Origin of the sequence: Streptomyces bullii (assembly GCF_042657145.1) — a bacterium.
Taxonomy (GTDB): Bacteria; Actinomycetota; Actinomycetes; order Streptomycetales; family Streptomycetaceae; genus Streptomyces; species Streptomyces bullii.
In genome coordinates this window covers 173,015-287,904 of the sequence record NZ_JBHSNY010000011.1, presented here as the reverse complement: position 1 = coordinate 287,904, position 114,890 = coordinate 173,015, and the positions used below count along the sequence as shown (strand labels likewise).

The window sequence follows — 114,890 nt, the reverse complement described above, 5'->3', positions numbered from 1 at the left end:
AGCACCAGGGCGATCAGCAGCTCGCGTCCGGGGTTCTCCAGCGCCGCCGGGAAGTACCGGCCCGCCGTCGGCGCCTCGGGCACCTCCGGGTGGACCACGGCGTTCATGAACCGGGCGCCCAGGTGCGCCTGGATCACGCTGTGCTGGAACCGCAGCCGGTCCCCGCTGAGGTCGACCAGCCCCATGCGCATGCCCCAGTGCGCGGCGAGACGGACGTCCAGCCGTGTGCCGTGCACCCGTCTGGCCAGCTCGGTGACGATCTCCGGGAAACGCGACGCGGTGGGGTCCCGCTCGTCGACCATGTCGGTGAACTCGACGTCGGAGGTGTCGTCGGCCAGCCCCACACAGGCCAGCGCCGACAGGTACTCCAGGATGGCCTGCCGGTCGTCCCGGCCGAGCGGCAGCTCGGGGCGCAGCCGTCCCACGACGAGGGCACGCAGCCACGTGCCGAGCAGATGGACGCGGAGCGCCGCCCGGTCCCCGCCGCGCGTGTCCAGTCCCTCGTCGTCGAACTCCCCGGTCAGGGCCCGCTCCAGCAGCCCCTCCGCGTGCAGGTCCCGGGCGACCTGCAGATACGTCGGGGCCTCCGCGATGCCCGCCTTCTCGACGATCCAGTCCAGCCGCTGCCGGTCCTCCCACGCGGCACCGGAGGAGATGTACGCGAGCGCCGCCTCCTCGCTCAGTGGCTCCCGGTCGGTCAGCGAGGCGTCGAGCCCGCGCAGCGAGTCGTGCGGGCGCGAGGCGATGACGAGCGGCAGCCGCTCGTCGTTCGCCCGGCGGATCGCCAGCCGGATGACGGTGTCGCGCTCCTGTGCCAGTTCGTCCCCCAGCAGCGCGTCCTCGAGCCCGTCCGCGAGGACGACGACACGTCCCTGCTGGCACAGCCGCCGCCAGACCTTCTCCGTCTCGCCGTCCGAACGCACGTGCCCCTGCACCTCGCGGCGGAAGCGTTCGTAGGCCAGCTGCCGGAAGTCCAGATCGCCCTGGACGCCGCGCAGCCGCAGCGGGACGGGCACGGCGCCCTGCCGGGCCAGCCGTTCCGTGAGCAGCACGAGCAGCGCGGTCTTGCCGGTGCCGACCCCGCCGACCACCACGTGGGCGCGGCGGAACCGGCTGTCCCGCAGATCCTCCATGAGCACGTCGCACAGCTGGTCGCGCCCCACCACACGACCGAAGATCCCGCCCGCCGTCTCCACCAGGTCCACGGGCGACCCGACGGCCTTCCCGGCGTAGGCCCGGCGCACCCGGCGGAACCGGAAGAAGAGGTACGCCACCGTGGCCAGCGCCAGGGTGAGGAGCGGCATGATGACCCCCTGGAGGATGCCGCAGGCCAGGCCGTTGTCCCCTCCGCACCGCCGCTGGGCCCCGCGCAGGGGCGTGGCGGCCCCGCCGAGGGTCACCGCCGACATGACGACCAGGACGAGCAGGACGACCGCTCCCAGGAAGGTCAGGCCGAGGAGCGGGAAGTACCAGCGGCTCTTGCGTACCCGCCACCGGTGGGCCCGGTCGGACCCTCGTTTCGTCAGCAGACGTGAGGAAACCTTGACGCGGTTCACCTGGACGGCATTCCATGCCGGACCGGCGCAGACGCGCGCCCGGCCGCCGGTTCGTTCTCCGCGGCGCGATATTCACCCGCTCAGATCAGAAGCACCTGCTCGGATCAGGCCGTCAGACCGGGTGTCCCTGGGCGGCCAGCCACCTGTGGACGGCTTCCTTGTCGGCCGGGGTGATCCGGGCGGGCCCGTGGACGTCCGGCCCCTCGTCCTCGTTGAAGCCGGTGTCGGTGACCCGGGCGGTGACCCAGTGGGCGAGGTCCTGCGCCGCGTCCGGCGGCAAGGCTCCGCGCCGCCAGCCCTCACGTGCCTCGCGGGCGGCTGCGGCGTCATGGCGCTGTGTCTCCTCCAGCCACACGGGCACCAGCCGCTCGACGGCCCGCACATCGTCCGGGGAAGACCTGTCGTGGCGTTCGTGTGCGGTCATACCGGCCGGGTTTCCCGGATCGCGGCGGTGACGCGGCCGGCCCCGCGACACGGCCGGCATGTTTGGACGCGGTGCCCCGGGCCACCCGGTCGGTGACACCGAAGTCGCACGGCTTGGAGTGAGGGCTGTGGCTGGAGAACAGAAGTCCAAGGCGAAGAGGGAACAGGTCAAGGGGAAGGCCAAGGAGGCCGTCGGCCGCGCGGTGGGCGACGAGCGTCTGGAGGCCGAGGGCCGGACCGAGCAGGCCAAGGGCGACGCGCGGCAGGCGAAGGAGAAGACGAAGGACGTCTTCAAACACTGACACCGCGCGCACCGGCCGGGTACGGCGACCGAGCACACCGGCCGGGCGGAACGACCACACACACGAGTAGACCGACGAACATCGCGGGCCCCCGCTGCGGCGGGGGCCCGCTCGCCCGTCCCGGCGGCGTCGCAGTGTCAGTGGCGGCTGACACCCTGCCGGTATGGATGAGCTGGAGTTCATGCGCGGCAGGGTCTACGGGGCCGACCACGACGACCCCGGGCCGCGCCACGGGCGCCACTACGCGGAGCTGGTCGGCGGCCCCCTCGACGGCCTGCTGCTGGACCTCACCGACCGGCCCGAGGAGGAGCTGACGGACGGTGTCGCGCTGCCCACCGAGATAGGCCGCCACGGCCCGGGCGGACGAGCCGTCTACGCGCCCCGCACGGCAGGCGGGCGCCGGTACGACTGGCGGGGGGATGTCCCTTGACGCCAGGTGACACCTGACGGGTGTGTCGTGTGACGCCGTCGACGAGGGGGACCGCAGCCGGCTCGGGGTTCCGGCCGCGGCCCGCCCTCGTCCCGGGACGGCGGAGGAGGAACCGCCCCGGTCCGGCTCCGGTTGCCCTGGCTGCCCGCGGGCATGCTGCGCCGAGCGAGTGACTTTCGGGTTTGTCACCGGTTTGGCAGGCAAAGCGATGTCCATGACCGAACAGAACAAGAGCACGAATCAAAAGCCCACTTCCGCACGGGCCACGGAGTCCAAGGCCCGCCGTACGGCGGAGCGGGCGACCGCTCCGGCCGCGCGGGCCTCCAAGACCGCCGCGGCCAAGGCCGGTGACGGTGTGTCAGCCGCCAAGGGCGGTGCCGAGCGTTCCGCCGAGTTGGCGTCCGGAGCCATGCAGACCGCCGCCAAGGGCGTCGAAGCGGGCCGCCAGGCCATCGTCACGGCCTCGGGCCAGGTCGCGGCCACGGCCAAGACGGCCTGGACGGTCATCGCCGAGCGCAAGCTCGTCGCCGCCGGTGTGGGCGCCGGCCTGACCGCGCTGAGCGCCGCCTCGTACGCCGTGGGACGCCGTGCGGAGCGCCAGGCGTACGGTCCCCTGACCCGGCTCACCGGCGGGCGCATCTGACGCCGAGGGCCCGGGAGGCCGCGCGAGGCCCCGGCGGACGCGCACTCCCGGGCCCGGGTGGGGCGAGGAGGCCGGCCCACTCGTGCGCCGGTGCCCTGACGAGGAATGATGTGACCGCAAGCGAAGGATCACCCCTTACGGAGGAGCGGGCACATGCAGCACGAGCGAGCGGGCAGGCCGGCCGGTCCCGAAGACCTCGTCGACGTCGCCCGGCTGGTCACCGCGTACTACGCGCTGCGCCCCGACCCGGAAGATCCGGGACAGCGGGTCGCGTTCGGGACGTCGGGGCATCGCGGGTCGTCGCTGGCGAGCGCGTTCAACGACGACCACATCGCCGCGACCAGCCAGGCCATCTGCGAGTACCGCGCCCAGCAGGGCACCGACGGCCCCCTCTTCCTGGGCGCCGACACCCACGCGCTGTCGGAGCCGGCGAAGGTCACCGCCCTGGAGGTGTTCGCCGCCAACGACGTCACGGTGCTCATCGACGGCGCGGACGGCTACACGCCGACCCCGGCGGTCTCGCACGCCATCCTCGCCCACAACCGCGGCCGCAGCACCGGTCTCGCGGACGGCGTCGTCGTCACCCCGTCCCACAACCCGCCCGCCGACGGCGGGTTCAAGTACAACCCGCCGAGCGGCGGGCCCGCCGCCTCCGACGCGACCTCCTGGATCCAGGACCGGGCCAACGAGATCATCCGGGCCGGCCTGAAGGACGTCCGGCGCGTCCCCTACGCCCAGGCCCTCGCCGCCTCCACCACCCACCGCTACGACTTCCTCGGCACCTACGTGGCCGACCTGCCGAATGTGGTGGACCTGGACGCGGTCCGCGCGGCCGGCGTGCGCATCGGCGCCGACCCGCTGGGCGGCGCGTCCGTCGCCTACTGGGGGCGTATCGCCGAACAGCACGGCCTGGACCTGACCGTCGTCAACCCGCTCACCGATCCCACATGGCGGTTCATGACGCTGGACTGGGACGGCAAGATCCGCATGGACTGCTCGTCGCCGCACGCGATGGCCTCGCTCATCGACCAGCGCGACCGCTTCCAGATCGCCACGGGCAACGACGCCGACGCCGACCGGCACGGCATCGTCACCCCGGACGCGGGGCTGATGAACCCCAACCACTACCTCGCCGCCGCCATCTCCTACCTGTACGCCCACCGGGAGCAGTGGCCGGCCGGCACCGGCATCGGCAAGACGCTGGTGTCCTCGGCGATGATCGACCGGGTCGCCGCCGACCTGGGCCGTGACCTGGTCGAGGTGCCCGTCGGCTTCAAGTGGTTCGTGGACGGACTGGTCAGCGGCTCGATCGGGTTCGGCGGTGAGGAGTCGGCCGGTGCGTCCTTCCTGCGCCGGGACGGCTCGGTGTGGACCACCGACAAGGACGGCATCATCCTCGCGCTGCTCGCCTCCGAGATCACGGCGGTCACCGACAAGACACCGTCGCAGCACTACGCGGCACTGACCGCGCGTTTCGGAGAGCCCGCCTACGCGCGGATCGACGCCCCGGCGACCCGGGAGGAGAAGGCCCTGCTCGCCCGGCTCTCTCCCGCTCAGGTCACCGCGGACACCCTGGCCGGGGACGCGGTCACCGGCGTCCTCACCGAGGCGCCCGGCAACGGCGCGCCCATCGGCGGCATCAAGGTCACCACGGCCAACGCCTGGTTCGCGGCACGGCCTTCGGGAACCGAGGACGTCTACAAGATCTACGCCGAGTCGTTCCTGGGCGCCGACCACCTCCGCCGGGTCCAGGAAGAGGCCAGGACCGTGGTGCTGGCGGCACTCGGCGGCTGAGCCGGCGGTACGGCGCGGCCCGGAGGTCCGGATCGGACCGCGCCGTACCGGTCGCCCGACCGCGCCGCTCCGCGTCAGGGCTGTGCGGGCAGGGTGGCGCAGTTGGAGGTGGCCGGCTCTCCGTCGAGCCGGTCGGTCAGCCAGGAGATGGCGCTGCCCTGGTCGGCGAGCAGGGGAGCGACGTGGTTCAGCAGCCCCCGCCCGGCGTCGGGCAGGACGACGGGCTTGTAGGTGACGTCCGCGCCCTTGTGGCACCAGGAGACGGCGAGGTCGCGGGACTGGCCGTGCGGCACGAGGTCGTCGTTGACGCCGGTCGCCACTCGGACGGGTCCGCTCGGCTTCATCGTGCCGATGCGCTGGTCGGCCAGGAAGTCGCGCAGCGCAGGTTCCGCCTCGATGATGTCGCCGAGGGAGCGTCCGTCGGTCGTCCAGGCTGTGCTGCGTGCCGAGTTGTAGGCGAAGAGGGCGTCACCGACGCACCTGGTCGACAGGTCCTTCAGCGCGGCCTTGCCCGCCGCGTTGAGGTGCTTGTCCGCCAGCGGTCGCAGGGACGGCTCCGACTGCAGGAAGCCGTTCACCGACCACCCCAGGGCGCCGGCCAGGTCGCTGCCGTCGATCGCCTCCGTGACGGCGGTCAGGTCAGCGGGCGGCGCCCCCGAGTAGGTACCGGCCAGGACGACATCGGGCGCGTAGGCGGGCTGCAGTTCGGCCGCGGCGGCCGTCGCGCCGCCGCCCTGGCTGTAGCCGAACAACCCGACCCGTGAGGTCCGGGTGATCGAGGCGCCGTTCAGCGAACGGGCCGCGCGGACGGCATCGAGGACGGCATGGGCCTCGTCGACGCGGTTGACGTACGTGTGCAGCCGGTCGGTCGCGCCCAGGCCGGCGTAGTCGGTGATCACGACCGCGACGCCCTTGGCGAGGAGCCGGTAGACCGCCAGGGTCTCGTACCCGACGGAGAGCGTCCGGCCGTTGAACAGAACGGGATGCTGCAGTCCCAGGGAGGCGGCGCACTGGTCGCCCTGGCCCAGGGTGCCGGGCGCCACGGCGACCAGGGGCCGCGGACCGGTGCCGCGCCAGGCGGACGTGGGCTCGACGTAGGCGCCGGTGACGGCCACCGGCCGGCCCGTGGAGTCCGTGGACTTGTACATCAGGCGGGTGGCCCGGCCGGGCAGCGGGCCGTCGATGCCGGGCAGGCTGAGGGCGAGCGGCAGCGGCTCGCTGCGCACCAGGGCGCCGTTCTGGGCGGGCAGGGTGGCGGGTGGGGTGTAGAACGCCGGGATCGTGACGCCGCGGGAGACCACGGGCTCGGCGGCGGCGGCCGGGACGGCCTGGGCGCCGAGACATGCGGCCACGGTGACGGCTGCGGCCAGCAGCCGGGGGGATGCGGGCATGGCGGACCTCCTGGGGAGAGGGGGAGGCGGAGCCTTCCTCTGCGGCTCGATGGCTGACTCCCGCCCGGCCGGGGCGGGCGCGCGAGGCCGCGGCTCGTCCGGCCGTGGCCTCGCACCGTTCTTAGACGGACTGTCAGGACCGTACTGACACGTGCGTTACCCCGGGTAGCAGTCGGAAGGTTACGGTTCAGTAATATCCGTGCCGCGCCACGCGCCCCGGGCGACCGGCGCTACGGGGCCGACGTCCCGAAGGGGTTGTCGATGACGTACCGCCACAGGCCGTCCGCGCCCCGGCGGGCGACGTCGGTGGCGGTTCCCTCCAGGTGAACGTGCTCGCCGTCCGGTCGCCGGCCGTCGATGACCCAGTCGACGACGAGCAGCGCGATGTCGCCGGCGACATACGTGTGCCGGGGGTGGACGCGGATCGGCAACCCCAGTGACTGGAAAGCGGAGTTGGCGGCCGTGAGCTCCGTCCCCGAGACGCAGGTGCCCGGACGGGGCACGAACACCGCCTGGTCGTCGTAGACCCGGGCCAGGGCGAGCGGGCTTCCGGAGTTGAACGCGGCGGCGAAGACGCCCGGGTGTTGCGCGGCGTCGGACGTCAGGGCGACAGTGGAGCCATGATCGGGCGCGGAGTCGGTGTCGAGGTTCATGACGACAGGCAAGCCGGTCGTCGCGTGGCTCACCAAACGGAAAGTCACGCGTGGGACACCGACCTGGTGCCCTCGCCGGCCGGGCGCACCGACCGGCCGGAGCCGGACTGCCCGGTGGAGATCGCCTTGGCCGCCGTCGCGGGCCGGTGGACCACGCTGGTGCTGCGCGAACTGCTGCACGCGCCGCACTCCTTCGGCACACTGCGCGACCGGCTCCCGGAGATCAGCCCCAAAGTGCTCACCGAGCGGCTGCACACGCTCCGCGAACGCGGGCTCGTCGCCCAGGAGAAGCTCCCGGGCTTCCCCGTCCGCACGCGGTACACGCTCACCCCCGCAGGACACGCCCTGCGTCCGCTCCTCGTCGAGCTGTACCGCACCGGCACCATGCTGTCCCGCCTCTCGGTCACCGACCGTCGAGCGGACGGGTCGGACGTCACGGCGTGACGTCCGACCGCGCACCGTCACCTGCGCTGACACACCGTCACCCGCGCGGCCCGCGCAGCCGCCGCAGCTCGGCCAGTGTCCGCGCGGTGAGATCGGCCGGACGGGGTCGGTCGCGGATGAAGCGGCGGGCGGTGCGGACCGTTCCCGCAGCAGTCGCTGTGCGGCCAGCCCGGTCCCGGCCGCGTCACCCGCGGGCTCCGCGCACCGTCACCCGCGCGGCCCGCCCACCATCCCCGGTGCTGACACCACCGTCACCCGCGCGCGCCCGCCCACCGACACCACTGACACACAGTCACCCGTACTGACACACACGCCGTCGCCCGCGCGGCCCGCTGCAGCGTCACCCGCGCGGCTCGCGCAGCCGCCCCAGCTCGGCCAGCGTCCGCGCGGCGAGAGAGGCCAGGCGGGGTCGGTCGCGTACGAAGCGGTGGGCGGTGCGGGCCGGTTCCCGCCGCAGACGGTAGGCGATACCACCCGGTCCCGGCCGGACCACCGCGCCCTCGTACACCCGTAGGTCACGGGTCTTGAACGACTCCTTGTAGCGGGCCGCCCCGCTGCCGAGGTCGACCATGCGGATCCCGTCGGCCGCGGCGGCCTCCAGCATGCGCAGCAGCAGCACGAGCCCGGGTGAGTACTTGCCGTACGCGCGGTCGTACGCGGGAAACCACCAGGACAGCACAGTGCGCGAACGTGGGCCGAAGTGAGCGGCCACGGGCCGTTCGGCGGCGTACAGCACGGACAACACCCCACGGCACTCGGGCTCGTCACCCCTCGCGAGCAGCCCCACCAGCCGGGTGATCCACTCCTGCGCGAACCTGTCCCGCCGTCCCGTCCGCCGGTACTGCGCCGACGTCCACGCCATCAGTGCCCGCAACGCCTCCGGATCACGGGAGTCGTACACGAACCGCACCTCGCCGACCTGCCGGGCCAGCTTCCGCTCCTTGGCGCGGGCCTGTCCGAGGAAGGCCGACCTCTCACGCAGCGTCCGCGCGTACGCCTCGAACCCCTCGCCGAGGTCCACGACCGGCGAGGCGAGTTCGTCGGCCGCGTAGGGCAGGAACGGGCCCTGACCGGCCTCCAGGTTGTCGAACTCCCATGACGACAACCCGCAGGCCTGCAACAGCCTGCGGGCGTCCAGCCTGACGCCGGGGCGCAGGACGGCCCCCTGACGGTCCGAAACGCCGAACCCGATGGCCCTGCCCTGCCCCAACCGACCTGTCTCGTAAGGGAAGTACCCGACCGGTGCACCGTCCTCCCGCAACACCCCCACTCTGGCACCGGGCCTGACCTGCCCGACGGTCGTGGTGAACACCGGGTCGAGGAAAGGATTCGCCAGTGCTCCGGACTCCGTCCGGATCTCCCGCCACATCTTGTGGTCGTCCGCGGTCAGTTCGTCCGGCCTGAGAACGAGAACGTGCTTTCCGGGCAACTCTGCCTCCCGAGTCGTGGGAACGATGGACACGAAGGCCTGCTCATGACCGCGTCTCGGCACCCGTCAGCACTCAGTCCGCACGGCGCAGGCCCTGGTCGGTACGGCCGTCACTCAGCAGCGGAACGCCTGCAACGCGGCGGGCGCGCCGCGGCCGGAACACAGCGCTCCTGAACTCCCCGCAGCCGATGGGGAGGCGAGGTCCGCACGGCTCCCGCACCGCGCGATCGGCAACCCCTCCGGGGAACCGGCCGGCAGGTGCACGGCCCCCGCGGCCTTCCCGGTCCTCGGCGACCGTGCCGCCAGGCCACGGACCGAGGCGCCCTCCTCGCCCGGGCACGCGTCCCCTGCCCCTTCGGCCTCCGTGCCGGACGGGCCGCTCCACCCACCGGGGCTCACCGCTGACGCGTTCTCCGCCACCGCGGTCCCCGCCGCCGCGCTCTGCTCCGGCGCGCCTTTCGGGACGAACAGGTGCAGCAACAGCACGGATGCCAACGCCACCACCGCCACTGCCCATCGACGCCGCACCATCGGACCCCTGACCCCGAGTCTGGGCGGAGGGTGGACCTCCCCGCACCCCTGGTTGCGCTTGTGGCCGCGCTTTCCAGTAGGCCCAGCCCATCCCGCCCCGTCAACCCTCCCAACGGGGTCCGGTCCGGGCACACGGCCCCCGCCCCGTCAAGCCCTCCCGATGGCGTCCGGTCCGGCGCACCGTCCCCGCCCCACCGGGCCGCACCGCCGCACCATCCCCAACCGCCCCACGCGGCGGTCACCTCCGACGAGCCGCGGTCCGCGTCTCCTGCCTGTGACGCTCTCGGCCACCGGCGTTGCGGATCTTCACTTCCGCGGACCGTCCCTGTGGCGAGGCGCGTACGCGTCGAGGTCGATCACCCTGGGGGATGCCACTGTCCCCTGGAGGGCACGCGGCCGGGCCGGCCGACCTCCGCTCCGCTGCCGGACTGAGCCGACGGCCGGCCACCAGGTGGCCGGAGGACCGCCGGATTGACGGATTGGCGTCCGCTCCCGATGGGCAGGGAGCGAGCAAATGTCATGTGCACGACTGCCTTCCCCCACAAGGAGGCCGACCATGCACGTCCGTACGCTGACCGGTGCCCTGGCCGCCGCCCTGGCGCTCACCTTCCCCCTGGCGGGCGGCCAGGCCACGGCCGCCGCTCCCGAGGACGCCGACCGAGCACCGGCGCCACGCGTGCTCACCTACGACGCCGGCGCTTCCGCCGAGTTCAGGAGCGCGGTGGACCGTGGCGCGGCGATCTGGAACGAGAGCGTCGACGCGGTCGAACTGCGTCCGGCCACCGCCGGACAACGCGCCAACATCCGTGTCCTGGCGGACAACGGCTGGCCGCGCGCCCTGCCCACCTCGCTGGGCAGCGGAACCGTCTACATCGGCCGGCAGGCCGTCGACCAGGGCTACGACCCGGTGCGCATCTCGTCCCACGAACTCGGACACATCCTGGGACTGCCGGACCGCAAGCCCGGCCCCTGTTCGAGCCTGATGTCGGGCTCCACGGCGGGAGTCGCCTGCAAGAACCCCTACCCGGACGCGGCCGAGAAGGCCGAGGTCGAGGCGAACTTCGGCGGCGCGCTCACCAAGTCAGCCACAGCGGTGCCTCGTGACACGGTGATCGTGGACTGACGCGCGGCCCCCACGCTGTCGCGGCACGCCATCAGGCCACGCGCCACCACGCCACTGGGCCGGCCTCCGTCAGCCGGAGGCCGGCCCGCTCGCGCTCAGTACCTCGGCCGGTTTCGGGGGCCGGACGTCCATCGGCTCGTCGAAACCGCTGAACGACGTGACGGTGCGGAAATCGCTGCCCTCATAGGTCGTCCTGAGCAGGTACGGTCTGCCCTCACCGGCCACGTAGAAGGTGTACGTCCCCTCCTTGACCGCCTTGTCGGTCACCTTCACCTCGACGGCCTTCCTGCCGTCGACACGGGTGGTCTTCCCCTTCGTCGCCGTGCCGAAGGAGTCGAAGGGCCAGGCGCAGGAGACGAGCCCGTCGGTGGGCTCGGCGTCGGCCGGTGTCTTCACCCACAGCCTCTGTTCGGTGCCGGTGGCCGTGCTCTTGTTCCACCTCTGGAGATAGGCGCGGTCCGGACGGACGTAGTCCGTCTCGCCGATCCGGATCTGCTCCAGCGTGCCGCCCTCGGACCACGTGGTCCTCGCCGTGCACCGGCTGTCGAGGTCGGTCGTGAAGCGCCTGGTCATCGTGCCGCCCTTCGCCGCCGCGGTGGTGGAGCGGACGGTGACGGACTCCAGTGCCCGCATCGTCTCGTTGGCGTCGTCGAGCAGCTCGTCGGCGGACCGTTCCCCGGCGATTCCGCCGGTCCCGCCGGCCCCGCATCCCGCGGCGCCTGCCAGCAGGCACGTCAGTGCCGTGGTCACCGCAACCGTCATGGCCCGCACGGAGCCCCCCTCGTCCAGCCGTTCCGTCGGCCTGCCCGCTCCCGGGGGCAGGATCCGTGCCGCCGGGCGGCCACCGCCTGTCAGTGATCAGAACGGCGAGCCTACCAAGGGGGCCGCAGGCCCGGAGGGCGCGTGGGTCGGGCGCCCGTGTTCACCCTGGTGCAGGAGACTGTGATCGGTGACGGCACCGTGCCGCTCGCCGGCACTGTGTCGACAGGCGCCGACCCGGGAAGGACCACCGACATGATCATATTCGGCACCAAGGGGTACCTGTACCAGCTCGCGATCCTCACGCTCGTGTGCGGCCGGTGCGGCAATCCCGCCGCGCATACGCTCCGCAAGCGCGTCACGAAGTTCACGCTGTTCTTCGTGCCGCTGTTCCCGTTCTCGACGAAGTACGCGACGCAGTGCACGTTCTGCGGCGCTGAGCAGAAGGTGACCAAGGAGCAGGCGGAGCAACTGCAGGCGCAGGCCGTGAGCGGCCACGGCGGTCAGATGTCCGGGCAGCCGCATCAGCAGCCGTACCAGTCCTGAGGGAGCGGGGGAGCCGGCGCGGGATTCACCGCGCCGAGGAGGCGTCCGGGTGGACGCCTCCCGCCGGCCTGTGCGCCGAGCCGCGCCGAGAGCCGGCAGCCGGGGTGCCGGTCCGCGGGCGGAGTCGGCAGGCGGGGGCGCCGATCCTGGGCGCAGAGTCGGCAGGCGGGGGTGCCGGCGGCCGGAGCGCCGGTGGCCGGTGGTCGGTTCCGCCCCGGGTTTCCTGCCTGGCGGCCGGCACGGCTCGCCGGCGAGACGCGGGCCGTTCAGCCGTCCAGCCGGTGACCGGTGAGAGCCCGGTACGGCACGGCCGTTGACCCACCACGCGGGCACCAGCACAATGAGCGCGCGATCGTGAGAGCGCTCTCACGACGAGGGCGCCCGCGAGGTCCAGCGTCCTCGACCCACCTCCAAGGGAGTCCCATGACCGGCAGACAAGGCCCGGCGCTCAGCCGGCGTACGCTCCTCGGCACCGGGCTCGGTATCGGTGCCGCAGCGCTCACCGTGGCGGGCTCCGGCGTGGCACGAGCGGCCGGGGCGCCCGCCGCCATGCCGTCCGCCCCGTCCCGGGGGCACGCCTTTCTCGCCGCCGCCATGGACGCCTACCCCGAGCACGGCAGCGTCCGCCTGGCCCAGAGCTACACCGACCAGGCCGGTCTGTTCAGCACCGCGTTCACCTACGACAACGCCCTCGTGATCCTGGCGCTCCTCTCGGCGCGCTCCGCGGGCGGCCTGTCCCGGGCCGTGGGCCTCGGCGACGCCCTGCTCTACGCCCAGGTCAACGACCCGGTGTACGACGACGGCAGGCTCCGCCAGGCCTACAACGTCGGGCCGTACACCTTCTACGACGGCACCCGGCAGCCCGACGGCTTCGTACGGCCGGACGGCACCGCCAACGTGGGCACGCAGTTCGGCTTCACCGGCACGGCCGTGGGCGACATGGCCTGGGCGGGCATCGCGCTGAGCGCCCTTGCCCGCCGGACCGGGGCCCGCCGCTTCCTCACCGGTGCCGTGCGGATCGGTGACTGGATCGAGCGGACGGCCCGTACCGACGAACCGCTCGGCGGGTACAAGTTCGGTGTCAACGGGGCGGGCGAAAAACTCCCCTTCACCTCCACCGAGCACAACACGGACCTGATCTGCCTCTTCGGACGACTGGCCCGGCTCACCGGGGACCGGGTGTGGCTGGAGCGGCGCGCGCGGGCCGAAGCCTTCGTGCAGCGGATGTGGGAGCCGACCGGGGGCTTCTTCTACACCGGCACCAATGACGGCGTGACGATCAACAAGTCGCCGATCCCCGAGGACACCCAGACCTGGACCCACCTGGCCCTCGCCTCCCGCACCCGCGCCTACTCCCGCTCGCTGGACTGGTGCGCGGCCGAGCTGGCCGTCCTCGACCACGCCGACCGCAGGAACAGCGCGGTGCCCCCGGGGCAGTCGTACGAGGGCGTCACCTTCAGCTCGGCCAGCCTCCTGGCGAACGAGGACGTGCCGATCGCCGAGTCCCAGCCCAAGCCGGACCGCAACGCCGTGTGGTTCGAGGGCACCGCCCACCTCGCGCTCGCCCTGCGGGACCGCCGCGCACGCGGGGACCAGGAGCGCGCCCGGCGTCTGATCGCCTCGCTCGAGCGGGCGCAGGACCTGCTCGGCACCGGTCAGACCCTCGGCGGCGGGGCGGTTCCCGAGCGCAGCGGAGTGGTGTCGGCGAGCAGCCCGCTGGACACGGGCTTCGGCTTCGGCTACTACCCGTACCGTCACGCCGGGGCGACCGCCTGGTACCTCATGGCGGCGGCGCGCTACAACCCGCTGCGGGCCTGAGCGGCCGGAAGGGTGGGAAGCGCCGCACCAGAGCGAGGCGGCGCCGGGACCTGCTGCGGATGCCCGGGCCACCCCGTGGCCCGGGCATCCCGCTCACGCAGTGGTGAGTTCGTAGAAGCCCCGGCCGAACGTCGCGGCGACCAGGCGGTGGTGGCGCGCGTCGTACTCGATGTCGTCGACCGGTACCTGAGGCATGCCACGGCCGAGGCGCAGCCAGCGGCCGCCGCCCGTGGCGGAGGTGAACACGCCCTGGTCGGTGGCGATGTGGAGGAGTCCGCCGCGGGTGGCGACCAGGTCGTTGACGGGCGCCGCCGGCAGGTTGCCCGACAGGTTCCGCCAGTGCCTGCCGCCGTCGGAGCTGCCGTACACGTGGGGGAGCGGGTCCCCGGAGCGGTAGCCGGAGTGCGTGGTCCAGACCCGGTCGGGGTTCCTCGGGTCGACGAGCACGCGGGTCACCCAGGGACGGCCCTCGGCGAGCTTCGTCCAGGTGGCCCCCAGGTCCCTGGTGACCCAGACACGGCCGTCGTCGGTGCCCACGTAGACGGTCCGTCCGTCGGCCGCCGGGGCGATGGAGGTGATGGTGCCGTAGTTGGCGTAGAGGGGGTCGGCGCCCGGGCCGCCGGTCAGGTCGGCGCTGATGGGGCGCCAGGTCTCGCCGCCGTCCGTGGAGCGGTTGAGGACCTCGGAGCCGTAGTAGAGGACCTTCGGGTCACGCGGGTCGAAGGCCATCGGTGTGAACCAGTTGCGGCGCTGGTACGCCGTCCGGTCGGCGAAGTACGTGAGCGTGTCGCCGCCGTCGGTGGAGCGGAAGCAGTTGCCGTACTGGTAGCAGGCGAAGACGCGGTTCACGTCGGTCGGGTCGATGAGGTTCTCCTCGCCGTCACCGCCCAGGTACTCGTTGAACCGCTCCCCGCCCCACGAGCGCAGTGAGCCGTTGTCCTGGGCTCCGCCCGAGATCCGGGTGACGTCCTGCGGGGTGATCGCCGCGCTGTAGAGCTGGGTGTACGGCTGGTGGCGGGACTTGACCCAGCCGCCGTCGCCGTCGGCGTCGGAGCGGTAGACGCCGCCGTCGTTGCCGAGGTAGACCCGGCCAGGGCGGCGCGGGTCCCACACCATCGCGTGGTGGTCGACGTGCATGCTCGTGTCGTCGGCGCTCCAGGTGGCGCCGCCGTCCTTCGTGGTCAGCAGCGCGACCCCGGCCACGTGCACGTGTTCGGCGTTCCGCGGATCGATCCACACCTTGCCGAACCACCAGCCGAAGGTGGACTGCGAGTCGGCGAGGGCCTTGTGGTCCGGGGTGCGGGTCCAGTTGTCGCCGCCGTCGGAGGAGGCGTAGAAGCCCTCGAAGGAGCCCCCGGCCCTGTTGACGAGGGCGTACAGTCTGTCACCCGCGACGCCCAGGCCGATGCGCCCCACGTCGGGGCCCTGCGCGGGCAGGCCGCCGCCCAGGCGCTGCCAGGTCTCGCCGCCGTCGGTGCTGCGGAACACGCCGGAGCCGGCACCGCCGTACGTGCGCAGGTCGGGGCGGCGGCGCTTGTCCCACAGCACGGCGTACAGCCGGTCGCCGTCGAGGACGATCTCCGTGGCGCCGGTGAACTCGTTGGCCCCGGCCAGGATCCGTTCCCAGGTGGCGCCGCCGTCCCGCGAGCGGTACACGCCCCGGTCGCCGCCCCCGTTGTACAGCGATCCGGCCGCGGCGACGTAGATACGGCGGGGGTCGGCGGGGTCGACGGTGATGGCGCTGATCGCCCCGGAGTCGCGCAGGCCGAGCGGCGTCCAGGTCCGGCCGCCGTCCCTGCTGCGGTACAGCCCCGTCCCCTCGTACGTGATGCTTCCGCCGCCCGGGTTGGGCTCGCCGGTGCCCACGTACAGCGTGCCGTCCGGGGCGGTGGCGACCGCGCCCATCGCCTGGGTCCGGCTGTCGGGCCACACCGAGTGGAACGTCTGCCCGGCGTCCGTGCTGCGCCACAGCCCGCCGCTGGCCGCCGCCGCGTACAGGGTGTCGGCGCGCTTCGGGTCGAGGGCGAGGGAGACGATCCGCCCGCCGATGTTCGTGGGGCCGACGTTCTTCCAACGCCCGCCCACCACGGGCAGTTCCCGGGCCTGCGCCGCGGCCAGGTCATGGGCGTGGCGCGGAATCGACTGGCCCGGCAGGGTCTTCTGGAGGTAGCGGTACTCCGCTGGGGCGGCCGGACCACGGACCGGCCGGTACACGTCCGACGGGCCGGGCGGTGCGGCGGACGGGCCGGGCGGTGCGGCGCCCGCCGGGGCCGTGAGCAGCGCGGCGCCGGTGACCGCGGCGAGAACCAGCGAAAGCAGACCTCTGCCCATGAAGACCCTTCCATCGTCATGCCCAGTTCAAACGGCAATGACGGTACGAGAGGCGTGAGGTGAGCAGAAGGGCGTTATAAGGCCGTTGGTGGGGCGAGCCGGGCCGGGCCTGCAGAACCCGCCCGGAGGGGAGCATCGGTCGCGCGGGGGGGGGGGGCAGTGAACTCGCCCTGCCTCTTGACGTGTTGATTACCGTCCTAAAACATTCGGGAAACTCGATTGGTTATGCGCGGTTCTGTTCGATCGTTCGGTCAAGGGCCTTCCGAAGGGAATCCATGTCCAGCAGACATCGCCTCGTCCGGGCGCTGGCGGTCACCGTTCCACTGGCGCTCGGCGCGGGCCTCATGGCCGTACCTCCCGCCGCTGCCGCTGTTCCCGCCGCCGAGGCGCCCGGCAGCGCGGTCACGGTACGGATCGACCCGTCGTACCGGCAGCAGGAGTTCGAGGGCTGGGGAACGAGCCTGGTGTGGTTCGCCAACATCACCGGCGGCTACCCGGCCCCCATCCGCGAGAAGCTCGCCGACATGCTGTTCGGCGCCGACGGCCTGCGCCTCAACATCGCGCGCTACAACATCGGCGGCGGCAACGCCCCCGACGTCCGCAAGGACTACATGAAGGTCGGCGCCACCATGGAGGGCTTCTGGAAGGCGCCCGAGGGCACCACCCGCGACGACACGGACTGGTGGAACCCGGACGACCCGGACCACTGGGACTGGTCCGCCGACGCCAACCAGCGCTGGTGGGTGGACCGGATCAAGGACAAGGTGACCCGCTGGGAGGCGTTCAGCAACTCGCCGCCGTGGTTCCAGACCGTCAGCGGCTACGTGTCCGGCGGCTTCGACGCCACCACGGACCAGATCCGGGCCGACCGCGTCGACGACTTCGCCACCTACCTGGTGAGGGTGACCGAGCACCTGGAGAACAAGCACCGCATCCGGTTCGACACCATCGCCCCGCTCAACGAGCCGAACACCAACTACTGGGGCACCCAGATCGGCGCCGACGGCCAGCCCACCGGCGGCCGTCAGGAAGGCGCGCACGCCGGGCCGGAGCTCCAGCAGAAGGTCGTCCTGGCCCTGCGCCGCGCCCTGGACGACGCCCGCACCCGCGCCACCGTCTCCGCGATGGACGAGACCAACCCCAGCACGTTCGTACGCAACTGGAACGCCTACGGCGACCAGGCCCGGGCCGCCGTCGACCAGCTGAACGTGCACACCTACGGCACCGGCATGCGCACCAGCGCACGCGACAGCGCCAAGGCCGCGGACAAGACGTTCTGGATGAGCGAGGTCGAGGGCACCTGGGGCACCGGCACCGACTTCACCGGCATGGAGCCGGGGCTCGGCATCGCCACCCGCATCGTCGACGACATGCGTGAACTGGAGCCGTCCGCCTGGGTGTTGTGGCAGCCCGTCGAGGACTCCATCCCACAGGCGCAGGCGGGGAAGAACTGGGGCAGCATCCACATCCCGTTCAACTGCACCGCCGCGGACACCCTGGAGACCTGCCCGATCCGCGCCAACACCAAGTTCCACACCCTGCGCAACTTCACCCACCACATCCGCCCCGGCGACCACTTCGTCAAGGTCGACGACCGGTCGAGCGTCGCCGCCGTACGCAAGTCCGGCCGCGCGGCGACCGTGGTGCACGTCAACAACGGCACGATCCCGCGCGCCGTGACCCTGGACCTCTCCCGGTTCCGGCACGTCGCGCCGGGCGCCTCCGTGACCCCCGTGGTCACCAGCGCCGACGGAGCGCTCGTGCGGGGCACGCCGGTGAAGGTGACCGGCGCCTCCGCCACGCTGACCGTCCCCGCGAAGTCGGTGACCAGCTTCCTCGTCGACGGGGTCTCGGGCACGGCCAAGGACGCCGCCTTGATCCAGCGCGACCACGTGTACCGGCTGCGGGGCGCGCAGAGCGGCAAGTCCCTCGCCCCGTCCGACGACGGCAACACGGTCGTCATCCGCACCGACGACCCGGACGCGGAGGCCCAGTTGTGGTCCGTGCGGCAGCTGACCCGGGGCGAGGGCAACCGTGAACGCCACGCCCTAGTCAACGTCGCGACGGGCAGGCGCCTCGCGGTGCGCGACGACCAAGCCGTCCTGGAGGACCCGGGCGAGTCCACGGCGGCAGCACAGTGGATCATGTCGACGACCGGGGACGGCAGCTGGACCTTCGTCAACGCCGCCACCGGCCGGCTGCTCGACGTCGCCGGGCAGTCCACCGCGGACGGCGCCCGTGTGTCGGCCTTCCTGCCCACCTCCAACGCCAACCAGCGGTGGAGTGTGGTCGACGAGACGGTGCTGCGCACGGAACCGGCGGAGGCGTTCACCGTGCCCGGCCGGGCGCCGCGACTGCCCGAGACCGTCACACCCGTCTTCCGCGACGGCGCCCGCGGCGCCCGGCCCGTGGTGTGGACCCTCCCGCCGGACTCACGCTGGCGGCAGCCCGGAACGGTACGGGTCAAGGGCGAGGCGACCGACGCACGCGGCCGCACGGTCCGCGCCGAGGCGGTCGTCACCGTGGACACGATCGCCGCCACCCTCCCCGCCCGCGCCAAGACCTACACCTCGGGACGGCCCGAACTGCCCGCCACCGTCGTCGGCGTCGGCCGGCACGGCGGCGCCCCGGACCTCCCGGTGACCTGGGACCCGGCGCCCGACGGCGCCTTCGACGATGCCGGGCTGGTGACCCTGCGCGGCACCGCGGACGTCCCCGGCGGCACCACCGTGCCCGCCACCGCACGCGTCCAGGTCACCGAACCCCGGGAGACCAACGCGGCGCTCGACGAGAACGTGACGGTCGGCGCCACGTTCACCGAGAGCGGCTACTCCGCCGAGGGCCTGCGCAACGGCGACCTCACGGAGAAGGCCTGGTCGAACTGGAGGTCCGGCACGAAGAACCCCTCCGACACCATCACCTTCACCCTGCCGGCGGCGCGCGACGTGACACGGGTCGTGACCCACTTCCACCGGGACGGCGCCAACACCAGCTTTCCGCAGTCCCTCAAGGTGCAGGCGCGCGGCGCCGACGGCACCTGGGCCGACGCGAGCGGCACCGTCGGCGTCGGCACCGAGGGCACACCGGTCGCCGACGTCCCGGTGCGCGCCGGCGGGCCCGTGACCGGCGTGCGCGTGGTCATGACGGCCCGTCCGGGCGGCTACATCACCGTCGGCGAGATCGAGGTGTACGCCAAAACCCCCGGCGTCTCCTCGGACGCCGCGGCCGCCATGATCGAGGTGGCCGGTGCCCCCGTCGCCGGGTTCGACCCCGACACGACCGCCTACCGCGTGACGACCGCACACCCGGAGCGGGCCCAGGTCACCGCGACGGCCCGCGACCCCTACGCGACCGTGACGGTCCGCAAGGACGGCCCCTCGCAGGGCAGGACCGTGCACCACGTCGTGGTGAGCAGCGAGGACGGCACCCGGACCCGGGAGTACACGGTCACGCTGACCCGCGACTGACCGACCGAGGGGGCCGGTTCGGCCCGGCCCCCTCCGCACCGCGGCGACAGACCGACGCTCAAATCGTTTTACACACGGCCACGCTATACTTGCGTCGCCCAAGAGGACCACTGTCGTGCCTGGTCGCACGGCTGCCACAGCGAGGGGGTGGACGCCATTCCGGCTCGCCCCGCCCGCATTCAGGACGTCGCCGCCGCGGCGGGCGTCTCGGTGTCCACGGTGTCGAACGTCCTCAACCGTCCCGAGCGCGTCAACGCCCGCACCGCCGCACGCGTCCGCGACGCGGTCGCGGCCCTCGACTACGTCCCCCACCCGGGAGCCGCCGGGCTGCGCACCGGGCACTCCTCCTCGATCGGCCTGGTGCTGCCCGACGTGGCCAACTCGTTCTACTCGCGCATCGCACGGGGCGCGGCGGAAGCGGCCTACGACCACGGTTACTCCCTCGTGCTCTGCCACAGCGGAGACGCCCCGGAACGGGAGCAGGGCTACTTCACCATGCTCGTCCAGCAGCGGGCCGTCGGTGTCGTCGTCGTGCCGCTCGGTGCCGACCCGGGCCGGCTGACCCGGCTGCGCGAACGCGGCATCCCGCTGGTCCTGGCCGACCGCGAGATGCCGGACCGCGACGGCTGCTCCGTCTCCGTCGACGACGTCGCCGGCGGACGCATCGCCGTGCAACACCTGCTGGACCGCGGGGCGCTCGACGTCCTCGTCGTCAACGGCGAGCGCGGGATACGCCAGTGCGCCGACCGGTACCAGGGCGCCCGGCAGGCCGTGCGCAGCCGGCGCGGCGCGCGGCTGGACCAGGTCGTCGCCGAGGAGATGACGGTGGCGTACGGCGCGAAGATCGCCGACCAGCTCGACGACCTGCCCGGCGGGGTGTTCTGCACCAACGACTTCCTCGCGGCGGGCCTGTGCCGCGGACTGACCGAGCGGGGCGTGCGCATCCCCGAGGACGTCCAGGTGGTCGGCTACGGCGACCTGGACATCGCGAGTTTCGGGGCGACGACGCTGACGACGGTCCGCCAGCCGGTCGAGGAGCTCGGCCGGGCGGCCGTCGAGATGCTCCTCGACGAGATCGAGGCGCGCGCCGAACACACCCACGAGACCCGGGTGTTCGCACCCGCCCTCGTGGTGCGGGACTCCACGCGGCCACCGGCCGACGCCTAGCTCGTCGAGCCCGGGACGTCCGGGTCGGTCCGCGCCAGCCGCAGGGTCACCGGCCCCAGCAGGCCCGACAGGAGCTGGGACGGGAAGGCCCAGGCGGTCGGCGTGGCCGCGGCGAGATACGGCGCCAGGGTGTTGCGGACGGTCACGTCGACGCGGACGGTGCGTCCGGCGGTCCCGCGCAGCGCGAAGCGGTACGGCGCGCAGAACGCCTCACCGACGGGCTCCCCGTCCACCGCCACCTCCACGCTGCCCCGCACCCGCCCCAGATCCAGCACCGGGTCCGGCCCCGTCGGCACCTGCAGCGCACGCGTGTAGCGCACACCGCCGCTCCAACTGCCCAGTCCCAGGGACCGCCAGTCCCCGAGGGGCAACGGCGCCGGTTCCGTACGCACGCGCACCGGCCCGCGCCAGGCGGAGCCGCCCCGCAGGGCCGACGTGGGCACGGTGACGACCTCCACCTCCGTGGCACGGCCCAGCGGTCGATCGAGGGTCAGCACTTCGCCGTCGATCGGCCGGGCCTCGCCGTCCCCGACCCGCACTCGTGCGGGCAGGGCCAGCGGCAGAGCGAGGGACACCGTGCCCGCGGGCACCGTGAAGCGGAAACGCTGCGGTGCCTGGCGCACCTCGTCGGTGCACCGCACGGGCAGGACGGCGCGGCCGAGTTCCGGCGGCCCGCCGAGCCACTCAGTCCGAGGCAACGGATGCGGCCGTACGGCGGCGTGGCAGTGCCGCACCTCGCCCCGCCTGACCTCGTCCTCGACGGTACGTCCCCGCCACGCGCCCGCCGTCGCCTCCCAGCCGGCGCCGCTGACCAGGTCGGTCACGGCCGGCCCGGACCGCGCCACGAGGTCGACGAACACCGCGTCCCGGGAGCGGATCCCGTCGGTCACGACGTCGAGGACGTGCTCGCCCGCGCCCGGGCTCAGCTCGTGACGGAAGAACATCGGCACCGCGCCCCAGTCCGCCTCGTAGTACTCCACCTTCTCCTGCCGCGCCACGACGGCGCCGTCGAGCAGCACGGTGACCGCCGTCGCGGCCCCCACGACCAGCACCGCCCGGGCACCGTCGCGCGGCAGCCGCAGCCGCGCGCGGTACGTCACCCGGCCCTGCGGCCGCACTCCGTCGGGCAGCCGCATGAAGCGGGGACGCCGTGTGAATCCGTCGTCCGGCTCCGACAGGCAGAAGAAGCTGCCCAGCGGGGTGCCGGCGGTCGCCGAGATCGCCAGGGGCCGGTCCTGCGCCTCGGACAGTTCGTACTCGAGCACGTTGCGGGCCCGTTCCACCGTGACCCGGGCGGAGGCCAGATATCCGCCGCCTGTGTCCAGCCGCTCACCGTTCCACCACACGCGCTTGACCGCCTCCGCACCGACGTGCAGGTCGGCGGCCCCCCGATGGCCGCTCTCCACGACGGCCCGGACCCGCGCGACCCGCCCGGTGCCCGGTACCGGCACCCGGACGAACTCCTCGGGCACCAGGCCCTTGGTGCCGAGCAGCCCGTCCGGATCCGGGATCCCGCGGCTCGGTGAGTGCACCGCGACCTCCCATCCCGCGTCCGGTGGCACGAGCGGCAGCTCCCCGGCCAGGATCCGTGCGACGGACGCGGCGTCCAGCGGCTCGGGCGCCCGGGAGCGGGGGAGCGGGGGCAGCACGCGGACCCGGCCGCCGTAGGTCACCCGGGCCGGCGCCCACTCCGCGCCCGGAGCGTCGTCCTGCGTCCACCGCATGTCCCAGATCTGCGGCTCGGCCACGGACACCCCCGCCGGAAGCGCCAGATCGCCCCACGTGTTGTCCAGCGTGGGCACCAGACGGCCCTGCCAGCCGGTCGAGACGTCGACGGCCTCCACCGACTCCGCCGGCCCGGCCGCCGTACGCGCCGGTGCTCCCTCGCGCCAGACGACGAGGGCGGCGGGCGCGCCGTCCAGCGGCACCTCGACGGTGGAGACGCCCTCACCGCAGACGGTGACCCGCGCCGGACTCCGGTCGCCGGTCGCCGGGTTCCACACCTCGGCCTCGGCGACCGGGGCCCGTACGGTAACCGACGACACGCGGGCGTAGCGCGCGGGATCGGCGACGTACTCCGTCCGGGGCCCGGCAGGACCGGCGTGCGGATCGGGCATACCTGTGTCGGGGCACGCGCCCGTCACCAGGGCGATCGCCTCGCGGCCCTTCCGCCGGACCAGCAGCGGCACCTCGCCCACGGCGTATCCGCCGGTCACCGCGGCGGCGCCCGCCTCGCCGTCGCGCACCCGCTCCAGCCGCGGATGCGCCAGTAGCGCCGCGACGACGGCGTCGTCACCGGCCAGACCGGCGGCCGTCGCGGGCGGTCGACCCACGACGATCACCCGTCCGCCCGCGTCGAGCAGCCGGGTCAGCCGGCGCGCCGTCTCCTCCTCCAGCACGCTCGCCGAGGGCAACAGCACGACGCCGTACGCCAGGTCCCTGATCCGCAGAGCTCCGTCGGCGGTCTCGGCGCGCTGGACCGAGTCGTCGTCGACGATGTCGAAGCAGACGCCGTGCCGGTCCAGGGCACCGACGTGGGGGTGGAGCCAGTTGTCGGTGCCGCACAGGTCCAGGTAGTGCCGCTGGGTCTCGTCGGCGTCGGCCAGACCGTTGCCGAGTTTGCCGTCGCCGAAGTGCTGGACGGGCGCGTCCAGCGGCACGAGCGCCTGCATGGTGGCCGTGGGATGCAGGACCGCCACGTCGGCCGCGTAGCTCCCCCAGCACATGAGCGAGCAGATCCGGGCCACGGCCCGCGAGAACGCCGGGTACTGCTTCCAGTAGGGCTGACGCCAGTCCGTGGACGGCGGCGCCCACTCGAACCAGCCGCCCGCCGTGCCGAAGTAGCTGGCGTGCGGGTTGTACAGGTTGGCCCCGCGGCGCAGGAACGGCAGCAGCCAGTCGTAGGTGTCCTCCAGGGTGCCGCCCCAGCCGGAGGAGTGGAACGCCTCGATCCACACGCGCTCGTGGCCGTAGAGGTGGGCCAGGGAGGAGTGGACCTTGGCGTCGCCGTGGTGGTCGCTTCCGGCGGCACTGAACCAGCGGTGGGTGCGGAAGTAGTCGGTGTAGAGCTGCGTCGCCTGGACGGGCCAGCCCGCGCGGGCGGGATTGGCCTGGTCGCAGCCCAGGAGCAGGCCGCGTTCGCGGTGCCAGGCGGCGAGCGGCCGGAACAGGGCCTCTTCGGCGAGTTCCGCGCGCACCGCGTGGTAGTCGGACCGGACCTTCGCCGCTCGGGCGGTGACGTCCGTACCGAACAGGTCCGGCAGGTGGTCGAGCAGGTCGTAGCCGCGCCGGACGCGGAACTCCCCGGCGAAACGGCGGCTCCAAAAGTTGGTGCCCGGCAGCTCGTCCTGGAAGCTGCCCGCGACGACGTTGCCGAGGTACTCGGGCACACGCCGGTCGTACTCGTGGTGGACCGCGTCCATCAGCAGTCCGACGGCGTGCGGGTCAAGGTAGTCGAACGCCGTGGGAACGGCCGTGACGAGCCGTACCTCGGTGCCGTCGGCGGCGGCGACCCGGGCGGTCGAGGCCCGGTCCTCCGCGAGGGCGGACAGACGACGGCCGTCGCGGTCGTACGCGCCCAGCAGGGTCTCCGAGTTCCGCAGGGCGACCGTGCCCCGGGAGACGGCCGTGGCACGGGCGCGCAACGCCCGGCCCGTGGCCTCGGGGTGCCGCCGGGTGACGCCGCCCTGGACGTTGGCGCCGGAGAAGCCGATCTGGTCGTAGAACCACAGCCGGGTGCCGAGTTCCGCCGCGATCTCGCAGGCGTCGATGAAGCGCTCCCACCACTCCTCGCTGAACCACGCCGGGTTGTCGGCCGGGGCGCCGAAACTCGGGCCGGCCGGGGCGAGGTTGATCACGACGAGGTTGTGCACGCCGCCGTCCGCGAATCTGCGCAACTGCCACGCCAGACGCTCCCGGGTGACCTTCGCGCCCGACCACCACCACAGGGGAGTGGGGCCGAAGTCCCGGGGCGGATCCTCGAAGAGCCGGCGCAGCGCGGGGGAGATCACGGTGCGGTCCTTCCGACGGATCTAAAACGTTTTCAACTCGCCTTCACGGTAGGCCACCTGCGAAGTCCGCACCAGGTTGCCGGAAGGAGGGCCGATGAACCACGCCTGGAGTGGATGTGTGCACGACATCTTGTTGGAACGTTTTTCCCGCCCTATATTCGCTGCGACCTGGCCCCGGAGCCGCGATGTCACAAGACGACGGAGTCGCATCATGGCCCGTACCCCGACCGCCCCGGATCCCACCACCCCGGACCCCGCGAAGCGACCCATCCCCCCACACCTCTGGAAGGCCGCGGCCCTGTCGGGCATGGCCTCGTACCTCGACGCCGGGCTGATCGTCAGCATCTCGGTCAACCTGGCCATCTACCGGGACACTTACGACATGGGCGTGTGGATGGCCGGCGCGATCAGCGCGATCGTCACCGTCTGCATCGCCGTCGGATCCCTCGTCGGCGGCCGGATCGCCGACCTGTTCGGCCGCCGACGCGTCTACAACTGGGACATCTTCTGCTTCGCGGTGGGCGCCCTCGTCATCACGCTGGCGCCGGACGACATCGTGCTGCTGATCGGCGTCCTCGTGGCGGGACTCGCGGCCGGCGCCGACCTGCCGACGTCCCTGGCCGTGGTCTCCGACGCCGCGCCCTCCTGGGCCCGGGGCCGACTCGTGGCCTTCACCCAGGTCATGTGGATGCTGGGCATCGCCGTCGCCATCTTCCTCGGCTTCGTCCTGTCGACCACGGGCATGGTCGGCGCGAGGCTCATCACCGGCCAACTGGCCCTCGCGGCCGTCGTCACCTGGCTGCTCCGCTCCCGGCTGAAACTGTCCGCCGAGCCCGACCCGGAGGAGGACCGGGCCGTCGGGGCCCCGGCCGGGGCCACCGTCCCGCGTGGTGTCGCGCTGAGGACCATGTGGACGCGTGCCGCCCTGCTGCCGATGGCCGCGACCTTCGTCTTCTACGTCACCTGGGGGCTGGGCGCCAACACCTTCGGCCAGTTCGGCACGTACCTGCTGGTCACCGTCAGCGACGCCTCACAGAGCCTGGCCACCGGGATCAACCTGGCCTTCATCCCGATCGGGGTGCTGCTGACCCTGGCCTTCGTCCGCGTCGCCGACAGCCCGTGGCGCGACCGGCTGTTCTACGTCGCGGCCGTCGTGCAGGTCCTCGCGTTCGTCGTCGCCTCCCTGACGGCCGGCGCCCTCGTCGGCATGCTCGTCTTCTTCGTCCTCTACCAGCTCTCCAACCCCTTCGCGGGCGAGGCGAACTACAAGGTGTGGTCGCAACTGACACTGCCCGCGGACACCCGCGGCACCACCCAGGGGTTCACGTACGCCCTGGCGCGCGGGATCTTCGCGGTCGCCGCGTTCTTCACTCCCGCGCTGGCCGAGTACAGCGCGGCGGTTCTGCTCTGGTCGATCACCGCGTGCATGGCGCTGGCCGCGTTCGCGGGCGCGTTCATCATCCGTGTGCTCGTCCCGCGTGCCTCCGGTGTCGCGCCCGTGCGGGCCCATCTGAAGGCGGCGCGGGCCTGACGTCCGGGTGCGCCGACCCCGAGCTTCAGGGCGGCGCCCAGACACCCGAGCGGAAACGGACCGGACGAGAACCGGACGGCATTCGACCTCGCGAGGAGCACCCACCATGGCAATGACCGAACCTACCGGGACAGGTACCGGCTTCGCGACGGCAGCCACCGACTCCGCTGCAGCCACCGGCTCAGCGGCGGCGACCCAACGCGCGGGGGCAGCCGACGGCCCCGCCGCGGCCACGGCTACCGCCGACCGCGTCGCCGAACGGACCGCCGCGCTGCATGACCTGCTCCCTCCGGTCACCCGGCGCCGCACCCGGATCGGACTGGTCGCGGGTGGACTCGGCACGTACTGGCCGCAGTTCCCCGGACTCCTGCCACAACTGCGCGAGTCGGCCGCGTACGTCGCCGAGCGCTTCCGCGGGATGGACGCGGAGGTCACCGACGTCGGCTTCATCTCCGACGCCGAGGAAGGCGCGCGGGCCGCCGAGAAACTGCGTCAGGCCGACTGCGACCTGATCGTGCTGTTTCTGACCACCTACCTGACCTCCTCGATGGTGCTGCCGATCGCGCAGCGCTCGCACGCGCCCGTCCTGGTCATCGACCTGCAGCCGTCCGAGCGGATGGACCACGCCTCCTTCGACACCGGCGCCTGGCTGGCGTACTGCGGACAGTGCCCCGTGCCCGAGGTCGGCAACGTCTTCCGCCGCGCCGGCATCCCCTTCCGGTCGGTCTCGGGCTGGCTGCGCCAGGAGTCCGCCTGGCGGCGCATCGAGCAGTGGATCCGCGCCGCACACGTCCGCGCCGCGCTGCGGCACGCCCGGCACGGCCTCATGGGGCACCTCTACCCGGGCATGCTCGACGTCTCGACCGACCTGACGCTGCTGCCCACGACGTTCGGCTCGCACGTCGAGGTGCTGGAGTTCGACGACCTGCGGCACCGGGTGGAGCGGGTGACCGAGGCGGAGACCCGGGAGCGCATGGAGCTCGCCCGGCAGGTCTTCACCCTCGACGAGAGCGTGGTGGACGAGGACTTCGCGTGGGGCGCGACCGTGTCGGTCGCCCTCGACCAACTGGTGGCCGACTTCGGACTCGACACCCTCGCCTACTACCACCGCGGCCTCGACGGCGAACTGCACGAGCGGCTCGGCGCCGGGATGATCCTGGGCGCCTCGCTGCTCACCGCCCGGGGTGTGCCCGCGGCCGGCGAGTACGAACTGCGCACCAGCGTCGCCCAGTTGGTGTCCCAGTGCGTGGGTGCCGGAGGCTCCTTCACCGAGATCCAGGCCCTCGACTTCGAGGACGGCGTGGTGGAGATGGGCCACGACGGGCCCGGGCACCTCGCGGTCAGCTCCCGCGACCCCCTGCTGCGCGGGCTCGGCGTCTACCACGGCAAGCGCGGCTGGGGTGTGAGCGTGGAGTTCGACGTCCGGCACGGTCCCGTCACCCTCCTCGGACTCGGTCAGGACGCCGACGGAACGCTGTCCTTCGTCACCTCCGAGGGCACCGTCGTCCCCGGCCCGCTGCTGGAGATCGGCAACACCACCAGCCGGGTCGACTTCGGCCGCGATCCCGGCGAGTGGGTCGACGCCTGGAGCGCCACGGGCGTGGGACACCACTGGTCCCTCACGATCGGCCATCACACGCCGGACTTCCGTGCTGCGGCGAGCCTGCTGGGCATCGATCACCGGGGGGTGTGACGGGGGCAGGCGAGCGTCCGCCCCCTATAGGTCGGTGTCCACCAGGAACTCCTGGTCACGTGCTCCGGTACAGCGCTGCTGGGCGATCTCGGCACCCTCTGCCCGGTCGTCGTCGCCGTTGACGCCGAGGCACATGCCGTTGTGGACCAGGCGGATCCGGTACCGGTCCGTGCCGGGGCGACCGAGCGGTTCGATCAGGAACTGCTGGCTGGTGCGATCGGCCGAACAGCTCTCCCACGGCCAGGGTTCGAGCAGCCCCTCGACCACGTGTCCGCTGCCCAGCGCCGTCAGACAGCCGACGCCACGGACCGGGTGGCGCCATTGGATGTAGAAGGCGCCGCCGTTTCCCGCGGGCGCCAGTGAGGTCTGCGGTGGAGTGGCATCGACACAGGGCCTCTGGACCGCGACCTGGCTGCGGTAGTGGCCCTGACGGTCGTGGCCCTCGGTGACGCACAGCTGGGGCGCTCCCGCCGGGCGGATCCGGGACGGTCCCGCGAGTGCGGCGCGAACATCCTCGGGCAACGCGGGAGTTGAGGCCACCCCGATCCAAGGTGCCTCACCGTGCGTGCTCGCCGCCGGGTCGGCACGGCCGCCCGTCTCGTCCCGCAGTAGCGTCCAGGCGCCGAGGACGCTGAGCACCAGGGCGGCAGCGACCGCACCGGCGACGGCCTGGCGACGGTTCCGTCGCCGGGCCGCACGGGCGGCGGCGTCCTGTGCTGCGGTGGGGTGGGCTGCCACGGTGGGTGGGGCTACGGCGTCCTGCTGCCTGCGCGGCGACGGCCGCCTCGGCGGTTCTGTGGCCCTGGCCCCGGTCGCGCTTCCGGTCCCGGCTCCCGGCTCCCACCCGGCTGCCGGCTTCGACCCAGTTCCTGGTTCCGTCCGGGCTCCCGGTTGCGTCCCGGCCCCGTTGCCCGTTTCCGGCCCGAACCGCCCCGCTTGGGTCGACACCGCCCGCTCGGCGGCGGCCAGCCGGTTCCTGGCCTCCAGCCAGGCCGCGGTGTCCTCACCTGCGCGGCAGGCGCGGACGAACGCGGCCACCACCTCCGGGCGCGGCAGAGAGCTCCGGCGCAGCACATCGGCCACGGTGCTCCGGGCGAGCACATCTCCGTGCTTCGCCGCGTTCGCCTCCAACTGCCGATAGGTCAGACCGGCCTGGTCCTTGAGCCGCCGCATGCAGGCGACGAACTCCGTGGCGTCGCCCGCCTCGCGCGGCAGCGGCTGCTCATTCCCCATGCCCGGCCATCCTTGTCCTGCTCATGCCGGTCGGCAATCCGGGTTCCTGCCAATCCGAGGCCGTCCGGTTTTGTCCTGGACACGGCTGTGGACCGGCAGGACGACGGCGCCCTGTCCGGGAGTGTCGCCGAGGGCGTTCGGGTCGCGCCTGTCGCCGGGAGGCGGCCGCCCGTTGTCAGTGCCGTACTGAACAATGCGGCAGAAGCGAGATCAACATCGCCCGCGCTGGGTAGGCGATCGTACGTCCCCGCTGTGAAGGAAGGCCACCACTGATGCAGCTCATCTCCGGCCCGGCACAGGCCCCAGTCGTCCTCGCGACCGCGCGACCTCGGGAAGCCGAGCACAGGCGGGTATCCGCAGCCGCCGCGCCGGACCGGGCGGGGGAGAGCTGACGATGCTGCTGCCCCACCGCGGCCGGTCCGCCGCCCCGCTCAGCCGCACGGGTGCCGACCTCGTGCGGATCATCTCCGACCCCGGCACCCCCGTCTTCCTCACCGTGCAAGCGGACGGACGCCGCAGATACCGCTACTGGCAGCCATTGGACCCCGGCACCGGCAGGGGAAGCTGCTACGTCGCGCTGCCCACCGCCGAGTGCGACGCGCTGCACGCCGCCGGCCGCATCACCCTCGGTGAGCCCGTCGTCGATCCGGCCAGGACCACCTACCGCGTCCGGGCCGCCCGCACCCCGGCCACCGCCGTACGCGCGGCGCGGCCACGCGCGCGCGCCGCGTGACACGCGCCCCCGCGAGCACACCGGAGCGCGACCGGCGGGCGCGCCCCGGGCGTGACCAGCGGGGCGACGCGGACAGGACATGACCAGGGCGCGCCCCGGGTGTGATCAGCCGGGCGCGATGCCGGCGTGACTGGTGGGGCGTGTGCAGGGGTGACCCAGTGGGTGTGACGGTGGGACGTGACGCGGGCGCGTCCTGCGGGTGCGGCGGTTGAATGCGACGCCGGTGGGACCAGCCGGGCGCGATGCGGAGATGACGGGTGGGGCGTGTGCCAGGTGTTACCGGTGGGTGCGATGGTGGGATGTGACGCGCGCGTGACCAGCGGGGCGACGCGGACAGGACATGACCAGGGCGCGCCCCGGGTGTGATCAGCCGGGCGCGATGCTGGCGTGACTGGTGGGGCGTGGCAGGGTGACCCAGTGGGTGCGACGGTGGGACGTGACGCGGGCGTGTCCTGCGGGTGCGACGGCGGGGCGTGACGCGGCCGTGTCGGTGGAATCAGACGCGGGCGTGACCAGCGGGCGGGACCCTGTGGGCGTGACGGCGGGGCGGGATGCGACGCAGGCGTGACCAGTGGCCGCAACGGTGGGGCGCAACGCGACGCAACGCGGATGACGGCGAGGCGCTACGCGGTCGTGACCAGCGGGCACAACGGCAGGCCGCCATGTGGACGGGACGGCGGGGCGCGACGCGGACGTGGCCGGCCGGCGCGACGGCAGGCCGCCATGTGGACGGGACGGCGGCGCGCGCCCCGGGCGTGACGGCGCGGCCCGGCCGCACTGGTGGGCCGGGCCGCGCAGGTGGTGGGGGATGCGGTCAGCGGTGGCCGTGGCCCTGACCGTGGCCGCGTAGCCTGCCCAGCAGGCGCTGGGCCTGGGCCCTGCGCCGGGGATCGGCCGCGGCACGTCGTGCCTGCTCGGTCGCGCGGCGCCCCTGGGGACTCCTGGCGAACCGCTTGATGCGCTCCAGCATGCCTGGCATGACGCTCCTTTCCCGGGGCTGCCCCGTGCTTGACCCCGCTACAGCCCGATTACCCCCCAGAAGACGGCTCAGCCCTTCCACCTCGGGGGAGCCCCGTCCACCCCGCCGGCCCCGGGGGCGGGCCGCACCGTCGCGAGTGGCCCGGCTCACATGGCGTTACCGGGGTACCGCCGACACGATGGTGCTCCTTACCGGCAGGCTGAAGGGATCGAGAATGTTCCGCAAGGTGCTGGTCGCCAACCGCGGGGAGATCGCGATTCGGGCGTTCCGCGCGAGCTACGAGCTGGGAGCCCGAACCGTCGCCGTCTTCCCGTACGAGGACCGCAACTCCCTGCACCGGCTCAAGGCGGACGAGGCCTACGAGATCGGCGAGCCCGGGCATCCCGTGCGGGCGTACCTGTCGGTGGAGGAGATCGTCCGCGCGGCACGCCGGGCCGGAGCGGACGCCGTCTACCCGGGGTACGGGTTCCTGTCGGAGAACCCCGACCTGGCGCGGGCCTGCGAGGAAGCGGGCATCACCTTCGTCGGGCCGGGTGCCGACATCCTGGAGCTGACCGGGAACAAGGCGCGCGCCGTGGCCGCGGCACGCGCGGCGGGCGTGCCGGTGCTGGGTTCCTCGGCGCCGTCGACCGACGTGGAGGAGCTGGTCCGGGCCGCCGACGACATCGGCTTCCCCGTGTTCGTCAAGGCGGTCGCCGGCGGCGGAGGACGAGGCATGCGCCGGGTCGAGGGCCCCGCCCAGCTGCGGGAGTCCATCGAGGCGGCCTCCCGGGAGGCGGCGTCCGCGTTCGGCGATCCGACCGTCTTCCTGGAGAAGGCCGTCGTCGAACCCCGCCACATCGAGGTGCAGATCCTCGCCGACGGGCACGGTGACGTCATCCACCTGTTCGAGCGGGACTGCTCGGTGCAGCGCCGCCACCAGAAGGTGATCGAACTCGCCCCCGCGCCCAACCTGGACCCGGCGCTGCGCGAGCGGATCTGCGCCGACGCCGTGCGGTTCGCCCGGCAGATCGGCTACCGCAACGCCGGCACCGTGGAGTTCCTCCTCGACCGCGCCGGAAACCACGTCTTCATCGAGATGAACCCGCGCATCCAGGTGGAGCACACGGTGACCGAGGAGGTCACCGATGTCGACCTTGTGCAGGCGCAGCTGCGCATCGCCGCAGGCGAGACGCTCGCCGACCTCGGCCTCGCCCAGGACACCGTCACCCTGCGCGGCGCCGCGCTCCAGTGCCGTATCACCACCGAGGACCCCGCCAACGGCTTCCGCCCGGACACCGGCCGGATCAGCGCCTACCGCTCGCCCGGCGGCTCCGGCATCCGCCTCGACGGCGGCACCACCCACGCCGGGACGGAGATCAGCGCCCACTTCGACTCCATGCTGGTCAAACTCACCTGCCGGGGCCGGGACTTCACCACCGCGGTGGGCCGTGCCCGGCGTGCCGTGGCCGAGTTCCGCATCCGCGGCGTGGCCACGAACATCCCGTTCCTGCAGGCCGTACTGGACGACCCGGACTTCCGGGCCGGCCGGGTCACCACGTCGTTCATCGAGCAGCGCCCCCATCTGCTGACCGCACGGCACTCCGCTGACCGCGGCACCAAACTGCTGACGTACCTCGCCGACGTCACCGTGAACAAGCCGCACGGCGAGCGGCCCGACCTGATCGACCCGCTGACCAAGCTGCCGCCGCTGCCGGACGGTGAGCCACCGGCCGGCTCCCGGCAGCGGCTCGCCGAACTCGGCCCGGAGGGCTTCGCCCGCTGGCTGCGCGCCTCCCCGACCGTCGGCGTCACCGACACCACCTTCCGCGACGCCCACCAGTCGCTGCTGGCCACCCGGGTCCGCACCAAGGACATGCTCGCCGTCGCCCCGGTCGTGGCCCGCACCCTGCCCGAGCTGCTGTCGCTGGAGTGCTGGGGCGGCGCCACCTACGACGTCGCCCTGCGCTTCCTCGCGGAGGACCCGTGGGAGCGGCTGGCCGCACTGCGCGAGGCCGTGCCGAACATCTGCCTGCAGATGCTGCTGCGCGGCCGCAACACCGTCGGCTACACGCCGTACCCGACCGAGGTGACCGACGCCTTCGTCCAGGAGGCGGCGGCCACCGGCATCGACATCTTCCGCATCTTCGACGCCCTGAACGACGTCGACCAGATGCGCCCGGCCATCGACGCCGTACGGGAGACCGGAACCGCGGTCGCAGAAGTGGCCCTGTGCTACACCTCCGACCTGTCGGACCCGTCCGAGCGGCTCTACACCCTGGACTACTACCTGCGCCTGGCCGAGCGGATCGTGACCGCGGGCGCGCACGTCCTGGCCGTCAAGGACATGGCGGGACTGCTGCGGGCACCCGCCGCGGCGACGCTGGTGTCGGCTCTGCGCCGCGAGTTCGACCTGCCCATCCACCTGCACACGCACGACACCGCCGGCGGCCAGCTCGCCACCTACCTCGCCGCGATCCAGGCCGGCGCGGACGCCGTGGACGGGGCGGTGGCGTCCATGGCGGGCACCACCTCCCAGCCGTCCCTGTCGGCGATCGTGGCCGCGACCGACCACTCCGAGCGGCCCACCGGCCTGAGCCTGAAGGCCGTCGGCGACCTGGAGCCGTACTGGGAGAGCGTCCGCAAGGTGTACGCGCCCTTCGAGGCGGGCCTGGCCTCGCCGACCGGCCGCGTCTACCACCACGAGATCCCCGGCGGCCAGCTGTCCAACCTGCGCACGCAGGCCATCGCGCTGGGCCTCGGCGACCGCTTCGAGGCGATCGAGGCGATGTACGCCGCCGCCGACCGGATGCTCGGCCGCCTGGTGAAGGTCACCCCGTCCTCGAAGGTGGTCGGTGACCTGGCGCTCCACCTGGTGGGCGCCGGCGTCTCCCCCGAGGAGTTCGAGGCGGCACCGGACAGGTACGACATCCCGGACTCCGTCATCGGCTTCCTGCGCGGCGAGTTGGGCACCCCGCCCGGCGGCTGGCCCGAGCCGTTCCGCAGCAAGGCGCTGCAGGGCCGCGCCGAGGCCAAGCCCGTGCGGGAGCTGAGCGCCGAGGACCGTACCGGGCTCGCCAAGGACCGGCGGGCGACACTCAACCGCCTGCTGTTCCCCGGGCCGGCCCGCGAGTTCGACACCCACCGCCAGACGTTCGGCGACACCAGCGTGCTGGACAGCAAGGACTTCTTCTACGGACTGCGCCCCGGGCGGGAGTACGGCATCGACCTGGAGCCCGGTGTGCGCCTGCTGATCGAGTTGCAGGCCGTCAGCGAGGCCGACGAGCGCGGCATGCGCACCGTGATGTCCTCCCTGAACGGGCAGCTCCGGCCGATCCAGATCCGGGACCGGGCGGCGGCCTCCGACGTCCCGGTCACCGAGAAGGCCGACCGGGCCAACCCCGGCCATGTCGCTGCGCCCTTCGCCGGTGTGGTGACCCTCGCGGTCGCCGAGGGCGACGAGGTGGCGGCCGGTGCCACGCTGGCCACCATCGAGGCGATGAAGATGGAAGCCTCGATCAACGCCCCGAAGGCCGGCACGGTCGCCAGGCTGGCGATCAACCGGATCCAGCAGGTGGAGGGTGGCGATCTCCTCGTCGAACTCGCCTGAGCCGCACCGCGGAGCGGCCCGGCGAGAGCCGTGCGGAGAGGTGTTCCCCTCCGCACGGCCGGTGACTCAGATGCCGAACGGCGCCGCGTAGCGCACGGTGCCGCTCGGCAGCGGGTGGCCGGCGTCCAGGGTGAGGGCCATGAGGGCCTCGTCGGGGACGTCGAAGGTCACGCCGATGCCGTGCGTCGAGGCGCGGGTGAAGCCGAACCGGGGGTAGTACGCGGGATGCCCCAGGACGACCACATGGAACTCGCCCCGCTCCTCGGCGGCCCGCAGTGCGGCGCGGATGACGGCGGAACCGGCACCGGTGCGCTGCCGCTCCGGCCGGACGGCGCACGGTGCCAGGCACAGGGCCGGGTGGTCGCCGATGTGGCAGCGGGTCAGCAGCGCGTAACCGGCGAGGTCACCGCCGGGTTCGGCGGCGACGAGGGACAGGCCCTCGATCCACGCGGTCTCGTCGGCCCGCAGGGCGTCGACGAGATCCGCTTCCAGGGCGGTGGGGAAGGCGGTGAGGAGAATCTGGCGAACGGCCGGGATGTCGGCGCCGGTCTCGGCGCGCGTGATCCAGGTGTCGGGCATGGCGGATGACGGTCCGTTTCTGTGTGTTCGTGTGAGGCCGCCTCGCCGTCACGTGCTTCCGGCGAGGGGCGGCGGGACGGATCAGGCGGCGGAGCGGGAGGCGGGGGAGACCCGGGCACCGTCCGCGGCGTCCTTCGACGGGGCCATCGACCCCACCTCCTCGTTTCTCCGGCACTCGGTTCGAGTGCGTCCTGGTCCGGCACGAACGCGCCTACTCTACTGCGTCGGCGAGCGGCCCGTCATGCGCGCGGGGTCGGTCAGTTGAACGGGTCGAGCGTGAGATAGGCCTGGCGTGGGTCGGCGTCGTGGACGAGTGACTCGTGGTGGCCCACGTCGTCGAAGGCGAACGCGTACGCCTTGCCGTCGGCCATCTGGGCGTGGATCTTGCGCGCGTAGTGGTTGGTGACGACGTCCTGGTAGAACGCCGCCGAACCGGAGTCGGGCTGGTTGGGGTTGACCAGGAGGGTGGAGCGGTTGAACCCGGCGCACAGCGTGCGCGAGATCGGTCCACGCACCAGGTCGTTCGGCGCGTCCAGCCGCTTGTAGCAGCCGAACACGGAGGCGGAGTCGGGCTTCTGGAAGCTGGTGACCACCGTGCCCGCGCTGTTGGTGAAGTGCATGACGTCACCGGAGACCCGGCCGTAGTACTTGGTGGAGGGCTGGTCGGCGAAGGGGGTGACGGTCAGTGTGGAGGTGGCGTACTTGCGCCAGACCCGGTTGATGTAGTCGTCCATGACCGTGGCCGGAAGGGCCCCGGTCTCCAGACCGTACAGCGGGGACAGCGCGCGCAGCACGGTGCCGTCGGGCCGGGTCTGGATCAGGTTGGCCCAGCCGCCTGGCTGTCCTCTCAGGGCGTTGAAGAAGCCGTTGTACCCGCCCGGCTTGAGCCGGCCCGTGCTGACGGTGCTGCCGTCGGCACGCTGCAGACCCACCGCGTAGGGCGCGGAGAACATGTCGACCTGTGTGCTGTTGAACCACATGCCGGAGTCGTTCAGCGTGTACTCCGACCAGTTGAACAGGATGTTCCGGTTGGGGTCGCTGGGGTTCTGCACCGCGGGCTGCACCAGGCCGCCGGTGGTCAGTTTGAACACCAGCTTCTGCCCGTAGGAGAAGTAGATGCGTCCGGAGAGCTTGGGGATCCGGATGGTCTTCGACTGGCCCGCGGGCGGGCCCGGTATGGAGGCGTCGGGCGCGGGTGTGGGCGGGTTGCCCCCGGCGGGCCAGGCGTGGAAGGTGCCGTTCGCGTCGGCCCAGCCCTGCTGGCCCGTCGACAGCAGCGTGCCCACGGTGTACACGTACACCGGTTCGCCGCGGCCCGAGTTGTTGGTGATCTTCAGAGGGACGGTGGCGGGGACCGCCGCCTGGGCGGGTGCGGCGGCACCCGACACGAGCAGCGAGGTCGCCATCACCATGAGGACGGTCAGACCGGCTAAGGCCCGGCGGTGCAGTGTGCGAAGCATGCCCTGTCTCCGTTCGACGACGGCCGATGTCCGACGCTGCGGAAGCAGTGTCCGGATGGTGCTGAGAGCGCTCTCAGAGTTGCGCTTTGGTCCGGACCTGTCAACGGTTTGGGAGCTGAGGCCGCTTTGAGGTCAGCCGAGACGTCGGCGTGCTGCCCGATGCGGGCAGTCGGGGGGCGTGCTGGTCACCGACGGGGAGGTGCTCGTCGGGCCGTTCGAGAGCACCTCCGCGACGTCGCGTCGGCCTGAGGGGATCAGCCGCTGCCCCGCCGGGCGGCCTTCCCGGTCATGTCCGTCACCTGCCCGGCCGGGGGTGCCTCCGCCTCCAGTTCCGTGCCGAAGTCGCTGAAGCCCATGACGGTGCGCACCGTCAGCTGCTGCGGCGCGGCCGAGGAGTCGGCGGAGGGCCGTTCGCTCGACGGCATCGGGGTCTTGAGGGTCATGTCCCACTGCTGGCGGCGGATGCGGCCCTGCTCGTCGAGCCACACCTCCATCGGCAGGGTCGGGCCGACCTGCTGACGCAGGGCGGCGCCGTGGGGAAGTTTGGCGACGTCGACGGTGACGCGGTACCGCGTGGTCTTGACGCCGTCGATCGTGTCGGTCCCCTTCTCGGTCACGTCCTTGTCGGTGATCGCCTTGGCGAAGGCCGCGGACCGGGCCGGATCGCTCATGGACTGGTCGCCGGCCCCCTGCCGCGAGGCAACCTTGTTCAGGTCGATCCTGATCCACGGCTTGTCGCCCGGTGCCTGCCCCTTCGGCATCTTCTGGTACAGCACCTGGTCGACGACCCGTTGCTCGACCCGCTGCCCCTGGACGGTGACGGTCATGACGCTGTCACCGTCCTCCAGGTCGATCGTGCCGCGTCCGTCCGCGGTGATCGAGGTGTCCTCGGCGGAGGTCCGCACCCGGAGCGTCACCCGGGCCGTGTCCTCCTCGGACGTCTTGTCGTAGGCGGACCGCACCGCCCGTGTGCCCTGCTCCTGGGCGTCGGCGCCGCCCTGCGCCGCGGCACCCTCGGTACGGTCCGCCGAGCCGCTGTCGTCGCCGCAGCCGGCCAGCACCGTTCCCACGAGGACACCGGCGACGGCTAACGCGCCGACCCTGGTGCCGCTGCCTGCCCTGCCCATCGAACCAGCTCCTTCCAGGTGTGTCGCGGACCAGCCCGTTCGGCGCTGGTCTGCTGCCGCAAGTGCCCGCACGAGGCATGAACACACCTGGTTCGTCCGCCCCTTGGCGCGGTGCGACGAGGGCTCGGCCGGCCAGGGCGGTCAGGCGCCGACGTAGGCCGCGAGGTGCTCGCCGGTGAGGGTGGAACGGGCGGCGACGAGGTCGGCGGGTGTGCCCTCGAAGACGATCCGGCCGCCGTCGTGGCCGGCTCCGGGGCCGAGGTCGATGATCCAGTCGGCGTGCGCCATGACCGCCTGGTGGTGCTCGACGACGATGACCGACTTGCCCGAGTCGACGAGCCGGTCGAGGAGGCCGAGCAACTGCTCGACGTCGGCGAGGTGCAGCCCGGCGGTGGGCTCGTCGAGGACGTAGACGCCGCCCTTGTCGCCCATGTGGGTGGCCAGCTTGAGCCGCTGCCGCTCGCCGCCGGACAGCGTGGTCAGCGGCTGGCCGAGGGTGAGGTAGCCGAGCCCGACGTCGGCCAGCCGCCGCAGGACACGGTGGGCCGCCGGCGTGCGCGCCTCGCCCGCGCCGAAGAACTCCTCGGCCTCGGTCACCGGCATCGCCAGGACCTCGCTGATGTCACGGCCGCCGAGGTGGTACTCCAGCACCGACGCCTGGAACCGCCTGCCCTCGCAGTCCTCACACGTGGTGGAGACACCCGCCATCATCGCCAGGTCCGTGTAGATGACACCGGCGCCGTTGCAACTCGGGCAGGCGCCTTCGGAGTTGGCGCTGAACAGCGCCGGCTTGACGCCGTTGGCCTTCGCGAACGCCTTGCGGATCGGTTCCAGCAGCCCTGTGTAGGTCGCCGGGTTGCTTCGCCGGGAGCCGCGGATGGGCGTCTGGTCGACGGAGACCACGCCCGCGGCGGCGGGGATCGACCCGTGCACGAGCGAGCTCTTGCCGGAGCCGGCGACGCCGGTGACGACGACCAGCACCCCGAGCGGGATGTCGGCGTCGACGCCCCGCAGGTTGTGCGTCGTCGCGCCGCGGATCTCCAGGGCACCGGTGGGCTTGCGCACCGTGTCCTTCAAGGACGCCCGGTCGTCGAAGTGGCGGCCGGTGACGGTGTCGGCGGTCCGCAGCCCCTCGACGGTGCCCTCGAAGCAGACGGTGCCGCCCGCCGTACCCGCGCCGGGGCCGAGGTCCACGACGTGGTCGGCGATCGCGATCACCTCGGGCTTGTGCTCCACGACCAGCACCGTGTTGCCCTTGTCCCGCAGGCGCAGCAGGAGTTCGTTCATCCGCTGGATGTCGTGCGGGTGCAGGCCGGTGGTGGGTTCGTCGAAGACGTAGGTGACGTCGGTGAGCGAGGAGCCGAGGTGGCGGATCATTTTGACGCGCTGTGCCTCGCCGCCCGACAGGGTGCCCGAGGGCCGCTCCAGCGAGAGGTAGCCGAGGCCGATCTCCACGAACGAGTCGAGGGTGTGCTGGAGCGCGGCGAGCAGTGGCGCCACCGACGGCTCGTGCAGGCCGCGCACCCAGGTCGCGAGGTCGCGGATCTCCATCGCGCAGGCGTCGGCGATGCTGATGTCCTTGATCTTCGACGACCGGGCCGCCTCGCTGAGGCGGGTGCCGTCGCACTCGGGGCAGGTGGTGAAGGTGACGGCCCGCTCCACGAACGCCCGGATGTGCGGCTGCATCGCCTCCTTGTCCTTGGCCAGGAACGACTTCTGGATCTTGGGGATCAGTCCCTCGTAGGTGAGGTTGACGCCCTCGACCTTGATCTTGGTCGGCTCCTTGTGGAGCAGGTCGTGCAGCTCCCGCTCGGTGAACTCGCGGATCGGCTTGTCCGGGTCGAAGAAGCCGCAGCCGCTGAAGATGCGGCCGTACCAGCCGTCGACGCTGTAACCGGGGACCGTCAGCGCGCCCTCGCTGAGCGACTTGCTGTCGTCGTACAGCTGGGACAGGTCGAAGTCGGTGACCGAGCCCCGGCCCTCGCAGCGCCCGCACATGCCGCCGGTGCGCTGGTAGGTCGCCTTCACCGCCTTCTTGGCACCGCGTTCGACGGTGATCGCCCCGCTGGCCCGCACCGAGGCGGTGTTGAAGGAGTACGCGCTGGGCGGGCCGATGTGCGGTGTGCCGAGCCGGCTGAAGAGAATGCGCAGCATCGCGTTCGCGTCGGTGGCGGTGCCGACCGTGGAGCGGGCGTCGGCACCCATCCGCTGCTGGTCGACGCTGATCACGGTCGTCAGCCCGTCGAGCACGTCGACCTCGGGCCGGGCCGTCGTCGGCATGAAGCCCTGCACGAAGGCGCTGTACGTCTCGTTGATCAGTCGCTGCGACTCCGCCGCGATCGTGTCGAAGACCAGCGAGCTCTTTCCCGAGCCGGAGACTCCGGTGAACACCGTCAGCCGGCGCTTCGGGATCTCGATGCTCACGTCCTTGAGGTTGTTCTCCCGCGCACCGTGCACGCGGATCAGGTCATGGCTGTCGGCAACGTGCGAAGCGGGCGACTGGGTGTCCGTTCTCGGGGCCGTGCTCATCGTGTCTCCCTCGGTCGGGCGGGCGCCGTCCCGGTCACGCTAGTCGCGGTCGCGTGACCCGCGCTTCTCGATTCCTGACCGATGCGGCACCCCCGTCGCACATATGGCGAGAAACGGCCGGTGAGCACCGGGATGCGCGGGGCACGGCCGCGCGCCGGTCTCTGGAAGACACGGCCGCGTGCCGGTCCGCGGGAGACCTATCCTCCACGCGATCGCCCACGTCATCGTCGTACGCACCGCATGGAGGGCGCCCCGCCGGCCGCCGCCCGCTTCCGGGTTCGCTCCTCGTGCGACGACCCCACGTCGGGCGCCGACGTCAGCACCAAGACACACGGTGCCTGGACGTATTCACGTTCACACGATGGGGGGTGCCGGCCGGGGCCGGACACACGTCTCGGGTGAAGGCGGGTAACCGCACGTCATGAAGCCTCGACCGCGTTTCACGTTGATCGCGACCACACTCGACGCCCCGGATGCCCGGGAACTCGCCGCCTTCTACCAGGAGTTGCTCGGCTGGTCGGTGAGGAAGCAGGAGCAGGGCTGGGTCGAACTCGTGCCGCCCGACGGCGGTGTCGGGCTCTCGTTCCAGACCGAACCGCTCTTCAGGCGTCCGCGGTGGCCTTCCACCGCGGACGAGCAGCAGATGATGACGCATCTGGACATCGAGGTGGACGACCTGCCGCCGGCCGTGAGTCACGCTGTCGGTCTGGGAGCGACCGTCGCCGAGTTCCAGCCACAGGAGGACGTACGTGTTCTGTACGACCCGGTGGGCCACCCGTTCTGTCTCTTCGTGCCCACCGGCGCCTGAGACGCCGGTCGGCCGGGACACCCGCCGTGCAGGCTGCGGGGCCCGCGAAGGCGTTGAGTTCTCCAGCGCCTTCGCGGGCCCCGCAGGTGACAACGGCTCCGGCTGTGCCCGTCCGGTGACGTCGTGTCAGGCGATGGACGCCGACACCACGGCGGACACCGCCACGTTGCAGCACGCCGTCACCCACACCGCCGGGTGCGGCTCCGGCTCCACCAGCGTCGCGCCCAGGCGTCCCGGCGTGATCAGGTCCACCACCAGGAACGCCACGGCCATCATCACCAGCCCCAGCAGCCCGAACGCCGCCGTCGACACGAGCCCCTTGCCGAAGTCCTCGTACGTCGTCCAGATGGACGTGAACACGATGCCGCCGATGCCGAGCAGCGCGGAGCTGAGCACCAGCGCGGCGTTGCGGTTGCGTTCCTCCCAGATCTGCCGGCCGAGCTTTCCGGGGGTGAGCACGTCGACCAGGACGATGCCGAGGACGAGCAGGACCAGGCCCAGGGCACCGTAAGCGGTGGCCCGGCCCATTCCGTTGACGATGTCGCTCATGGTGGTGCCGGCTCCGTGGGTGAGAGATCGTGAGTGATCGCGGTCAAGGGCAGGCAAAATGTAGCGCACCCGTATGGCCCCTTGACCGGAACGCCCGGCTCATGCAACCGCATCCTGCTGGGCCTCAGGCTGCTCCTCGGCCTGCATCTTGGACGATGCCTTGGGCGACGCCTTGGACGATGCATTTCGCGACGCCTTGGACGAAGACTTGGGCGCGGCCTCGGACGTGGCCCTGGACGACGCGCTGGGTGCCGACCTGGCCGTCTGCCCGGGGGCGTCGGGGGTCGTGTAGAACACGGAGGTGCCCTGCTTGGTGCGTTGGACCTGGCCCTTGGCCACGAGGTTCTCCAGGGTGCCGCGCACGACGGTGGTCTTGATGTTCCGTTCGGGCTGCGCCTGATGGAGGGCGGTGGCGATCTCCGCGGCGGAGCGCGGTTCGCTCTGCTCGGTGAGGTGTTGACGGACGAGGTCGACCAGCTTCGGCTCAGCCGAAGATCCGCTCGCGGCGGGGGACTTGGCGGCGGAGGGCTTGCGGGCCTTCGTACGGCCCGACGCCGCGGTGGCCTTTTTGGCCCGCGTCTTCTTGGGCGCATCGGAGCCGGCTGCCTTCGTGCGGGGCGCGGGCACCGTGCCGCCGGCGGACGCGGGCTGGACGGGGGAGGCCGCGATGCCCAGCGCTTGCTGCATGTTCACCAGCACGGCGTGGTCCTGCTGCAAGGTGGCCAACTGCTCTTGCAGGGCGGCGATCTCCGTACCGATACGTTCCTGCTCCTTGATGTTGTGTTCCAGATCGCTGGTCACTTGGGCGGCGTACTGCGATGCCAGGTCACTGGCGGCCGTGGTGGTGGTCTCGGACATGTCGCTGACCCTTCTTCTTCCGGCGTGATGGCCGGAACGCGATGCCCAGGGGCTTTGGACAGCGATGGTACGGATGACCGGGACCGATTGTTCCCCTTTGGACGGGCAGGTCATGCCATGGGGTCACCAAGAGAGGTGTCCGCATGGTCCGAGCCGGGGAGACGCAGGTCACATTCGAGGCCTGTCACATCGTGGCGAGCCGCTCCGTCGTACGGGCGCAACCATTCTCCACGGCAGAGGAGTTCACCATGGACGCCCGTTTGAACGTCTTCGGCAACGAGACGGCCGGCAAGTTCCTGAAGCGCATCGTCTCGGCGGGCAGCGTCGTCTCGGACTCGACGCTGCCCGCGGCGACGCAGGAGCTGGTGAAGATCCGTGCGAGTCAGATCAACGGATGCGGGTTCTGCACCGACATGCACACCAAGGAGGCAGCCGCGGCCGGTGAATCGTCGGTGCGGCTGAACCTGGTCGCGGCATGGCGGGAGGCCACCGTCTTCACCGAGGCCGAGCGCGCCGCGCTGGAGCTGACGGAGCAGGGCACCCGGATCGCGGACGCGGCCGGCGGGGTCACGGACGAGGCCTGGGCGAATGCCGCCAAGCACTACGACGAGGAGCAGCTCGCCGCTCTGGTGTCCCTGATCGCCCTCATCAACGCCTTCAACCGGCTGAACGTCATCGTCCGGCAGCCCGCCGGCGACTACCGGCCCGGCCAGTTCGCCTAACCGCCAGGTACGGGGTGGTGGAGGGCTGGCGCGGTCGCGCGCCGGCCCTCCAGGCAATTGCCCGTCCGGTGCCCGCCCGATGCCTGGCCGGTCGGGCGGCCGGTCGGTCCCCTGGTCCGCCTACCGCCTCTCGGTCTCAGTGAGTTGGTACAGCTCGGGCACGGAGACCTTGATCGGCTCCTGCGTGGTGCGTGCGATGACGACGACCACGGGCTCGTCGGGATCGGGGTTCTCCTCGCGATGCGGGACGAACGGGGGGACGAGCAGGAAGTCGCCAGGGCCGGCGGCGACCCGTACCTCCTGTGTGCCGTCGTGGTAGACGAACACGGGATGACCGCTGACGACGTAGATCCCCGCCTCCGAATCGCCGTGGTGGTGGTTGTCCGTCGCGCTCAGCGGCGGGTTCTCCACCAGGCCCATCCAGAGCCTCCTGGATCCGACCGTGCTGCCGCTGAGGGCGGTGTGGCCGTCCAGCTCGCCGGCTCGGACGAGGTGGACGCGGTTGCCCGGCGGCGTGCCGCCGTCGGCGCCCGGTGCGGTCGCGGTGTCTTCGTGGATGGTCATCGTGTGGCCTCCTGATCGCTGCAACTGCCTTGGCGGGGCACCAGATTGCGACCGTCGTCCCGGTCCTGGCACTCCTTGTTGCCGGAACAGCAAACCGACGAAGTGCGCTCCGTGTCGCGATGGGTCCGTCCGCGCGGGACATGAAGACATGAATGAGTCTTCATTTGTTCCTGTAAGGTGGGGGGACGGCTCCGGAAACAGCCGTATGCCCGTATGCCCGTATGCCCGCATGCCCGTAGGCGTTCCTCGCGAAGGACCACGGATGACTTCCACGCTCACCCCGCCGTCGGCCGACCGGGCCGTGTCCACGCGCGCCGGGGAGGTGCCCCGGCGGCGCACCCGGCTGTTCGCGCTGCCCAAGGTCCGCTGGGCCGTCGCGGCCACCGCCTTCTTCCTGTTCGCGCTGCCCCTGCAGCTCACCGGGGCACCGGTCTGGACATGGGGCCCGCTCTACGCCCTGTCCTACGTCACCGGCGGCTGGGAACCGGGCTGGGAAGGGCTCAAGGCGCTCAAGGACAAGACCCTCGACGTCGACCTGCTGATGGTCGTCGCCGCACTCGGCGCCGCCTCGATCGGGCAGGTGATGGACGGCGCCCTGCTCATCGTCATCTTCGCCACCTCCGGCGCCCTGGAGGCCCTGGCCACCGCCCGTACCGCCGACTCGGTGCGCGGCCTGCTCGACCTGGCTCCCGCCACGGCCACCCGCCTCACCGCGGACGGCACCGGGGAGACCGTCGCCGTGGGGGAGCTGGCGGTCGGCGACACCGTCCTCGTACGGCCCGGTGAGCGAGTCGGCGCCGACGGCCGGGTACTGGAGGGCACCAGCGAGGTCGACCAGGCGAGCATCACCGGTGAACCGCTCCCCGCGGCGAAGGAGCCGGGCGACGACGTCTTCGCGGGCTCCCTCAACGGCACCGGCGCGCTGCGCGTCCGCGTCGAACGCGACGCCTCCGACTCCGTGATCGCCCGCATCGTGCGCATGGTGGAAGAGGCGTCCGAGACCAAGGCGCCCACCCAGCTGTTCATCGAGAAGGTCGAACAGCGCTACTCGCTGGGCATGGTGGCCGCGACGCTCGCCGTCTTCGGTGTCCCGCTCGCCTTCGGCGAGGAGTTCTCCGAGGCGCTGCTGCGTGCCATGACCTTCATGATCGTGGCCTCGCCGTGCGCGGTGGTACTGGCCACCATGCCGCCCCTGCTGTCGGCCATCGCCAACGCCGGACGCCACGGCGTCCTGGTCAAGTCGGCCGTGGTGATGGAACGTCTGGGCCAGGTCGACGCCGTCGCGCTCGACAAGACCGGCACGCTCACCGAGGGCACGCCCCGCGTCACCGACCTGCGGCCGCTGCCCGGATCGGGCCTGCGGGAGGAGGAGCTGCTGACGCTCGCGGCAGCGGCCGAGCACCCCAGTGAGCACCCGCTGGCCCGGGCGGTCGTCGACGCGGCGAGCGAACGCGGTCTCGGCCTTCCGGCCGCCGAGGACTTCGCGTCCGAACCCGGCGTCGGAGTGAAGGCCGTCGTCGACGGCCGTACGGTCGAGGTGGGCGCTCCGGCTCGACTGCTGGACGAGGCCCGAAGCCCCGTCGCGGCGCTGGCCGAGGAGCTGGAGGAGTTTGGCCGTACCGCCATCCTGGTGCTGGTCGACGGCAGCCCGGCCGGGGTGCTGGGCATCGCGGACCGGCCGCGCCCGGACGCCGCCGCCACCGTCGCCTCCCTCGCCAGGCTCACCGGAACCGCCCCGACCCTGCTCACCGGCGACAACCCCCGGGCCGCCGCCCACCTGGCGGCCGAGGCCGGCATCGACGACGTGCGGGCCGGGCTGCTGCCGCAGGACAAGATGAACGCCGTCAAGGAGATGGAGGGTGCGGGCCGCAAGGTGATGGTCGTCGGCGACGGCGTCAACGACGCGCCCGCCCTGGCCGCCGCGCACATCGGGGTCGCCATGGGCCGGGCCGGCTCGGACCTCGCCCTGGAGACCGCCGACGCGGTGATCGTCCGCGACGAACTCGCCGCCGTGCCCACGACCGTGGCCCTGTCGCGCCGTGCGCGCCAGCTCGTGGTGCAGAACCTGGTCATCGCCGGGGTGTTCATCGCCGGACTCGTCACCTGGGACCTGGTCGGCACGCTGCCGCTGCCGCTCGGCGTCGCGGGCCACGAGGGGTCCACGGTCCTGGTCGGCCTGAACGGCCTGCGTCTGCTGCGGGAAGCGGAGTGGCAGCGGGCCGGGGCCGACGGGGTCGGCTGACGGCCACTGGGGTCGGCAGACCAGCGCCGGGGTTGGCTCACGTCCACCGGACCGGCTTACGTCCACCGGACCGGCTTGCGTCCACCGGACCGGCTTGCGTCCGCCGGGGCCGGCTGACGACTGGCCCGACCGGCTGACGGCCACCGGGGTCGGCTGAGGAGGGTCGTTCGGTCGGGTTACGTCCACGGAACCGGCTTACGTCCGGCACCGGCTGACGTCCACGGGGACCGGCTCACGTCCACCGGACCGGCTTACGTCCGGCACCGGCTCACGTCCACCGGGACAGGCTGACCCCCACCGGGACCGCTGACGCCCGGGACCGCCTGAGGGCCGTGTCCCGCGCGTCGGTGTTCCAGACCGGGTCGGTGCTCGCGGAGCGGGCCCGGCCCGGCCTCGTTGCCGGCTTCCGGGGTCAGCGGAGGGCGACGACGACGTGGCTGTCGCCGTACTGCCAGACGGCGCCGGCCTGTGCGAAGCCGGCCTGCCGCAGCAGCCGGACATGGGCCGCCAGGGACAGCGGAGCGGGGGTGTGGGTGCCGACCGCGGACGCGCGGTCGCGGCGTTCGCGTTCGGTGAGGAGGTCGGTCAGTTCGGGGTCCTGCGCGACGGCCGTCCACCAGGAGGACCAGTCCTCGTGGGCGTGGACCCGCCGGCGCTCCGCACTGCGGCGTCCGACCCAACCGGCGACTTCGGCGAGCCCGGCGTCGTCGTGCGGGAGGTGGTCGCCGTTGACGAGGACGCCGCCGGGCCGCAGCAGCGCCGCGAGCCGGCGGTAGGTGCGCAGCAGCGCGTCCGGGTCCAGGTAGTGCAGTGCCGTGGTCGACACGGCCGCGTCCAGCGGGCGATCCAGGTCCAGGGCCTCGGCCCACCCCGGCTCGCCGATCTCCGCGTCGACGTAGCGGGCCGCGTCCGCGTGATGGGTGCGGGCCAGCTCCAGCAGCAGTGGATCCCGGTCGACGGCCACGATGTCGGCGCCGGGCAGCCGCCGGGCCAGCCGGGCCGCCAGAGAGCCGGGGCCGCAGCCGAGGTCGACGACGAGCGGCCTGCCCGGGCGGCCCGCGGTGATGTGCTCGACGACGTCGGCGATGACCGTGAAACGCTCCTCGCGGTCGATGGCGTAGTGCTCCTGCTGGCGCTCCCACCGCTCCACCCATCGCTCCGCCGCCGCCAGGCTCAGCCCCATCCGGTCGTGCCACCTTCGCCGTCTCGCGTCCGTCCGTGTCGTTCGACACCAGAGGCTACAGGTGGAAACGGTTCTCATTCCGCACAGTCCCTGTCGTGTCACTCGAGCGTGGCGAGGACGGTCAGCAACCGGTCGATCTCCTCGGCGGTGTTGTACACGTGCAGGCTCACTCGCACCGAGCCGGTCCTCTCACCGGCACCGCCCTGGCAGTGGTGGTCGGAGCGGACCATGAAGCCGTGGCTGAACAGGATGAATCCGAGGTCGCCGGAGTCGATGTCCCGGTGCCGGAAGGTGACGATGCCCAGGCGGCGCTGCACGGGTGAGTCGGCGGCCAGGCTGGTCTGGCAGCCGAGCACCTCGTAGGCGTCCAGGTGGCGCAGTCCTTCCGTGAGCCGGGCCGCCAACGCCGCCGTCCACTGTTCGATCCGGTCGACGCCGGCGGTGTCCAGCCAGTCCAGTGCGGCGGCCAGCGACGCGATGCCCACCGTGTGGGGCGTGCCCGACCAGCCGGCGGGGACGAAGGACGGACCGCGCTCCTGGCGGGCCCAGATCGCTCCGGTGCCGGGCAGCGCCAGGGCCTTGTGCCCGGAGAACACGGCGAAGTCGACGTCCAGGTCGGCCACGGACACCGGCAGGTGGCCGACGCTCTGCGCGGCGTCCAGGCAGACGACGGTGTCCGGGCCGACGGCCCGGCGGACGCGGTGGACGTTCATGTTGCCGCCGTACACGTGGTGGACGTGGGTGACGGCGACGAACCGGGTGCGGGGGCCGGCCAGTTCGGCGAGTGCGGTGTGGTCGTAGTCGCCCGAGGACCGCTGATAGGGCATCGGCCGGACGCGGACGTGCACGCCCTGGCGGGCGAGGAGTTCCCGGGTCTCCAGCCAGGGCGTGATGTTGGCCTGGTGGTCGGCGACGGGGACGACGATCTCGTCGCCGTCGGTGAGCAGGGACGGCAGCCAGTCGCGGGCGATGCGGCTCAGCCCCTCGGTGGTGCCGCTGGTGAAGTGCACGCAGGACTGTTCCGGCGCCGGATCGCCCAGGAACCGTTTGACCCGGTCGCGGGTCTCCTCCACCAGGTCCGTGGTCCGGTTGGCCCAGGTGTAGGTGCCGCGTCCGGCGTTGGCGTTGGTGGTGGTCAGATAGGTCTGGACGGCGTCGAGGACGGCCCGCGGCTTCTGGGCGGTGGCCGCGCTGTCCAGGTAGGCCAATTCGGGGTTCCCGGTGATGATGGGGAACTGCGCCCGCAGCGCGCGCTGCCACTCCCTCAACTCGTCGGCCGTCTCCGGCGCTTGGGTGCCTGTCATGGTGATCAGTCCCGCACCAGGGGAGCGCCCGCGTCCCGCCAGGCGATGATGCCGCCGGCCAGGCTGCGGATGTCGGGGTGCCCCATCCGGGTCAGCAGCGCGGCATAGCGGGCGGACTTCTCGCCGACCGGGCAGGCCAGCAGCACCGGCCGGGTGCGGCTGAAGGGCAGGCCGCCGCGCAGGAGTTCCTCGAAGACCTCGTCGACGATGTTGACCGAGCCGTCGATGTGCAGCGCGGCGTACGCGAAGGGGCTGCGCAGGTCCACCACGAGCGGCCGGCCCGTGGCGATCCACGCCCGTGCTCCGGCGACGTCGATGCTGGGGGCCGTGCGGATCTCGTTCTCGGTCAGGTCGGCCGGGGAGTTCGTACGGCGGGGGCGGCCGAACAGGTCCGGGCGCCGCTGCCGGACATAGCTCAGGTAGCTCTCGACGCGGTCGCAGACGATGAACACCGCCGACCGACGCTCCGCCGGCGGCGACACCGCCTGCGCCAGTTCGGCGTCCGCCGCCCGCAGGTGCCGCAGGGCGCCGAAGTAGGCGGCCCCGCCGGTCGGTCCGGCCAGGATGCCGCACCGGCGGTTCAGGGTCAGCATCCCCTCGATCGCCTCATCGGCGCCGACCGCCTCGATCGTGTCGTACGTACCGGGATCGAACAGGCCCACCTCGCGCGCCTCGTCGATGGTGCGGATCCCGGGGATGAAGTCGGACTTGGCCGCGACCAGCCCCAGGACCCGCACCGCCGGGTCGGTGTCGCGCAGCACGCGGGCGACTCCGGTGGAGGACCCGGCGGTGCCGACACAGGCGACGAACCAGTCCGGCGCCCGGCCGTCCAGGTCCTTGACGATCTCCGGTCCGGTGCCCGTCAGATGGGCCTCGGTGTTGCGCGGGTTGAAGTACTGGTCGGTGTGCAGATAGGCGCTGCCCTGCTCGGACAGCGTCCGGTGGAAGAGGGTCAGCGGGTCGTCGGTCGCGGTCGGGTCCAGGCACTCGCTCTGGCCCGGCAGTTCCTCGATCTCCGCGCCGAGCAGCAGCAGCAGGTCCTTGATCTCCGGGACGCGCATCCGGTTGGTGACGCTCTTGAACGTCAGGCCGTGCATGCCCGCCAGGACCGCGAGGGCCTTGGCGGTGTTGCCGCTGGACAACTCGACGACCTGGCTGCCTTGTTCGGCCGCTTCGGCCAGGTGCGGGCGCGCCATGTGCCATGCGGCCCGGTCCTTGACCGACCCGAACGGGTTGAGCAACTCCAGCTTGGCGTAGAGGTCGATGTGCCGCAGACCGTGCACGGCCGGGTCGATGCGCACCAGCGGGGTGTTGCCGATGGCTTCGGTGATGCTGTCGTACCTCACTGCGTTACCCCCACGGGTGTGGTCGGCCAGTACTGATCGTCCAGGCACCAGCGCCACGAGCCGCCCTCCTGCCAGGCCGCGACCTTGCGTGCGGAGGGCTGCTGCTGGGCGCGGGTGACGTGGAAGTCCATGCAGTAGGCGGCGGTGTTCACGAAGGCCAGCAGGTCGCCCGGCTCGGGGCGACGGGGCAGGAAGACGACGCGGCGCGTGACCAGGTCGGACTCCAGGCAGAGGCTGCCGAAGAGGTGGACGGCGACCGGCCGTTCGTCCCCGGGGCCGCCCGGGCGCGACAGAAGCACGGGGTCCATCAGCACCCCGTGCTCCTCCAGGGCCACGTCGTCGGCCTTGGCCGCCAGCCGTACGAGCAGCGGCGCGCCGTCACCCGGCTGCTCGCGCACCTCCAGCACCCTCGCCAGGGTCAGCCCGCACTGGTCCAGCAGCGCCCGGCCGGGTTCGGTGTGCAGGTCGTACAGGTGCTCCACCAGCAGCGTGCCCAGCGGGCGGCCGCCCAGGGACGCTGCCGGGTGGGACAGCAACGCGTCGAGGTACCGCGCGCCGGCGACCTTCCGGTGGGCGGGGTAGACCCCGAGGGAGCCGCGCAGCGTGCCGCCCTCGCTGCGCAGTCCGTAGCCGTGCCCGCCCCAGGTCAGGGGCGGGCGGGCGCCCAGGACGGCGGAGGTGAGTTCCGTCGTGTACCGGTCCCACTGAGCGCCGTCCGCGAGGTAGTTGACGCCGAACCCGCCGCCGATGTCCACGGCCCGGGGCCGCAGCCCCCTGCGGCGGCACTCCTCCAGCGCCCGCAGACACCCTTCGAGCGCGGTCGCCTTCTCGTCGAGGCTCGTCGTGTCCAGGTGGTACGCCATCCCCACCGGCTCGACGGTGCCGGCATGCCGCTCGACGTCCTCCAGCAGCGGGCCCAGTTCCTCCACGGGCGTACCGAACCGGCTGCGGCGGCTCAGCACCCGGACACCGGACGCCTCGAAGCCGGACAGGCGCAGCAGGACACGAGCCCGGGGCAGCGCGTACGTGCCCACCAGCGCGGCGAGTTGGTCCAGCTCGCGCGCGCTGTCGACGCTGACGGTGACCGAGGTGCGGGAGGCCAGCCAGAGGAAATCCGGGTTCTTCGGACCGGTGGCGATGATCCGGTCGGGGGTGAATCCGGCGCCGAGCGCGTGCTGCAACTCGCCCAGCGACGCGACGTCCACACCGGCGTCCGTCGCCGCGAGCCGCCGCAGCAGGGCACTGGACCGTCCGGCCTTGTGGGCGAAGAACACCTGGCCGGACAGGTGGTGCCTGGAGTACACCGACCGGAACTGTTCGAGATTGTCGGCGGTCTGCTCCGGTATCACCACGTTCAGCGGAGACCCGAGGGCGTCGGTGAGCGTGTACAGCAGCCCGGGGGAGTCCAGCAACGAGGCGAGCCGCGGCGCCAGCCGCGGCTCGAGGTACAACGGATGCCCGCCCATGCCCAGCCCCTCCACCCGCACGTCAGGCCCGGCGTCCCCGGGCGCGCCGATCACTCCCGCGGTTCGCCGTATTAGCACATTTCCATTCTTCGATCGCTTTACGCGGCGCACGGCCGTCACGGTCGGACAGGGGAGGGGAGCCGGGGGCACGATGGGCGAAGGCGGGGCGCGACGCCGGCCCTGTCGCCGGACGTCAGCAACCCACATTCGAGTCAGCCGCTCCCGACCACCACGACCAGTCGACGGCGAGCTGCCGGCGCCGGTCCGCAAGGAGTCGTGGAACCTCCGGTCGCGGCGTCATCGGGCCCGCAGGACGTGCAACGCCATGAGCGCCACGTGGAGTTCCGTGCGCCGTTCGCCGGATTCGAGGTCGGCGCCGAGGAGGCGTTCGACGGTGCGCAGGCGTTGGTACATGGTCTCCCGGGACAGGCCGCCGCGGCGCGCGGCGGTCGTCTTGTTCCCGGCCGCGTCGAGGTAGTGGCCCAGGGTCGTCAGCAGGTCGGTGCCGTGCCGGATGTCGTGCTCGATGAGCCGGCCGAGGCTCCGTTCGGTGTAGTCCTGGATCCGGGTGTCCTGGCGCAGGGCGTACAGCAGGCGGCGCAGGCCGATGTCGGGCAGTTCGTGGAAGGCACGGCCCGCGGGGAGGGGCTGGCCGGGCGGTGTGGCCTCGGTGACCCGGGCCGCCTCGCGGAAGGAGCGTGCGGCGTCGACGAGATCCGCGACCTCCGAGCCGACGCTCACGATCGCCGCCGGGTCCAGACCCAGCGCCGTGCGGCCCACGCGTTCGGCCACCGGGCGCCAGGGCTGGGACGGCCGCAGGGCCAGCAGGACGCCGAGCCGGCCGGGGGCCAGTTCGCCGACGAGCGACGGGATGCCCGCCGTTCTGAGGTCCTGGTGCAGGCGGGTCTCCCGCGCCCCGGCCTCGTCGCCCCCGCCGAGGTCCACGAGGATCGCCAGGAAGCGGCTGTCCTCGGTCGGCAGACCCAGGGCGGCACAGCGGGCGCGCGCGTCCTCGGGGGAGTGGTGGTGCTGTTCCGCGAGGTCCCGCAGGGCGCTGCGGTGGGCTGTGCGTTCCCAGGGCGTGGGATGGATGAGGCGGGCGACGGTCAGGGCCATCGCCGTTCGCTCCAGGACGGTGATGTGCTCCGGTTCGAAGGCTGGTCCGGGCGGGTGGTGGGACGCGGTCGGTCCGGCGGCTCCGTGAGGTTCAGCGGTCCCCGCCGTCCCCGAAGTTCCCTCCGGACCGGCAGTCCCCTTCGTTCCCGCCGTCCCGTTGGTCCCCTCCGTTCCCGAAGTTCTCTGCGTCCCGTCGGTTGCCGCGGTCCCCGCGCTCCCACCGGAACCCCCGCGCCCGCCCGGGAGCATGGCCAGCCGCCCCCAGCGTTCGCCCTGGTAGGAGACGGGTGTCGTGAGCCAGCCCTGCGGGCCGCCGACCTGCGTGTGGTCGCCGGGCGGGGTCGACCGGGAGCGCCGTTCCCAGTCGGCGAGCGCCTCCTCCGCCGTGGTCCCGGACGGTTCGCAGATCAGCGCCTGGTGCACCAGGTTCTCCAGGACGACCGTGCGCCCGCTCATCTCCGCCGCCGCGCGCACCACGTCCTCCGCTCCCGCGCCCCGCAGGGTCAGCGCGGTGAACGCCTCGTGGATGCGCTGTGTACGGCGCATCGCGTCGGCCTGGTGGCCGAGGATCAGGGCATGGACGACCTGGGTGACCTCCAGGAAGTTGACGTCCTTGGCGAGGGTGACCAGGGGGAGGCCGCGGGCGCGGCAGGCGTGGACCAGGGCGTCGGGCGGGCGGTGGTAGCGCCGTACGAGTTCGATGACCAGGGCGGCCGCCCGGACGTCGGCGAGTTCGTCGACGTACCGGCGCACCCCCGCCGGGTCGTCCGGCAGGGGCATGCCGGTGGTCAGGACCAGCTCGCCGCCCTTGAGGAAGGACGCGGGGTCCGTCAGTTCGGTGATGTGCACCCAGCGCACCGGCCGGTCCAGGTGGGTCACGCCGGTGACGACCTGCGGCTGTCCGGCCGCCAGGACGGGCAGGGCCAGGACGTCGGCGACGGTCGGCGCGCGGCCGCTCGCCGGGGCGTCCCGGTCGTCGCTGTGCGGTGGGCGAGCCGTCGGCTGGTCGTCGTTCACGGTGTCTCCCTGGGGGTCCCCCCGCTCGAGCGGAACCGAGAGCTCGGGGGAGTGCCCGGTCACTGTGACAAGCGGCGCTGACCTGCGCAAGAGGTGGTCCACGGCGGGCGGCGCGGCGCTGTGGGGCTTCCGCGGTTGACACAACGTCCGAACACCGCGCTCCCGCCGGACAGATCACGCCTTGTCGCACCCCACGGCGGCGGGGAGCCTCGAAAGGCCGGAGCACTTCATGACCGAGCACTTCACGACCCACGGCCGGGAGACGAACATGACCGCACTGTCGCCGCACCTTCGCCAGGCCACGCCCGTGGTGGCGGTCCGGGGCGAGGGCGTCCACCTGTACGGCGAGGACGGCCGCCGCTACCTCGACTTCACCGCCGGGATCGGCGTCACCAGCACCGGGCACTGTCACCCCAAGGTCGTGGCGGCGGCGCAGGAGCAGGTGGGCACGCTCGTCCACGGCCAGTACACGACGGTCATGCACCAGCCCCTGCGGCGCCTCGTCGACAAGCTGGGCGAGGTGCTGCCGACCGGTCTGGACAGCCTGTTCTTCACCAACTCCGGCAGCGAGGCGGTCGAGGCGGCGCTGCGGCTGGCCCGGCAGGCCACCGGCCGCCCGAACGTCATCGTCTGCCACGGCGGCTTCCACGGCCGTACGGTGGCCGCCGCCTCCATGACCACCTCCGGCACCCGCTTCCGGTCCGGCTTCTCGCCGCTGATGAGCGGTGTGGTCGTCACCCCCTTCCCGTCGGCCTACCGCTACGGCTGGGACGAGGAGACCGCGACCCGCTTCGCCCTGAAGGAGCTGGACTACACGCTCCAGACGATCTCCTCGCCCGCCGACACGGCGGCGATCATCGTCGAGCCGGTGCTCGGCGAGGGCGGCTACGTGCCCGCCACCCGGGCTTTCCTGGAGGGGCTGCGGGAGCGTGCGGACCGCCACGGCTTCCTGCTGATCCTCGACGAGGTACAGACCGGCGTCGGCCGCACCGGCCGCTTCTGGGGCCACGAGCACTTCGGCGTCACCCCCGACATCCTCATCACCGCCAAGGGCCTGGCCAGCGGCTTCCCGCTGTCGGGCATCGCCGCCTCCGAGGAACTGATGACCAAGGCCTGGCCCGGATCGCAGGGCGGTACGTACGGCGCCAACGCCGTCGCCTGCGCCGCCGCGTGCGCCACCCTCGACGTCGTGCACGACGAGAAGCTCGTCGAGAACGCCGAGGCCATGGGCGCCCGGCTGCGCCAGGGGCTGGAGGCGGTGGCCGACCGCACGCCGGCCATCGGCGACGTGCGGGGTCTGGGGCTGATGCTGGCCACCGAGTTCGTCACCGAGGACGGCAGCCCCGACCCCGAGACGGCCGCCCGCGTGCAGCGCGCCGCCGTCGACGAGGGCCTGCTCCTGCTGCTGTGCGGCGCCTGGAACCAGGTCGTGCGCATGATCCCGGCGTTGGTGATCGACGAGACGGCGGTGGACGAGGGGCTTCAGGCGTGGGCGACCGCCGTGGAAGTCGGTACGTCGGGAGCGGCAGAGCGATGAGTGACGCCCTCGCGTCTCTGGTGGCCCGGCTGGGCGAGACGGCACCCGGGCTGCGGGTGGAGACCGGCCCGGGGCCGGCCGGCCTGTATGCCTACGACGCCTCGAACTACCGGGTGCCGCCCCAGGCCGTGGCTTTCCCACGCGGCGCCGAGGACGTGGTCGCGGTGGTGCGTGCCTGCCGTGACGCGGGGGTCGCGGTCACCGCGCGCGGTGGCGGCACGAGCATGGCGGGCAACGCGGTCGGGCCCGGTGTGGTGCTGGACTTCTCCCGGTACATGAACCGCATCCTGGACATCGACGAGCACGCGCGCACCGCCCGTGTCGAGGCCGGCGTCGTCCTCGACGCGTTGCGCAGCGCGGCTGCCCTCCACGGGCTGACCTTCGGCCCGGACCCGTCCTCGCACAGCCGCTGCACGCTGGGCGGGATGATCGGCAACGACGCGTGCGGCAACCGTTCCGTGCGGCACGGGCGCACCAGCGACCACATCGAGGCGCTGGAGATCGTGACGGCCGACGGTGTGCGGGCCGTTGCCGACCGCACCGGTCTGCACGCGGTCGACCCGCAGGACGCGGAGCGCATCTCCCGGCTGGAGGCGGACGTTCGCCGTCTGGTCGACGCCAACCTGGCGCCGATCCGTACGGAGCTGGGCCGCGTGCCGCGCCAGGTCTCCGGTTACCAGCTGCACCACCTGCTGCCCGAGCACGGGTTCGACATGGCCCGTGCCCTGGTGGGAACGGAGGGCTCCTGTGCGGTCGTCACCGCGGCGACGGTCCGCCTGGTGGCGACCGCACAGGCCTCGGCGCTGCTGACCCTCGGCTACGACGACGTCGTCGACGCCGCCGAGGACGTGCCGGAGATCCTGCGCTGGAACCCCACCGCTGTGGAGGGCATGGACGAGGCGATCGTCGCCACCATGCGCGCCCGCCGCGGCCCGGACTCGGTCACCGGCCTGCCCGAGGGCCGTGCGTGGCTGTACGTGGAACTCGACGGCGATGACCAGGGGGCGGTGGATGCCCGCGCCGCCGAACTGCTGGACGTCCTCAAGGCCCGGGGCCGGACGACCGGCGGCCGGGTCGTCGCCAGTCCGGCAGAGCGGCGCTCGCTGTGGCGGGTGCGCGAGGACGGGGCCGGGCTGGCCGCCCGCCTGGTCGACGGCGGGGAGTCCTGGCCGGGCTGGGAGGATGCGGCGGTCGCGCCGGAGAACCTGGCCGCCTACCTGCGCGACTTCCGCCGATTGCTGGCGTTCCACGAGCTGACCGGGGTGCTGTACGGGCACTTCGGCGCGGGCTGTGTGCATGTGCGTATCGACTTCGACCCGGCCACGGACACCGGCAGGACGGCCATGCGCCGCTTCCTGTCCGAGGCGGCCGCCCTCGTCGTCGAGCACGGCGGGTCCCTGTCCGGTGAGCACGGCGACGGACGGGCGCGCGGTGAGCTGCTGGAGGTCATGTACAGCCACCGCATGATCCGCACCTTCGCCGCCTTCAAGGAGGTCTTCGACCCCACCGGGCTGCTCAACCCCGGCGTCATCGTGGCCCCGGCCCGGCTGGACGCCGACCTTGCCCTGCGTGAACTCCCGCTGGTCGAGACCACGTTCAGCTTCCCGCACGACGAGGACGGCTTCGCCGGCGCCGTGCGTCGCTGTGTCGGCGTGGGCCGCTGTCGCAGCGACGCCGGCGGCGTGATGTGCCCCAGCTACCGGGCCACCGGCGAGGAGAACGCCTCCACCCGGGGCCGGGCCCGTCTGCTCCAGGAGATGGTGCGCGGCGAGACCGTTCAGGACGGCTGGCGTTCCACCGAGGTCCGTGACGCCCTGGACCTGTGCCTGTCCTGCAAGGCGTGCTCCAGCGACTGCCCGGTCGGTGTCGACATGGCCACCTACAAGGCTGAGTTCCTCCACCGGCACTACAAGGGCAGGTTCCGGCCCCGCTCCCACTACTCGCTGGGCTGGCTGCCCCTGACCTCGGCGCTCGTCGGACATGCCGCGCGCCCCGTCAACGCGCTGCTGCGCGGACCGGCCGGCAAGCTCCTGGCCCGTCTGGGAGGCGTCACCACCAAGCGCAGGGTCCCGGCCTTCGCCTCCCGGCGCGCGGTGCGCAAAGCTCTGCGCACCGCCAGGACGGGGGAACCGGCCAAGACCCTCCTCTTCGTCGACAGCTTCACACGCGCCTTCCGCCCCCAGGTCGCCGCAGCCACCGCCCGCGTGCTCGCCGACGCTGGCATCCCCTGCACCGCGGAGGACGGCCTGTGCTGCGGACTGACCTGGGTCAGCACCGGCCAACTGTCCGTCGCCCGCCGCGTCATGGCCCGCACCGTCGCCCGCCTCGACAACGGCGACGACCGGCCCATCGTCGTGGCCGAACCCAGCTGTGCCGCCGCCCTCAGACGCGACGTGCCCGAACTCCTCGGCACCGACGCCGCCCGCCGCGTCGCGGCCCGCGTCCACACCCTCACCGGCGTTCTCACCGACCTCGCCGCACCCGACTGGACCCCACCCGCCCTGCCGGACGACGTCGTCCTGCAGACCCACTGCCATGAGTACGCCACCTTCACCGGCCGCCGCCCCCGCGACCTGCTGCACCGTCTCGGCGTACGACACGTCGACGAGGCCGAGGGCTGCTGTGGACTCGCCGGCAACTTCGGTTTCGAGGCCCAGCACTACGACACCTCCATGGCCGTCGCCGACCTGGCCCTCACACCCCGCCTCGACACGATCGACGCGGGAACGTCGACCGTCGTCGTCGCCGACGGCTTCAGCTGCGCCACCCAGATCGACCACCTCACCGGTGACCGAGACATCCGCGCCCTGCACCTGGCGGAACTGCTCGACCCCGCCGCCGACCGACCCGGAGAGACCTCATGACCGACACACCCACGCAGTTGTTCATCGGCGGGTCCTGGGTGGACGCCGCGGACGGCGCCACCCTGCCCGTCGACGACCCCGCGACCGGCGAGATCCTCTGCCACGTCGCCGACGCGGGACCCAAGGACGCCCGGGTCGCGGAGGACGCGGCCGTCCAGGCGCAGGAGCGGTGGGCCCGTACGGCGCCCCGGGCACGCAGTGAGATCCTGCGCCGCGCGTACGAGATCATCCTCGACCGCACCGACGAGCTGGCCCACCTGATGACGGCCGAGATGGGCAAGCCGCTGGCGGAGGCCAGGGGAGAGGTGGCGTACGCCGCCGAGTTCTTCCGCTGGTTCTCCGAAGAGGCCGTCCGCATCGACGGCGGCAACGGCCTGCTGCCCGACGGCCGCAACCGGATGCTGCTCTCCCGCCGCCCGGTCGGCCCCTGCCTGCTGATCACCCCGTGGAACTTCCCGCTGGCCATGGGCACCCGAAAGATCGGCCCGGCGGTCGCGGCCGGCTGCACGATGATCCTCAAGCCCGCGCCACAGACCCCTCTCTCCAGCCTGGCCCTCGCCGCGATCCTCCAGGAGGCCGGGCTGCCGGACGGCGTGCTGAACGTCGTCACCACCTCCCGTGCGGGGGAGGTGTGCGAACCGCTCCTGCGCGGCGGGCGGATTCGCAAGCTGTCCTTCACCGGGTCCACGCAGGTCGGGCGGCTGCTGCTGGCGCAGTGCGCCGACACGGTCGTACGGACCTCGATGGAGCTGGGCGGCAACGCGCCGTTCATCGTCTTCGACGACGCCGACCTGGACAAGGCCGTGGACGGCGCGATGGTCGCCAAGATGCGCAACATGGGCGAGGCCTGCACCGCCGCCAACCGCTTCTTCGTGCACCGGTCGGTGGCCGATGAGTTCGCACGCCGCCTCGCCGCGCGCATGGGCGCGCTCGTGGTGGGCCCCGGCACCCGGGACGGTGTCGACGTCGGCCCGCTCATCGACGCCGCCGGGCGCGCCAAGGTCCAGGAACTCGTCACCGACGCGGTGGAGCGCGGCGCCCGCGTGCTCGTCGGCGGCCGTACGCCCGAGGGGCCCGGCTGCTTCTACCCGCCGACCGTACTCACCGACGTCGACCCCGGCAGCCGCCTGATGGACACGGAGATCTTCGGCCCGGTCGCCGCGATCCTCGCCTTCGACGACGAGGACGAGGTCCTGCGCCGCGCCAACGACACGCCCTGGGGCCTCGTCGGTTACGTCTTCACCCAGGGTCTGGACCGCGGCCTGCGCGTCAGCGAAGGTCTGGAGGTGGGCATGGTGGGTCTGAACACCGGCCTCGTCTCCAACCCGGCCGCACCGTTCGGCGGCGTCAAGCAGTCCGGGCTCGGCCGTGAGGGCGGGCGGGTCGGGATCGACGAGTTCCTGGAGTACCAGTACGTCGCGGTGCCCGTGCGGTGACGACGCCCTCGAACGGAACATCGGCGTCCGAACGACACATCGGCTTTCAACGACACATCGGAGCAGAGCACCATGGCGAGAGCCCACACCGACGGTGAAGCCGACTGGGAGCGCGTCCGCGCGGCCTACCCGGAGCAGCGGCCCCTGCTCAACCTGAACAACGCGGCCGTGAGCCCGCCGCCCCTGGTCGTCGAGCAGGCCACGATCGACGCCTACCGGCTGGTCAACCGGAACCCCGACCGCAACATGTGGAGCAACCTCGACCTGGCGCTCCCCGAGACCAAGGCGGAACTCGCCGGGCTCATCGACTGCGACCCCGGCGAGATCGCCCTCAACCGGAACTCCACCGAGGGCCTGTGCACGGCGATCTTCGGCATCCCGCTGGCCGCCGGCGACCAGGTCGTGGTCTCGAACTGGGACTACCCGAGCGTGCGCGCCGCCTGGTTCCAGCGGCAGGAACGCGAGGGCATCGAGGTCGTCACCGCCGACTACGACCTCATGGACAGCGACGACGAGATCTTCGAGGCGTACGCGGCGGTCCTGACACCGCGCACCCGTGTCCTTCAGATCACCCACATGTCCCACTGGACGGGACGCGTCGTACCGGCGAAGCGGCTGTGCCGTCTGGCGAAGGACAACGGGACGCTCACCGTGGTGGACGGCGCCCAGACCTTCGCGCAGATGCCGGTGAGCTTCCGCGACCTGGACTGCGACTTCTTCGTCACCAGTCTGCACAAGTGGATGGGCGCACCGGTCGGCAACGGCATGCTGGTCGTCAGGGAGGGAGTCATCGACCGTACCTGGCCCCTGCTGGCCCCCTTCGATCCGCCGCCGCTGCGCGTCGACAAGTTCGACCACTGGAACCTCGGCACGTACAACTCGGCCCTCCAGGCCGGCATCCTGCCGGCGGCGCGCTTCCACCGGGAGATCGGGGCCGCGGCCGTCCACGCGCGCGTGCGGGAGCTGACCCGGTACTGGGCGGAGCGCGCCCGGGGCATCCCCGGGTTCCGGCTGCACACGCCGCTGGACACCGACACCCTGGGCGCGGTGAGCCTGTTCTCGATCGACGGCCTGGACGCCAGAGCGGTGGAACAGGAGCTCCGGGACGAGCACCAGGTGCATGTGAAGTACCGGGAGGTACGGCACCTGAAGGGCATGCGCGTGTCGCCCCACATCTACATGCGGGAGAGCGAACTCGACCGCTTCGTGGAGGCACTCGCGGAAGTGGTGGAGAAGCAGCACGCGGGCCGCTCCTGACGCGGACACGCGGGGCCCCTGCCGCCGGCCGGCGGCAGGGGCCCAGTCATGCCGGGGCCGTCCCGGGATTGTCAGGCGCCCAGTCGGCGGTCGCTGATGCCGGACGCCGTGTCGGCGACCAGGCGGCCCCACTCGGGCAGCCGGTCCGCGTCGTAGCGGGAGTCCGGCATGGAGACGGCCACGGAGGCGAGCGGTGTGCCGTCCTCGTCCAGGACCGGCGCGGCGATCGCACAGACGTCCGGGCGGTACTGGTTGCGGTTGAGGGCGTAGCCGTCCGTGCGCACCCGCTTCAGCTCGGCGCGCAGCTCGGCCGGGTCGACCGGCGTCGCGTCGCTGTAGCGCTCCAGCCGGTGCGCGACCAGTTCGTCCACGTCGGTCGGCGGCAGATGGGCCAGGATCGCGCGCCCGGTGGCGGTGGCGTGCAGGGGTGAGGTGTCGCCGATCGCGTAGTACGTCCGCACCGCGTGGGCGCAGTCCACCCGGTCGACGACGACCATGCATTGCAACGCGTCCGGCACCGACAGGTGGATCGTCTCGTTCAGCGCGTCCCGCAGCCGGATCATGGGCTCCCTCGCCGCCGCGAAGAGGCTCGAACCCTGAAGCGCCGCCGGCCGTACGGCGAGCACCCGCGCGCCGATCTCCCAGCGGGTGGTGTCCCGGCCGTTCGCCCGCAGCCACCCCGCCTCGCTCAGGCTGACCAGCGTCCGCTGCACCGTGGACTTGGGCAGGCCGAAGAGCTTCGTCAACTCGCCCACCGTCACGGGCTGGTGGTGGGCGACCGCCTCCAGGATGCGCAGCGACCTGGTCACGCTCTTCATTTCCATCAGGGGCCCCGTCAGTTCTCGTCGGTCGGTCTCACCACTTGACTCCCCCCTGGAGCCACGGGCATGATCTGTGCCGGATTCTAGCACGGCGTTCCACAATACGGCACGCAAGTGGAATCCGATACGCCCCGCGGTGATGCACGGTGGCAGCGCCCTGACCGCGCCTGCCCCCGCGGGGCGGCCTCCTGCGCCCGGCCCTTCCCCCGGCCGGGCGCAGGGCGGTGGCCGTCCGAACGTCAGAAAAGGGCCGGCCCCCACGCTGATGCGCGGGGGCCGGCCCTGGCCGGTGCCGGGCTCTCGGTCAGGCGCCCAGGCGGCGTCCCGTGATCTCGGCGGCGGTGTCGGCGACCAGGCGGCCCCACTCGGGCAGCCGGTCCGCGTCGTAGCGCGAGTCGGGCATGGAGATGGCCACGGTGGCCAGGGGGGTGCCCTCCTCGTCGAGGACGGGCGCCGCGATCGCGCAGACGTCCGGCCGGTACTGGTTGCGGTTGACCGCGTATCCGTCGGCGCGGATCCGGTCCAGTTCGGCGCGCAGTTCGTCCGGGTCGGTGGGTGTCGTGTCGCTGTAGCGCTCCAGCCCTCGCGCGATGAGCTCCTCGACGTCCTGCTTCGGCAAATGGGCCAGGACGGCACGCCCGGTCGCGGTGGCGTGCAGGGGTGAGGTGTCGCCGACGGTGTGAAACGTCCGTACGGCGTGAGCGCAGTCCACGCGGTCCACCACGACCATGCATTGCAGCGCGTCCGGCACCGACAGGTGGATCGTCTCGTTCACCGTGTCCCGCAGGCGGACCATGGGTTCGCGCGCGGCGGCGAACAGGCTGGACCCCTGGAGGGCGGCGGGCCGTACGGCCAGGACGCGGGCGCCGATCTCCCAGCGGGTGGTGTCCTTGCGGTTGGCCCGCAGCCAGCCGGCTTCGGCCAGTGTGACCAGGGTGCGCTGCATGGTCGACTTCGGCAGGCCGAAGAGCTTCGTCAGTTCGCCCACGGTGACCGGCTGATGCTGGGCGACCGCCTCCAGGATGCGCAGCGACCTGGTGACGCTCTTCATTTCCATCCGGTTTCCCCCTGTAAATCCTCAGGATCTCTCGCGGACACCTCTTGACTCCCCTGGGAGCCGCTGTCATTCTCTGTGCCAGATACTAGCACAGCATTCCACAATGTGGCACGGCTCGCGGAAGATCCCGAGGACGCAGCCGGAACTCCGAGACAGGGCGTTCGTGAGCCGAGGTCCCCCGAAGGACCCGCCCCCTCCGCCCGAACCACCTCGAATCGAACAGCCTCACGCGGGGGCCCAGCATGCGCCCCTGCGGTACGAAAGGAAAGCCCCGTGTCAGCTGCCAGGAAGCGAGTCGCCGTCGTCGGCGTGGGAACCATGGGCAGCCAGGCCGCCTGGCGCCTCGCCGCCCGTGGCGCGGAGGTCGTCGCCTACGACCGCTTCGCCCCGGGCCACGACCGCAGCGCCGCCGGTGGCGAGACCCGGATCTTCCGCAGCGCGCACTTCGAGGACTCCCGGTACGTCCCGCTCCTCAAGCACGCCGACGCCCTCTGGGAGCGGCTCCAGCAGGAGACCGGCCGCGAGCTGCGCCGCCTGACCGGATGCCTGCTGATGGGGCCCACCGAGCACCAGCAGATGGCCACCGTCCTGGAGTCGATCGCCGAGCACGGCCTCGATCACGAGGTGCTCGACGCCGACGCCCTGGCCAAGCGCTTCCCGCAGTACCGGCTGGAGGACGGCGACGCGGCCGTGCTCGACCGCCGTGCCGGCTTCATCCGGCCCGAGCTGACCGTCCAGACCGCGGCCCGTCGCGCCGAGCAACTGGGTGCCCGCATCGAGCGCTACACGCCGGTGCGCGAGATCAGCCCGGCCGGCGGCGGGGTGGAGGTACGCACCGACTCCGGCGGCGAGCGCTTCGACGCCGTCGTCGTCACCGTCGGCCCCTGGGTGAACGACCTGCTTCCCGACCTGCCGTGGGAGGTGGACATCCGCCGCCTGATCAGCGCCTGGTACGTCCCCACGACCGACGCCTGGTTCGGCGAGGAGCGCCCGGCCTTCATCCGCACCGCCCCCACCCACTGCTACGGACTGCCCTCTCCGGACGGGGTCTCCGTCAAGCTCGGCCTGTCCCGCGCGCTGCACAAGCCCGCCGGCGACCCCAACGCGCTGGACCGCACCGTCCAGCCCGAAGAACTGGAGATCTTCACCGAGCTGATCCTCCGCCACATGCCGGACCTGCACGCGGACCCGACCCGCCTGGCCGTCTACATGGAGGGCTACACGGAGAGCAGCCGCCCGCTGATCGGCCCGCTGCCCGGTGCCGCCAACGTCGTCCTGCTGGCCGGCTTCTCCGGTCACGGGTTCAAGCTCTCGCCCGCCTTCGGCGACATCGCCGCCGACCTCGCGCTGGATGGCGCCACCGCCCAGCCCATCGACTTCGTGTCCACCGTCGGCCGCACCGCGGCCTGAACCGTCCCCCCGATCACCATCCGGCACATCCGGCAAGGAGCACCCCATGGCCACGAGGAAGCGCGTCGCCGTCGTCGGTACCGGCACGGTGGGCAGCCAAGCCGCCTGGCGGCTGGCGGCCCGGGGCGCCGAAGTCGTCGCCTACGACCGGTTCGCGCCCGGCCACGACCGCAGCGCCGCGGGTGGTGAAACCCGGGTCTTCCGCAGCGTGCAGACCGACGACGGCCGGTACGTGCCGCTCGTGCGGCACGCCGACGCCCTCTGGGAGCAACTTCAGACGGAGACCGGCCGCGAACTGCGGCGCCTCACCGGATGCCTGTTCATGGGGCCGGCGGACGACCCCGAGATGCGTACCGTCCTGGACGTCGTCTCGGAGCACGGCCTCGACCACGAGGTCATCGACGCCGAGGCTGTGGCGAAACGTTTCCCCCAGTTCCGTGTCGACGACGGTGACCTGGCGGTCCTCGATCCGCGCGCCGGCTTCATCCGCCCGGAGCTGACGGTCCAGACCGCGGCCCGCCGTGCCGAGGAACTGGGCGCGCGGATCCGCCGCTACAACCCGGTGAGGGAGGTCGGCCCGGTTGCCGGGGGAGGCGTGGAAATCCGCACCGACACCGGCACGGAGCGTTTCGACGCCGCGGTCGTCACCCCGGGGCCCTGGGTCGGTGACCTGCTGCCCGACCTGCCGTGGCGGGTGGACGTCCACCGCGCGATCAGCGCCTGGTTCCTGCCCACCGAGGACCACCAGGCCGGGGAGCAGCGCCCCGCCTTCATCCGCACGGGCGGCACCCACTTCTACGGCATCCCGTCCCCGGACGGCCTCTCCGTCAAGCTCGGTCTGTCCCAGGCCCACCACAAGCCCGTGGACGACCCGAACCGGCTCGACCGGACCGTCGCGCCCGAGGAACTGGAGACCTTCACGGCGATGGTGCGCCGCCACCTGCCCGGCCTGAACCCCGACCCGGTCCGCGTCTCCGCCTACATGGAGGGCTACACCGGCAGCACCCGCCCGCTGGTCGGCCCCCTGCCGGACTGCGACGACGTCATCCTGCTGGCCGGCTTCTCCGGCCAGGGCTTCAAACTCTCGCCCGCCCTGGGCGACATTGCCGCGGACCTCGCCCTGGAGGGCCGTACCTCCCAGCCGATCGACTTCATCACCACGCTCGACCGCACCACCGCCTGAATGAGGAACGACATGACACTCACCGTAGGCCCGCTGCGGGCCGAGCCGGGCCACAAGACCCGGGGCACGCTCCCCGTGGACCTCGGACTCACGACCGTCGAGATCCCGCTCGTCCTCGTCAACGGCTCCCGCCCCGGACCCCGGGTCGTCATCACCGGCGGCGTCCACGGTGGCGAGTTCGTCGGCATCGACGCGGCGACCCGCCTCAGCGGGCTCCTGGAGCCGGACGACGTCACCGGCCAGGTGGTGATCTGCCCCGTGGCCAACCCGCCGGCCGTGTACGACGGCCGCCTGGGCAAGTCGCCGTTGGACGACGTCAACATCAACCGCGTCTTCCCCGGCGACAAGGACGGTGGCCCCACCGAGCGGCTGGCGGCCTGGCTCTTCGAGCACGTCATCTCCGGAGCCGACGCCTACGCGGACCTGCACAGCGGCGGCATCGACGAGACCCTGATCGACTTCGTCGGCTACCGCCTGACCTCCGACGCGGAACTCGACGCAAGGACACGGGCCATGGCCCACTCCATCGGCTACGAACGCGTCCTCTTCGGCCGCAACGCCGAGGGCGGCAACAGCCACGCCGCGGCCGCCCGGCAGGGCATCCCGGCCATCCTCGTCGAGACCGGCCAGCTCGGCGAACGGGACCCCGACCAGGCACGGGCCCTGCTCGACGGCCTGTACCGGCTCCTGCACCACCTCGGCGTCATCGAGGCACCCCAGCACGTCCCACCCGTGACCGTGCGGCCGCGCGACTTCGTCTGGACCGGCTCCGTCGTCTCCCCGGCCACCGGCCTGTGGTATCCGGACGCGGCCACCGGTGACGAGGTGACCGTGGGGCAGTCCATCGGCCGCGTCATCGACCCGGCCGACGGCAGCGAACACAAGGTCACCGCCACCGCGACCGGCCAGATCCTCTACGGCATGAACGGGCTCACCGTCGCCCCCGGCGCCGAACTCGCCGCCATCGCGGTGCCGCACGACTGACCGGCACCGCCCGCATACCCGCCCCCCCCCGCGAACCACCCACTCACCCCGAACAGCTGGTCCCCACGCGCCAATTTTCAGGAGATTTGTCATGAGTGATCCCATGATCGGTCGCAGAGCGCTCCTGCGCGGAGTCGGCGGCATCGCCGCCCTCGCCGCCCTGCCCTCCCTCTCGGCCTGCGGCACCGGCACCAGCCGCGCCGCGTCCGGCGGCGGCAAGGGCGGGGGCAAGACGGTGGTCGTCCGCGACACCGGCGGCTCCTACGGTGAGGCCCTCCAGAGGGCGATCTACACGCCGTTCACCCAGGAAACCGGCATCAAGGTCCAGGTCGTCAACCTCCAGGGCACCCAGATGCTGGCCCAGATCAAGCAGGGCCGCCCCCAGTTCGACCTCATCAACAACTCGATGATGGACCACATCAAGTTCGGGGCCCAGGACGCCCTGGAGACGCTGGACATGGACCGGATCAAGAGCCTGAAGAGCGCCAGGATCCCGGCGAACCAGATCACCGACCATGCCATCGGCAACAGCTTCTACGGCCAGTGCATGGCGTACCGCACCGACGCCTTCGGCGGCCGCAAGCCGGAGTCATGGGCGGACTTCTGGGACACCAAGGCCTTCAAGGGCAGCCGCTCGATGTGCAACCCGGACGCCGACCTGCCCGAGCTGGAGTTCGCGCTGCTGGCGGACGGCGTTCCGATGGACAAGCTGTACCCGCTCGATGTGGACCGGGCCTTCAAGGTGATGACCCGGCTGCGGTCCGACATCAAGAAGTTCTGGGACAGCGGCCCGCTCCCGGGTGTGCTCCTCAGCCGCCAGGAAGTGACGATGTCCACCGTCTGGGACGGCCGGATCGCCGACCTGGAGAAGCAGGGCGTCCCGGTCGCACGGCAGCTCAACGGCATGCGCCGCCAGTTCCAGGGCTACGGCATCGCCAAGGGCGCGGCCCACGTGGACGCCGCCTACCAGCTCATGGACTACGCGCTGCGCCCCGAGGTCCAGGCCGCCCTGGCCAAGGCCTTCCCGTCGAACCCGTCCTCCCCGGTGGCCTACGAGAAGCTCACCACCGAGGAGCGCAACGCACTCGCCGGTGCGCCGCAGTACTACGACAAGGGTTTCGACCTGGACGTCGACTGGTGGCTCAAGAACGAAGCTGCCGTCACCAAGCGCTGGTTGGAGTGGGCTCGTGGCTGAATTCGGTGTTGCCACACCGTCCGTCGTGGTGGCCGGCGGCAAGCAGGCCACCACGACCGGCAAACCGCTGTCGGTGGTGGCTCTGCGCAAGACGTACGGGGACGTCGTCGCCGTCGACGAGGCGTCCATGGAGATCGCCGCCGGGGAGTTCGTCACCTTCCTCGGCGCCTCGGGGTCGGGCAAGACCACGACCCTCATGATGATCGCGGGTTTCTGCGAGCCGGACTCCGGCACCATCACCGTCGGGGACCGTGACGTCACGCGGCTTGCCCCGCAGAAGCGGAACCTCGGCTTCGTGTTCCAGCAGTACCTGCTCTTCCCGCACATGACGGTCAGTGAGAACGTCGCCTTCCCGCTCACGCTGCGCGGAGTGCCGAAGGACGAGATCCGCCGGCGGGTCGGGGAGACCCTGGAGATAGCGGGCCTCTCCGGCTTCGGCAACCGCAAGCCGCGCGAGCTGTCCGGCGGGCAGCAGCAGCGCGTCGCCCTGTGCCGTGCGCTGGTCTACCGCCCGCCGGTCATCCTCATGGACGAGCCGCTCGGTGCCCTGGACAAGAAGCTGCGCGATCAGCTCCAGGTAGAGATCAAGTCCATCCAGCAGGAACTCGGCCTGACTGTCATCTATGTGACGCACGATCAGGAAGAGGCGCTGGTCATGTCGGACCGCATCGCGGTGATGCGCAACGGCCTGATCGAGCAGTTCGACACGCCCCGGGAGCTGTTCGAGCGCCCGAGGACCCCGTTCGTCGCGGACTTCCTCGGTGCGGCCAACTTCCTGCCCGCCCGCATCGAGCAGCACACCGACGAGCACACCCTGGTCCGCCTCGACCGGTCCGGGGGCCTGATCAAGGCGCGCCGCCACGACCTGGCCTCCGGCATCCCGGTCAAGGTCGCCGTCCAGCCGGGTCGGCTGCGGGCCTGTGCCCCGGACGACGGTTTCTGTACCGGCACGGTCGAGACCGCCACGTACGTCGGCACGTTGGTCCGCGCGGGCGTGCGGGTCGACGGCGGTGACGCGCCGCTGCTGCGCCTGGAGGTACCGGCCGGTCGCGGGCCCGTCGCCGGCGAGCGGGTCGGGATCAGCGCCGACCCGGACGACGTCAACCTCTTCCCTGTCGGACAGGGCGGGTGAGCCATGGCCGCCACCCTGACCGCGAACGCCCCCACACGGCCGCGCAAGCTGCTGGCCTCCCGCAGAACGCGGATCGGCATCCTCTACGCGCTGCCCGTCGTCGTCTACCTGCTGGTGCTGTTCGTCTACCCGATCCTCAGCACGCTCTTCCTCAGTTTGAAGAACCCCGACGGCTCGCTGACGCTGCACTGGTACGTCGACGCACTCACGGGGATCAACCTCTCCGTGCTGTTCACCACGGTGCGCATCTCCGCGGAGACGGCGCTGTTCAGTCTCGTCTTCGGGTTCGTCCTGGCGAACGCGATCTCCCGGCTCAAGCCCCTGTGGGCCGGACTGGCCATGCTGATCGTCGTCGTTCCGCACTTCATCAGCGCACTCGTCCGCACCTACGGCTGGATCATCCTGCTCGGCGACAAGGGCCTGGTGAACGAGAGCCTGGCGTGGGTGCCGGGGGCGCCGTTCCAGCTTCTCTACAACGAGATCGGCGTGGTCATCGGCACCACCTCCGTGATGCTCCCGTACACCGTGCTGCTGCTGTACGGCGTGATGCGCGGCGTGGACCGGCGGCTGCTGGCCGCCGCGGCCAGCATGGGCGCGGGACGCGTGACGATCTTCCGCCGGGTCTACCTGCCCCTGGTCGCCCCGGGGCTGGCCAGCGCCGGACTGCTCAGCTTCATCCTGTCGCTGGGCTACTACATCACCCCCGCCCTGATGGGAGGCCCCGACCAGACGATGATCGCCTCCCTGATCAACCAGCAGGTGATGAAGCAGAACCAGTGGAACGGGGCGGCCGCTCAGGGGGTCATCCTGCTGCTGATGACCTTCGCCGGACTGCTGCTGGTCAAGCTCGTCACCTCCCTCGGCGCGAGCCGGAAGAAGAGGAGCGCGTCATGATGGAGCTGCGCAGCACGCTGGGCGGGCGGATCGCCCTGACCGCCGTCGCCACCGTGATCCTGCTGTTCCTGGCGCTGCCGATCGTGGTCGTCCTCGTCACCTCGTTCAGCAAGAACGCCTTCGGCTCGTTCCCGCCGGAAGCGTGGACGCTGGGCTGGTACAAATCGCTGTTCGCGGACGGCAGCAAGTGGCCGGCCGCGATGTCGACGAGCGCGTTGGTGGCCTGCCTGAGCACCGTGTTCTCGCTGATCATCGGCGTGACGGCGGCGACCGCGCTGACCCGCAGCGAGCTGCCGCTGCGCTCCGCGGTCTACGCCCTGGTGCTCGGACCGCTGCTCATCCCGCAGATCGTCACCGCGCTGGGCCTGTTCCTGCTCTTCGAGCCCGCCGCGATGCTGGGCAGCCCGATCGCCATCGCCCTCGGCCACACCGTGCTGGCCTCACCGATCGCGGTGCTGATCCTGGTGGCGACCCTGCGCGGGATCGACGAGCGGCTGGAGGACGCCGCCGCCAGCATGGGCGCGAGCCGGCTGACCATCGCCCGGCGGATCACCTTCCCCCTCGCCGCCCCCGGCATGATCGCGGCAGCGATCTTCTCCTTCATCACCAGCTTCGACGAGTTCTACATCTCCCAGTTCCTGTCCTCGGTCGACACCGTCACCCTGCCGGTGCAGATCTACAACTCCCTGACCTTCGACATCGACCCCAGCGTGACCGCGATCAGCGCCCTGCTCATCGCAGGCGCGATGCTCGCGCTCGCCCTCGTGGCCCTGGTGCGCTGGCTCGGCTCCGGACGGCAGGACTCCCTGCTGTCGGTCGAGAACACGGCAGGGATCGCCGCCCCTGGAGGTGAGGCCGTATGACCGCCCCCGCTCAGCGGCACCTGCTGCTGAACATGACCGCCAACGGATCGCTCGCGAAGCCCGGCAAGGACCTCTTCGTCGTGCGCCACGGCGAGGGCCCCTACGTCGACGACGCGGCCGGCAACCGCTACATCGACGGCCTGTCCGGGCTGTACTGCTGCCAGATCGGCTACTCCTACGCCGACGAGATCGCCGAAGCGGCCCAGAAGCAACTGCGCGAACTCTGCTACAGCCCCCTGTGGTCGGATTCCGCGCACCCCACCGGCCTGGCCCTCGCCGAGCGCCTCGCCGCCCTGGCCCCCGACGGCATCGAGCACGTCTTCTTCAGCGGCGGCGGCGCCGAGGCGGTGGAGACCGCCTGGAAGATCGTCCGCAGGTACCACACCCTGCGCGGTGAAGCGGGCCGGACCAAGGCCATCGCCCGGCGCGGCGCCTACCACGGCCTGACACTCGGCGCGCTGTCCTTCACGGACGACCCCGGCCTCACCGAGCCGTACGGGCCGCCCGCCGTGGAGACCCACTTCGTCGCGAACACCACTCGCACGGCGCTGGAACAAGTGCTGGACGAGGCTGCCTTCACCCAGTACCTGCTCGCCGACGTGGAGGCCACGGTCCTCGCGGCCGGGCCGGAGACCGTCGCGATGCTCATCGCCGAGCCGGTCCAGAACCGCGGCGGCTGCATCACCCCGCCCGAGGGCTACTGGCAGGGGCTGCGCCGACTGGCCGACCAGTACGGCTTCCTGCTCGTCGCCGACGAGGTCATCACCGCCTTCGGACGGCTCGGCGAGTGGTTCGGCGGCGAGTGCTACGGCGCCCGCCCGGACATCGTCACCGTCGCCAAGGGCATCACCGCCGGCTACGCCCCGATGGGCGCGACCCTGGTCTCGGACCGCGTCGCCGAAGTGATCAACCAGCCCGGCGAGGTCCTCAACCACGGCTACACCTTCAGCGGCCACCCGCTGAGCGCGGCCATCGCCCTGCGCAGCCTGGACATCATGCAGCGGGACGGGATCCTGGAGAACGTCCGCGGCCACCAGGGCCACCTGGCCCAACGCATGGCATCCCTGGGCGAGCTGCCGATCGTGGGTGACGTCCGCGGCGCCGGATTCTTCTACGCCCTCGAACTCGTCGGCGACCTCGACGGCGGCGGCTTCAGCGATACCGCCCGCGCCGCGCTCGTCGCCGACCTGATCCCGCGCCGGCTGCGCGAGGCCGGGCTGCTCGCCCGCGTCTACAACCGGGCCGCCCCGCTGGTGCAGATCGCGCCCCCGCTGATCAGCGACCGGGCACTGCTGGACCGTATCGCCGACATCATCGCGGACACCCTCGACGAGGCCTCCGCCCGTCTTTGACCCGCCCTTTCGAAAGGAACGACATGTACTCCATCGGCTCCCTGACCGTCGCCCCCGGCGAGCGTGCCCAGGGTCTGATCCCGGTCGGCACCAGCACCTACGGCGTGGAGCTCGGCATCCCGCTCATCGTCGTCAACGGCACCGAGGACGGCCCCGTCCTGTGCGTGGACGCCGGTGTCCACGGCGACGAGTACGACGGCCAGGAGGCCATCCGCCGCGTCCTCGCCGCGATCGACCCGGCCGGCCTGCGCGGCACCCTCGTCGGCATCCCCTGCGTGAACACCCCCGCCTTCGAGGCGGCGGCCCGCACCAGCGGGCTGGACCACCTGAACCTCAACCGGATCTTCCCGGGTGACGCGGACGGCTCCTACTCGCTGCGCCTGGCCGCCACCTTCGTCGAGCAGGTCGTGCCCGCCATCGACGCCCTCGTCGACCTGCACACCGGCGGCACCTTCGGCGAGATCGCCCCGCTCGTCATCCTCCAGGGCGGCTACGAGGACCTGGCGACCGACCTCGCCCTCGCGGCCGGGCACGAGCTGGTCTGGAAGGGCGGCAAGTGGGGCGGCACGGTCCGCCACCCCACCCTCGCGGCCGGCAAGCCCGCCGTCACCATCGAGGCGGGCGGCGGCACCTACCGCGAGCAGAACGTCGCCCTGCACATCCACTCGATCCGCAACATCATGCGACAGCTCGGCATGATCGACGGCGAGGCGGAGCTGCGCGACAGCTACACGACCGTCTCCGGCACGTTCGCCCGGTCCGCAGCGGGCGGTTTCTTCCTCGGCCACGCCGAGCCGGGCGAGACCTGCAAGGAAGGCGACCTGATCGCGCAGATCGTCGACCACTACGGCAACACGCTGGAGGAGGTCCGCGCCCCGCAGGACGGCATCGTGCTCTGGGTGCGCCGGATCCGCACCGTGCGGCCCGGCGACGAGGTGGTCATCTTCGGTGAGGTGCAGGGAGAGATCCAGCCATGAGCGGCGAACTCCCGCTGACCGAGTTGCTGCTCATCGACGGCAAGCAGGTTCCCGCCGCCGACGGCCGGAGCTTCACGGTCCTCGACCCGTCGGACGGCACGGCCCTCGCCGAGGTCTCCCACGCCGGCCCGGCCGACGTCGACCAGGCCGTGGCGGCGGCGCGCGCGGCGTTCACCTCGCCCGAGTGGTCCCGGATGCGCGCCGCCGACCGGGGCAGGCTCCTCCACCGCATCGCGGAGGCGATCCGGCGCGAGGGCGAGTGGCTGGCGCGCCTGGAGTGCCAGGACGTCGGCAAGCCGCTGAGCCAGGCGAAGGCCGATGTCGAGTCCGCCGCCCGCTACTTCGAGTTCTACGCGGGCGTCGCCGACAAGCTCGGCGGCACCACGATCCCCCTCGGCCCCGGTCTGATCGACTACACCGTCCGCGAGCCGATCGGCGTCTCCGGTCAGATCATCCCGTTCAACTACCCGCTCCAGAACACCGCGCGAGGCTCCGCCCCAGCCCTGGCCGCAGGCTGCACGGTGGTGCTCAAGCCCTCCCCCGAGGCGCCGCTCACCCCGCTGGAGATCGGCCGTATTGCGTTGGAGTGCGGGCTGCCGCCGGGCGTGCTGAACGTCGTGCCCGGCGACGGCGAGACCGGCGCGGCCCTCGCCGGGCACCCCGGCATCGACCAGGTCACCTTCACCGGCTCGGTGCCGACCGGCATCAAGGTCGCCCAGGCCGCCGCCGCCAACGTCGTGCCGTCCGTGACGGAGCTGGGCGGCAAGTCACCCTTCGTGGTCTTCGCGGACGCCGACTTCGACCTGGCGCTGAAGGCCGTGCTGGGCGCGTCGTTCAGCAACGCTGGGCAGATGTGCTCGGCCGGGACACGGCTGCTGCTTCAGCGAGGATCCGAGGAGTTCCTGGACCGGCTGGTCGAGAAGATCGCGGGCCTGCGCGTCGGACCGGGTCTCACGGACCCGGACATCGGCCCGCTGGTCGCCGCCCGGCAGCGCGACCGGGTGCTCGGCTACCTCGAACTGGCCCGGCAGGAAGGCGCCGTGGCCCGGGTCGGGGGAGGCGCCCCGTCCGCGCCCGAACTCGCCGACGGCTACTACATCGAGCCGACCGTCCTCACCGGCCTGACCAACCAGGCCCGGTGCGCCCGCGAGGAGATCTTCGGCCCCGTCGTCACCGTCATCGAGTTCGACGACGCCGACGAGGCCCTGGGCATCGCCAACGACAGCCCCTACGGCCTGTCCTCCTACGTCTGGACCCGCGCCATCGACCGGGCCATGCGCCTGGCCGAGGGCATCCGGGCCGGACAGGTCTACGTCAACGCCACCGGCGTCGGCACCGGCGTCGAGCTCCCCTTCGGCGGCTACAAGCACAGCGGCTGGGGCCGGGAGAAGGGCCTCGAAGCGCTGGCGAGCTACACGCAGACCAAGAACGTCTGCATTGGATTCGGAGACCGGTCATGAGGTATCGCACCCTGGGCGGACGCGGCCCGACCGTCTCGGTCGTCGGCGTCGGCGGCAACAACTTCGGCTCCCGCCTCGACGAGGACGGCACCAAGGCCGTCGTCCACGCCGCCCTCGACGCCGGGATCACCCTGTTCGACACGGCGGACATGTACGGCGGGTTCGGCGAGAGCGGCGGCTCTCGCGGCGACGGCGAACGCCTCCTCGGCGCTGTCCTCAAGGGCCGCCGCGACGACGTCGTCCTCGCCACCAAGTTCGGCATGGAGATGGGTCCCGAGGCGGACCTCCACGGCCCGCGCGGCGCCCGTCCCTACGTCCGGTACGCCGTCGAGGCCTCCCTGCGCCGGCTCGGCACCGACCGGATCGACCTGTACCAGTACCACGAGCCGGACGGCGTCACCCCGCTTGAGGAGACGATCGCCGCGCTCCAGGAGCTGGTGGCCGAGGGCAAGATCCGGTACATCGGCTGCTCCAACCTCCCGGCCGAGCAGCTCACCGACGCCTTCGTGTCCACCCAGGCCCGCTACCACCTGCTCGACCGCAGCGCGGAGGCCGACCTGATCCCCGCCTGCCTGCGCCACGGAATGGGACTCCTGCCGTATTACCCGCTGGCCAACGGCCTGCTCAGCGGCAAGTACCGGCGGGGCGAGGAGCCCCCGCCCGGCAGCCGGCTGTCCTGGCGGCAGGGCTGGCTCACCGACGCGGCCCTGGACCGCGTCGAGGCGCTCACCGCGTACGCCGCCGAGCGCGGACTCACCCTCCTCCAGGTCGCTGTCGGCGCACTGGCCGCGCTCCCCGCCGTCGGATCCGTGATCTGCGGCGCCATGACCCCCGAGCAGGTCACCGCCAACGCGGCGGCGGCCGACTGGATCCCCGACGCGGCCGACCTGGCCGCCCTGGACACGATCGTCGCCCCCGGCGAACGAATCGTCTGAACCCCTCTGTGAAATCCGGAAATCGAGGTTGAACACCATGCGAGAGATCGTCACTTTCGACGCCTACGGCACCCTGGTCGACTTCCAGCTCGGCCCCACCACCCTCAAGGTCCTTCAGGACCGGCTGGACCTGGACAACCTGGACGTCGACGAGTTCCTCGACGACTTCCGCGTCATGCGTTTCCAGGCCGTCCTGGAGGCCTACCGCCCGTACCACGAGATCCTGCACTCCAGCCTGCGCAACGCCATGCGCCTGCACGGCCTGGAGTACCGCGCATCCGACGGCGACGCCCTGGTCGAGGCCGTCCCCACCTTCGGCCCCTTCCCGGACGTCCCGGAGGCCCTGCGCGCCCTGAAGACCAGGTACGAGATCGCCATCATCTCCAACACCGACGACGACCTGATCGCGCGGAACGTGGAGAACATCGGAGTGGAGTTCGACTACGTCATCACCGCCCAGCAGGCCGGCGCCTACAAGCCGGACCGGCAGACCTTCGAGCACGCCTTCACGGCCATGGGCGTCGAACCCTCGCAGGTCATCCACACCGCTCAGGGCTGGGAGTACGACCAGATCCCGACCCGCGACCTCGGCCTGAAGCGCCGGGTGTGGATCAACCGCTACGGCCGCCCCGGCAGCGCCGACTACCAGCCGTACGACGAGCTGCCCGACCTGTCGGGCCTGCCGAAGCTGCTCGGCTGCTGAGCCGTCGTACGGATGTGAGGACGCACGCCATGAAGCAGATCCCCTACTGGCTCGACACCGCCCCCGCCCTGCCCGACCGGTCCGGAAGAGAACTGCCCGACGAGGCGGACGTGGTGGTCATCGGCGGCGGCCTCACCGGCCTGTCCACCGCCTACCACACCGCCCGCAAGGGAGCCCGGGTCGTCCTCGTCGAGAAGGACAAGGTCGGCTCGGGCGCCTCCGGCCGCAATGGCAGCATGTGCACCCAGGGCATCACCATCAGCACGGCTGAGGCCCGCAAGCGCTACAGCCAGGAGCGCGTCCGCGAGCTGTACGACGCCTTCCGCGAGGCCGTCGACGTGGTCGAGGAGCTCACGAAGAAGGAGCGGATCGACTGCGACTTCGACCGCTCCGGCCGCCTCGGCGTCGCCTTCAAGCCGCAGCACTTCGAGGCCATGCGCGCCAAACAGCGCGACCTGGCCGAGAACTTCGGCCACGAGACCCAGCTGCTGACCCGCGGCGAGCTCAAGTCCGAGCTGGCGTCGGACTACTACCACGGCGCCCTGCTCGACCCGCTCAGCGCGGGCCTGCACGTGGGCAAGTTCGTGCATGGCCTCGCCGAGGCCGCCGAGCGGGCCGGCGCGGAGATCCACGAGCGCAACGCGGCCACCGGCCTCACCCGCCTGTCCGGCGGCGGCTTCCTGGTCGAGACCCTCAACGGCACGATCCGCGCCAAGCAGGTCATGGCCGCGACCGACGCCTACACCGACAAGGCGATGCCGTGGTTCCGCAAGCGGCTGATCAACGTCGGCAGCTTCATCATCGTCACCGAACCGCTCGGTGAGGCACGCGCCAAGGAGCTGATCCCGAACGCCCGCCTGGTGGTCGACTCCAAGAACATCGGCCACTACATCCGCCTCACCCCCGACCACCGCCTCGCCTTCGGCGGCCGGGCCCGCTTCGCCCCGTCCAACCCGGCCTCCGACGTCAAGAGCGGCGACATCCTGAAGAGGGAGATGACCGAGATCTTCCCGCAGCTGGCCGGGGTGCGGATCGACTACGTGTGGGGTGGCACGGTCGGCTTCTCCTGGGACCGCGTCCCGCACGCCGGAGAGGTCGACGGCCTGTACTACTCGATGGGTTACTGCGGTCACGGCGTCCAGATGGCCACCTACATGGGCCGTGCGGTCGCCGAGATGATGGACGGCAGGCCGGAGGCCAACCCCCTGCGGGGCCTGGGCTTCCCGAAGGTCCCCGTCCCCTTCTACAACGGCACGCCCTGGTTCCTGCCGTTCGGCGGCGCCTACTACAAGGCCAAGGACCGGCTGCGCTGAGGCGACAGGCCGCAGCCGACAGGCGACAGACGTCAGCGGGGCATCGTCACCGATGCCCCGCTGACGTCCGAGTGCGTCGGTCGTCCGGAAGGCCGGGGTGCCCGCACCCGGCCGTCAGAGGTCCTTGGCGGGCCAGTCCAGCAGACGCGCGCCGATGACGGCGGTCTGGAGCATGTAACGGTGAGCGGGATCGGCTGGGTTCGCGCCGGTGAGTTTGTGGATGCGTTCCAGACGGTAGGTCAGGGCCCGCACGCTGAGCGTCAGCCGGCGGGCGGCCTCGGCGGCCACACAGCCGGAGTCGAAGTACGCGGTGAGGGTGTCCATAAGGGGCTGGGCGCCGCCGCGGGCCGTGGTGAGCGGGCCGAGGGCGCTTCGGACCAGGTCGGCCATGGCCTGCCGGTCGCGGGTCAGCACGGGGTAGACGAGCAGGTCGGCGGCGCGCAGGACCGGGTCGTCCAGGGCGAGGCGGTCGGCGAGTTCCAGGGTGTTCAAGGCTTCCTCGTACGAGTGCACGACCCCGCCGGGCCCCGGCTGGGCACGGCCGATGGCGACCCGGCCGCCGTCGGTCGCGGCGTAGGCCTGCTTGGCGAAGTAGGTGAGCACCTCCTCCTGATGGCCGGGCGCGATGCACAGCAGTCGGCCGTCCTTGGTGGTGAGCAGGATGCTGCGGTCGCCGAAGCGGGAGATGAGCGCGCGTTCCACCTGCCGGGGCACCGGGGCTCCCTCCTCGTAGGAGACCCGGCCCTGTGCCACGGCGACCGCGTGCGCGTGGGACAGACGCAGTCCGAAACGCTCGGCCCGCTCGGCCAGGCGGCCGAGGTCGCTGCGGCCGTAGAGGAGGTCGTCGATGAACTCGCGCCGCGACGCCTCCTCCTGGCGTACGGCCAGACGCTGGGCGCGTTCGTACCCCTCGGCGAAGGCGTCGACGACCTGTTGCACGGCGGCGAGCGTGCTGTCCGCTGAGCCGGGCGCGTGGGGCCAGGCGGCCCGGGCGGCGGAGAGGTGGGCGTTGACGAGCGCGCGCAGCCCGAAGCCGGCCTCCGCCGCCTGTTCCCCCAAGGCGCGCCGGGACGCTATCTCGTCCCGGGTGAGACGCCGGCCCGTGGCCGACACCTCGGCCAGGATCCGGGCGTAGCCTTCGAGATACTGCTCGGGAATCTCCCGGTCCGTCACATCGTCCCCCTGTATCCGGCGGCGTGGCGACGGCGGCCCTTTGGCGGCCGACCGGCATGCAGACCCTAAGGAACATTGCCGGGATACGGCAATGCGTGGACGGGGTGCGGTCGTGCAGCATGACGTGCGGGGAGCACGGCGGATGGTTCCGGTGCCGGGCACCGGCAGGTGTCCGGCACCGGAACCCGGAGGGGAGCCGTGCGCGAGGAGAGGCGGCGGCCGCGGAATGGCCAACGGTTAGACCGAGATCGCCGGCTGACCGCGTCGGCCGAACCGGAGCACGGTCCAGGGTTGCCGTCAGACAGCCCGTCACCGCCATGAGAGAGAGCGGGCGCGGGCGGCGGACCGCACCACGGCCGCGGGCCGCGGCCGGCCTGTGACGAAGTCGTCCGCGATGTGACGGATCGACAGCACAACCCTTCCCGCGCTCCAACAGTCTCTGTTCCGGCCGCGCCACTGCACGAGCGTGGCGCCTCACGGGGCTTCCCCCCGCCGACCACAGCGAAGGACATCGCAGAACCGCCATGCGCAGACCCCCACACATCTGGAGCGCGGCCGCCGTGGCCGCAGCCGGCCTCCTCGGCGTACTCGTCTTCCAGGGCATGTCCGACCAGTCGACCGACGCCCCCGGCGACGACGGCAGAACCGGCCCGGTCAAGGCCCACAGCCGTACCACCGCGTTGCGGCCCACCGACGGTGGCACCCGCGCCGCACTCACCCAGCGGGACACCGAGCCCTTCAGCATGCTCGGCATCACCTGGACCGACCCCTCGGCCCGGATCACGGGGACCGTAGAGGCACGCACGCGTGCCGCCGGATCAGGCAAGTGGTCCAACTGGCTGAAGCTGGACGGCGACAGCGGGCAGGGCGAGTCCGCCGCCCGGCGCGGCGGGACCGAACCCGCCTGGTCGGACCCTCGGACGGCGTGGAAGTGCGGGTCACCGCGGGCGGGAAGACGTCCGGGAAGCTGCCCGCCGGACTGCGCCTGGACATGATCGACCCCGGCCAGGGAGGCATAGGCGGCATGGAACCGGCCGCCTACCGCGCCGACGTCACCGAGGACGCGACACCGACGACCGGCTCCACCGACGCGGAGACGACCGAGCCGCCGTCCACGGACACCTCCGCCTCCGCCTCCACGAGCGCCGACGCCACGGAGGAGCCCACCGGTTCGCAGAGCCCGACGGCCCCGGCTGCCACGACGGAGACGCCCGGCCCCTCCACGACGTCCTCTCCGTCGCCTTCCGCGCCCCCGAGCGCCACCACGCCCCCGGCCCCGCCCTCCACCGCCCCGCGCCCGGCGATCACCTCCCGGTCCGCGTGGGGCGCGGACGAGTCGATCAGCCCGGAAGAACCCGGTTACCTGCCTGGCGGAAAGATCAAGGCGGTGGTGGTCCACCACACCGCCGAGAGCAACACCTACACCTGCGCCGAGGCCCCGGCCGTGGTACGCGGCATCTACGCCTACCACGTCAAGCAGTTGGGCTGGAAGGACATCGGCTACAACTTCCTCGTCGACAAGTGCGGCACCGTCTACGAGGGCCGCAAGGGCGGCGTGGACCAGCCGGTCATGGGCGCCCACGCCTACGGCTTCAACTCCGAGACCACCGGCATCTCGGTCCTCGGCACCTACACGGACGTGGCACCGAGCGAGGCCGCCCTGGTGTCGGTGGCCAGGATCGCCGCCTGGAAACTCGGGCAGTACGGGGTGAGCCCGACGGGTACCACCACCCTCACGGCGGGCGACAGCGGCCGCAACTACTCGGGCACGACCTGGGCCAAGGGGGCCCAGCTGAGCTTCCCGACCGTCCACGGGCACCGCGACGGCTACAACACCCAGTGCCCCGGCGACCAGCTCCACGGCAGACTCGCCACCATCCGCGGCTGGGCGGCCGGCCCGGTCACCGGCCTGGCGATCGCGTCCGTCACCGGCGTGGGCTCCTCCGGCACGACGTACTACACCAAGGCCGGGATCACCGTGAACTGGACGGCCACCACACCCGCGTCGCTGATCTCGAAGTACGAACTCCTCGTCGACGGCAAGCCCGCGGCCACCGCGCCGGGCAGCGCCACCTCGGCCAAGGCCACACTGGCCGTGGGCACCCACCAGGTGCAGGTCCGGGCCACCCATCAGTCCGGCAAGACCTCCACGTCCGCGGCCGCCACGGTCGTCGCCGAGACGACCGCCCCCACCTTCACCACCAAGCCCGGCCTTGCGCTGCGCACCGGCACGGTGAACACCGCGGCGGTCCCGGTGAAGCTGAGCTGGAAGGCCACCGACAACGCCGCGCTCAAGGAGGTCAGGCTGACCGCCCCGGCCGCCGCGACCTACGGGCCGACCACCACCAGCGCTCAGCACACCGCCAAGTCCGGCACCGCGACCACGTGGGCCATGACCGCGTACGACCGGGCGGGCAACACCGGTTCGGCCTCCGTCTCCCGCACCCCGGTCATCCTCCAGGAGACCTCGGCCGTCAAGGCCGGTGCCTGGACGAGCAAGTCCTCCAGCAGCTACCTGGGCGGCAAGTCGTACTCCAGCTCCTCCAAGAACGCGTCACTGACCTGGACCTTCACCGGCCGCTCGGTGGCCTGGGTGGTGTCCCGGGCGTCCACCTCCGGCCAGGCGCACGTCTACGTCGACGGTACGAAGACGGCCACGGTCGACCTGAGGTCCGCGAGCACCAAGTACCGGGACGCGATCTGGACCAAGACCTGGTCCACCAGCGCGAAGCACACGGTGAAGATCGTCGTCGTCGGCACATCGGGACGCCCCGCGATCACCACGGACGGCATCGTGTACCTGAAGTAACCCGTCCGGCAGCGGCTGGAGTCGCCGTCTGCCGCAGTCGGCCGGCCGTCCGCCGGGCGCTCCCACGCGCCAGGTGGACGCCCGGCGCTGCTTGACGTTCATGACGCCCGCGGTGTGCCGGTGTCCTGTTCATGGAGTGTCGACCGCTCCCGCGGCGCCGAGGAGTTCCTGCAGGAGATGCGAGGCGGTGATCACGCCGAGCAGGGGCGTTCCGGCCTTGTCCTTCTCCATGACGGCCACCAGGGGGCTGCGTACCCGGGCCATGAGGGCGGCCACCTCCAGCGCGGTGTCGTCGGGATCGGCGATCGGCGGTGGGGCCGTCTTGCCGGGCAGGCAGTCCCCGACGCGGCGGCCCGCCAGCGCCCGGCAGAGGCGGTCGGCGTGCTTCTCGTCGACGACGGCGGCGAGCGTCGGGTCCTCGACCACGTAGGCGGGCACCAGCACCTTCACCATCTGCGAGGCGGGCAGGATCGCCTTCGGCTCGCCGCGCTCGTCGAGCACGACCAGCCCCGGAAGCCTGTGCTCGGCCATCAGCCGGGCCGCGTCCATCGCGTCGCTGTCGACGCTCACCGTCTCGTATGCCACCGCCAGGTCACGAGCGCGCACGGCGGGCTCCTCATCAGCTCGACAACCGCTGCAACAGCACCTCTCCTCAGCGTGGTACACCTGCGGGGCACGTGCAACGACCGTCGCCCCGCCCTGGTGCGCGGGTGGCCGCCGGCTCAGGCCAGGGCGAAGTACCGCAGCCACACGTAGACGGCCGAGAGGGCCACGGTGACGACCGTGACGACCAGGCCGTACTTGGTGAACTGCCAGAAGGAGATGGGCTGGCGGCTGCGTTCGGCGATACCGAGGACGACCACGTTGGCGCTGGCGCCGATGGCGGTGGCGTTGCCGCCGAGGTCCGCGCCGATGGCCAGGGCCCACCACATGACGTGGTCGGCGCCGCCGCCCATGTTCCGCACCAGGTCGGCGGTGATCGGGGCCATGGTGGCCACGTAGGGGATGTTGTCCACGATGCCGGAGAGCACCGCAGAGGCGCTCAGCAACAGCATGGAGCCGCCGAGTTCGTTGTCGCCGATGACGCCGGCGAGGGAGGTGGAGATCTCGCCGATGACGCCCGTCTCGATCAGGCCGCCGATCATGATGAACAGCCCGGCGAAGAAGGCGAGCGTGGGCCATTCGACCTCGTTCAGCACCTCACCGGTGCGGGCGGAGGAGACCGCGATGAGCAGTCCCGCGCCGAGCAGCGCGACGACGCTCGGCTCGTAGTGCAGCACCGGATGGAGCACGAACCCGACGACGACCAGGGCGAGGACGATCAGGCCCTGGACCAGCAGGCGGGGGTCGTGGATGGCCTCGCGTTCCTCCAGCTCCATGACCTCCAGCGCGCGGGTCTCGTCGTAGCGGAAGGACTTGCGGAACAGCAGCCGGCACAGCGCGACCAGCACCACGATCAGGAACGCGGACAGCGGGGCCAGGTGGACCAGGAAGTCGTTGAAGGTCAACCCGGCCCGGCTGGCGATGATGATGTTGGGCGGGTCGCCGACCAGGGTCGCGGTGCCGCCGATGTTGGAGGCCAGCACCTCGGCGATCAGGAACGGCGCGGCGGGCAGCGCCAGGCGCTCGCACACCAGCAATGTCACCGGGGCGATCAGCAGCACCGTGGTCACGTTGTCCAGCAGCGCCGAGGCGACGGCCGTGATGACGACGAGCATCACCATCACCCGGAACGGCTTGGCTCGCGCCCTTTTCACCGCCCAGATGGCCAGGTACTCGAACATGCCCGTCCTCTTGAGCACGCCGACGATCATCATCATGCCCATCAGCAGGAAGACGACGTTCCAGTCGACCCCGCTGTGCTCCGAGAAGAACGCCGACCTGTCGTCGGTCGCGCCGACCGCCAGCATCAGCGCGGCACCGCCGAGCGCCGCCGCCACCCGGTGGATCTTCTCGCTGATGATCAGGCCGTACGTGACCACGAAGATGGCGATCGCCGCCCAGCTCTGCCAGCCGTTCACGATCCTCCGATGAGTCGTTGCATCAGGCGGGCGGCCGTCACGGCACCCGCCAGCCGGACCTGGTCCCCCTCGCGTTCGACCACGGCGACGAGCGGGCTGTGCGTACCTGCCATGAGGGCCGCGATCTGCAGGTCACCGGCGTCCGGGCCGACGGTCGGCGGGCGGAACCGGCGGCGGGGCAGCCACTCGGCGACCGTGAGCCGCCGGATCTTCTCCGGCACCTCGTCCAGGTCCTCGTCGCTGAGCACGGCAGCGAGCCGCGGATCCTCCAGCGCGTACTCGGGCAGGAGCTGACCGAGGAGCTGTGAGCCGGGCACGATGGCGTACGGCAGGCCGTCGGTGTCGACGACCAGCAGGGCGGGCAGCTTGTGCTCGGCCAGCAGCTGCGCCGCGTCGATGGCGTCGTCGTCGGTGGACACGTGGGGATAGGGCTCGGCGAGCTCATGGGCCGACACGGCTGGCCTCCTTCGTGGTACGGACTGACTTGTCGTCGCCGCCCGGTACGCCGGCGAGTGCCTCGACGTGGAAGAGGCGGGCGATCGGTACGTCGGTGGAGCTGTGCGCGATGATCGAGAAGGCGATGCACACGGCGATGAGCGTGAAGGCCTCCTCGCCCTGCGGGATCCCGGCCTGCAGCACCAGCAGCCCGTACACCACCGACGCGAAGCCCTTCGGCCCGAACCAGGCCGCGACCAGTTTCTCCTGCCGGGTGAACCGGGTGCCGAGCAGCGACAGCAGCAGCGAGGCCGGGCGGATCAGCACGATGGCCAGGACGACCGCGACGTACCCGGCGAAGGACAGGTCGCCGAACAGCTGCGGCGTGAGCAACGCGCCGAACACCAGCAGGGCCGCGAACTTGGCCAGTTCCGCCAGCGCCTCGCCGAGCGGCTCGAACGCCTCCTTCGCCTCGGTGGAGCGGGCGGTGAGCACCGCGCCCGCGGAGAAGGCGGCCAGGTAGGGGTTGGCGTGCGTGAGGTGGCACGTCGCGTACAGGATCACGCCGATCGCCAGCGGCAGCAGCGGCTGCAGCCTGGGCTCGGCGCCCAGCAGCCGGAAGCGTACGAGGCCGGTCACCGCCACGGGCAGGACGACACCGAAGACCAGCCCCAGGACCAGTTCCAGCGCGATCGTCGGCAGCGAGGCCTCGGCCTGCCCGGACGTCGGCCCCGCCGCGGCGATCAGGATCAGCACGACCGGCAGGGCGAGCCCGTCGTTGACGCCGCTCTCCACGTTCAGCAACTGCCGCAGTTTCGCCGGGACTTCCTTGCGCCCCACGATCGCGGAGGCGAACACCGGGTCGGTGGGGGCGAGCACCGCGCCGACGAGGAAGGACGTCGTCCAGTCCAGCCCCACGAGGTAGTGCGTGACCAGCGCCGTCCCCGCGAACGCCAGCGGCATCCCGAGCCCGAGCGCGCGGGCCGGGTTCCGCCAGTTCTCCCGCAACTTGGGGAAGGAGACGTGCATGCCGTCGGTGAACAGCACGGCGAACAGGGCCAGATCGGCCGTCACGGACACGATCTCGCTGTCCGGGGTGATGTGGATCAGCCCGAGGAAGCCGTCGCTGACGAGCGCGCCACCGACCAGGAACAGGAAGGACGTCGACAGGACCGTCCTGGCCGCGAGACCGGACAGGAGCACCGCGATGAGCAGTGCCACCCCGAAGACCGCGACGAGCACCATGACCAGACCCCCGATCGGCGAAGAGACTTCTGTTGAAGACCGCCGACCAGGCTTCCCGGCACACCGCGACGTACCCTACACGTCCTTGACACGGCACTGACATGCCCTGGACGGGCATTCCGCCGTGTCGGAGGTTGCCGGGTTCCGGCAGGGTGTCCTGGCCGGGGGCCGGGCCGGGGCTGCCGGAAGGGGCCGTGGCGCACGGGACTCGCGGCACGGAACGGCGACGGAGACGGAAGCTGGAGGATCGCATCGGTGGCTCCGGGGCGAGTACGGCGTCTGCTCACCGACCAGACTTCCCGGCACGCCTATGAGCAGCGTATCCGCGTATCGGCGGCGGTGCCCGCCGTGCTCGTCCGGTGATCGGCCCCGGATCGCGTTCCGCAAGGGCAGTCCTGGCGAACTCGGCGAGCCGTAGTGCGGCTGAGCCCGTGGGGGAGTCCGGCTACCCCCGCGTCCCGACCCCGAGGACGTCGAGCATCGCCCGCGTCGCCGGGCTGGGGTTGAAGCGGCTCCATGCCAGACACTCGATGCGGCGCGGGCCGTCGACCACCGGAACCAGCGCCAGCTCGGGCGTGTCGGCGGCCAGCGGCCGGATGAACGCCGACGGCAGCAGCGCGACCCCGAGCCCGCGCGCGATCAGCCGGATGATCAGCTCCACGACACCGGCCTCGTAGGCGACGTCACGCACCAGGCCGGCGGCGGTGAACGCCCGGTCGGACTGGGCCCGCGCCGGCGTCCCGTCCACGAAGTCGACGAACGTCTCCTCGGCGATGTCCCGCAGCGTGACCTCGGGCAGCCCCGCGAGCCGGTGCCCGGCCGGCACCACCAGCACATGCCGGTCGTGATCCAGCACGACCGTTTCCACACCGGGCGGCCGTTCGCCCTCCGGCAGGCCGAGGAAGGCGATGTCGAGATCGCCGTCGCGGATCGCCGCCGCCAGGTCGTCGCTGCGCCCCGAACGCAGGGCGACCCGGACGTCCGGGTGCCGGGCGCGGTAGCGCTGCAACAGCTCGGGCACGTCGACGGCGGCCGTCGTCACGATCACGCCGACGGCGAGCCGGCCACGAACCACGCCGGTCGCGGCGGCGGCGTCGGCGACCGCGCGGTCGGCCGCGGCCAGGCACTCGCGCGCCCGGGCCACGAACGCCGTTCCCGCGCTGGTCAGTTCGACGCGGCGGCTCGACCGGGCGAACAGTTTGACCCCGAGTTCCCGTTCCAGGCCGGCGATCCGGTGACTGAGCGACGACTGCACCACGAAGCAGCGCTCGGCAGCGCGCGTGAAGCTGCGGGTTTCTGCGACGGCGACGACGTAACGCATCTGCTGGAGATCCACATGAGCATCGTCCTCGTTCATAGCTGGAATGCAAAGCATGTCTTGGACTCATGGGTGGCCCCCGGCCGAGACTTCGGGACATGCATTCCATCACCGAGCGGTCACCGGGCCCGCCGCGGACGCCGTACGCGCGGCGGGCGGCGACCGTCGCACTGACCGCCCTCGCGCCGGCGGCCTGGGGCACCACGTACGCCGTCACCACGGAACTCCTGCCGCCCGGGCATCCGCTGTTCGCCGCGCTGATGCGCGCCCTGCCCGCCGGGCTGCTCGCGCTGGCGATCACCCGTGTGCTCCCGCGCGGGGACTGGTGGTGGAAGGCCGCCGTCCTCGGCGCGCTCAACATCGGTGTCCTGTTCCCGCTGTTGTTCCTGGCGGCGGGACGACTTCCCGGCGGTGTCGCCGCCACCCTCAGCGCCACCCAGCCCCTGCTGGTCGCCGGGTTGGCCGTGGTGGCGCTCCACGACCGGCCGACGGCCTGGCGATGGACCTGGGGCGTGCTCGGCGTGCTGGGCGTCGGACTCGTCGTGCTCGGGCCGGGAGCACGGCTGGACGCCGTCGGGGTGCTCGCGGGCCTCGGCGGTACGGCCGGCATGGCCGGCGGGGTCGTGCTCACCAAGCGCTGGGGCCGTCCGGCGGGGGTCGGTCCCCTGGCGCTGGCCGGCTGGCAACTGACGGCCGGCGGGCTGCTGCTGCTCCCGCTCACCGTCGCGATCGAGGGGGCGCCGCCGCAGCGGATCGACGCCGGAGCGGTCGCCGGCTACCTGTGGCTCGGCAGCATGGGCGGGCTGATCGCGTACACGCTGTGGTTCCGCGGGATCGGAAAGCTTCCCGTCGGCGCGTCCGCACCGCTGGTGCTGCTGTCCCCGCTCGTCGCGGCCGTCGTAGGCATCGCCCTCGGGGAGTCGCTGAACCTGCCGCGGGCCCTTGGGTTCGTCCTCGCCCTGGCCGCCTTGCTCGCCGCACAGCTCGACGGCCCGAGACTGTTCGGCCGCATCGCGCGCGGCAGCCCGGCAGGAGACCGGATGCCCCCTGACCAGGCCACTGACGACCGGATACGAGACGACCACGCCCGAGACGACCACGCCCGAGACGAGCAGCCCTCGGGCGACCAGGCACGAGGGGAACGGATTCGATGAAGACAGGTGCAGGTTCGACGAGGGCACGTCTGAGGATCGCCGTGCTCGGTGCCACCGGCATGGTCGGAAGCCGCGTGATCAAAGAGGCCGGTGCACGCGGCCATCAGGTGCTCGCCCTGTCCCGGAAGCCCGCGGGTGAGCACCCGAACGTGACGCCGGTCGCGGTCGACGCGCGGGACGCGCACGCCGTACGCGACGCGCTCTCCGCCCCGGACGGTGGTGCCGCGGACGCCGTCGTGCTGACCGTGCGGAGCATGCCGGTCGACCAGGAGTTCCTCGTCGCCGTCACCCGTACGGTCCTGGACGTCTCCGCGCGGCTGGGTGTGCGGATCCTCGTGGTCGGCGGCGCCGGCGCCTTGCGCAGCCCCGACGCCCAGGATCTGCTGGTCGCCGACGACCCCGCGTACGTGCCCGCCGACGTCAGGGCCGTCGCCGCCGCCGGGGTCGCCCAGCTGCGGACCTGCCGGACCCACGCCGGTGGTGACTGGGTCTACCTGAGCCCGCCTGCCCTGCTCGAACCCGGTGAGCGGACCGGCCGCTACCGGCGCGGCACCGACACCCTGCTCGCCGACGCCGACGGCCGGTCGTGGATCAGCGCCGAGGATCTGGCCGTCGCCGTGGTCGACGAACTCGAGACCCCGGGCCCCGATCACCACATCACGGTCGCCCACCAGGGCCGCTGAGCGCGGTCGTATCCTTGATCCGCCCGTCGAGGGCCAGGAGTCGGTGGGCGAGATCGCGCACCGGGTGGGGGCACGTCTCTCGCCGGGCCGCGCGGTCGTGTGGGCGCGGGTGCGTGGGAAGGGGCGGGAGCACGTCGTGGGCAAGGACGGGACGTCGTCGATACCGGACGAGGAGTGGGAGCGGTTCCTCCGGGAGGCCGAGGCCGGGACGCGGGGCGCGCCGCAGGAGCCGTCCGCGCGCGCCCGGATGGTGGCCCGGCGGCTGAAGGAGCAGCCCGGGCAGCCGGAGGGATGGCGGACCCATCAACCGGCCCGGCGGCGCCGGGGCAAGGCCTGGTACGCGGTCGGTCTCCTGGCCGCCGTCGGCCTGCTGGTCGTGGCGCTGGCCCCGGGGCGGGTGACCGGATGGTTCGGAGGCGGGGACGAGCCCAGCGCACCGCTCGCCGCGGAGTCGGAACGCCCGGAACAGCCGCCGGCGACGGAGGCGGCAGCCCGACTGCCCACGCTGGACGAGCCGTTCAGGGGTTCGCCCGCGGCGCGTTGGGGCGACGGGACAGCGGGCATCCATCTGCCCGCCGCGCGGGCGACCGGCTGGATGACCGAGGAGCAGGTCGCTCGGACGCTCGACAAGAGCCGTGACTTCCTCGTCGCGTCCAGCCTGGACGCCGGGGTGCTGCGGGGAGAGCGCCCGAAGCGGGCGATCGCGCTGATCAATCCGCATCAGCGGGATGTGCGGGACTACCTGGCGACCGCGTTCCGTACGCCGAGCCGGGACAACGACCCTCTGCTGCTGTTCAGCCGCTTCACCAAGGACGTGCGGCTCGTCGGCGACGTGGTCAAGACCCGGGGACGGGTCACGTTCCGCGAGGGCGAACGCGGTGCGGTCGAGGTGACCAGCGACGTCACGTACGTCTATCCGGTCGTACGCGCCAAGGCCGGAAGTGACGAGGTCGCGCGCACCATCGTGCGCCGCGAGGTCGTGATGAGCTGGGACGACCCGGAGAAGGTGGTCGTCGCGCCGGGAACGTTCTCCCTCGTGTCCTACAAGGTGGACATCGCCAACGGAGGCTGCGGCACCCACACCGGCTACCTCACCCCCGAGTTCGGCGCCGAGCGCGCGGCCACGGGGGGCGGGCCCGAGGTCGACCCGTACGACCGCAGCATCGCCATGGACACGCGGATGGAGCAGGCCGGCGAAGCGGGGTGCGGGACCGCCACACGGTCGTGAGCGACGGTGCGGCGGGTGCGCTGTCCGCGCCCCGACCGCACCAACGGCCGCGTGCGTCGCAGGCGGCACGGCTGACCTGAAAGACCCTCGTTCCCCTGCGGGCTCTCTGTCAGGATCGCTACCGCTGTCCAGCCGCCCCCGGGCGGTCGGGCCCAGCTGCCGCCGGGGGCCCGTCGACAAGGGGGGGAGTCGGTCGATGCCTCGTCGCACGCCGTGGCGCGCCAGAGCGTGCGTGGCTGCTGCCACCGCCGCGTTGTTCCCGGTACCCGCGCAGCCCGGCCGTCGCCGGGCCGGCGCCGGCTGACGTGACGACCGCCCGCGAACGGACGCGGACGGCCCTGGAATCCGAGGTCGGCCTGCACGGGTCCAGCCCGGCCCAGCCCGGTGTGCCAGCAGCAGCGTCCGGCCTGCTCGATGGCGCGCAGGGCGCCGACGCCCCGAGTGGCGCTGGGGCACCTGCCTTTTAGTCGCCCGGGTGGAGCTTGTCGGTGTTGCGGTGCAGACCGGGGCGTCGGCGTTCCCGGGAACGTACGGCCCGGTTGTGCGCTTGTCCCGCGGCTGCGGTATGCCTCGGGGGACGAGAAGCGGCGGGCCCACGCGTCAGCGGTCGCCCTGGCGGATTGTCACGGTTCCGAGCGGCCCGGCCGCCCCGTCGCCGGGGCCGAGGAGGGTGATGCCGTGCCGCAGTCCCTACTCGGCGGCCACGATGCGCTGCACCGCGGCCGTCACCAGCTGCTGGCGCTCGGCCTCCGTGAAGACGTCCGGCAGGGTGAGCTGTTCGACGATCAGCCAGTTCAGCGTCAGCATGAGCAGCTTGACGGCCATGGCGTCGCCGGGGAGGCCGGAGGCCTCGTGGTAGGCGACGTTGGCGTCGACGTCGGCCCGGACGCGCTCGGTGAGGACCTTGCGCAGCTCCGGGCGGCGGGTGGCCTCCAGGCGGAGTTCGAGCAGCGCGAGGTAGCCGGTGCGGAAGGATGCGACGCGGTCCACGAGTTCCCGCATGAGTTCCGCGTACGTTGCCAGGTCGCGGTCGGCCGCCCGCTGGCGGGCGATCGTGGCCTCGTCGGGCTGGAGCCGCTCATAGACGCGGGCGCCGGCCTGGGTGAGCAGGTCGTCGCGGCTGGAGAAGTAGTTGGACGCGGTGCCGACCGGCACGGCGGCCTCGACGTCCACCGCACGGAACGTCAGGCCCCGTGCGCCCTCCCTGGCCAGCACCTCGATCGCGGCGTCGACGAGGGCGGCACGCCGCTGGTCGTTCCGTCTCACCACTGCCACCACTCCAGCTGTAACCTACCCGCTAACCACTGCGTGCATAGTACTACGGTCGGAGTCAACTGAGGCTCGACGGGATCACCGGCCTCCGGTCACCGCCCACGGGTGCATAACCTGGTCCGGTGGCTCGGAGGGGGCAGCCGGCGCGATGCTGGGCACGCACGGCGTCGTGCGCCCGCGCACCGCGGCCCGCGTCCCGTACGCGACGAGACGAGGAAGAGGGCCTCATCGTGACCCGACCAGGCTCCGTGCCCCCTGAGCCGTGGAACCTCACCGGAGACATGTTCGTCTCGCTGTGGCGCGTCCCAGCCGGTGACCTGCCGCACTGGCGGCTGCCACCCGGGGCCCGTCCCTGGATCGTGCGGCGGCGCTGCACCCTGGTCACCTTCTGGGTCGACTACCAGCCCGGCGGCGTCCTCGCCTACCGGGAATTCCTCATCGCCATGGCCGTACGGTACCGGCGGCGCCTGGCCGCCAGCACCGTCGCCGCCTGGGTCGACGACGAACAGGCGCTGGCCGGAGGGCGCGCCCTGTGGGGCATCCCGAAACACCCGGGCCGCTTCACCCTGCACGCCGACCGAGGCGGCATGCGGGCCGAACTGACCCCGAGCGGCGCTCCCGGCGTCCGCGTCGAGTACCACGACCTGTTGCGGCTGCCCTGGAGGTTGCCGGCACGCGCGCACTTGATCCAGCAGCGGCCGGACGGCACGACGTGCCGTGTGCCGCTCCGGATCCACGGACGGCCCTGCCTCGGCCGCGCCCGCACGGCGGCCGAGCCGTCCTCACCCCTGTCCTTCCTCACCCACCACAGCCCCCTGCTGTCGCTGGGGGTCCGCGACTTCCGCAGCACCGTGGGCCAGCGCTAGCGTCCGCGCCCACGCGCCGGCCGGTCGCAAACACGGTTGTCCGCCGTTCCGGTCCGGCATTACCGTGCCGCGGTGGATCTCTTCTCACGTTCCTGGACGGCGTTGCTCACGGCGGTGGCCGAAACGCCGGACCAGGATTTCGAACGGCCGTCCGGTTGCACCGGCTGGCTCGTGCGGGACCTGGTGTGCCACCTGGTCATCGACGCCCAGGATGTTCTGATCACCCTGGTCACACCCGCCGAGAGCCAACCGACCGCGGACGCGGTCACCTACTGGAACCTCCTCGACGAGTCTCCGACCGGTGACGACCCGCTCGACGCGCTTATCCCGCGACTGGCCGCCGCGTACGGCGAACCGCGATGGCTCAGGTTCCACCTCGACGACGTCGGCTCCGCGGCGGGCCGCGCCGCCGAACTCGCCGATCCCGCAGCCCGCGTGAGCACCCAGGACAAGGTGCTGACCGTCGGCGACTACCTCTCCGCGCACGTGCTCGAATGGACCCTGCATCACCTCGACCTGATCGCGCATCTGCCGACGGCCGCCGAACCGCCCGCCGACACGCTCGCTGCGGCACGCGCGGCGTTGGAGAAGATCGCCGGCACTCCGTTTCCCGTCTCGTTCTCCGCCCGGGACGCGCTGCTGATCGGCACCGGCCGGCGCGCGCCGACCGACGCGGAGCGGGCCGCGCTGGGCGACTTCCCGGTGAGGCTCCCACTCGTCCTCGGCTGAGCGGCCCACCCTCGTGACCGTCGTGCACCGGCCTGTCACCGCCCTCTGCACGGCGCGGTACGCCTCAACTGTGCTGCGGCGCCCGGGAGATGAGGCACTGTGGCCGGTCAGAGGTCCAACGGCCGGTACGCTGATGGCGCTGCGGCACCCCCCACCACCCGCCGTTCTCCAGCGGTGGGTCCGGCCTGCGGCGTTCGAGTCGTCACGGAACTGAGGAAGACACGCAGGTGCTGATTGCGGGCCGATACCGGCTGGATGCTGTCCTGGGGCGCGGTGCCATGGGGGAGGTCTGGCGGGCGTACGACGAGACGCTGGGCCGACCCGTGGCCGTGAAGCTCCTGCTGGCCCAGGACTCCGACCCCACCGCCGCCTCCCGATTCCGGTTGGAGGCGCAGACCGCCGGTCAGCTCAACCACCCGTATCTGGTCGGCGTCCTGGACTTCGGCGCGTACGACAACCGGCTGTTCCTGGTGATGGAACTGGTCGAGGGCGAGAGCCTCGCCGGTGTGCTGGCCGGCTCGGGCGCACTGCCCGCCGAGCGCGTGGCCCGCATCGCCGCACAGGCCGCCGCCGGCCTGGCCGCCGCCCACCGGCAGGGAGTGGTCCACCGGGACATCAAGCCCGGCAACCTCCTCATGGACGCCGACGGCACCGTCAAGATCGGTGACTTCGGCATCGCCCGGTTCGTCGACGACCCGGCCGCCGCTCTCACCGCCACCGGGCAGATCGTCGGCACCAGTCTGTACCTCGCACCCGAGCGAGCCCTGGGCAAGCCCGCCGGACCGGCGTCCGACGTGTACTCCCTCGGCTGTGTGCTCTACCAACTCCTCACCGGGCGGGCGCCGTTCGAGGCCGACAGCGCGCTCGCCATCCTCCACCAGCACCTCGACACCCCGCCCGTACCGCCCCGCGAGGCCGGCGTCCGCCTGCCGCCCGCCTTCGAGAACTACCTGATGGGTCTGCTCGCCAAGCAGCCCGAGGACCGGCCCACGGCCCAGGAGGTCGCCGACTGGTTCGCCACCGGGGCCTGGCAGGGCCGCCCCGAGCCCCTGCCCGCCGCCACGGCGTCAGCGGCTCCCGCCCGCCCGGCGACCCGGCCGGTGTCCGAGCGGAACCGTCCGGCCGGTGAGGCCGGGCCCGCGACCACGTACGTGCTGCCGCATGCCACCGGAGGCACGGGCGGCCACTCCCGCCGGGGCGTCCAGCGGCGGCCGCGCGCACGGGCATCCCTGTCGAGCCGACCCGTGGTGGCCACGGTCGTCGCCGGGGCGGTGATCTTCCTGGCGGCCGTGCTGATCGGCATGACGTGGTTCGCGCCCGACCGCAGCGCGACGGAAACCTCCCCGACCGGCCCCGGCCGTACCACGGAGTCCGGTCCCGCGTCGCCGTCCTCGGCGCCGTCGACCGACCCGGGCACGGCACCGACCTTCTCCAGCCCCGTGCCGGTCCCCGTGAGCTCCGTTTCGACGCCTTCGAGCCCCGTGCTCCAGGAGACACCGGACGAAAAGCCAGGGCCTCCCGAGGCACACGACGGCGGGAAGAAGGCGCGCGAGCCGAAGCGCCGGAGCGAGGACGACGAGGAGGACTGATCGCCTGCCTCGGCGCCGCGGCGCGGCCCTGCCTTGAGCCAGGAGCGCGATCGGCCCGGCCCCCGGGCCGGCGCCTCACTCGCTGTGGACGATCTGGATCAGATTGCCGCAGGTGTCGTCGAACACCGCCGTGGTGACCGCGCCCGTCTCCAGCGGCTCCTGGGTGAAGCGCACGCCGAGCCCGCGCAGCCGCTCGTACTCCGCCCGGACGTCGTCCACGGCGAACGAGGCGGCCGGGATGCCGTCCTCGACCAGCGCCGTCTTGTACGGCTGCACCGCGGGGTGGCCGGACGGCTCGAGGAGGAGTTCGGTCCCGTCGGGATCCTCCGGCGAGACCACGGTCAGCCACCGGTCCCTGCCCATCGGCACGTCGTGCTTCGTCACGAAACCCAGCACGTCGGTGTAGAAGCGCTGGGCTCTTTCCTGGTCGTCGACGAAGACGCTGGTGAGGTGGATCCTCATGGGGAGCTCTCCGGTGCGTCGGGCTTGAGCCATCGGTGCATGACGCGCTCAAGGGGTTCGGTGTTCAGGTCGTGGAACTTGTAGCGGCCCTCGCGCCGCGAAACGACCAGACCCGCGGATTCCAGTACGGCCAGATGCTGGCTGATCGCCTGACGGGACAGCCCCAGACCGTGTCGGGTCACCAGTCGTGTGCAGAGCTCGAACAGGCTCTGGCCGTTCCGCTCCGCCAGCTCGTCGAGGATGCGCCGACGGGTGGGGTCGGCCAGTGCCTTGAAGACATCCTCCGACATGACCACCACGATAGGCAAGCGACGACTTGCCTATCAAGGGCGGGCTCGGACGCGGGGCAGCGGCGTGGCGGCGGGGCCGCTCGCCGCGCCGCGGCGCACGCGGTCGCTGACGCCGCGCGGGACCTGCCCGCGTCGGCGTGGAGCGGCGCTCACCGTGCCGCAGCCCCGTGTCCTCGCCGGGTCTCCGCGCCGTACGCGCCCAGCGGCGCCGGGTACGGCCGGCCGGGTTCGTCCTCGCCGCCCTGCTCCCGCTGAGCGCTCACTTCGCCTGCCGTTCCGCGCGCGGCCTGCGTCGTCGTCGCCTACCCCCCTGTCGGCACCGGTCCGTTCGAGACCGGAGGCCGCCGCAGCGCACGGCTGACGGCTCGGCAAGACGAGGAAGGCGACGCGGTGTGCCGCGGCGCGTGACGACGATGCCGAGAGGGCAGACTGGCTGCCCGACACCGCACCACCGCACGCTCGGACGCTCGGACACGGGGGCGAGACCATGACCGCGACGACCTCGGCACGCGCACCGCGAGGAGGGCGCCGGTATCGACGCGGGACGGCCGTCGCGGTCGCCGCGCTGGTGATGGCCGGCTGCGACAGTTCGAAGAGCGCCGACGGGGCGTCCTCGCCGCATCGGCAGACCCCCCAGTCCCCCGCCGGGCAGACCTCCACCCGGCAGCCGTCGACACACCCCTCTGCGGCGACGGCTGACGGGCGGGACGCCGGCGCCTGCGCGGACGGCACCTGTGAGATCGCGGTGTCCGAGCCGGTGACCTTCCGTTTCCAGGGCCCGGCCGGTCCGGCGACCCTGTCCGTGACCGAGGTCGGCCCGGACAAGGTCGCCTACACGGTGAAGTCGGGCGACAGCCGGTCCAAGATCGGGACCCTCGGCCCGGGGCAGGAGTGCGTCACGGTGCTGCGCGGCAACGGCGGCGGCACCTCCTGCGGGCGTTCGGGAGACACCGGCCGCCCGAGTCCGCAGCCCGACGCCGTGGTGATCCGGGCGGCGACCGGCGAGGACGGCACGGCGATCCTGCACCTCGTGTCCGGCTGACGTGACGGACCGCCGGCCAGGCCGCGGCGGAAGCCCCCCGTGTTGCGCCCATGCGCCCTGCAGCCGCGAACGGGCCCCGGTCAGCCCGCCAGCCGGCGTTGGATCCAGTCCGCCGCGGTCCGTCGGAAGAGGCGGCGGTTGTCGGCGCGCCGGAAGTCGTGACCCTCGTGACGCAGCACGAGGAGCTCCGCCTCCAGGCCGCGCTCCCTGGCCGCGCGGACGAACTGTTCCGACTCGCCCGGCGGCACATTGGTGTCGTGCTCACCGTGGACGGCCAGCACGGGCGCGCGCAGCGCCTCGATCCGGTGCAACGGCGACAGCGCGTGCAGCAGGTCGCGGTCGCGTTCCGGGTGCCCGTACTTGTGCGCCGCCGACCGGGCGATCCAGGGCTCGGTGCCGGCGAAGAACGTGGCGAAGTCCGACATGCCGCAGACCGCCACACCGGTGCGGAACAGGTCCGGATGCCACACCAGGGAGGCCATCGTCAGGTAACCCCCGTACGAGCGGCCCATGACGGCCAGCCGCCGAGGGTCGGCGAGCCCGGCCAGGACCACGTGGGCCGCGCAGTCGGCGACGTCGTCGATGGCGGCGAACCTGCCCGCGCCCAGGTCGGCGTCGACGAAGGAGCGTCCGTAGCCGGAGGAGCCGCGTACGTCGGGGGCGAAGACGTCCAGACCCCGGCCGAGCAGTTCGTGGTAGAGGGGGTCGAACACCGGGCGTTCCTGCTCCTCCGGGCCGCCGTGCAGATGGACGACGCAGGGAGCTGGTTCGCCGGGCGCGCGGCCCGGTGCGCGGTAGTACCAGCCGCCCAGCGGAAGACCGTCCCGGGCGGTGGGCCGCATCGGCACGGGCCGTACGGGCGGGCGGTCTCCGGGGGCCGCGTCCTCGTCGCGCGAGGACCACGGCGTACGCAGGGGCGTGCCCTGGGGCAGCCACCACACGCCGGGGCGGCGCTGTGATCCGGACAGCGCTACGACGGGGGCGTCCGGGTCGGCGGTCGGCACGACACGGGTGACCACCTCATGGGGGAGGGGTACGGCACGGGAGGAACGGACAGCTGCGCGGGGCGGGGCCGGTTCCCCGGCCGCGGCCGGGGCGTGCGCGTGAGCCGTCGTGCGGTCCGACACGGTGTCCGCCGCGATGCCCGTCGGCGTGTTCGTCGCGGGCTCGTCGGCGGGGGCGGTGGTGGCGGTGTCCAGAGCGGCGATCCGCAGGTCGCTGACACCGCGCACGTTCCAGGAGAGCAGGGCGCCGCGCCCGTCCCGGTCCATGGCCAGCAGTTCCAGTCCGCAGTCCGCGCGTTCCGCGGCTACGGTGAGCCCCGACTGCCGTCCGTCGGCGTCGAGCCGGACCGCGTACAGGGCGGCGTACTCGCGGCCGTGGTCGCTGCGCAGCCACAGCGTCCGGCCGTCCGGCGCGAACCCGCCGATCCAGGGATCGCCGTCGGCGACCGGCACCGTGCAGGTGACCCGCGGGTCGCGGGTGCGCACGACGAGGGCCTCGCGGCGGCCTCGCGGCCCGCGCCGGAGCAGGGCCAGCCGGCCGTCGCGGCTGAGGTCGCACACGCGCAGGGTGGCCGCGCCACGCTCACTCGCGAGAAACACGGGTGCGGACACGCCTTCGGGGTCGACGAGGTACGTGGACAGCGTCAGCGGCACCGGCTCGTCGACGCCGGTCCCGGCTCCGTCCGCGGTCTCCTCGGGCACGGTCAACGGCCGGGGAGCCGCACCGGAGGACGGCCCGCCCAGCAGTACGGCATGACCGTCCCGCGCGTCCCACCCGGGAGGGCGCGACGCCCCGGGCATCCCGGTCCCGGCGCGTACGGGCCCGGCCTCCGAAGCGCCCGGGTCGGTGCCCGGGGACGGCTCGGCGACGGTCACCGCGACGGCCGAGCCGTCGTGCCGCCAGCACCCCAGATGGGCGGAGCTGCCCGGCTCGGCACCGGCCAGCACACGCCGGCCCGTGCCGTCGGGCCGTACGCACAGCACCCGGGTGAGCTCACCACCGCCCGGCGCGGTGGTGTATGCGATCCACCGGCCGTCGGGCGACCAGGACACCTCGACGACCGGGTCCGGATCGGCATCCAGCAGGTGCGCGGCGTCGCCGTCGACCGGTCCGGTCCACAGGTGCGGCACACCGCGCCGGTCGCAGATGAAGGCCACCTGCCGTCCGCTGGGGTCGACCGAGGGATACCAGCAGCCGTGGGCCGTCACGAGCGGCGGCACGTCGTGGGCCGCCGTGGCGTCCGGCAGGAAGGCGGGCGCGGGCGCGGCCAGCGGCGCCCGGGACGACACGGGCTCCGTACCGCCCGTGCCCGGCTCGCCCTGCGTGCCCCGCACGCCGTGCGCGTTCCGCGTCCGGGCCGGGACGTCCCGGTCGTCGGTGTCCGTCCGGGTGCCCCCCGCGTCCACCGGATGGGCGGGTGGCGTGGTGGCCGTGTCCTCACGACGGGCGGGCGGCGCGGAAACCGTACCCGTCGCGCGGGCGGGAAGCGGCGTGGGAGCCCCGTCGTCGGCGGCAGGCCGTGCTGGACCCGGGCCCGGTGGGGCGGTCTCCGCCGTGCCGGTCCGGGAGGGCGCGGACGGCCGGGGCGCCCGCCTGCCGGTCAGTTGATCCCGTGCGTCTGCAGCCATATCTCCAGCAAAGCTACCTGCCACAGCGTGTTCGCCCCGCGACGGGTGCGGTGCGCGTCGGGCGCCGCGAGCAACTCGGCCACGTAGTCCTGCCGGAAGACCCCCCGGCCCTTCGCCTCGGGGGCGGTCAGGGCTTCGCGGACCCGCTCCAGCACCGGGCCGGCCATGTGCTTGATCGCCGGAACGGGGAAGTAGCCCTTGGGCCGGTCCACGACCTCCCGCGGCAGCACCTTGCGTCCGGCGGCCTTCAGTACGCCCTTGCCGCCGTCCGCGAGCTTGAGTTCGGGCGGGCAGGCGGCGGCCAGCTCGACCAGTTCGTGGTCGAGGAACGGCACACGCGCCTCCAGACCCCAGTCCATGGTCATGTTGTCGACGCGCTTGACCGGGTCGTCGACCATCATCACGTGCGTGTCGAGCCTCAGGTCCGCGTCGAGGGCGGTCTCGGCACCCGGGGCCGCCATGTGGGCGCGTACGAAGTCGCCGGAGGCGTCCTGGCCGGGCAGCAGACCGGGCTCCAGGATGCGGGCGAGGTCGGCGTGCGACCGGTCGAAGTAGGCGTCGATGTAGGCCTGCGCGGCGCGCTGACGGGGCACGCCCGCCATGGCCGGGTACCAGTCGTAGCCCGCGAACACCTCGTCGGCGCCCTGGCCGCTCTGGACGACCTTGACCTCCTTGGCGACCTGCTCGGACAGCAGGTGGAAGGCGACCACGTCGTGGCTCATCATGGGTTCGCTCATGGCCGCCACCGCACCGTCCAGGGCGCGGGAGACCCGGTCGGAGGGGACCATCAGCTGGTGGTGGGCGGTGCCGAAGTGCCGCGCCACCAGGTCGGAGTAGCGGAACTCGTCGCCCTCCTCGTCCCCTTCCGACTCGAAGCCGACGCTGAAGGTGGCCAGGTCGCGCTGCCCCTCCTGGGCGAGCAGGGCCACGATGAGGCTGGAGTCGAGGCCGCCCGACAGCAGCACGCCGACCGGCACGTCGGCGACCATGCGGCGGCGTACGGCGGTGCGCAGCGTCTCCAGCACGGCGTCCGTCCAGTCGTCGGCGCTCAGACCGGCGTACTCGGGCCGGCGGGTGTAGGCGGGCTGCCAGTAGCAGTGGTCACGGTGTGTGCCGTCCGGCTCGATCACACGGACGGTGGCCGGCGGAAGCTTGCGCACGCCGGTGAGGACGGTCCGGGGCGCGGCCACGGTGGCGTGCCAGCTGAAGTACTGGTGCAGGGCGACCGGGTCCAGCGAGGTGTCCACCCCGCCGGCGGCCAGCAGCGCCGGCAACGAGGAGGCGAACCGGAGCCGGTCCGGCGCCTCGGCGAGGTACAGCGGTTTGATGCCGAGCCGGTCGCGGGCCAGCACCACCCGCCCGGTGTCCTGCTCGACGATCACGAAGGTGAACATGCCGTAGAAGCGGTCGACGCAGGCCGTGCCCCATTCCTGGTACGCCTTGAGCACCACCTCGGTGTCCGAGTCGGAGAAGAAGCTGTGGCCGAGGCCGCGCAACTCGTCGCGCAGCTCGCGGTAGTTGTAGACACAGCCGTTGAAGACGCCGGCCAGTCGGCCGTGCGGGTCGGTCATCGGCTGGGCGCCGCTGTCCGACAAGTCGATGATCTTGAGGCGCCGGTGGCCGAGGGCGACCGGCCCCTGGGACCACAGCCCGCGGCCGTCGGGGCCCCGGGGCGCGAGCCGGTCGGTCATGCGCTCGACCGCCGCCACGTCCGGCCGCCCGTCGTCGAAGCGGATCTCGCCGCTGAGCCCACACATCAGGCGGACCTCCTTCCGGCGACGTCCTTGGGCGGGGCGGACCGCGACAAGGCGGTGACCGCGCACGGGGTGAGGGGAGACGGGGATGAGCTGGGCATGGTGGTGCGACTCCTTGATGACAACGCTGCTGTCGGCCCGCCCGGCCGGGCCTGCGGCTGCCCGGGCGGAGCGTCGCCGACGCGAGAGGGGACGAAAGAGTGGCGCGGCACGGGAATCAGCCGACCGTGCCCCCGGCCGCGGTCCTGAGGGACGGGCGGGCACCTCCGGTTCGCACCGGGGTGATCGGCGGGAGGGCGGCCGGTGCGGGGCGCCGTCCGGCTCGACCGCCGCGGGTCTCGTCGACCATCAGGTCGACGCTGGCGAGCAGGTCCTCGGCCGCCGCCGCGCGGCGCAGCCGGAGGGCGGCGCTCCCGGCCTGCAGGGCCTCTTCCAGCAGAGCGTGCACGGTGTGCCAGTCACCGGACGCCTCCAGCGCCGGGCGCAGCCGGTCCCGCATCCGGCGCAGCACCTCGGGGGCCGGTGCGGCCCGCCGGGTCTCCGGATCGACCAGGTGTTCCTCCAGCCCGGAGCGGGCCGCGCGCCAGGTGGCGGCGCGCAGCCAGTCGTGGCGGCCGTCGCAGACCGGGCCGTCGCCGTCCGCCAGCCGTGCGCACGCGTCGCGCACCAGCGCCCGGAAGAGACCGGCGACCAGGACGACCGTCTCGACCCGCGGGCAGGCGTCACAGACGCGCAGTTCCAGGGTGCGCTGGTGAGCGGAGGGCCGGACGTCGTGGTAGACCATGCCGGCGTCGCTGATGACGCCCGAGCCGATGAGCTCCTCGACGGCGGCGTCGTACTCCCGCGCGCTCGCATGGCAGCCGGCGGGCCCGGCGGTCGGCCAGCGCTGCCACAGCATGGTGCGCCAGCTGGCGTACCCGGTGTCCGCGCCCAGCCAGAACGGTGAGCTGGCGGACAGTGCCAGCAGGGGCGGCAGCCACGGGGACACCAGGCACATGGCGCGTACGGCGGTGTCCCGGTCGGGTACGTCCACATGCACCTGGGCGCTGCAGACGAGCTGTTCGTGGGCGACCTTGCGGTACTCGTCGGCCAGGTGCTTGTAACGGGAGTCGGCGGTGATGTCCCGCGAGCTGATCCGGGCCAGCGGGACCGTGCCGGCGGCCACCACGGCGAGACCGAGGGAGGAAGCGGCCGTGTCCAGCCGGCGCCTGGCCCCGGCCAGATCCGCGTACAGGTCGTCGAGTGTGTCGTGCACCTGGCTGTTGGTCTCCACGGCCGACTGCTGGAGCTCGGCCGTGAAGCCGGGTCTGTCCAACCGGTCGAGAACGGCGCGGGCCCGTGGCACCAGGCGCCCGCTCTCCACGTCCAGCACGTGAAACTCTTCCTCCGCGCCGATGCGCAACGTCACGGTGTCTCCCCTTGCCGTGTCAACCGGTCGGCCGCCTTGGGCTCGCGGCCCCTATGGCCGCGGCGCAGGCCGATCCGCGGAATGTCGGGTGCCCTGGTAGGGCCCGCACAAGCATGCGAATCGCCTCAGCGCCGCTCGTCCCAGGGCTGGTGAAGGCGTGGCGGGCGGGTACTCGGCACGCCGGCCACCACATCCCTTCCCAGCCCTGAGGAGACCGACATGTCCGAGCCCGACGACCAGGACATGAGCCACCCGCTGGAGCAGACCACCGGGGAGCGGGACGTCCATCCGGAGGAGGACAGCAGCCGCCGGCAGAACGAGGAGACGGCCCGGAGCGGCGACGACACCGAGCCCGAGGCCGAAACGCCCTCGGGGGGAGAGACGCCGTGACGCCGACCATCGCCGAGCAGAGTGCTGCCGACCTCGGGGGCGAGGGCAGCATTCTGCTGCGGCAGCGCCGCGACCACGCCGAACTCGACCGTCTGATGAACGCCTACCTCGCGGCCGACACGACCGAAACGAGCGACACGACCGACGCCATCGACTCGTACCGCGAGCGGTTGTGGCAGGACATCGTCCAGTTGGTGTTCAGTCACGCGTTCGCCGAGGAGACCGTGCTGTGGCCTGTGCTGCGGCGTGTCTCCCCGGCGGGCGAGGATCTCACGGCACGGGTCGAGGAGGAGCACCAGGCCATCAACGACCTGCTGGCCCAGGTGGAGAAGGCGGACCCGGACGACCCCCGGCGGCGCGCGTGGATCGAGGACGCCTTCACCCTCGTCCGCCAGGACATCCGCGACGAGGAGGACGAGCTGCTGCCTCGCCTCCGCGACGCTCTGGGCGACCGGCAGCTGCGCCGCCTCGGCGCCGCCTGGGAAGCCGTACGTCGCACCGCGCCCACCCGTCCCCACCCGGCCGTGCCCCGCCGTCCTCCCGGCAACGCCGTGCTGGGGGTGGCGCTGAGCGGGTTCGACCGGCTGCGGGACCTCGCAAGGGCGCGCGGCCCGTCCGCCCGTCGCGCGGGACTGTCCGCCGGTGTGCCGGTCGTCGCCGCCGGGGCCGCCGTCCTCGTGTGGCGCGCTGTCGTCCGGCGCGGCACGCGATGCCGTCGGGTCGCTGCGAGGCCCGGCTCGAAGAGATAGCGGGCCGGAGGCGGGGTACTCGCTGCTCACGTGGCGCTCACCGTGACGCGCCCCGGAGTGAGAAGGCCGTCATCATGACCACACACACCCGTGCGACGAGAGGTGCCCGTACCCCTGTCCAGCAGGCCGCACTGCTGGTGGGAGCGGTGTTCCTGCTGGTGGGGATCCTGGGGTTCATCCCGGGCATCACCACCGACTACGACACGATGGAGTTCGCCTCACACGAATCCGGAGCCAAGCTCCTCGGGATCTTCCAGGTCTCCATTCTGCACAACCTCGTCCACCTGCTGTTCGGGGTCGCGGGCCTGGCCATGTCCCGTACCGCCGCCGGCGCGCGTACGTTCCTGCTGGTCGGAGGCGCCATCTACCTGGTGCTGTGGCTGTACGGCCTGATCGTCGGCCACGACAGCGACGCCAACTTCATCCCGCTGAACACGGCCGACGACTGGCTGCACTTCGTCCTCGGCATCGGCATGATCGCGCTGGGCGCGCTGCTCACCCGTGGTCCGGCCGTCTCCCGCAGGATGTGACGGCCGATGGCTCACGGGAAAGCGCTGTGGGCGGCCGCCGCGGGGCTCGCCGCCGGGGCCGTGGTCGCCGCGCGACGCGCGACGGCGCGCCCCGGCGCCCCGGCCGCCGACCCCCGGTGGCTGACGGTGACGATCAACCTGGGGCCCGGGGAGATGGAGCCCGAGAAGCTGCCCTCGCCCCTGCGGGAGTACGGCGACCGCATCGAGACGCGGATCCGCCCCGCGCCCGGTGACCGCGGCACCGAACTGGCGGTACGCCTTCGGGAACCGCAGCCGCAGGCCGCGAGCTCCGTGCCCGCACGGCTGGCCGGACAGGATCCGCGCCAGGATCTGCGCCGCGCGCTGCGCGAGGCCAAGGCGCTGCTGGAGGCGGGCGAGGTCCTCCAGCCGGACGTACCGCCCACCACGCACGACACTCCGGGCGGGAAGCTCGTCGGGCTGCTCAGCCGCCGCGCCGGAGGGGAGGGCGTGCTGTGAAGGCCCTGTGCTGGGAAGGCGTCAACAAGCTGTCCGTCGAGCAGGTGCCCGATCCCGTGCTGCGCAACGACCAGGACGTGATCGTGCGGCTCGTCGCCGGCACCACCTGCGGCTCCGATCTCCATCTCATCGGCGGCTACATCCCGTTCATGCGGTCCGGGGACGTCATCGGCCACGAGTTCCTCGGCGAGGTCGTGGAGGTGGGGGCCGGCGTCCGGCGGCACAAGGTGGGCGACCGGGTGGTGGTCTGCTCGTTCGTCGGCTGCGGCCGCTGCTGGTACTGCACGCACGACCTGTGGTCGCTGTGCGACAACACCAACACCAACCCCGGCATCGGACAGGCGCTGTTCGGCGCCGACACCGGCGGCATCTTCGGCTACTCGCACGCCATGGGCGGACTGCGCGGCAGCCACGCCGAGTACGTCCGCGTCCCCTTCGCCGACCACGGCGCCTTCTCCGTCCCGGAGGGCGTCGGCGACACCAGCGCCCTGTTCGTGTCCGACTCCGTGCCGACCGGCTGGATGGGCGCCGACCTGGCGGGTGTGAGACCCGGCGACGTGGTCGCCGTGTGGGGCTGCGGAGCCGTCGGCCAGATGGCGGCCCGCGCCGCGATCCTCCTGGGCGCGGAACGCGTCATCTCCATCGACCGCATCCCGGAACGGCTGGAGATGACCGAGCGTCACATCGGCAGCGAGGTCGTCGACTACACCGCCACCGACGTCGGGGCGGAACTGCGCGAACGCACCGGCGGCCGGGGCCCGGACGTGTGCATCGAGGCCGTCGGCATGGAGGCGCACAGCGACAGCCCCGTCCACCTCTACGACCAGGTCAAGCAGCAGCTGCGGCTCCAGACGGACCGGCCCACCGCCGTCCGGCAGGCCATCCACGCCTGCCGCAAGGGCGGCACCGTCTTCGTCCTCGGCGTCTTCGGCGGCGCCGTCGACAAGTTCCCCCTGGGTGCGGTGATCAACAAGGGCCTGACGGTACGGGGCGCCCAGCAGCACGGCCAGCGCTACATCCCGATGCTGCTGGACCGCCTGGCCGCGGGAGAGCTGAGCACCTCCCACCTGGCGACCCACACGGTGCCCCTGGACGAGGCGCCGCGGGCCTACGACATGTTCAAGCACAAGACGGACGGCTGCGTCCGCGCGGTGATCCGGCCGGACGGCTGACCGTCCACCGACCGCTGTTCCGTGCGCCGCCGTCGGGTGCCCGCCGTCGGCGGCCCGCCGTTTCCGCCGTTCGGTGCACCGCCGTCGGCCGTCCGCCATTCCGTTTGCCGTCTGCGCTGGTGGGGACTCGGCCGGGCATGAGCACGATGCCACGCCGCCGGATGCGGCAGAACCGGGTCCTGTGGCTGCTGGACCGAGTGGAGCGGGAGCCCCGGGCCGACGCGGTGATCGACGCGCTCCGCAAGCGGGTACGAGCCCTGCCGCTGGGGCGCGGCCGGGACCTGCTGCACGGCAGGTGGCTGGGGCACCCGGTGCATCCGCTCATGGTGCAGGTGCCGATCGGCAGCTGGCTGTCCGCGGCGGTCCTGGACACCCGGCCCGGCCGCTCCCGGGAGGCGGGGCTGCTGGTCGGCGTCGGGCTGGGCTCGGCCGCTCCCGCGGCCCTGGCGGGCTGGGTGGACTGGGCGGAACTGCACCGCCAGCAGCAGCGCGTCGGGCTGGTGCACGCCCTCAGCAACACGACGGCCGTCGGCCTGTACGCCGCCTCGCTCGCCTGCCGTCTCAAGGGCCGCGACGCAGCGGGCCGGGCGCTCGGGTTCCTCGGACTGACGGCGGTCGGACTCGGCGGCATGCTGGGCGGCCATCTGGCCTACCGCCAGGCGTCCGGCGCCAACCACGCCGAGGAGGTCCCGCACGTCGTCACAGAGGGCTGGCACCGGATCGGGACCGTGGACGAGTTCCCGGCCGGCCGGCCCGTGCGGCGCAACGTGGACGACGTGCCGGTGCTGGTCGTCCGGGAGATCGGCGGCACCATCCACGCGCTGGCCGAGCGGTGCAGCCACCTCGCCGGACCGCTGTCCGAGGGCACGGTCGCCGACGGCTGCGTGCAGTGCCCCTGGCACGGCAGCGTCTTCCGCCTCTCGGACGGCTGGAACGTACGCGGTCCCGCCACCGCGCCCCAGCCCGCCTTCGACACCCGCATCGTCGACGGCCATGTCGAGGTGCGCCTGCGCCTGCAGGACGGCGGGCCGTACGAGGGGAACGGCCGGCAACCGGCGGCCGGGCGGGGGAGCGGGGCGGGAGCGGGCACGGCCCGTCGGCGCAGCGGCTGACAGCCGGCCGGCGCAGGCCCCTCCCGGCGCGTCCGGAGGGCTCGACCGCTGACCGCTCATGTCCCGTCGCCCCGGCCGGGTGAAAACGGCCCGTACCGGGTACCCGCCGGAGCATGATCAGGCGTGCACTGTGGCAGGGGCTGGTCGCCGGTACGGCCGGAGGCCTCGTGATGACCCTCGGAGAGAAAGTCGAGCAGGCCGTCACGGGCCGGCCCGACTCCCATGTACCCGCCCGGGTCCTGCAGCGCCTGACCGGCCTGCGTGAACGCCCCCGAAAACAGCCCCTCCCCGCCAACTGGGCCATGCACTACGGCCAGGCCGCCCTCCTCGGCGTGCTGCGCTCGGTCATGGCCCAGGCAGGGCTGCGGGGACCGGTCGCCTCCGCCCAGTTCACCGTCGTCCGCCTCACCAACGACCAGATCCTGGAGAACGCGACGGGCGTAGGCGCCCCACCCGAGACCTGGCCCCGCAAGGAGCTCGTCGTGGACGTCCTGCACAAGACCGTCTACGCCTTCGTCACCGGTGTCGTCGCCGACGCCCTCGCCGCCCACGACGGCCCCGGTCCGGGACGACGCCACGCCGCGCTGCGCCCCGGCCGTCACGCCGACGTCGGACCGCTGCCGCGCACGGACGCCCACGGCCGCTGAACCCGTCCGGCGGCGCCGAGGCCGCCCGCCGATGTCACCGGGCGCAGCCGACGTCCAGCACCTCGATCACGTCACCACGGCGGGTGTACACGAGCCAGCACCAGTCACCGAACGCCGCTGACAGATCCGAGACCGGTGTCTCCCGGTCCGCGGCCACGGCCCCGATGAGCGCGATGATCTCCTCGTGCGCCTCGTCCGGGACGTCGAACAGCACGTCCGCGGCCCGTTGGATCATTTCGACTTTCATCTCGCCCCCCACGGAGGCAGGAGCGGCAGGATACGGAGCCGTGCACTCCGCCCTGGATCTGTGGACGCTTGCAACGAGTTCCCTGACCAGCATAGATCCGGCGGCGGCTGCTGGACCCGACTCATGGCATGACGGCCGCCTCGGCGAGCATGTCGAGCACGGCGTCGGGGCCGCCCCGGGACAGCGCCTGGCGTTGCCGGTCCGCCCCCGTACCGTGCTGCAGCAGACGGTGGACGAGCGCGGCGACCTGGCGGGTGTCGCCCGCTGCGTCGAGCGCGGGGCCGACGTGTTCGAGGAGCTGGTACACCGCATCACCGGCACGGCAGCGCTTGCCGCCCGCATCGATCAGCTCCTGGCTCAGTCCGTGGCGGGCGGCCTGCCACATCGCCGCCTTCAACAGCTCCGGGCTGCTGTCCGGGGTGGTCCGGCCGGCGGCGGCCTCGCGCATCGCCGTCTCCACGAGCGCGCGGACCAGGCCGGCGAACATCACGGCGTCGTCCGTGCGCGGCTGGACGTCCAGACAGCGGACCTCGATCGTGGGATAGCGCTCGCACAGCCGGACCTGCCAGTACAGCTGGCCGCTGTCGGCGATCACCCCCGTGCCCAGCAGCCGCCGTACGCGAACGTCGTACTCCGTGTCGTCGGTGAAGGACGGCGGCACTCCGCTGACCGGCCAGCGGTCGAAGACGATGGTGCGCCAGCTGGCGAAACCGGTGTCGTGTCCCTCCCACAGGGGGGAGTTCGCCCCCATGGCGGTCAGTGTGGGCAGCCAGGGCCGCAGCCTGTTGAGGACCTCGACGCCGACGCGCCGGTCGGGTACGGCGACGTGGACGTGCATGCCGTTGACCATCTGCTCGGCCACCAGCTGCGGCGCCTGCCGCCGCATGGCCTTGTAGCGGGCCTTCTCGGTGACCGGCACGGGCGTGTCCTGCATCATCGGCGGGGTGCCGCTGGCCACGATGCGGCAGCCGTGCGTCTCCGCCGCCTGCGCCACGGCGTGCCGCAGACGCAGCAGATGCCCACCGACCTCCTCCAGCGTGCCGCAGACCGGGGTGGCCACCTCGACCTGCGCCTGGAGGAGCTCGAGCTGGATCTCGTCGGCCGCGACGAACGGCTCCAGACCGGCCGCGGCCCGCACTTTCTCGCCGTACGGGCTCAGCCGGCCCGTGGCCGCGTCGACCAGCAGGAACTCCTCTTCCACACCGACCGTCGTCACCGCAGCGCTCCCAACCCGCCGCGCGCCGCTCCGGGGGAGCGGTGCGGGCGATCCGTCCCGGGGCCGCCACATATCGCGCCCGGTGCCGCCCCCGACTGCCTGAGGGTGCGGCAGACAAGTGCCGTATATCCACCCATTTCAAACGTCCAGGCTCGGTCCCGCTCACAGGTGCGGGCTCGGTCCGCTCGGCCGGTCCCACCGTCCGACGCGACGGGCCGCTCCGCCGAGGGTTACGTCCGGCCGGGCCGGGAACGCGGTGCGCTGGACGACCCCGAGGTGAGGCCGGTACCGCGATGACCGAGTACGAACGCTCACACACGATGCCCGCACAGCCGGAGCACGTCTTCGACCAGGCCGCCGACATCGACCAGCTCGACACCTGGCTGCCGGAAGCCCTCCACGTGGAGGCCGAGGACCTGCCTGCCGTCACCGTGCACGAGGACCGCACCGACGAGGACACCTCCGCCCTGTTCCGCGCCCGGCGCGACCAGATGCGGCTCGAATGGGGCACCCGCGACCAGGGCAGCTACACGGGCTGGCTCCAGGTCGCCGGCATCGACAACGGCGCCAGCGAGGTCACGGTGCACCTGTCCTTCTTCGACGAGCGCCACGACCCGGGCGAGCAGGCGGTACGGGACGCCTTGGACACCAGCCTCCGGCGCCTGGAGGAGCGGGTGCGGCTGCGCGTCGAGCACGAGACCGGCTGACCGGGGGGCCCGCACGCATGGCTCGCGTCAAGCAGTACGCCGTCGCGGCGTCCGGCCAGTGGACCGACGAGGAGGAGGGCCGGCGCCGCCTGCCCGCCGGTGAGGTGCACGCCTGGGAGCCGGGCCTGAACCAGACCGTCTGCGGGCTGTCCCTCAGCCGCTCCCAGCTCGTACGCTTCCCGCACGTCAGCTGGCCCGACACCTTCCCGGAGTCCGGCGGCGCGGCGGACCGGGTACGGCGGCAGTGCCCGCGCTGCGCTTCGGTCGCCGGACGCCGTGGCCAGGACGCGCGCCCACGGTGGCACCGCACCAACCCGCGGCCCTGAGCGCGGCCCTGGACCTGGCGCCCCACCCCGCGTCTGCGGCCGGGGCAGCGGGGGGTTCACGCCATGCGTCGCAGTCGCCGCCCGCTGTCGTCGACAGCTCGCTCGCCCTCCTACGCCCTCCTGGCCAGCGGTTGGACCTGGCTGCCCGACCGGTGGCGTCGTACCGCCGCTGCACTCAGCCCGCGGCCGCCCGTGCCGTCCGGTGCCGCACCCAGTGGGGCGCCGTGTGCGGCACCGGACCCGTGGACGTACACAGCCGGTGACGGTCAGGCGGCCCTCGCGCCACGCGTCATCCGCCGCCCGGCGGTCGCGGCCGCTCCCGCCAGTGCGGCGGCGACGGCCGTCCTGCGGATCGCGGTGCGCCGCCGCCCGTGCCAGCCACCGTGCACCGCGCCCGCCCCGGGAGCCGGTACGTGCAGCGTTCCGTGCGTGGCCGGAGCCTCCTCGTCGTGGGACAGATGGCTGCTGTCCGTCTGCCGTGCCATGGACCGCTCCGCGAGTCCCGGTGCCATCCGGGCCTGGCGCACCAGAGCCCGGCCCGCGGCACCGACGACCACCTCGCGACGCGGGTGTCGGACGAGATCGACGACGGCGCGGGCGACCCGCTCTGGGCTGTAGACGGGCGGCATGGCGACGACCTTGCGCCCGGTGTAGTTGGCCGCCTGCTGGAAGTGCGGGGTGTCGATGGTCGCGGGCAGCACCGTGCACACGTGGATGTCCTTCAGCCCCTCGACCCGGAGCTGCTGCCGGAGGCTCGATCCCAGCCCCCGCACGGCGTGCTTGGACATGCTGTAGGGGTGGCTGTACGGCTGGGCGACGACACCCACGATCGACGAGATGTTGATCAACGTGCCCGCGCCCTGCTCCCGCATCACCCGCAGAGCTGCTCGGGCCCCGTGCACGTAGCCCATCACATTGACGTCCAGGACCTTGCGGAAGTCCTCCAGCGGCACGTCCTCGAAGCGGCCGAAGGCGTTGACAGCCGCGTTGTTGACCCAGACGTCGATCCGGCCGAACTCCCGCACGGCACGCCGCGCCAGCTCCTCCACCGCTCCGGCGTCCGTCGTGTCGGTCGGTACGACCAGGGTCCGTGCCCGGCGATGCCGCGCGCACTCCTCGGCCGCCGCCTCCAGCGCCTCCTCGCGTCGCGCGGCCAGCACCACGGCGCAGCCCTTGCGCGCGAAAGCCTCGGCCGTGGCCCGCCCGATCCCGCCGGACGCCCCGGTCACCACCACCACCTGATCCCGCAGTCCCATCCCGTACCTCCTCGCATCCGCCCGAGCCGGGCGCCTCGTGCCCGGCTCCGCAGTGCGACGGGTACCCGGCACGGCTCACCTCCCCCGTCCACACCCCCCGCGTTTCACTGCCGCCCCCGCCGTCCCCGTCCTTCGTCCGGACACCGGCGCCGTGCAGACCACCACCGTGCCGGCCCGGCGCCGGTCCGCAGCCCCGGGGACGCCGCGGCCGGACGAGCGGGCCCAGGCAGCGGCAAGACGGTCCTGACGGGGCACCGCTCGGCACCGCGGCCGTGTGACGTGGGCGGCGCGCGCCCGTACGGGGCACGGTCGGTCCTCCCGTCCGGCGGACGGGGCGGCTGGTTTTCCCCCCGAGGGGGCATACGGGAAGCACGCGGGAGGGGACATCGCGCAGCAGAGATCCCAACAGCCCGGCAGGGGGCCGGTCAGCGAGGAGATGAGGACATGGCAGGGCCGGAGCACACGGAACCCCCCGGGAAACGGTCCCCGGCAGCACCCGGCGCGGCGCTCACCCGGGTACTGGAAGCCATCGGCAGCGCGGCCTACGTCGTCGACGAGCAGGGCCGCATCATCGCCGTCAACACCCCTGCCGAGCGCCTCCTTGACCGCCCCGCCGAGGAACTCCTCGGCCAAGACGCCCACGACCTGCTGCACCGGGACGTCCGCGGCCAGCACCTGCCGACCACGCGGTGCGGGATGCGCCACGCCTTCCACGCCGGCGTCACCGCCCAGGCCGACGAAGACTACTTCGCACGTCCCGACGGCTCCGTACTGACCATCTCATGGCTGATCACCCCCTACGACATCGGTGACGGGACGACCGGAACGCTCGTTCTGTTCCACGCCCCCCGGCACCCACGGGAGCGCGACCCGCGACCGGAGACGACGGAGGCCGGGTCTCTGCCGGAACTCGAACGGCTGGCGCTGCTGGCCGAGACGACCACGCAGCTGACCGCCACTCTCGATGCCGACGAGGCGATGCGGCGGCTGGTCGCCCTGGTGGTGCCCCGGCTGGCGGACTGGGCCGTCATCGATCTGATCACCGAGCGCGACGAGGTGTGGCGCACCGCCGTCGTCCACGCGGACGGCGACAGTCTGGTGCACCACGAGGAACTCGAAGGGCCAATGCCGCCCGTCCCGGAGGACTCCCCGATGCCCCTGTCCAGAGCCCTGCGCGGAGTCGCCTCCACGCTGGCCGGGCCGCGGACCTACCAGGGGCCGCCGGACTCCGGCATCGCGGTCGAACAGCGCCGCCTGTTCGACGCCACCGGCATCCACTCCGCGGCCATCGCCCCGCTGCGCAGCACACGCGAGGTCCTGGGCGCCCTGACGCTGGGCCGCGCCAAGAAGCCGGGGGACTTCACCACCGCCGACCTCCCGCTGCTCGAGGACATCGCCCGCCGCGCCGGGCTGGCCCTGGACAACGCCCGCCTCTACCAGCGCCAGCGCAAGGTCGCCGAGACCATGCAGAACCACCTGCTGCCCCAGATGCCGCGCGTACCGGGGCTGCGGATGACGGTTCGCTACGAGCCCGCCCCCGACGCCTCACACGTCGGCGGCGACTGGTACGACGCCTTTCCCCTGCCCGACGGCGCCACCGCCCTGGCCGTCGGTGATGTCGTCGGCCACGACCTCGAAGCCGCGGCCGGCATGGCGCAGCTGCGCAACGTGCTCCGCGCCTACGCCTGGTCCCAGCAGGAACCTCCCAGCCGGATCGTCGAGCGGCTCGACGAGGCGATGTTGCCCATCACCGAGGTGACCATGGCCACCTTGATCTTCGCCCGGCTTCAGGAGACGGCCGACGGCCACTGGCAGCTGTCCTGGACGAACGCCGGACATCCACCGCCGTTGCTGATCGGCTATGACGGCCTGGCCCACTACCTCACCAGCGGCCACGGCATCCTCCTGGGAACCGGGGACCGCACACCCCGCCCCGACGCCACCGTCATGCTGCCGCCCGGTGCCACGCTGCTGCTGTACACCGACGGCCTCATCGAAGCACCCGGACACACCATCGACGAGGGCCTGACCCGCCTGCGCCGGCACGCCGCCGCCCTCGCCCACCGGCCCCTGGCGTCCTTCAGCGACCACCTCCTTCGCCGTGTACGCCCGGAGGGCACCGAAGACGACATCGCGCTGCTGGCCCTGCGCACCCCCACCCGGACAGGCGCCGACCCAGCGTCCTCCGGATCCGTCCGGTGAACGGCGAACAGTGGTGCGCGCCTCGCCCGGGCGGGGCGCGCACGCGGCTCGGCGCCCGGGCCGCCCGCCCGTTGACCGGGGAGTGCCGGACGGTGCGCTGACTGTGCCCGGCCGATGTCCTGTCCCTGTCCGGCAGGGGAGTGCCGGACGGTGCGTCGCCCGTGCCCGGCCGGGGCGTGCTGCCCGTGCCCGGCCGGCGAGGTGCCGGGCGACGGGACGCGTACCCGCCGCTTGTGGTCCGGACGCGACAAGACGGCCGCCGAAGCCGGCCCGGCCGCTCCCGGATGCCTGATCAGGAGACGCCCGCCCGTTCGGGCGGACGCGGGGCCGGCGTCCTGGCCGCGGCCCGGGCGATGTTACGGGCCATTCCGCCGAACACCACGGCGTGGAACGGCGTGATACTCCACCAGTACGCCTGACCGAGCAGGCCACGCGGATGGAACAGGGCCGCTGGCGGTAGCGGGTACGGCCCGCCTCGTCCGTGTCGGCGTACATCTCCAGCCAGGCCAGGCCCGGCAGCCGCATCTCGGCCCGCAGGCGCAGCAGCCGCCCCGGCTCGATCTCCTCGACCCGCCAGAAGTCCAGCGAGTCACCGACCCGCAGTCGCGCCGCGTCACGGCGGCCACGGCGCAGACCCACCCCGCCGACGAGCCGGTCCAGCCATCCCCTGACCGCCCAGGCCGGCGGAAAGGAGTACCAGCCGTTGTCCCCGCCGATGCCCTCGATGACCCGCCACAGCGCCTCGGGCGAGGCATCGACGACCCGCTCGCGGCAGTCGGTGTACAGGCTGCCGCCCGCCCAGTCGGGGTCGGTGGGCAGCGGGTCGCTGGGCGCGCCGGGCACGGAGGCCGACGACCAACGAGTGGTGACCTGGGCGTCGCGCACCCGGTGCAGCGCCAGCCGTACGGCCTCGTCGAAACCGATCGGATGGCCCGGCGGGTCCGGCACGTACCGTGCGATGTCGTGCTCCCGGCAGACCACCTCGTGGCGCAGCGACTCCGTCAGAGGGCGGGCGATGGTGGCGGGCACCGGGGTGACCAGCCCCACCCAGTGGCTGGACAGGCCGGGCGTGAGCACCGGCACCGGCAGGATGAGACGGCGCGGAAGGCCCGCGACGGCCGCGTAGCGGGCCATCATGTCGCGGTACGTCAGCACGTCCGGGCCGCCGATGTCGAAGGCCCGGCTGACGTCGGAGGGCATACGGGCGCTGCCCACCAGGGTGCGCAGCACGTCCCGGACCGCCACCGGCTGGATGCGGGTGCGCACCCAGCTCGGGGTGACCATCACCGGCAGGCGTTCGGTGAGATAGCGCAGCATCTCGAAGGAGGCGGACCCGGAGCCCAGGACGACCGCCGCTCTCAGCACCGTCGTGGGCACCCCCGACTCCAGCAGGATGCGGCCGACCTCGGCACGTGAGCGCAGATGCGGGGACAGGTCCCCCTCGGGCACCCCGGCGGGGGTCAGCCCGCCGAGGTAGACGATGCGCCGCACGCCCGCCGCCCGGGCGCACCGGGCGAAGACGCGCGCCGCACGCCGGTCGGTGTCCTGGAAGTGCCGGCCGGAACCGATGGCGTGCACCAGGTAGTAGCCGACGTCGACGCCGTCCAGGGCGTTTGCCACCGACGCGGCGTCCGTGACGTCCCCGCGCACCACCTCCACCCGGTTCACCCAGGGGTGGTCGCGCAGCCGCTCCGGGGAGCGCGCCAGGCACCGCACATGATGGCCCGCGGCCAGCAGCTCGGGCACCAGCCGCCCCCCGATGTAGCCGGTCGCCCCGGTCACCAGGCAGGTCAGTCCCGCCTCCACGTCGTCAGCCGCCATCGCCCCGCACCCTTCCGCCCGTGCCTGTCCCTGCGCTCTTTCCCGGAGGTTCCCGGAGCTGCCGGACACGGACGCGGAACGTGGGCCGCTCGGGGCGGACGACCGCCGCCGAGTCCGGCGCCAGGGCACCACGGGCAGGGCGGCGCCCCGGCCTCCCCGGGTGCCCTGTGCGGCCGAGCGTCACACCGGTGACGCTTGCGGGCCGTGCCTCTGGGACGAAGGCGCTGGTTGAGCCCGTGGTGCGCGGGCACTCGGGCGTGGCCGACGGACAACCCGTCGAGGCAGCAGGAGGTATCCGTGGCCGTTCGCCATCAACTGATCAAAGTCAGCCCGAGTGCCGTATGGGCGGTCCTCGCCGACGGCAGCCGGTACGCGGAGTGGGTGGTGGGAACCTCGGGGTCCCACCCGGTGCGCGGCCAGTGGCCGTACGTGGACGCGGCGATCCGGTACCAGGTCAGCCTGGGCCCGGTGAAGCTGTCCAACGAGACGGTCGTCCGCCGCTGTGAGGAAGGCGTCTGCCTGGAGCTGGAGGCCCAGGCCGGCGTGCTGGGCACGGCACGCATCGCGATCGAGCTGCGGCCGTGGGGCGAGCACTGCCTGGTGATCGTGGACGAGCACCCCCTGCGGGGAGCGGGCGGCCGGCTGCACAACGTCGGCTTCGAGGCGCTGCTCCAGCTGCGCCACCGCGCCATGCTCGCCCGGCTCGCCCGGCTCTGCGAGGACGAGGCGCGCGACGACCGCCCCGCCCCACGGGGAGTCACGGTCGCGCCCACGACCCCGGGCGCGGGCGGAGCCGGCCATGCCTGACGCCGTGGTGATCGGCGCGGGCCCCAACGGCCTCGTCGCCGCCAACGTGCTGGCGGACGCCGGGTGGAGCGTCGAGGTGCTGGAGGAGCAGCCGGAACCGGGTGGCGCGGTGCGCCACGACCGAGGCGTCGACCCCGCCTTCGTCAACGACCTCTTCAGCTCCTTCTACCCGCTCGCGGCCGCCTCGCCCGTCCTGGCCAGGCTGCGCCTGGAGGACCACGGGCTGCGGTGGAGCCACGCGCCCAGTGTGCTGGCGCATCCCCTCACCGACGGCAGCTGTGCCGTCCTGGACCGGAACATCG

At 72.5% G+C, this 114,890-nt stretch carries 93 protein-coding genes and 3 pseudogenes (2 of these 96 running past the window's edge); 55 read left to right on the top strand and 41 right to left on the bottom strand.

Annotated features, from left to right (window positions below):
* Both ACFPZJ_RS30420 and ACFPZJ_RS30415 read right to left on the bottom strand, forming a co-directional pair.
* A protein-coding gene (locus ACFPZJ_RS30420; RefSeq protein WP_381028245.1) for an NACHT domain-containing protein crosses the window boundary here: on the bottom strand, positions 1–1,556 show its 5' portion. Its footprint begins 1,492 nt before the window's first position; only the first 1,556 of its 3,048 coding nucleotides appear in the window; it begins with the start codon at positions 1,554–1,556; its stop codon lies off the left edge, out of view.
* Between the two features lie 112 nt (positions 1,557–1,668).
* A complete protein-coding gene (locus ACFPZJ_RS30415) occupies positions 1,669–1,980 on the bottom strand; it encodes a hypothetical protein (RefSeq protein WP_381028243.1) in 312 nt (103 codons plus the stop codon).
* 127 nt (positions 1,981–2,107) lie between these two features.
* On the opposite strand from ACFPZJ_RS30415, the gene ACFPZJ_RS30410 reads away from it, so the two are divergent.
* From ACFPZJ_RS30410 to pgm, 4 genes are all read left to right on the top strand, one after another.
* Positions 2,108–2,281 (top strand): CsbD family protein, encoded by a 174-nt coding sequence (locus ACFPZJ_RS30410; protein WP_381028240.1) that lies wholly within the window; start codon positions 2,108–2,110, stop codon positions 2,279–2,281.
* A 163-nt stretch (positions 2,282–2,444) separates the two neighbouring features.
* Positions 2,445–2,711 carry a hypothetical protein gene (locus ACFPZJ_RS30405; protein WP_381028237.1) on the top strand — a complete coding sequence of 89 codons (267 nt, stop codon included), beginning with the start codon at positions 2,445–2,447 and terminating at the stop codon, positions 2,709–2,711.
* Positions 2,712–2,919: 208 nt separating this feature from the next.
* The gene (locus tag ACFPZJ_RS30400; RefSeq protein ID WP_381028234.1) at positions 2,920–3,354 is read left to right on the top strand and encodes a hypothetical protein; all 435 of its coding nucleotides are present in this window, start codon (positions 2,920–2,922) and stop codon (positions 3,352–3,354) included.
* Between the two features lie 153 nt (positions 3,355–3,507).
* A complete protein-coding gene (gene pgm, locus ACFPZJ_RS30395) occupies positions 3,508–5,148 on the top strand; it encodes a phosphoglucomutase (alpha-D-glucose-1,6-bisphosphate-dependent) (protein ID WP_381028231.1) in 1,641 nt (546 codons plus the stop codon).
* Between the two features lie 74 nt (positions 5,149–5,222).
* On the opposite strand, the gene ACFPZJ_RS30390 is transcribed toward pgm, so the two are convergent.
* Both ACFPZJ_RS30390 and ACFPZJ_RS30385 read right to left on the bottom strand, forming a co-directional pair.
* Positions 5,223–6,539, bottom strand: a complete 1,317-nt coding sequence (locus tag ACFPZJ_RS30390; RefSeq protein ID WP_381028228.1) for a lipase family protein — start codon at positions 6,537–6,539, stop codon at positions 5,223–5,225.
* Between the two features lie 230 nt (positions 6,540–6,769).
* Entirely contained in the window at positions 6,770–7,192 is a 423-nt protein-coding gene (locus tag ACFPZJ_RS30385; protein WP_381028226.1) for a YybH family protein, read from the bottom strand.
* Between the two features lie 66 nt (positions 7,193–7,258).
* On the opposite strand from ACFPZJ_RS30385, the gene ACFPZJ_RS30380 reads away from it, so the two are divergent.
* On the top strand, positions 7,259–7,636 hold the full coding sequence (locus ACFPZJ_RS30380; RefSeq protein WP_381028223.1) for a winged helix-turn-helix transcriptional regulator: 378 nt from the start codon (positions 7,259–7,261) through the stop codon (positions 7,634–7,636).
* Between the two features lie 340 nt (positions 7,637–7,976).
* Here the strand turns inward: ACFPZJ_RS30380 and ACFPZJ_RS30375 are convergent, their stop codons facing one another.
* Complete coding sequence (locus ACFPZJ_RS30375) at positions 7,977–9,065, bottom strand: GNAT family N-acetyltransferase (RefSeq protein ID WP_381028221.1); 1,089 nt, start codon at positions 9,063–9,065, stop codon at positions 7,977–7,979.
* A 1,087-nt stretch (positions 9,066–10,152) separates the two neighbouring features.
* Here ACFPZJ_RS30375 and ACFPZJ_RS30370 point away from each other — a divergent pair.
* Positions 10,153–10,719 (top strand): snapalysin family zinc-dependent metalloprotease, encoded by a 567-nt coding sequence (locus ACFPZJ_RS30370; protein ID WP_381028220.1) that lies wholly within the window; start codon positions 10,153–10,155, stop codon positions 10,717–10,719.
* A 69-nt stretch (positions 10,720–10,788) separates the two neighbouring features.
* Here the strand turns inward: ACFPZJ_RS30370 and ACFPZJ_RS30365 are convergent, their stop codons facing one another.
* Positions 10,789–11,481, bottom strand: coding sequence for a hypothetical protein (locus ACFPZJ_RS30365; protein WP_381028217.1), 693 nt, complete (start codon positions 11,479–11,481; stop codon positions 10,789–10,791).
* A gap of 252 nt (positions 11,482–11,733) precedes the next feature.
* Between ACFPZJ_RS30365 and ACFPZJ_RS30360 the strand changes: the two genes are divergently transcribed.
* Positions 11,734–12,024, top strand: a complete 291-nt coding sequence (locus tag ACFPZJ_RS30360; protein ID WP_381028365.1) for a zinc-ribbon domain-containing protein — start codon at positions 11,734–11,736, stop codon at positions 12,022–12,024.
* Positions 12,025–12,447: 423 nt separating this feature from the next.
* Positions 12,448–13,842, top strand: a complete 1,395-nt coding sequence (locus tag ACFPZJ_RS30355) for a YyaL domain-containing protein (protein ID WP_381028215.1) — start codon at positions 12,448–12,450, stop codon at positions 13,840–13,842.
* A 93-nt stretch (positions 13,843–13,935) separates the two neighbouring features.
* On the opposite strand, the gene ACFPZJ_RS30350 is transcribed toward ACFPZJ_RS30355, so the two are convergent.
* Entirely contained in the window at positions 13,936–16,173 is a 2,238-nt protein-coding gene (locus tag ACFPZJ_RS30350; protein ID WP_381028213.1) for a WD40/YVTN/BNR-like repeat-containing protein, read from the bottom strand.
* Between the two features lie 275 nt (positions 16,174–16,448).
* Here ACFPZJ_RS30350 and ACFPZJ_RS30345 point away from each other — a divergent pair, with 275 nt between their 5' ends.
* Complete coding sequence (locus ACFPZJ_RS30345; RefSeq protein WP_381028210.1) at positions 16,449–19,640, top strand: RICIN domain-containing protein; 3,192 nt, start codon at positions 16,449–16,451, stop codon at positions 19,638–19,640.
* Positions 19,641–19,787: 147 nt separating this feature from the next.
* The gene (locus ACFPZJ_RS30340) at positions 19,788–20,807 is read left to right on the top strand and encodes a LacI family DNA-binding transcriptional regulator (RefSeq protein ID WP_381028208.1); all 1,020 of its coding nucleotides are present in this window, start codon (positions 19,788–19,790) and stop codon (positions 20,805–20,807) included.
* Here the strand turns inward: ACFPZJ_RS30340 and ACFPZJ_RS30335 are convergent.
* Positions 20,804–24,817, bottom strand: a complete 4,014-nt coding sequence (locus ACFPZJ_RS30335) for a glycosyl hydrolase (protein ID WP_381028205.1) — start codon at positions 24,815–24,817, stop codon at positions 20,804–20,806. The genes ACFPZJ_RS30340 and ACFPZJ_RS30335 overlap by 4 nt on opposite strands.
* A 211-nt stretch (positions 24,818–25,028) precedes the next feature.
* On the opposite strand from ACFPZJ_RS30335, the gene ACFPZJ_RS30330 reads away from it, so the two are divergent.
* Both ACFPZJ_RS30330 and ACFPZJ_RS30325 read left to right on the top strand, forming a co-directional pair.
* Positions 25,029–26,348, top strand: a complete 1,320-nt coding sequence (locus ACFPZJ_RS30330; protein WP_381028204.1) for an MFS transporter — start codon at positions 25,029–25,031, stop codon at positions 26,346–26,348.
* Positions 26,349–26,454: 106 nt separating this feature from the next.
* On the top strand, positions 26,455–28,041 hold the full coding sequence (locus ACFPZJ_RS30325; RefSeq protein ID WP_381028202.1) for an arabinose isomerase: 1,587 nt from the start codon (positions 26,455–26,457) through the stop codon (positions 28,039–28,041).
* Positions 28,042–28,065: 24 nt separating this feature from the next.
* On the opposite strand, the gene ACFPZJ_RS30320 is transcribed toward ACFPZJ_RS30325, so the two are convergent.
* The gene (locus ACFPZJ_RS30320; protein WP_381028199.1) at positions 28,066–29,274 is read right to left on the bottom strand and encodes a helix-turn-helix domain-containing protein; all 1,209 of its coding nucleotides are present in this window, start codon (positions 29,272–29,274) and stop codon (positions 28,066–28,068) included.
* A gap of 394 nt (positions 29,275–29,668) precedes the next feature.
* Between ACFPZJ_RS30320 and ACFPZJ_RS30315 the strand changes: the two genes are divergently transcribed.
* Positions 29,669–30,007: a hypothetical protein gene (locus tag ACFPZJ_RS30315; RefSeq protein ID WP_381028196.1), complete on the top strand. Its 339-nt coding sequence runs from the start codon at positions 29,669–29,671 to the stop codon at positions 30,005–30,007.
* An 814-nt stretch (positions 30,008–30,821) separates the two neighbouring features.
* Here ACFPZJ_RS30315 and ACFPZJ_RS30310 read toward each other — a convergent pair.
* On the bottom strand, positions 30,822–30,986 hold the full coding sequence (locus ACFPZJ_RS30310; protein ID WP_381028194.1) for a hypothetical protein: 165 nt from the start codon (positions 30,984–30,986) through the stop codon (positions 30,822–30,824).
* A gap of 214 nt (positions 30,987–31,200) precedes the next feature.
* Here ACFPZJ_RS30310 and ACFPZJ_RS30305 point away from each other — a divergent pair, with 214 nt between their 5' ends.
* Positions 31,201–34,575, top strand: coding sequence for a pyruvate carboxylase (locus tag ACFPZJ_RS30305; protein ID WP_381028191.1), 3,375 nt, complete (start codon positions 31,201–31,203; stop codon positions 34,573–34,575).
* A gap of 66 nt (positions 34,576–34,641) precedes the next feature.
* Here the strand turns inward: ACFPZJ_RS30305 and ACFPZJ_RS30300 are convergent, their stop codons facing one another.
* From ACFPZJ_RS30300 to ACFPZJ_RS30285, 4 genes are all read right to left on the bottom strand, one after another.
* Entirely contained in the window at positions 34,642–35,154 is a 513-nt protein-coding gene (locus ACFPZJ_RS30300; RefSeq protein WP_381028188.1) for a GNAT family N-acetyltransferase, read from the bottom strand.
* Positions 35,155–35,411: 257 nt separating this feature from the next.
* The gene (locus tag ACFPZJ_RS30295; RefSeq protein ID WP_381028185.1) at positions 35,412–36,614 is read right to left on the bottom strand and encodes a glycoside hydrolase family 64 protein; all 1,203 of its coding nucleotides are present in this window, start codon (positions 36,612–36,614) and stop codon (positions 35,412–35,414) included.
* A 254-nt stretch (positions 36,615–36,868) separates the two neighbouring features.
* Positions 36,869–37,741 (bottom strand): SCO4651 family lipoprotein, encoded by an 873-nt coding sequence (locus ACFPZJ_RS30290; protein WP_381028182.1) that lies wholly within the window; start codon positions 37,739–37,741, stop codon positions 36,869–36,871.
* Positions 37,742–37,882: 141 nt separating this feature from the next.
* A complete protein-coding gene (locus ACFPZJ_RS30285) occupies positions 37,883–40,270 on the bottom strand; it encodes an ATP-binding cassette domain-containing protein (protein WP_381028179.1) in 2,388 nt (795 codons plus the stop codon).
* A 421-nt stretch (positions 40,271–40,691) separates the two neighbouring features.
* On the opposite strand from ACFPZJ_RS30285, the gene ACFPZJ_RS30280 reads away from it, so the two are divergent.
* Complete coding sequence (locus ACFPZJ_RS30280; protein ID WP_381028176.1) at positions 40,692–41,078, top strand: VOC family protein; 387 nt, start codon at positions 40,692–40,694, stop codon at positions 41,076–41,078.
* A 126-nt stretch (positions 41,079–41,204) separates the two neighbouring features.
* Here the strand turns inward: ACFPZJ_RS30280 and ACFPZJ_RS30275 are convergent, their stop codons facing one another.
* A complete protein-coding gene (locus tag ACFPZJ_RS30275) occupies positions 41,205–41,627 on the bottom strand; it encodes a DUF350 domain-containing protein (RefSeq protein WP_381028173.1) in 423 nt (140 codons plus the stop codon).
* Positions 41,628–41,726: 99 nt separating this feature from the next.
* Complete coding sequence (locus tag ACFPZJ_RS30270) at positions 41,727–42,485, bottom strand: hypothetical protein (protein WP_381028170.1); 759 nt, start codon at positions 42,483–42,485, stop codon at positions 41,727–41,729.
* A 248-nt stretch (positions 42,486–42,733) separates the two neighbouring features.
* On the opposite strand from ACFPZJ_RS30270, the gene ACFPZJ_RS30265 reads away from it, so the two are divergent.
* Positions 42,734–43,207, top strand: coding sequence for a carboxymuconolactone decarboxylase family protein (locus ACFPZJ_RS30265; protein ID WP_381028167.1), 474 nt, complete (start codon positions 42,734–42,736; stop codon positions 43,205–43,207).
* 120 nt (positions 43,208–43,327) lie between these two features.
* On the opposite strand, the gene ACFPZJ_RS30260 is transcribed toward ACFPZJ_RS30265, so the two are convergent.
* Positions 43,328–43,771, bottom strand: a complete 444-nt coding sequence (locus ACFPZJ_RS30260; RefSeq protein ID WP_381028165.1) for a cupin domain-containing protein — start codon at positions 43,769–43,771, stop codon at positions 43,328–43,330.
* Positions 43,772–44,033: 262 nt separating this feature from the next.
* Here ACFPZJ_RS30260 and ACFPZJ_RS30255 point away from each other — a divergent pair, with 262 nt between their 5' ends.
* On the top strand, positions 44,034–46,013 hold the full coding sequence (locus tag ACFPZJ_RS30255; RefSeq protein ID WP_381028162.1) for a heavy metal translocating P-type ATPase: 1,980 nt from the start codon (positions 44,034–44,036) through the stop codon (positions 46,011–46,013).
* Positions 46,014–46,425: 412 nt separating this feature from the next.
* Here ACFPZJ_RS30255 and ACFPZJ_RS30250 read toward each other — a convergent pair whose 3' ends face one another.
* The 5 genes from ACFPZJ_RS30250 to ACFPZJ_RS30230 form a co-directional block, all read right to left on the bottom strand.
* The gene (locus ACFPZJ_RS30250) at positions 46,426–47,196 is read right to left on the bottom strand and encodes a class I SAM-dependent methyltransferase (RefSeq protein WP_381028160.1); all 771 of its coding nucleotides are present in this window, start codon (positions 47,194–47,196) and stop codon (positions 46,426–46,428) included.
* 98 nt (positions 47,197–47,294) lie between these two features.
* Positions 47,295–48,500 (bottom strand): aminotransferase class V-fold PLP-dependent enzyme, encoded by a 1,206-nt coding sequence (locus ACFPZJ_RS30245; protein ID WP_381028157.1) that lies wholly within the window; start codon positions 48,498–48,500, stop codon positions 47,295–47,297.
* Between the two features lie 5 nt (positions 48,501–48,505).
* Positions 48,506–49,846 (bottom strand): pyridoxal-phosphate dependent enzyme, encoded by a 1,341-nt coding sequence (locus ACFPZJ_RS30240; protein WP_381028156.1) that lies wholly within the window; start codon positions 49,844–49,846, stop codon positions 48,506–48,508.
* Positions 49,843–51,312 (bottom strand): Y4yA family PLP-dependent enzyme, encoded by a 1,470-nt coding sequence (locus ACFPZJ_RS30235; protein ID WP_381028362.1) that lies wholly within the window; start codon positions 51,310–51,312, stop codon positions 49,843–49,845. The genes ACFPZJ_RS30240 and ACFPZJ_RS30235 overlap by 4 nt, the downstream gene beginning before the upstream one ends.
* Before the next feature lie 297 nt (positions 51,313–51,609).
* Positions 51,610–53,445, bottom strand: coding sequence for a PucR family transcriptional regulator (locus tag ACFPZJ_RS30230; protein WP_381028153.1), 1,836 nt, complete (start codon positions 53,443–53,445; stop codon positions 51,610–51,612).
* A gap of 268 nt (positions 53,446–53,713) precedes the next feature.
* On the opposite strand from ACFPZJ_RS30230, the gene ACFPZJ_RS30225 reads away from it, so the two are divergent.
* From ACFPZJ_RS30225 to ACFPZJ_RS30210, 4 genes are all read left to right on the top strand, one after another.
* Positions 53,714–54,982 carry an aspartate aminotransferase family protein gene (locus tag ACFPZJ_RS30225; RefSeq protein WP_381028359.1) on the top strand — a complete coding sequence of 423 codons (1,269 nt, stop codon included), beginning with the start codon at positions 53,714–53,716 and terminating at the stop codon, positions 54,980–54,982.
* Positions 54,979–57,846 carry an FAD-binding and (Fe-S)-binding domain-containing protein gene (locus tag ACFPZJ_RS30220; protein WP_381028151.1) on the top strand — a complete coding sequence of 956 codons (2,868 nt, stop codon included), beginning with the start codon at positions 54,979–54,981 and terminating at the stop codon, positions 57,844–57,846. The genes ACFPZJ_RS30225 and ACFPZJ_RS30220 overlap by 4 nt, the downstream gene beginning before the upstream one ends.
* Positions 57,843–59,282 (top strand): NAD-dependent succinate-semialdehyde dehydrogenase, encoded by a 1,440-nt coding sequence (locus ACFPZJ_RS30215; RefSeq protein ID WP_381028150.1) that lies wholly within the window; start codon positions 57,843–57,845, stop codon positions 59,280–59,282. The genes ACFPZJ_RS30220 and ACFPZJ_RS30215 overlap by 4 nt, the downstream gene beginning before the upstream one ends.
* 72 nt (positions 59,283–59,354) lie before the next feature.
* The gene (locus tag ACFPZJ_RS30210; RefSeq protein ID WP_381028147.1) at positions 59,355–60,539 is read left to right on the top strand and encodes an aminotransferase class V-fold PLP-dependent enzyme; all 1,185 of its coding nucleotides are present in this window, start codon (positions 59,355–59,357) and stop codon (positions 60,537–60,539) included.
* Positions 60,540–60,610: 71 nt separating this feature from the next.
* Here the strand turns inward: ACFPZJ_RS30210 and ACFPZJ_RS30205 are convergent, their stop codons facing one another.
* Entirely contained in the window at positions 60,611–61,357 is a 747-nt protein-coding gene (locus tag ACFPZJ_RS30205; RefSeq protein ID WP_381028356.1) for an IclR family transcriptional regulator, read from the bottom strand.
* 307 nt (positions 61,358–61,664) lie between these two features.
* Positions 61,665–62,411: an IclR family transcriptional regulator gene (locus tag ACFPZJ_RS30200; RefSeq protein ID WP_381028353.1), complete on the bottom strand. Its 747-nt coding sequence runs from the start codon at positions 62,409–62,411 to the stop codon at positions 61,665–61,667.
* Positions 62,412–62,690: 279 nt separating this feature from the next.
* On the opposite strand from ACFPZJ_RS30200, the gene solA (ACFPZJ_RS30195) reads away from it, so the two are divergent.
* The 13 genes from solA (ACFPZJ_RS30195) (at position 62,691) to ACFPZJ_RS30135 (ending at position 76,818) form a co-directional block, all read left to right on the top strand.
* Positions 62,691–63,827: an N-methyl-L-tryptophan oxidase gene (gene solA, locus ACFPZJ_RS30195; protein WP_381028145.1), complete on the top strand. Its 1,137-nt coding sequence runs from the start codon at positions 62,691–62,693 to the stop codon at positions 63,825–63,827.
* A 46-nt stretch (positions 63,828–63,873) separates the two neighbouring features.
* Positions 63,874–65,010: an N-methyl-L-tryptophan oxidase gene (solA, locus tag ACFPZJ_RS30190; protein WP_381028142.1), complete on the top strand. Its 1,137-nt coding sequence runs from the start codon at positions 63,874–63,876 to the stop codon at positions 65,008–65,010.
* Between the two features lie 12 nt (positions 65,011–65,022).
* Entirely contained in the window at positions 65,023–65,994 is a 972-nt protein-coding gene (locus ACFPZJ_RS30185; RefSeq protein ID WP_381028139.1) for a succinylglutamate desuccinylase/aspartoacylase family protein, read from the top strand.
* Positions 65,995–66,085: 91 nt separating this feature from the next.
* Positions 66,086–67,189, top strand: a complete 1,104-nt coding sequence (locus ACFPZJ_RS30180) for an ABC transporter substrate-binding protein (RefSeq protein WP_381028137.1) — start codon at positions 66,086–66,088, stop codon at positions 67,187–67,189.
* Positions 67,182–68,321 (top strand): ABC transporter ATP-binding protein, encoded by a 1,140-nt coding sequence (locus ACFPZJ_RS30175; protein ID WP_381028134.1) that lies wholly within the window; start codon positions 67,182–67,184, stop codon positions 68,319–68,321. Before ACFPZJ_RS30180 ends, ACFPZJ_RS30175 begins: the two co-directional genes overlap by 8 nt.
* Positions 68,322–68,324: 3 nt before the next feature.
* Positions 68,325–69,215 (top strand): ABC transporter permease, encoded by an 891-nt coding sequence (locus ACFPZJ_RS30170; RefSeq protein WP_381028131.1) that lies wholly within the window; start codon positions 68,325–68,327, stop codon positions 69,213–69,215.
* Entirely contained in the window at positions 69,212–70,078 is an 867-nt protein-coding gene (locus tag ACFPZJ_RS30165) for an ABC transporter permease (protein WP_381028128.1), read from the top strand. The genes ACFPZJ_RS30170 and ACFPZJ_RS30165 overlap by 4 nt, the downstream gene beginning before the upstream one ends.
* Positions 70,075–71,430 carry an aminotransferase class III-fold pyridoxal phosphate-dependent enzyme gene (locus ACFPZJ_RS30160; RefSeq protein ID WP_381028126.1) on the top strand — a complete coding sequence of 452 codons (1,356 nt, stop codon included), beginning with the start codon at positions 70,075–70,077 and terminating at the stop codon, positions 71,428–71,430. Before ACFPZJ_RS30165 ends, ACFPZJ_RS30160 begins: the two co-directional genes overlap by 4 nt.
* A gap of 23 nt (positions 71,431–71,453) precedes the next feature.
* Complete coding sequence (locus tag ACFPZJ_RS30155; protein ID WP_381028124.1) at positions 71,454–72,407, top strand: succinylglutamate desuccinylase/aspartoacylase family protein; 954 nt, start codon at positions 71,454–71,456, stop codon at positions 72,405–72,407.
* The gene (locus tag ACFPZJ_RS30150) at positions 72,404–73,867 is read left to right on the top strand and encodes an aldehyde dehydrogenase family protein (protein WP_381028122.1); all 1,464 of its coding nucleotides are present in this window, start codon (positions 72,404–72,406) and stop codon (positions 73,865–73,867) included. Before ACFPZJ_RS30155 ends, ACFPZJ_RS30150 begins: the two co-directional genes overlap by 4 nt.
* On the top strand, positions 73,864–74,802 hold the full coding sequence (locus tag ACFPZJ_RS30145; RefSeq protein WP_381028119.1) for an aldo/keto reductase: 939 nt from the start codon (positions 73,864–73,866) through the stop codon (positions 74,800–74,802). Before ACFPZJ_RS30150 ends, ACFPZJ_RS30145 begins: the two co-directional genes overlap by 4 nt.
* Before the next feature lie 37 nt (positions 74,803–74,839).
* Positions 74,840–75,505, top strand: a complete 666-nt coding sequence (locus ACFPZJ_RS30140) for a haloacid dehalogenase type II (protein ID WP_381028116.1) — start codon at positions 74,840–74,842, stop codon at positions 75,503–75,505.
* Between the two features lie 29 nt (positions 75,506–75,534).
* Positions 75,535–76,818 (top strand): NAD(P)/FAD-dependent oxidoreductase, encoded by a 1,284-nt coding sequence (locus tag ACFPZJ_RS30135; RefSeq protein ID WP_381028113.1) that lies wholly within the window; start codon positions 75,535–75,537, stop codon positions 76,816–76,818.
* Between the two features lie 114 nt (positions 76,819–76,932).
* Here ACFPZJ_RS30135 and ACFPZJ_RS30130 read toward each other — a convergent pair whose 3' ends face one another.
* Positions 76,933–77,991 carry a PucR family transcriptional regulator gene (locus ACFPZJ_RS30130; RefSeq protein WP_381028111.1) on the bottom strand — a complete coding sequence of 353 codons (1,059 nt, stop codon included), beginning with the start codon at positions 77,989–77,991 and terminating at the stop codon, positions 76,933–76,935.
* A gap of 524 nt (positions 77,992–78,515) precedes the next feature.
* On the opposite strand from ACFPZJ_RS30130, the pseudogene ACFPZJ_RS30125 reads away from it, so the two are divergent.
* Positions 78,516–80,800 (top strand): annotated as a pseudogene (locus tag ACFPZJ_RS30125) (peptidoglycan recognition protein family protein).
* Between the two features lie 129 nt (positions 80,801–80,929).
* Here ACFPZJ_RS30125 and ACFPZJ_RS30120 read toward each other — a convergent pair.
* The 5 genes from ACFPZJ_RS30120 to ACFPZJ_RS30100 all read right to left on the bottom strand — a co-directional run bounded on the left by ACFPZJ_RS30120 (position 80,930) and on the right by ACFPZJ_RS30100 (position 85,837).
* Complete coding sequence (locus ACFPZJ_RS30120; protein ID WP_381028110.1) at positions 80,930–81,406, bottom strand: CBS domain-containing protein; 477 nt, start codon at positions 81,404–81,406, stop codon at positions 80,930–80,932.
* A gap of 116 nt (positions 81,407–81,522) precedes the next feature.
* Positions 81,523–82,821 (bottom strand): ArsB/NhaD family transporter, encoded by a 1,299-nt coding sequence (locus tag ACFPZJ_RS30115; RefSeq protein ID WP_381028107.1) that lies wholly within the window; start codon positions 82,819–82,821, stop codon positions 81,523–81,525.
* Entirely contained in the window at positions 82,818–83,276 is a 459-nt protein-coding gene (locus tag ACFPZJ_RS30110) for a CBS domain-containing protein (RefSeq protein ID WP_381028104.1), read from the bottom strand. The genes ACFPZJ_RS30115 and ACFPZJ_RS30110 overlap by 4 nt, the downstream gene beginning before the upstream one ends.
* A complete protein-coding gene (locus ACFPZJ_RS30105; protein ID WP_381028101.1) occupies positions 83,263–84,501 on the bottom strand; it encodes a cation:proton antiporter in 1,239 nt (412 codons plus the stop codon). The genes ACFPZJ_RS30110 and ACFPZJ_RS30105 overlap by 14 nt, the downstream gene beginning before the upstream one ends.
* 445 nt (positions 84,502–84,946) lie before the next feature.
* A complete protein-coding gene (locus ACFPZJ_RS30100; RefSeq protein ID WP_381028350.1) occupies positions 84,947–85,837 on the bottom strand; it encodes a LysR family transcriptional regulator in 891 nt (296 codons plus the stop codon).
* Positions 85,838–85,917: 80 nt separating this feature from the next.
* Here ACFPZJ_RS30100 and ACFPZJ_RS30095 point away from each other — a divergent pair, with 80 nt between their 5' ends.
* The 3 genes from ACFPZJ_RS30095 (at position 85,918) to ACFPZJ_RS30085 (ending at position 88,884) form a co-directional block, all read left to right on the top strand.
* A complete protein-coding gene (locus tag ACFPZJ_RS30095; RefSeq protein WP_381028098.1) occupies positions 85,918–86,973 on the top strand; it encodes an EamA family transporter in 1,056 nt (351 codons plus the stop codon).
* On the top strand, positions 86,970–87,656 hold the full coding sequence (locus ACFPZJ_RS30090; protein WP_381028095.1) for an NAD(P)-dependent oxidoreductase: 687 nt from the start codon (positions 86,970–86,972) through the stop codon (positions 87,654–87,656). The genes ACFPZJ_RS30095 and ACFPZJ_RS30090 overlap by 4 nt, the downstream gene beginning before the upstream one ends.
* 136 nt (positions 87,657–87,792) lie before the next feature.
* On the top strand, positions 87,793–88,884 hold the full coding sequence (locus tag ACFPZJ_RS30085) for a hypothetical protein (protein WP_381028347.1): 1,092 nt from the start codon (positions 87,793–87,795) through the stop codon (positions 88,882–88,884).
* Positions 88,885–89,574: 690 nt separating this feature from the next.
* Here the strand turns inward: ACFPZJ_RS30085 and ACFPZJ_RS30080 are convergent.
* Positions 89,575–90,153: a TetR/AcrR family transcriptional regulator gene (locus tag ACFPZJ_RS30080; protein WP_381028092.1), complete on the bottom strand. Its 579-nt coding sequence runs from the start codon at positions 90,151–90,153 to the stop codon at positions 89,575–89,577.
* 233 nt (positions 90,154–90,386) lie between these two features.
* On the opposite strand from ACFPZJ_RS30080, the gene ACFPZJ_RS30075 reads away from it, so the two are divergent.
* The 3 genes from ACFPZJ_RS30075 (at position 90,387) to ACFPZJ_RS30065 (ending at position 93,340) form a co-directional block, all read left to right on the top strand.
* Positions 90,387–91,022, top strand: coding sequence for an acetoacetate decarboxylase family protein (locus ACFPZJ_RS30075; RefSeq protein ID WP_381028090.1), 636 nt, complete (start codon positions 90,387–90,389; stop codon positions 91,020–91,022).
* Positions 91,023–91,094: 72 nt separating this feature from the next.
* Positions 91,095–91,751 carry a maleylpyruvate isomerase N-terminal domain-containing protein gene (locus ACFPZJ_RS30070; RefSeq protein ID WP_381028087.1) on the top strand — a complete coding sequence of 219 codons (657 nt, stop codon included), beginning with the start codon at positions 91,095–91,097 and terminating at the stop codon, positions 91,749–91,751.
* 227 nt (positions 91,752–91,978) lie between these two features.
* Complete coding sequence (locus tag ACFPZJ_RS30065) at positions 91,979–93,340, top strand: serine/threonine-protein kinase (protein WP_381028085.1); 1,362 nt, start codon at positions 91,979–91,981, stop codon at positions 93,338–93,340.
* Positions 93,341–93,415: 75 nt separating this feature from the next.
* Here ACFPZJ_RS30065 and ACFPZJ_RS30060 read toward each other — a convergent pair whose 3' ends face one another.
* Both ACFPZJ_RS30060 and ACFPZJ_RS30055 read right to left on the bottom strand, forming a co-directional pair.
* Positions 93,416–93,802: a VOC family protein gene (locus tag ACFPZJ_RS30060; RefSeq protein ID WP_381028082.1), complete on the bottom strand. Its 387-nt coding sequence runs from the start codon at positions 93,800–93,802 to the stop codon at positions 93,416–93,418.
* A complete protein-coding gene (locus ACFPZJ_RS30055) occupies positions 93,799–94,092 on the bottom strand; it encodes an ArsR/SmtB family transcription factor (protein WP_381028079.1) in 294 nt (97 codons plus the stop codon). The genes ACFPZJ_RS30060 and ACFPZJ_RS30055 overlap by 4 nt, the downstream gene beginning before the upstream one ends.
* A gap of 487 nt (positions 94,093–94,579) precedes the next feature.
* Here ACFPZJ_RS30055 and ACFPZJ_RS30050 point away from each other — a divergent pair, with 487 nt between their 5' ends.
* On the top strand, positions 94,580–95,134 hold the full coding sequence (locus ACFPZJ_RS30050) for a hypothetical protein (RefSeq protein WP_381028076.1): 555 nt from the start codon (positions 94,580–94,582) through the stop codon (positions 95,132–95,134).
* 80 nt (positions 95,135–95,214) lie between these two features.
* On the opposite strand, the gene ACFPZJ_RS30045 is transcribed toward ACFPZJ_RS30050, so the two are convergent.
* From ACFPZJ_RS30045 to ACFPZJ_RS30035, 3 genes are all read right to left on the bottom strand, one after another.
* Positions 95,215–97,473 (bottom strand): S9 family peptidase, encoded by a 2,259-nt coding sequence (locus tag ACFPZJ_RS30045; RefSeq protein ID WP_381028345.1) that lies wholly within the window; start codon positions 97,471–97,473, stop codon positions 95,215–95,217.
* A gap of 266 nt (positions 97,474–97,739) precedes the next feature.
* Positions 97,740–99,524 carry an N-acetylglutaminylglutamine amidotransferase gene (locus ACFPZJ_RS30040; RefSeq protein ID WP_381028074.1) on the bottom strand — a complete coding sequence of 595 codons (1,785 nt, stop codon included), beginning with the start codon at positions 99,522–99,524 and terminating at the stop codon, positions 97,740–97,742.
* Between the two features lie 214 nt (positions 99,525–99,738).
* Positions 99,739–100,929, bottom strand: a complete 1,191-nt coding sequence (locus ACFPZJ_RS30035; protein WP_381028071.1) for a carboxylate-amine ligase — start codon at positions 100,927–100,929, stop codon at positions 99,739–99,741.
* A gap of 219 nt (positions 100,930–101,148) precedes the next feature.
* Here ACFPZJ_RS30035 and ACFPZJ_RS30030 point away from each other — a divergent pair, with 219 nt between their 5' ends.
* The 7 genes from ACFPZJ_RS30030 to ACFPZJ_RS30000 all read left to right on the top strand — a co-directional run bounded on the left by ACFPZJ_RS30030 (position 101,149) and on the right by ACFPZJ_RS30000 (position 106,006).
* Positions 101,149–101,319 (top strand): hypothetical protein, encoded by a 171-nt coding sequence (locus tag ACFPZJ_RS30030; RefSeq protein WP_381028069.1) that lies wholly within the window; start codon positions 101,149–101,151, stop codon positions 101,317–101,319.
* Positions 101,316–102,068 carry a hemerythrin domain-containing protein gene (locus ACFPZJ_RS30025; RefSeq protein WP_381028066.1) on the top strand — a complete coding sequence of 251 codons (753 nt, stop codon included), beginning with the start codon at positions 101,316–101,318 and terminating at the stop codon, positions 102,066–102,068. The genes ACFPZJ_RS30030 and ACFPZJ_RS30025 overlap by 4 nt, the downstream gene beginning before the upstream one ends.
* 74 nt (positions 102,069–102,142) lie before the next feature.
* Positions 102,143–102,598, top strand: coding sequence for a DUF4383 domain-containing protein (locus ACFPZJ_RS30020; RefSeq protein ID WP_381028064.1), 456 nt, complete (start codon positions 102,143–102,145; stop codon positions 102,596–102,598).
* 6 nt (positions 102,599–102,604) lie between these two features.
* On the top strand, positions 102,605–103,075 hold the full coding sequence (locus ACFPZJ_RS30015) for a hypothetical protein (protein WP_381028062.1): 471 nt from the start codon (positions 102,605–102,607) through the stop codon (positions 103,073–103,075).
* A complete protein-coding gene (locus tag ACFPZJ_RS30010) occupies positions 103,072–104,247 on the top strand; it encodes a zinc-dependent alcohol dehydrogenase (protein ID WP_381028059.1) in 1,176 nt (391 codons plus the stop codon). Before ACFPZJ_RS30015 ends, ACFPZJ_RS30010 begins: the two co-directional genes overlap by 4 nt.
* Positions 104,248–104,408: 161 nt before the next feature.
* The gene (locus ACFPZJ_RS30005) at positions 104,409–105,359 is read left to right on the top strand and encodes a Rieske (2Fe-2S) protein (RefSeq protein WP_381028343.1); all 951 of its coding nucleotides are present in this window, start codon (positions 104,409–104,411) and stop codon (positions 105,357–105,359) included.
* 113 nt (positions 105,360–105,472) lie between these two features.
* Positions 105,473–106,006, top strand: coding sequence for a hypothetical protein (locus tag ACFPZJ_RS30000; RefSeq protein WP_381028057.1), 534 nt, complete (start codon positions 105,473–105,475; stop codon positions 106,004–106,006).
* A 34-nt stretch (positions 106,007–106,040) separates the two neighbouring features.
* Here the strand turns inward: ACFPZJ_RS30000 and ACFPZJ_RS29995 are convergent, their stop codons facing one another.
* On the bottom strand, positions 106,041–106,241 hold the full coding sequence (locus tag ACFPZJ_RS29995) for a hypothetical protein (protein WP_381028054.1): 201 nt from the start codon (positions 106,239–106,241) through the stop codon (positions 106,041–106,043).
* Positions 106,242–106,374: 133 nt separating this feature from the next.
* On the bottom strand, positions 106,375–107,469 hold the full coding sequence (locus ACFPZJ_RS29990) for a carboxylate-amine ligase (RefSeq protein WP_381028052.1): 1,095 nt from the start codon (positions 107,467–107,469) through the stop codon (positions 106,375–106,377).
* 293 nt (positions 107,470–107,762) lie between these two features.
* Here ACFPZJ_RS29990 and ACFPZJ_RS29985 point away from each other — a divergent pair, with 293 nt between their 5' ends.
* Entirely contained in the window at positions 107,763–108,176 is a 414-nt protein-coding gene (locus ACFPZJ_RS29985) for an SRPBCC family protein (protein ID WP_381028050.1), read from the top strand.
* Between the two features lie 17 nt (positions 108,177–108,193).
* Positions 108,194–108,502: a hypothetical protein gene (locus tag ACFPZJ_RS29980; protein WP_381028047.1), complete on the top strand. Its 309-nt coding sequence runs from the start codon at positions 108,194–108,196 to the stop codon at positions 108,500–108,502.
* A gap of 266 nt (positions 108,503–108,768) precedes the next feature.
* Here ACFPZJ_RS29980 and ACFPZJ_RS29975 read toward each other — a convergent pair whose 3' ends face one another.
* Positions 108,769–109,758: an SDR family oxidoreductase gene (locus ACFPZJ_RS29975; RefSeq protein ID WP_381028045.1), complete on the bottom strand. Its 990-nt coding sequence runs from the start codon at positions 109,756–109,758 to the stop codon at positions 108,769–108,771.
* A gap of 444 nt (positions 109,759–110,202) precedes the next feature.
* Here ACFPZJ_RS29975 and ACFPZJ_RS29970 point away from each other — a divergent pair, with 444 nt between their 5' ends.
* Positions 110,203–111,960, top strand: a complete 1,758-nt coding sequence (locus ACFPZJ_RS29970; protein ID WP_381028042.1) for a SpoIIE family protein phosphatase — start codon at positions 110,203–110,205, stop codon at positions 111,958–111,960.
* 292 nt (positions 111,961–112,252) lie between these two features.
* Here the strand turns inward: ACFPZJ_RS29970 and ACFPZJ_RS39930 are convergent.
* Positions 112,253–112,701: pseudogene (locus ACFPZJ_RS39930) on the bottom strand (DUF2867 domain-containing protein); the annotation flags it as partial.
* A gap of 394 nt (positions 112,702–113,095) precedes the next feature.
* On the opposite strand from ACFPZJ_RS39930, the gene ACFPZJ_RS39925 reads away from it, so the two are divergent.
* The gene (locus ACFPZJ_RS39925) at positions 113,096–113,269 is read left to right on the top strand and encodes a hypothetical protein (protein ID WP_465269687.1); all 174 of its coding nucleotides are present in this window, start codon (positions 113,096–113,098) and stop codon (positions 113,267–113,269) included.
* 95 nt (positions 113,270–113,364) lie between these two features.
* Here ACFPZJ_RS39925 and ACFPZJ_RS39920 read toward each other — a convergent pair.
* Positions 113,365–113,781, bottom strand: a pseudogene (locus ACFPZJ_RS39920) (NAD(P)H-binding protein); the annotation flags it as partial.
* Positions 113,782–114,078: 297 nt separating this feature from the next.
* Between ACFPZJ_RS39920 and ACFPZJ_RS29960 the strand changes: the two are divergent.
* Positions 114,079–114,588: an SRPBCC family protein gene (locus tag ACFPZJ_RS29960; protein ID WP_381028040.1), complete on the top strand. Its 510-nt coding sequence runs from the start codon at positions 114,079–114,081 to the stop codon at positions 114,586–114,588.
* Positions 114,581–114,890: the 5' portion of a phytoene desaturase family protein gene (locus ACFPZJ_RS29955; RefSeq protein WP_381028039.1), read on the top strand. The gene runs 1,310 nt beyond the window's last position; 310 of the gene's 1,620 nt are visible here — the first part of the coding sequence; its start codon is at positions 114,581–114,583; its stop codon lies off the right edge, out of view. The genes ACFPZJ_RS29960 and ACFPZJ_RS29955 overlap by 8 nt, the downstream gene beginning before the upstream one ends.

Bases quoted from the DNA above. Each gene is read 5' to 3' on its own strand.
- ACFPZJ_RS30290 (WP_381028182.1), bottom strand. From the start codon at position 37,741: ATGGGCAGGGCAGGCAGCGGCACCAGGGTCGGCGCGTTAGCCGTCGCC.
- ACFPZJ_RS30145 (WP_381028119.1), top strand. From the start codon at position 73,864: ATGAGGTATCGCACCCTGGGCGGACGCGGCCCGACCGTCTCGGTCGTC.
- ACFPZJ_RS30275 (WP_381028173.1), bottom strand. From the start codon at position 41,627: ATGAGCGACATCGTCAACGGAATGGGCCGGGCCACCGCTTACGGTGCC.
- ACFPZJ_RS30005 (WP_381028343.1), top strand. From the start codon at position 104,409: ATGCGGCAGAACCGGGTCCTGTGGCTGCTGGACCGAGTGGAGCGGGAG.
- ACFPZJ_RS30225 (WP_381028359.1), top strand. From the start codon at position 53,714: ATGACCGCACTGTCGCCGCACCTTCGCCAGGCCACGCCCGTGGTGGCG.
- ACFPZJ_RS30365 (WP_381028217.1), bottom strand. From the start codon at position 11,481: ATGACGGTTGCGGTGACCACGGCACTGACGTGCCTGCTGGCAGGCGCC.
- ACFPZJ_RS30185 (WP_381028139.1), top strand. From the start codon at position 65,023: ATGACACTCACCGTAGGCCCGCTGCGGGCCGAGCCGGGCCACAAGACC.
- ACFPZJ_RS30390 (WP_381028228.1), bottom strand. From the start codon at position 6,539: ATGCCCGCATCCCCCCGGCTGCTGGCCGCAGCCGTCACCGTGGCCGCA.
- ACFPZJ_RS30095 (WP_381028098.1), top strand. From the start codon at position 85,918: ATGCATTCCATCACCGAGCGGTCACCGGGCCCGCCGCGGACGCCGTAC.
- pgm (WP_381028231.1), top strand. From the start codon at position 3,508: ATGCAGCACGAGCGAGCGGGCAGGCCGGCCGGTCCCGAAGACCTCGTC.
- ACFPZJ_RS30040 (WP_381028074.1), bottom strand. From the start codon at position 99,524: ATGTGTGGGCTCAGCGGCGAGATCCGCTTCGACGACGGGCGGCCGGAC.
- ACFPZJ_RS30300 (WP_381028188.1), bottom strand. From the start codon at position 35,154: ATGCCCGACACCTGGATCACGCGCGCCGAGACCGGCGCCGACATCCCG.
- ACFPZJ_RS30245 (WP_381028157.1), bottom strand. From the start codon at position 48,500: ATGACAGGCACCCAAGCGCCGGAGACGGCCGACGAGTTGAGGGAGTGG.
- ACFPZJ_RS30030 (WP_381028069.1), top strand. From the start codon at position 101,149: ATGTCCGAGCCCGACGACCAGGACATGAGCCACCCGCTGGAGCAGACC.
- ACFPZJ_RS39925 (WP_465269687.1), top strand. From the start codon at position 113,096: ATGTCGCGGTACGTCAGCACGTCCGGGCCGCCGATGTCGAAGGCCCGG.
- ACFPZJ_RS30055 (WP_381028079.1), bottom strand. From the start codon at position 94,092: ATGTCGGAGGATGTCTTCAAGGCACTGGCCGACCCCACCCGTCGGCGC.
- ACFPZJ_RS30165 (WP_381028128.1), top strand. From the start codon at position 69,212: ATGATGGAGCTGCGCAGCACGCTGGGCGGGCGGATCGCCCTGACCGCC.
- ACFPZJ_RS30200 (WP_381028353.1), bottom strand. From the start codon at position 62,411: ATGAAGAGCGTCACCAGGTCGCTGCGCATCCTGGAGGCGGTCGCCCAG.
- ACFPZJ_RS30320 (WP_381028199.1), bottom strand. From the start codon at position 29,274: ATGGGGAATGAGCAGCCGCTGCCGCGCGAGGCGGGCGACGCCACGGAG.
- ACFPZJ_RS30180 (WP_381028137.1), top strand. From the start codon at position 66,086: ATGAGTGATCCCATGATCGGTCGCAGAGCGCTCCTGCGCGGAGTCGGC.
- ACFPZJ_RS30205 (WP_381028356.1), bottom strand. From the start codon at position 61,357: ATGAAGAGCGTGACCAGGTCGCTGCGCATCCTGGAGGCGGTCGCCCAC.
- ACFPZJ_RS30150 (WP_381028122.1), top strand. From the start codon at position 72,404: ATGAGCGGCGAACTCCCGCTGACCGAGTTGCTGCTCATCGACGGCAAG.
- ACFPZJ_RS30370 (WP_381028220.1), top strand. From the start codon at position 10,153: ATGCACGTCCGTACGCTGACCGGTGCCCTGGCCGCCGCCCTGGCGCTC.
- ACFPZJ_RS30405 (WP_381028237.1), top strand. From the start codon at position 2,445: ATGGATGAGCTGGAGTTCATGCGCGGCAGGGTCTACGGGGCCGACCAC.
- ACFPZJ_RS30210 (WP_381028147.1), top strand. From the start codon at position 59,355: ATGGCGAGAGCCCACACCGACGGTGAAGCCGACTGGGAGCGCGTCCGC.
- ACFPZJ_RS30220 (WP_381028151.1), top strand. From the start codon at position 54,979: ATGAGTGACGCCCTCGCGTCTCTGGTGGCCCGGCTGGGCGAGACGGCA.
- ACFPZJ_RS30295 (WP_381028185.1), bottom strand. From the start codon at position 36,614: ATGCTTCGCACACTGCACCGCCGGGCCTTAGCCGGTCTGACCGTCCTC.
- ACFPZJ_RS30360 (WP_381028365.1), top strand. From the start codon at position 11,734: ATGATCATATTCGGCACCAAGGGGTACCTGTACCAGCTCGCGATCCTC.
- ACFPZJ_RS29970 (WP_381028042.1), top strand. From the start codon at position 110,203: ATGGCAGGGCCGGAGCACACGGAACCCCCCGGGAAACGGTCCCCGGCA.
- ACFPZJ_RS30270 (WP_381028170.1), bottom strand. From the start codon at position 42,485: ATGTCCGAGACCACCACCACGGCCGCCAGTGACCTGGCATCGCAGTAC.
- ACFPZJ_RS30255 (WP_381028162.1), top strand. From the start codon at position 44,034: ATGACTTCCACGCTCACCCCGCCGTCGGCCGACCGGGCCGTGTCCACG.
- ACFPZJ_RS29985 (WP_381028050.1), top strand. From the start codon at position 107,763: ATGACCGAGTACGAACGCTCACACACGATGCCCGCACAGCCGGAGCAC.
- ACFPZJ_RS30385 (WP_381028226.1), bottom strand. From the start codon at position 7,192: ATGAACCTCGACACCGACTCCGCGCCCGATCATGGCTCCACTGTCGCC.
- ACFPZJ_RS30155 (WP_381028124.1), top strand. From the start codon at position 71,454: ATGTACTCCATCGGCTCCCTGACCGTCGCCCCCGGCGAGCGTGCCCAG.
- ACFPZJ_RS30020 (WP_381028064.1), top strand. From the start codon at position 102,143: ATGACCACACACACCCGTGCGACGAGAGGTGCCCGTACCCCTGTCCAG.
- ACFPZJ_RS30415 (WP_381028243.1), bottom strand. From the start codon at position 1,980: ATGACCGCACACGAACGCCACGACAGGTCTTCCCCGGACGATGTGCGG.
- ACFPZJ_RS30250 (WP_381028160.1), bottom strand. From the start codon at position 47,196: ATGGGGCTGAGCCTGGCGGCGGCGGAGCGATGGGTGGAGCGGTGGGAG.
- ACFPZJ_RS30105 (WP_381028101.1), bottom strand. From the start codon at position 84,501: ATGGTGCTCGTCGCGGTCTTCGGGGTGGCACTGCTCATCGCGGTGCTC.
- ACFPZJ_RS29995 (WP_381028054.1), bottom strand. From the start codon at position 106,241: ATGATCCAACGGGCCGCGGACGTGCTGTTCGACGTCCCGGACGAGGCG.
- ACFPZJ_RS30310 (WP_381028194.1), bottom strand. From the start codon at position 30,986: ATGCCAGGCATGCTGGAGCGCATCAAGCGGTTCGCCAGGAGTCCCCAG.
- ACFPZJ_RS30330 (WP_381028204.1), top strand. From the start codon at position 25,029: ATGGCCCGTACCCCGACCGCCCCGGATCCCACCACCCCGGACCCCGCG.
- ACFPZJ_RS30140 (WP_381028116.1), top strand. From the start codon at position 74,840: ATGCGAGAGATCGTCACTTTCGACGCCTACGGCACCCTGGTCGACTTC.
- solA (WP_381028142.1), top strand. From the start codon at position 63,874: ATGGCCACGAGGAAGCGCGTCGCCGTCGTCGGTACCGGCACGGTGGGC.
- ACFPZJ_RS30260 (WP_381028165.1), bottom strand. From the start codon at position 43,771: ATGACCATCCACGAAGACACCGCGACCGCACCGGGCGCCGACGGCGGC.
- ACFPZJ_RS30015 (WP_381028062.1), top strand. From the start codon at position 102,605: ATGGCTCACGGGAAAGCGCTGTGGGCGGCCGCCGCGGGGCTCGCCGCC.
- ACFPZJ_RS30170 (WP_381028131.1), top strand. From the start codon at position 68,325: ATGGCCGCCACCCTGACCGCGAACGCCCCCACACGGCCGCGCAAGCTG.
- ACFPZJ_RS30285 (WP_381028179.1), bottom strand. From the start codon at position 40,270: ATGAGCACGGCCCCGAGAACGGACACCCAGTCGCCCGCTTCGCACGTT.
- ACFPZJ_RS29980 (WP_381028047.1), top strand. From the start codon at position 108,194: ATGGCTCGCGTCAAGCAGTACGCCGTCGCGGCGTCCGGCCAGTGGACC.
- ACFPZJ_RS30060 (WP_381028082.1), bottom strand. From the start codon at position 93,802: ATGAGGATCCACCTCACCAGCGTCTTCGTCGACGACCAGGAAAGAGCC.
- ACFPZJ_RS30135 (WP_381028113.1), top strand. From the start codon at position 75,535: ATGAAGCAGATCCCCTACTGGCTCGACACCGCCCCCGCCCTGCCCGAC.
- ACFPZJ_RS30350 (WP_381028213.1), bottom strand. From the start codon at position 16,173: ATGGGCAGAGGTCTGCTTTCGCTGGTTCTCGCCGCGGTCACCGGCGCC.
- ACFPZJ_RS30400 (WP_381028234.1), top strand. From the start codon at position 2,920: ATGTCCATGACCGAACAGAACAAGAGCACGAATCAAAAGCCCACTTCC.
- ACFPZJ_RS30000 (WP_381028057.1), top strand. From the start codon at position 105,473: ATGATCAGGCGTGCACTGTGGCAGGGGCTGGTCGCCGGTACGGCCGGA.
- ACFPZJ_RS30235 (WP_381028362.1), bottom strand. From the start codon at position 51,312: ATGGGCGGGCATCCGTTGTACCTCGAGCCGCGGCTGGCGCCGCGGCTC.
- ACFPZJ_RS30050 (WP_381028076.1), top strand. From the start codon at position 94,580: ATGACCGCGACGACCTCGGCACGCGCACCGCGAGGAGGGCGCCGGTAT.
- ACFPZJ_RS29975 (WP_381028045.1), bottom strand. From the start codon at position 109,758: ATGGGACTGCGGGATCAGGTGGTGGTGGTGACCGGGGCGTCCGGCGGG.
- ACFPZJ_RS30280 (WP_381028176.1), top strand. From the start codon at position 40,692: ATGAAGCCTCGACCGCGTTTCACGTTGATCGCGACCACACTCGACGCC.
- ACFPZJ_RS30215 (WP_381028150.1), top strand. From the start codon at position 57,843: ATGACCGACACACCCACGCAGTTGTTCATCGGCGGGTCCTGGGTGGAC.
- ACFPZJ_RS30090 (WP_381028095.1), top strand. From the start codon at position 86,970: ATGAAGACAGGTGCAGGTTCGACGAGGGCACGTCTGAGGATCGCCGTG.
- ACFPZJ_RS30325 (WP_381028202.1), top strand. From the start codon at position 26,455: ATGGCAATGACCGAACCTACCGGGACAGGTACCGGCTTCGCGACGGCA.
- ACFPZJ_RS30315 (WP_381028196.1), top strand. From the start codon at position 29,669: ATGCTGCTGCCCCACCGCGGCCGGTCCGCCGCCCCGCTCAGCCGCACG.
- ACFPZJ_RS30345 (WP_381028210.1), top strand. From the start codon at position 16,449: ATGTCCAGCAGACATCGCCTCGTCCGGGCGCTGGCGGTCACCGTTCCA.
- ACFPZJ_RS30160 (WP_381028126.1), top strand. From the start codon at position 70,075: ATGACCGCCCCCGCTCAGCGGCACCTGCTGCTGAACATGACCGCCAAC.
- ACFPZJ_RS30305 (WP_381028191.1), top strand. From the start codon at position 31,201: ATGTTCCGCAAGGTGCTGGTCGCCAACCGCGGGGAGATCGCGATTCGG.
- ACFPZJ_RS30355 (WP_381028215.1), top strand. From the start codon at position 12,448: ATGACCGGCAGACAAGGCCCGGCGCTCAGCCGGCGTACGCTCCTCGGC.
- ACFPZJ_RS30265 (WP_381028167.1), top strand. From the start codon at position 42,734: ATGGACGCCCGTTTGAACGTCTTCGGCAACGAGACGGCCGGCAAGTTC.